70 protein-coding genes, 3 pseudogenes and 1 riboswitch are annotated in these 92578 nt (G+C 70.3%); of the genes and pseudogenes, 32 read left to right on the top strand and 41 right to left on the bottom strand.

Annotated elements, in window-relative coordinates:
- The 5 genes from BT364_RS21665 to BT364_RS21645 form a co-directional block, all read right to left on the bottom strand.
- Positions 1-410 (bottom strand): NAD(P)-binding domain-containing protein (locus BT364_RS21665; protein WP_177328187.1); only part of this gene is annotated, 410 nt, incomplete at its 3' end.
- A gap of 100 nt (positions 411-510) precedes the next feature.
- Positions 511-1038 (bottom strand): acetolactate synthase small subunit, encoded by a 528-nt coding sequence (ilvN, locus tag BT364_RS21660; protein ID WP_072486863.1) that lies wholly within the window; start codon positions 1036-1038, stop codon positions 511-513.
- Positions 1039-1060: 22 nt separating this feature from the next.
- A complete protein-coding gene (locus BT364_RS21655) occupies positions 1061-2917 on the bottom strand; it encodes an acetolactate synthase large subunit (RefSeq protein WP_072486862.1) in 1857 nt (618 codons plus the stop codon).
- Between the two features lie 216 nt (positions 2918-3133).
- Positions 3134-5968, bottom strand: a complete 2835-nt coding sequence (locus BT364_RS21650; protein ID WP_072486861.1) for a putative bifunctional diguanylate cyclase/phosphodiesterase — start codon at positions 5966-5968, stop codon at positions 3134-3136.
- Positions 5969-6245: 277 nt separating this feature from the next.
- Positions 6246-7226, bottom strand: a complete 981-nt coding sequence (locus BT364_RS21645) for a 2-hydroxyacid dehydrogenase (protein WP_072486860.1) — start codon at positions 7224-7226, stop codon at positions 6246-6248.
- A gap of 333 nt (positions 7227-7559) precedes the next feature.
- Between BT364_RS21645 and BT364_RS21640 the strand changes: the two genes are divergently transcribed.
- The 3 genes from BT364_RS21640 (at position 7560) to BT364_RS21630 (ending at position 10136) form a co-directional block, all read left to right on the top strand.
- A complete protein-coding gene (locus BT364_RS21640; RefSeq protein WP_177328189.1) occupies positions 7560-8516 on the top strand; it encodes an aldo/keto reductase in 957 nt (318 codons plus the stop codon).
- 113 nt (positions 8517-8629) lie between these two features.
- Entirely contained in the window at positions 8630-9868 is a 1239-nt protein-coding gene (locus BT364_RS21635) for a PQQ-dependent sugar dehydrogenase (protein WP_371268631.1), read from the top strand.
- A 22-nt stretch (positions 9869-9890) separates the two neighbouring features.
- Complete coding sequence (locus tag BT364_RS21630) at positions 9891-10136, top strand: DUF6191 domain-containing protein (RefSeq protein ID WP_256260120.1); 246 nt, start codon at positions 9891-9893, stop codon at positions 10134-10136.
- A gap of 43 nt (positions 10137-10179) precedes the next feature.
- On the opposite strand, the gene BT364_RS21625 is transcribed toward BT364_RS21630, so the two are convergent.
- The 6 genes from BT364_RS21625 to BT364_RS21600 all read right to left on the bottom strand — a co-directional run bounded on the left by BT364_RS21625 (position 10180) and on the right by BT364_RS21600 (position 17288).
- Positions 10180-13314, bottom strand: a complete 3135-nt coding sequence (locus BT364_RS21625) for a helix-turn-helix transcriptional regulator (protein ID WP_079179571.1) — start codon at positions 13312-13314, stop codon at positions 10180-10182.
- A 130-nt stretch (positions 13315-13444) separates the two neighbouring features.
- Positions 13445-13630 (bottom strand): hypothetical protein, encoded by a 186-nt coding sequence (locus BT364_RS21620; RefSeq protein WP_072486858.1) that lies wholly within the window; start codon positions 13628-13630, stop codon positions 13445-13447.
- Between the two features lie 212 nt (positions 13631-13842).
- Entirely contained in the window at positions 13843-14448 is a 606-nt protein-coding gene (locus BT364_RS21615; protein WP_072486857.1) for a hypothetical protein, read from the bottom strand.
- A 102-nt stretch (positions 14449-14550) separates the two neighbouring features.
- Positions 14551-15642: an alpha/beta hydrolase gene (locus BT364_RS21610; RefSeq protein ID WP_072486856.1), complete on the bottom strand. Its 1092-nt coding sequence runs from the start codon at positions 15640-15642 to the stop codon at positions 14551-14553.
- A gap of 84 nt (positions 15643-15726) precedes the next feature.
- A complete protein-coding gene (locus tag BT364_RS21605) occupies positions 15727-16983 on the bottom strand; it encodes a serine hydrolase domain-containing protein (RefSeq protein WP_079179573.1) in 1257 nt (418 codons plus the stop codon).
- A gap of 65 nt (positions 16984-17048) precedes the next feature.
- Positions 17049-17288, bottom strand: coding sequence for a hypothetical protein (locus BT364_RS21600; protein ID WP_072486854.1), 240 nt, complete (start codon positions 17286-17288; stop codon positions 17049-17051).
- 259 nt (positions 17289-17547) lie between these two features.
- Here BT364_RS21600 and BT364_RS21595 point away from each other — a divergent pair, with 259 nt between their 5' ends.
- Entirely contained in the window at positions 17548-20019 is a 2472-nt protein-coding gene (locus BT364_RS21595) for an XRE family transcriptional regulator (RefSeq protein ID WP_072486853.1), read from the top strand.
- A gap of 15 nt (positions 20020-20034) precedes the next feature.
- Here BT364_RS21595 and BT364_RS21590 read toward each other — a convergent pair whose 3' ends face one another.
- From BT364_RS21590 to BT364_RS21530, 12 genes are all read right to left on the bottom strand, one after another.
- Positions 20035-20589, bottom strand: a complete 555-nt coding sequence (locus tag BT364_RS21590) for a GNAT family N-acetyltransferase (RefSeq protein WP_072486852.1) — start codon at positions 20587-20589, stop codon at positions 20035-20037.
- Positions 20589-22826: an MMPL family transporter gene (locus BT364_RS21585; RefSeq protein ID WP_072486851.1), complete on the bottom strand. Its 2238-nt coding sequence runs from the start codon at positions 22824-22826 to the stop codon at positions 20589-20591. The genes BT364_RS21590 and BT364_RS21585 overlap by 1 nt, the downstream gene beginning before the upstream one ends.
- A 218-nt stretch (positions 22827-23044) precedes the next feature.
- On the bottom strand, positions 23045-25165 hold the full coding sequence (locus BT364_RS21580) for a phosphocholine-specific phospholipase C (RefSeq protein WP_072486850.1): 2121 nt from the start codon (positions 25163-25165) through the stop codon (positions 23045-23047).
- A gap of 177 nt (positions 25166-25342) precedes the next feature.
- A complete protein-coding gene (gene gatB, locus BT364_RS21575; RefSeq protein ID WP_072486849.1) occupies positions 25343-26851 on the bottom strand; it encodes an Asp-tRNA(Asn)/Glu-tRNA(Gln) amidotransferase subunit GatB in 1509 nt (502 codons plus the stop codon).
- A gap of 15 nt (positions 26852-26866) precedes the next feature.
- Positions 26867-27106, bottom strand: a complete 240-nt coding sequence (locus BT364_RS21570; RefSeq protein WP_072486848.1) for a hypothetical protein — start codon at positions 27104-27106, stop codon at positions 26867-26869.
- Positions 27103-28605, bottom strand: a complete 1503-nt coding sequence (gene gatA, locus BT364_RS21565; RefSeq protein ID WP_072486847.1) for an Asp-tRNA(Asn)/Glu-tRNA(Gln) amidotransferase subunit GatA — start codon at positions 28603-28605, stop codon at positions 27103-27105. Before gatA ends, BT364_RS21570 begins: the two co-directional genes overlap by 4 nt.
- Positions 28606-28611: 6 nt before the next feature.
- On the bottom strand, positions 28612-28908 hold the full coding sequence (gene gatC / locus BT364_RS21560; RefSeq protein WP_015036350.1) for an Asp-tRNA(Asn)/Glu-tRNA(Gln) amidotransferase subunit GatC: 297 nt from the start codon (positions 28906-28908) through the stop codon (positions 28612-28614).
- A gap of 359 nt (positions 28909-29267) precedes the next feature.
- Positions 29268-31427: a putative bifunctional diguanylate cyclase/phosphodiesterase gene (locus BT364_RS21550; protein ID WP_072486846.1), complete on the bottom strand. Its 2160-nt coding sequence runs from the start codon at positions 31425-31427 to the stop codon at positions 29268-29270.
- Between the two features lie 344 nt (positions 31428-31771).
- Positions 31772-33961 (bottom strand): NAD-dependent DNA ligase LigA, encoded by a 2190-nt coding sequence (gene ligA / locus BT364_RS21545; protein ID WP_072486845.1) that lies wholly within the window; start codon positions 33959-33961, stop codon positions 31772-31774.
- A 30-nt stretch (positions 33962-33991) separates the two neighbouring features.
- On the bottom strand, positions 33992-35017 hold the full coding sequence (locus BT364_RS21540; protein WP_072486844.1) for a methionine synthase: 1026 nt from the start codon (positions 35015-35017) through the stop codon (positions 33992-33994).
- A 69-nt stretch (positions 35018-35086) separates the two neighbouring features.
- The gene (locus tag BT364_RS21535; protein WP_072486843.1) at positions 35087-35776 is read right to left on the bottom strand and encodes an SDR family oxidoreductase; all 690 of its coding nucleotides are present in this window, start codon (positions 35774-35776) and stop codon (positions 35087-35089) included.
- Between the two features lie 30 nt (positions 35777-35806).
- The gene (locus tag BT364_RS21530) at positions 35807-36346 is read right to left on the bottom strand and encodes an LOG family protein (protein ID WP_072486842.1); all 540 of its coding nucleotides are present in this window, start codon (positions 36344-36346) and stop codon (positions 35807-35809) included.
- A gap of 106 nt (positions 36347-36452) precedes the next feature.
- Between BT364_RS21530 and BT364_RS21525 the strand changes: the two genes are divergently transcribed.
- Both BT364_RS21525 and BT364_RS21520 read left to right on the top strand, forming a co-directional pair.
- Entirely contained in the window at positions 36453-36788 is a 336-nt protein-coding gene (locus BT364_RS21525) for a DUF427 domain-containing protein (RefSeq protein ID WP_072486841.1), read from the top strand.
- A gap of 95 nt (positions 36789-36883) precedes the next feature.
- Positions 36884-37684, top strand: coding sequence for an alpha/beta fold hydrolase (locus tag BT364_RS21520; protein WP_072486840.1), 801 nt, complete (start codon positions 36884-36886; stop codon positions 37682-37684).
- Between the two features lie 77 nt (positions 37685-37761).
- Here BT364_RS21520 and BT364_RS21515 read toward each other — a convergent pair whose 3' ends face one another.
- The gene (locus BT364_RS21515) at positions 37762-38229 is read right to left on the bottom strand and encodes an ATP-binding protein (protein WP_079179570.1); all 468 of its coding nucleotides are present in this window, start codon (positions 38227-38229) and stop codon (positions 37762-37764) included.
- Between the two features lie 283 nt (positions 38230-38512).
- On the opposite strand from BT364_RS21515, the gene BT364_RS21510 reads away from it, so the two are divergent.
- The 6 genes from BT364_RS21510 (at position 38513) to BT364_RS21485 (ending at position 46001) form a co-directional block, all read left to right on the top strand.
- A complete protein-coding gene (locus tag BT364_RS21510) occupies positions 38513-39367 on the top strand; it encodes a Scr1 family TA system antitoxin-like transcriptional regulator (protein WP_072486839.1) in 855 nt (284 codons plus the stop codon).
- A gap of 11 nt (positions 39368-39378) precedes the next feature.
- Positions 39379-39573, top strand: coding sequence for a DUF397 domain-containing protein (locus BT364_RS21505; protein WP_072486838.1), 195 nt, complete (start codon positions 39379-39381; stop codon positions 39571-39573).
- A 103-nt stretch (positions 39574-39676) separates the two neighbouring features.
- Positions 39677-40171: an SseB family protein gene (locus BT364_RS21500; RefSeq protein ID WP_177328186.1), complete on the top strand. Its 495-nt coding sequence runs from the start codon at positions 39677-39679 to the stop codon at positions 40169-40171.
- Positions 40168-40815 carry a hypothetical protein gene (locus tag BT364_RS21495; RefSeq protein WP_072486837.1) on the top strand — a complete coding sequence of 216 codons (648 nt, stop codon included), beginning with the start codon at positions 40168-40170 and terminating at the stop codon, positions 40813-40815. The genes BT364_RS21500 and BT364_RS21495 overlap by 4 nt, the downstream gene beginning before the upstream one ends.
- Positions 40815-45515, top strand: coding sequence for a putative T7SS-secreted protein (locus tag BT364_RS21490; protein ID WP_072486836.1), 4701 nt, complete (start codon positions 40815-40817; stop codon positions 45513-45515). The genes BT364_RS21495 and BT364_RS21490 overlap by 1 nt, the downstream gene beginning before the upstream one ends.
- Positions 45516-45584: 69 nt before the next feature.
- Positions 45585-46001, top strand: a complete 417-nt coding sequence (locus BT364_RS21485) for a contact-dependent growth inhibition system immunity protein (protein ID WP_256260115.1) — start codon at positions 45585-45587, stop codon at positions 45999-46001.
- Positions 46002-46728: 727 nt separating this feature from the next.
- Here BT364_RS21485 and mnmA read toward each other — a convergent pair.
- Positions 46729-47865 carry a tRNA 2-thiouridine(34) synthase MnmA gene (mnmA, locus tag BT364_RS21475; RefSeq protein WP_072486834.1) on the bottom strand — a complete coding sequence of 379 codons (1137 nt, stop codon included), beginning with the start codon at positions 47863-47865 and terminating at the stop codon, positions 46729-46731.
- A gap of 61 nt (positions 47866-47926) precedes the next feature.
- On the opposite strand from mnmA, the gene BT364_RS21470 reads away from it, so the two are divergent.
- Positions 47927-48607 carry an N-acetylmuramoyl-L-alanine amidase gene (locus tag BT364_RS21470; RefSeq protein WP_072486833.1) on the top strand — a complete coding sequence of 227 codons (681 nt, stop codon included), beginning with the start codon at positions 47927-47929 and terminating at the stop codon, positions 48605-48607.
- 65 nt (positions 48608-48672) lie between these two features.
- On the opposite strand, the gene BT364_RS21465 is transcribed toward BT364_RS21470, so the two are convergent.
- Together BT364_RS21465 and BT364_RS41640 are read right to left on the bottom strand one after the other, a co-directional pair.
- On the bottom strand, positions 48673-49842 hold the full coding sequence (locus BT364_RS21465) for a cysteine desulfurase family protein (protein WP_072486832.1): 1170 nt from the start codon (positions 49840-49842) through the stop codon (positions 48673-48675).
- Positions 49843-49985: 143 nt separating this feature from the next.
- Positions 49986-50165: a hypothetical protein gene (locus BT364_RS41640; RefSeq protein WP_177328185.1), complete on the bottom strand. Its 180-nt coding sequence runs from the start codon at positions 50163-50165 to the stop codon at positions 49986-49988.
- A 36-nt stretch (positions 50166-50201) separates the two neighbouring features.
- Between BT364_RS41640 and BT364_RS21460 the strand changes: the two genes are divergently transcribed.
- The gene (locus BT364_RS21460) at positions 50202-54041 is read left to right on the top strand and encodes a S8 family serine peptidase (protein ID WP_072486831.1); all 3840 of its coding nucleotides are present in this window, start codon (positions 50202-50204) and stop codon (positions 54039-54041) included.
- A 51-nt stretch (positions 54042-54092) separates the two neighbouring features.
- Here BT364_RS21460 and BT364_RS21455 read toward each other — a convergent pair whose 3' ends face one another.
- Positions 54093-55103, bottom strand: coding sequence for a helix-turn-helix transcriptional regulator (locus BT364_RS21455; protein WP_079179569.1), 1011 nt, complete (start codon positions 55101-55103; stop codon positions 54093-54095).
- Positions 55104-55415: 312 nt separating this feature from the next.
- Here BT364_RS21455 and BT364_RS43140 point away from each other — a divergent pair.
- Positions 55416-55736 (top strand): annotated as a pseudogene (locus BT364_RS43140) (TetR family transcriptional regulator); the annotation flags it as partial.
- A gap of 4 nt (positions 55737-55740) precedes the next feature.
- Here BT364_RS43140 and BT364_RS21445 read toward each other — a convergent pair.
- The 11 genes and pseudogenes from BT364_RS21445 to BT364_RS21395 all read right to left on the bottom strand — a co-directional run.
- Positions 55741-56384: pseudogene (locus tag BT364_RS21445) on the bottom strand (helix-turn-helix transcriptional regulator); the annotation flags it as partial.
- 60 nt (positions 56385-56444) lie between these two features.
- Complete coding sequence (locus BT364_RS21440; protein ID WP_072486829.1) at positions 56445-57323, bottom strand: thioesterase family protein; 879 nt, start codon at positions 57321-57323, stop codon at positions 56445-56447.
- 109 nt (positions 57324-57432) lie between these two features.
- Entirely contained in the window at positions 57433-58104 is a 672-nt protein-coding gene (locus BT364_RS21435) for a trimeric intracellular cation channel family protein (RefSeq protein ID WP_072486828.1), read from the bottom strand.
- A gap of 18 nt (positions 58105-58122) precedes the next feature.
- Entirely contained in the window at positions 58123-59358 is a 1236-nt protein-coding gene (locus BT364_RS21430) for an ABC transporter ATP-binding protein (protein ID WP_107408277.1), read from the bottom strand.
- Positions 59355-60455 carry an ABC transporter ATP-binding protein gene (locus BT364_RS21425; RefSeq protein WP_072486827.1) on the bottom strand — a complete coding sequence of 367 codons (1101 nt, stop codon included), beginning with the start codon at positions 60453-60455 and terminating at the stop codon, positions 59355-59357. Before BT364_RS21425 ends, BT364_RS21430 begins: the two co-directional genes overlap by 4 nt.
- Positions 60452-61453, bottom strand: coding sequence for an ABC transporter permease (locus BT364_RS21420; protein WP_072486881.1), 1002 nt, complete (start codon positions 61451-61453; stop codon positions 60452-60454). The genes BT364_RS21425 and BT364_RS21420 overlap by 4 nt, the downstream gene beginning before the upstream one ends.
- Positions 61454-61597: 144 nt before the next feature.
- Positions 61598-63370 carry an ABC transporter substrate-binding protein gene (locus BT364_RS21415; protein WP_072486826.1) on the bottom strand — a complete coding sequence of 591 codons (1773 nt, stop codon included), beginning with the start codon at positions 63368-63370 and terminating at the stop codon, positions 61598-61600.
- A gap of 95 nt (positions 63371-63465) precedes the next feature.
- Positions 63466-64470: an ABC transporter permease gene (locus BT364_RS21410; protein WP_072486825.1), complete on the bottom strand. Its 1005-nt coding sequence runs from the start codon at positions 64468-64470 to the stop codon at positions 63466-63468.
- Positions 64471-64908: 438 nt separating this feature from the next.
- On the bottom strand, positions 64909-65688 hold the full coding sequence (locus BT364_RS21405) for an enhanced serine sensitivity protein SseB C-terminal domain-containing protein (RefSeq protein WP_072486879.1): 780 nt from the start codon (positions 65686-65688) through the stop codon (positions 64909-64911).
- Between the two features lie 170 nt (positions 65689-65858).
- Positions 65859-66629 carry an enhanced serine sensitivity protein SseB gene (locus BT364_RS21400; RefSeq protein WP_072486824.1) on the bottom strand — a complete coding sequence of 257 codons (771 nt, stop codon included), beginning with the start codon at positions 66627-66629 and terminating at the stop codon, positions 65859-65861.
- 36 nt (positions 66630-66665) lie between these two features.
- Positions 66666-67361 carry an AAA family ATPase gene (locus BT364_RS21395; RefSeq protein WP_072486823.1) on the bottom strand — a complete coding sequence of 232 codons (696 nt, stop codon included), beginning with the start codon at positions 67359-67361 and terminating at the stop codon, positions 66666-66668.
- 158 nt (positions 67362-67519) lie between these two features.
- Positions 67520-67617, top strand: a riboswitch (glycine riboswitch).
- A gap of 140 nt (positions 67618-67757) precedes the next feature.
- Between BT364_RS21395 and gcvT the strand changes: the two genes are divergently transcribed.
- From gcvT to BT364_RS21370, 5 genes and pseudogenes are all read left to right on the top strand, one after another.
- On the top strand, positions 67758-68873 hold the full coding sequence (gcvT, locus tag BT364_RS21390) for a glycine cleavage system aminomethyltransferase GcvT (RefSeq protein ID WP_072486822.1): 1116 nt from the start codon (positions 67758-67760) through the stop codon (positions 68871-68873).
- A gap of 91 nt (positions 68874-68964) precedes the next feature.
- The gene (gcvH, locus tag BT364_RS21385) at positions 68965-69342 is read left to right on the top strand and encodes a glycine cleavage system protein GcvH (RefSeq protein ID WP_072486821.1); all 378 of its coding nucleotides are present in this window, start codon (positions 68965-68967) and stop codon (positions 69340-69342) included.
- 20 nt (positions 69343-69362) lie between these two features.
- Positions 69363-70622 (top strand): serine hydroxymethyltransferase, encoded by a 1260-nt coding sequence (glyA, locus tag BT364_RS21380; RefSeq protein ID WP_072486820.1) that lies wholly within the window; start codon positions 69363-69365, stop codon positions 70620-70622.
- Between the two features lie 161 nt (positions 70623-70783).
- Positions 70784-72166, top strand: coding sequence for an L-serine ammonia-lyase (locus tag BT364_RS21375; RefSeq protein WP_072486819.1), 1383 nt, complete (start codon positions 70784-70786; stop codon positions 72164-72166).
- Positions 72167-72318: 152 nt separating this feature from the next.
- Positions 72319-72669 (top strand): annotated as a pseudogene (locus tag BT364_RS21370) (SulP family inorganic anion transporter); the annotation flags it as partial.
- 158 nt (positions 72670-72827) lie between these two features.
- Here the strand turns inward: BT364_RS21370 and BT364_RS21365 are convergent.
- Positions 72828-74108 (bottom strand): cytochrome P450, encoded by a 1281-nt coding sequence (locus tag BT364_RS21365; protein WP_256260112.1) that lies wholly within the window; start codon positions 74106-74108, stop codon positions 72828-72830.
- Between the two features lie 377 nt (positions 74109-74485).
- Between BT364_RS21365 and BT364_RS21360 the strand changes: the two genes are divergently transcribed.
- From BT364_RS21360 to BT364_RS21305, 12 genes are all read left to right on the top strand, one after another.
- Positions 74486-74818 carry a hypothetical protein gene (locus BT364_RS21360; protein WP_072486818.1) on the top strand — a complete coding sequence of 111 codons (333 nt, stop codon included), beginning with the start codon at positions 74486-74488 and terminating at the stop codon, positions 74816-74818.
- Between the two features lie 21 nt (positions 74819-74839).
- Complete coding sequence (locus tag BT364_RS21355; protein ID WP_072486817.1) at positions 74840-75151, top strand: pore-forming ESAT-6 family protein; 312 nt, start codon at positions 74840-74842, stop codon at positions 75149-75151.
- 67 nt (positions 75152-75218) lie between these two features.
- Positions 75219-75626, top strand: coding sequence for a DUF6507 family protein (locus BT364_RS21350; protein ID WP_072486816.1), 408 nt, complete (start codon positions 75219-75221; stop codon positions 75624-75626).
- On the top strand, positions 75623-78931 hold the full coding sequence (locus BT364_RS44280) for a hypothetical protein (protein WP_371268630.1): 3309 nt from the start codon (positions 75623-75625) through the stop codon (positions 78929-78931). The genes BT364_RS21350 and BT364_RS44280 overlap by 4 nt, the downstream gene beginning before the upstream one ends.
- Positions 78928-79692 carry a hypothetical protein gene (locus tag BT364_RS40250; protein ID WP_256260111.1) on the top strand — a complete coding sequence of 255 codons (765 nt, stop codon included), beginning with the start codon at positions 78928-78930 and terminating at the stop codon, positions 79690-79692. The genes BT364_RS44280 and BT364_RS40250 overlap by 4 nt, the downstream gene beginning before the upstream one ends.
- A gap of 35 nt (positions 79693-79727) precedes the next feature.
- Positions 79728-80522 carry a DUF6508 domain-containing protein gene (locus BT364_RS21335; RefSeq protein ID WP_072486815.1) on the top strand — a complete coding sequence of 265 codons (795 nt, stop codon included), beginning with the start codon at positions 79728-79730 and terminating at the stop codon, positions 80520-80522.
- A gap of 254 nt (positions 80523-80776) precedes the next feature.
- Positions 80777-81088: a hypothetical protein gene (locus BT364_RS21330; RefSeq protein WP_072486814.1), complete on the top strand. Its 312-nt coding sequence runs from the start codon at positions 80777-80779 to the stop codon at positions 81086-81088.
- Between the two features lie 103 nt (positions 81089-81191).
- Entirely contained in the window at positions 81192-82565 is a 1374-nt protein-coding gene (gene eccD, locus BT364_RS21325; protein ID WP_072486813.1) for a type VII secretion integral membrane protein EccD, read from the top strand.
- A gap of 53 nt (positions 82566-82618) precedes the next feature.
- Positions 82619-84049, top strand: a complete 1431-nt coding sequence (locus BT364_RS43135) for a MinD/ParA family ATP-binding protein (RefSeq protein WP_256260110.1) — start codon at positions 82619-82621, stop codon at positions 84047-84049.
- A gap of 64 nt (positions 84050-84113) precedes the next feature.
- Positions 84114-88085: a type VII secretion protein EccCa gene (gene eccCa / locus BT364_RS21315; RefSeq protein WP_072486812.1), complete on the top strand. Its 3972-nt coding sequence runs from the start codon at positions 84114-84116 to the stop codon at positions 88083-88085.
- An 82-nt stretch (positions 88086-88167) separates the two neighbouring features.
- Positions 88168-89586: a DUF6177 family protein gene (locus BT364_RS21310; RefSeq protein WP_072486811.1), complete on the top strand. Its 1419-nt coding sequence runs from the start codon at positions 88168-88170 to the stop codon at positions 89584-89586.
- Between the two features lie 521 nt (positions 89587-90107).
- Positions 90108-91115 carry a terpene synthase family protein gene (locus BT364_RS21305; RefSeq protein ID WP_442759023.1) on the top strand — a complete coding sequence of 336 codons (1008 nt, stop codon included), beginning with the start codon at positions 90108-90110 and terminating at the stop codon, positions 91113-91115.
- A gap of 78 nt (positions 91116-91193) precedes the next feature.
- On the opposite strand, the gene BT364_RS21300 is transcribed toward BT364_RS21305, so the two are convergent.
- On the bottom strand, positions 91194-92495 hold the full coding sequence (locus BT364_RS21300; RefSeq protein WP_079179565.1) for a PucR family transcriptional regulator: 1302 nt from the start codon (positions 92493-92495) through the stop codon (positions 91194-91196).
- Positions 92496-92578 lie beyond the last annotated feature (83 nt).

Genomic DNA, 92578 nt, shown 5'->3' with positions numbered 1-92578 from the left:
ACCAGGTGGCCCGGGCCCTTCGGCGCGACCATGCAGACGTCGACGCCCGCCGGCGGCTTGATGAAGTCGAAGCGGATGTTCAGGCCGTGGCCGAAGAACAGCGCGTCGCCGTCCTTGAGGCTGTCCTTGATGGACTCCTCGTAGACCTGGGCCTGGATCGGGTCCGGGACCAGGATCATGATGACGTCGGCCTCGGCGGCGGCCTCGGACGGCGTCACCACGCGCAGGCCCTGCTCCTCCGCCTTCGCCCTGGACTTCGAGCCCTCGTGCAGACCGACCCGGACGTCGACACCCGAGTCACGCAGCGACAGCGCGTGGGCGTGACCCTGACTGCCGTAACCGATGACCGCGACCTTGCGGCCCTGGATGATGGACAGGTCGGCATCGTCGTCGTAGAACAGCTCGGCCACTGGGTTTCTCCTTGGTGTGCAGGTGTTGCGTCCCACCGTACGGCGGGGTGCGTCAGATACGTTTTCGGGTCTCGCCATACGAGCGGCGAGGCGGCGGGTCCTACGCCGTACGGTCGAGAGCGCGCAGCGAACGGTCGGTGATCGAGCGCGCGCCGCGCCCTATGGCGATGGTGCCGGACTGGACCAGCTCCTTGATGCCGTACTGCTCCAGCATCTTGAGCATGGCCTCCAGCTTGTCGGCGCCGCCGGTCGCCTCGATCGTGACGGCCTCCGGGGAGACGTCCACGGTCTTGGCGCGGAACAGCTGGACGATCTCGACGATCTGGGAGCGGGTCTCGTTGTCGGCGCGGACCTTCACCAGGACGAGCTCGCGCTGGATCGCAGCGGACGGCTCGAGTTCGACGATCTTCAGGACGTTGACCAGCTTGTTGAGCTGCTTGGTGACCTGCTCCAGGGGCAGGTCCTCGACACTCACGACGATGGTGATGCGAGAGATGTCGGGGTGTTCGGTGGTACCGACCGCGAGCGAGTCGATGTTGAAGCCGCGGCGGGAGAACAGGGCGGTGATCCGGGCGAGGACACCGGGCTTGTTCTCGACCAGGACGGAGAGCGTGTGCTTGGTGGACATGGAGTCGGTCTCTCTCTGTCTCTCAGTCGTCTTCGTTGTCGCCGAAGTCGGGACGGACCCCGCGGGCGGCCATGACCTCGTCGTTGGAGGTGCCGGCGGCGACCATCGGCCACACCATGGCGTCCTCGTGGACGATGAAGTCGATCACGACGGGGCGGTCGTTGATGGAGTTGGCCTCTTCGATGACCTTGTCCAGGTCGGCCGGGTCCTCGCAGCGGATCGCGTGGCAGCCCATGGCCTCGGACAGCTTGACGAAGTCCGGGACGCGGGTGCCCTTCGCCGGGACGCCCTCGGTGTCCGTGCCGGAGTGCAGCACCGTGTTGGAGTACCGCTGGTTGTAGAACAGGGTCTGCCACTGGCGGACCATCCCGAGCGCACCGTTGTTGATGATCGCGACCTTGATCGGGATGTTGTTGAGCGCGCAGGTGGTGAGTTCCTGGTTGGTCATCTGGAAGCAGCCGTCGCCGTCGATCGCCCAGACCGTGCGGTCCGGCATGCCGGCCTTGGCGCCCATCGCGGCCGGGACCGCGTACCCCATCGTTCCGGCGCCGCCGGAGTTCAGCCAGGTGGCGGGCTGCTCGTACTGGATGAAGTGCGAGGCCCACATCTGGTGCTGGCCGACACCCGCCGCGAAGATCGTGCCCTCGGGGGCGAGCTGTCCGATGCGCTGGATGACCTGCTGCGGCGAGAGGCTGCCGTCCTCGGGCAGGTCGTAGCCGAGCGGGTAGGTGTCGCGCCAGCGGTTGAGGTCCTTCCACCAGGCGGCGTAGTCGCCGACGTGGCCCTCGGTGTGCTCGGCCTGGACGGCCTGGACCAGGTCGGCCAGGACCTCGCGGGCGTCCCCGACGATCGGGACGTCGGCGGCGCGGTTCTTGCCGATCTCGGCGGGGTCGATGTCGGCGTGGACGATCTTGGCGTACGGGGCGAAGCTGTCCAGCTTGCCGGTGACGCGGTCGTCGAAGCGGGCTCCGAGGGCGACGATCAGGTCAGCCTTCTGCAGCGCGGTGACGGCGGTGACCGCACCGTGCATGCCCGGCATTCCGACGTGCAGCGGGTGGCTGTCGGGGAATGCGCCGAGCGCCATCAGTGTGGTGGTGACGGGCGCTCCGGTGAGCTCTGCGAGGACCTTCAGTTCGGCGGTGGCCCCCGCCTTGATGACGCCGCCGCCGACGTACAGCACCGGCCGCTTGGCCTGGGTGATCAGCTTGGCGGCTTCGCGGATCTGCTTGGCGTGCGGCTTGGTGACCGGGCGGTAGCCGGGCAGGTCCTGGGTGGGCGGCCAGCTGAACGTGGTCCGCGCCTGGAGGGCGTCCTTGGCGATGTCGACGAGGACCGGGCCCGGACGGCCGGTGGAGGCGATGTGGAAGGCCTCGGCGATCGTGTGCGGGATGTCCTCGGCCTTGGTGACCAGGAAGTTGTGCTTGGTGACCGGCATGGTGATGCCGCAGATGTCGGCTTCCTGGAAGGCGTCCGTGCCGATCGCCTTGGAGGCGACCTGGCCGGTGATCGCGACCAGCGGGACGGAGTCCATGTGGGCGTCGGCGATCGGGGTGACCAGGTTGGTGGCGCCGGGGCCCGAGGTGGCCATGCAGACACCGACCTTGCCGGTGGCCTGCGCGTAGCCGGTGGCCGCGTGTCCGGCGCCCTGCTCGTGGCGGACCAGCACATGACGGACCCGGGTGGAGTCCATCATCGGGTCGTACGCCGGAAGGATGGCGCCGCCGGGAATGCCGAATACCGTGTCGGCCCCCACCTCCTCGAGGGAGCGGATGAGGGACTGCGCGCCCGTGACGTGCTCAACGGTGGCGGCGGACGGTCCGCCGTTACGGGCCCGCGGCTGGGGATGGTGGGCCCCGGTGGCCTGCTCGGTCATCGGCATTCTCTTCTCGAAGCTGAGGGTTTCTGCGGGTGTTTTGCGACAGTTTGCGTGGTGCCGGTGCAACAAAAAACCCCTCGTGCCGTGAGGCAAGCGAGGGGAGCGCGTCGGTGCGGTCTGCAGAGTGCCTGGTGGGACTCTGCTTCAGCCGACGCGCTTTCCAAGTACGAGAATTCGGGTGCGCATGGCATTGACCCTCTCTCCGACGCACTCGACGTGTCAAGTGGGTGGGACGGGCGTCTCAATATGTGAACTGCCGAGGAGGGGGACGGAGCCGCCGGTCAGGACCGGCTGAGCCATGGTGCTGCCGGGCACCGGAAACTCTCCGCGGGCCAGGGCGCGGCGCAGCCGGTACTCGTCGAGCGGCCCGGAGAAAGCCATTCCCTGGCCGTGCGTACAGCCCATGGCGCGCAGCGCGAGGACCTGCTCCGGTACGTCGACCCCGTCGGCCACGGACTGCATGCCGAGGTCGCAGGCGATACGCAGCAGGCCGCTGGTGATCTTGTGCAGTCGGGCGGACTCCACCACGCCCTCGACGAGGCCGCGGTCCAGTTTCAGTACGTCGATGGGGAGCCGGCGCAGGGCGTTGATCGCGGCGTAGCCGCTGCCGAAGCCGTCGAGCGCGATGCGGACACCGATGCGGCGCAGGGCCACGAGACGCTGCTCCAGTTCGTCGAAGGGGATCCGGGGGTCGCTGTCGGCGACCTCGATCATCAGAGCCCCGGAGGGCAGGCCGTGCCGGGTCAGCAGCGCCTCGACGGAGCTGAACGGCATCCCCTTGTCGAGGAGCCGGCGGGCGGAGAGCCGCACGGCGACGGAGACCGGGTGTCCGGCCCTGGTCCGGTCGGCGGCCTGCTCGACCGCCTCTTCGAGGAGCCAGCGGCCGAGCTCGGCGGTGCGGTCACTGTCCTCGGCGACGCGGAGGAACTCGGCCGGGGTGAACAGGATGCCCTGGGCGGAGCGCCAGCGGGCCTGGGCGGCCACGGCGGCGACCGTGCCGCTGGCAAGGTTCACGACGGGCTGGTGGAGCAGGGCGAACTCGCCGTCGCGCAGGGCGGTGCGCAGCCGGGCGGCCAGCTCGGAGCGGCGCACCACGTCGGCCTGCATCTGCGGGGCGTACAGCTCGACGCGGTCCTTGCCGCCCGCCTTGGCGCGGTACATGGCGAGGTCGGCGTTGCGCATGAGGTCGCTGGGGGTGATGCCGGGCTCGGCGAAGGCGACCCCGATGGACGCGGCGACCCGGACCTCTCCGGCGCCGATCCGGTACGGCTGGGAGAGGGTGAGGCGCAGCCGGTCGGCGATCTCGTGGACCTGGCACTCCCGGGCGGACTGGTCGCGGGTGCCGTCGCCGAGGATGATCGTCGCGAATTCGTCGCCGCCGAGGCGGGCCGCGGTGTCGCCCGCGCGGACGGATTCGTGGAGGCGGCGGGCGGCCTGGATGAGGAGCTCGTCGCCGGCCTGGTGGCCGAGGCGGTCGTTGACCGCCTTGAAGCCGTCGAGGTCGATGAAGAGCACGGCGGTGCCGGAGTCGCCGGAGCGGCGGCCGCCGAGGGCCTGGCGGACCCGCTTGGTGAACAGGGCCCGGTTGGGCAGGTCGGTGAGCGGGTCGTGTTCGGCGCTGTGCTGCAACTGGGCCTGCAGCCGGACCCGTTCGGTCACGTCGCGGCTGTTGAGGATCAGCCCGCCCTGGTGCCGGTTGACCGTGGATTCGACGTTGAGCCAGTCGCCCGTACCGGATCTGAAGCGGCACTCGATCCGGGTGGTGGGCTCCTCGCCCGGCGGTGCGGCGAGGAACCGGCGCACCTCGTGGACCACCCGCCCCAGGTCCTCGGGGTGGATGATCGAGGCGAGCTCGGCGCCGACCAGGTCGTCGGCATCGCGCCCGTACACCCCGGCGGCGGCGGGGCTGACGTAGCGCAGCACGCCGGTGGGGGCGGCGATCATGATGACGTCGCTGGAGCCCTGCACCAGGGAGCGGAAGTGGTTCTCCTTCTGCGCCAGTTCCTGGGTGAGGGCGATGTTGTCGACGAGCATGATGCCCTGCCGGACGACCAGGGCGAGCACCACCGTGCAGCCGGTGAGGATCACGACGCGGTCCACCCGGCGGCCCTCGACGGCGCTGTAGAGAATGCCGAGGGTGCAGACGGCGGCGGCGAGATAGGGCGTCAGTGCGGCCAGCGATCCCGCGATGGGGCGGCTGGCGGGAAGCATGCTCCGCGTCGGGAAAGCGTTGTCCGCGGCCCTGTTCGCGCCCCAGGGGGCGTACGCCAGGAGCAGCGAGCCGGCGAACCAGCCCGCGTCCAGCATGTGGCCGGAGTGATAGGTCTGGCGCAGCAGCGGTGAGGTGAACAGCGCGTCGGACAGGACCGTCAGGGCGAGCGCGGCGACGGCGGTGTTCACCGCGGAGCGGTTGACGTTGGACCGCCGGAAGTGCAGGGCCAGCACCATGGAGACCAGCACGATGTCCAGCAGCGGATAGGCCAGCGCGAGCGCCGCGCGGGCCACGCTCACGTCCTCGGCGCCCACCAGATGCGCGGTGTGCGCCAGGGCGAGGCTCCAGGAGAGCGTGAGGAGCGATCCGCCGATCAGCCAGGAGTCCAGCACGAGACAGAGCCAGCCGGCCCGGGTGACGGGTCGCTTGGCGAGGACGAGCAGCCCGACGATGGCGGGCGGCGCGAAGCAGAGGAAGAAGACGTCGGCCAGGGAGGGGGTGGGCACCGGAAGCCCGAGCACGACCTCGTACCAGCCCCAGACGGCGTTGCCCGCGGAGGCCATGAACGAGGAGAGCGAGAAGAGCAGCCAGGCGGGCCGGAACCGGCTGCTGCCGGCCCGCGCGTAGCGGTAGCAGGAGACGGCGGCGACCAGCGCCGCCGCGCTGAGACCGAAATCCCCCATGACGCGCGCCAGTTGCGGTGAACCCCAGCCGAGGGCCGATCCCGCGGCATATCCGGCCCAGACGACGCCGAGCAGGATCTGCCAGACCAGCGCGGACGCGCCGCCCGCGGCCGGCCTCCGGGAGAGGAGTGCGCCGAGGGCGTCGACCGGCGCGCTCACCGGGGCGCCCCCGGTGTGGCCGGGTGCGCTCGCACCCGGCGGCCCGCCATCCCCCGTCGGCTGTCCGGCGGTGTCGGATCATGCACCCTTCGGCCGTACATCGCCCGTCGCCCCCTCGCGTGTCGCGTCCTCCCCGGCGCCGTCCCCTTCCACGGCGCAGCGCCCCTTTCGGGACGATACACCAGACCGGTCACGCAGGGACATAGTTCCTCTACTCTCCGTGACGACCTGGAGGGTTTTCCGGAACAGTGTGCGACCGAGGGCCTCCGCAGCGTGGTCAGCCGATGGTGCGGACCACGTTCCGCACCGGCTCTCCCGCGGCGAACCGGCGCAGCTGCCCGGCCAGCAGGCGCTTGGCGCGTGGCTCGAAAGCCGATGTGCTGCCGCCCACGTGCGGCGTGATCAGGACGTTCGGAGCATGCCAGAGCGGGTGGCCGACGGGCAGCGGTTCCGGGTCGGTGACGTCGAGGGCGGCCCGCAGCCTGCCGGACTGGAGTTCGAGCAGCAGTGCCTCGGTGTCGACGACGCCGCCGCGTGCGACGTTCACGAGCAGCGCCCCTTCCTGCATCGCGGCGAGGAACTCCGCATCGACCAGCCCCTGTGTGGACGGGTTCAGCGGGGTGGACAGCACGACGACATCGGCCTCGGGCAGCAGTACCGGCAGGTCGTCGAGCGTGTGCACGGGGCCGCGTGCGGCTGTCCGCGCGGAGCGCGCGACGCGCCCCACCCGCGCGCACTCGAAGGGCGCGAGCCGGTCCTCGATGGCGGCGCCGATCGATCCGTACCCCACGATCAGCACGGACTTGTCGGCGAGCGCGGGGTAGAAGCCGGACCGCCACTCCTCCTTGTCCTGGCCGTGGACGAACCCGGGGACACCGCGCAGGGAGGAGAGGATCAGCGTGAGGGCGAGCTCCGCGGTGGATGCCTCGTGGACCCCCTTGGCGTTGCACAGCCGTACCCCGGCCGGCAGCAGACCGAGCGCGGGCTCGACGTGGTCGATGCCCGCGGAGAGTGTCTGCACGACCTGGACGCCCGCCATGCCGCCGAGCGGCCGGACCGCGACTTCGGAGCCCTTCATGTACGGCACGACGTAGAAGGCGCAGTCGGCGGGGTCGGCGGGGTAGTCCGGTTCGCCGTCCCAGAACCGGTAGTTGAGCCCCTCGGGGAGCCCTTCGACCTCGTCGGCCGGGAACGGCAGCCATACGTCGGGCGTCTTCGTCACGTCGGGGGTCTTCGCCTCGCCGGGAGTCTTCGTCATGGTCAGGAGGTTAGGGCCTGTCCGGCGGATCGGGGTCGGACAGGGCGCGGCGTCTGGTGCGGTGCATCGCAAGGCGCCGGAGCGTCCTGATAGCGGAGCTATTCGGACGGTTCGGCAACCCGCGAGGTGCCGTGCCAGACGCCGCGACCCCGGCCATGATCCGCCGGACAGGCCCTGATCGGCGGAGGCCGTGCGAGGAGCGGCGGGCGGCAGAGGTTACTTTGGGGTGCGGTGCGGTCCCGTGGACGGCGGGGCATGGGCCCGGTTCGACGGCGGGGCCTGGGGAGGATCGGGGAGTTGGAGCGCAGGAGTCTCGGTGCGGCGGCGCTCGCCGTGGGGGCGGTCGGTCTCGGCTGCATGCCGATGAGCTGGGCGTACAGCGCCTCGCAGCAGCACGGTGACCGTGCGTTGCGTACGGTGCACGCCGCGCTCGACGCGGGCGTGCAACTGCTCGACACGGCCGACATGTACGGCCCGTTCACCAATGAGCTGCTGGTGGGGCGGGCGCTGAAGGGCCGCAGGTCGGACGCGTTCGTCTCCACCAAGTGCGGACTGCTGGTGGGTGATCAGCACATCGTGGCCAATGGCCGGCCCGGCTATGTGCGGCGGGCCTGCGACGCCTCGCTGCGCCGGCTCCAGACCGATGTGATCGATCTGTACCAGCTGCACCGGGCCGATCCCGAGGTGCCCGTCGAGGAGACCTGGGGCGCGATGGCGGAGCTGGTGACCGCCGGAAAGGTGCGGGCGCTCGGACTCTGCGCGGTCGGGGCACGGGCCTCGCGCCGGCCGGGTTCACGGATGTACGACGAAACGATCCGTCAGCTGGAGCGCGTGCAGCAGGTCTTCCCGGTGAGCGCGGTGCAGGCAGAGCTCTCGGTCTGGTCGCCGGACGCTCTGGAGTCGTTGCTTCCGTGGTGCACGGCACGGGGCGTGGGGCTGCTGGCGGCGATGCCGCTGGGCAGCGGCTATCTGACCGGCACGCTGACGCCGGGGCAGGGCTTCGAACCGGAGGATCTGCGCGCCCGGCATCCCCGGTTCACGGCGGAGATGATGGCGGCGAACCAGCCGGTGGTCGTCGGGCTGCGGCGGATCGCCGAGCGGCACGGGGCGAGTGCCGCGCAGGTGGCGCTGGCCTGGGTGCTGCGGCAGGGTCCGCACGTGGTGCCGGTGCCTGGCACCAAGCGGGAGGGGTGGGCGGTGGAGAACGCGGGGGCGGCCGGGCTGAACCTGACCGCGCGGGATCTGGCGGAGATCGCCGCGTTGCCCGGGGCTCAGGGGTCCTGGGACTGATATCGGCCCCCGCCCCTGAACACCGGTCGGCAGAATTGGCGGGCATCGGGAACCCCGGGGCGGGGCCGCGGTGTAAGAACAGTAGTCAGGTGGCCGTCGAAGGGATCGGTGCTGTGCGCGGTGTTCTGTTCGGATCTGTACAAGGCCCCGCCGGGCCGCGGGGCCGCCGCCGTGGCCTGCGCCGCGGGACGGTGGCCGCGCTGGCCGCCGGCTCGCTGGTGCTGACCGCGGGGTGTTCCTCGGACGGCAGCTCCGCCGGTACGGCGGGCGTCGGCGGGACGCCACCGGTCGCCCGCTCCTCGTCCGCCGCCCCGAAGCCGTCCGCCTCGCGGTCCCTGCCGCCCGCGAAGGGCTCGGTGCGGGTGGTGTCGACGCTCACCGAGGGCCTGGACTCGCCCTGGGGGCTGGCGGCGCTGCCCGGCGGTGATCTGCTGGTCTCCTCCCGTGACAAGGGCACGATCACCCGGATCGACGGGAAGACCGGCAAGAAGACCCTGCTGGGCGCGGTGCCCGGGGTGTCGCCCGCCGGTGAGGGCGGACTGCTGGGGATCGCGGTCTCCCCCGCGTACGGCGCGGACCACCTGGTGTACGCGTACTTCACGACCGAGTCCGACAACCGCATCGCCCGCATGCAGTACGACGAGAACGGCACCACGCCCGGCCGGCTGCTGGGCGCGCCGGACACGATCCTGCGCGGCATCCCCAAGGGGGCGATCCACAACGGCGGGCGGATCGCCTTCGGCCCCGACCACATGCTGTACGCGGGCACCGGGGAGACGGGCGACGACGGTCTCGCCCAGGACAAGAAGTCGCTGGCCGGCAAGATCCTGCGGATGACCCCGGACGGGGAACCGCTGCACGGCAATCCGGCGGCCGACTCCGTGGTGTATTCGTACGGCCACCGCAATGTGCAGGGGCTGGCCTGGGACGGGCAGCAGCAGCTGTGGGCGTCCGAATTCGGGCAGGACACCTGGGACGAGCTGAACCGGATCGTGCCGGACGGGAACTACGGCTGGCCGGAGGCCGAGGGCCGGGCGGGGCAGAAGGGATTCATCGATCCCGTGGCCCAGTGGAAGACGTCCGAGGCGTCCCCGAGCGGAATCGCCTTCGTCAAGGGTTCGATCTGGATGGCCGGCCTGCGCGGGGAGCGGCTCTGGCGGATTCCGTTGTCCGGCAGCGGCGGGAGGGAACCTCTCGCGGCCCCGCAGTCGTTCCTGGTAGGGAAGTACGGCCGTCTGCGTACCGTGCTCGCCGCAGGCGGCGACAGGCTCTGGCTCGTCACGAGCAATACGGACACCCGTGGCACCCCCAAGCCGGGAGACGACAGGATCCTGGAACTGGCGGTGCGGTAGCGGCTACAGCAGGTGAAAGGGCGTGCGACCGGTGTTCAACTTCTTCGAGGAACTCTTCGCACCGGGCCGCAAGCACACCGCCGAGGAGCAGAAGCGGCTGGAGCTGACCCGGGTGGATCTCGGCGTCGGTGACCCGGGGCGCGGGCCGATCGACCTGGCCTCCGGAAAGGTGGTCGTCAGGGCGCCCGGCGCGGGCGCCGACGCGGACGCGGACCGGGGGCCCGATCAGGACCCGGACGCCCCCGAAACCCCGGACACCCGGGCCTGAGCGAGCGGGGCGGGCCGGGTACGGCCGTCGGCCCTGGCCCCGGTCAGGAGGCGTCCCGGGTGGGGTACAGGCGGAGCCGGTGGGCAAGGGCGGCCGCCTCGCCTCGGCTGGAGACGCCGAGCTTGGCGAGAATGCTGGAGACGTGCACGCTCGCGGTCTTGGGCGATATGTAGAGCTCCTCGGCGATCCTGCGGTTGGTGTGGCCGGCCGCGACCAGCCGGTGCACGTCCTGTTCGCGTCGCGTCAGCCCGAACGACTCCACCGCGGCCGCGGCCGCCTCGCGCAGACGGTCCTCGGTGCGCTCCCGGCCCGCGGCCCCGTCGCCGGTGCCGTCCTCGGCGGGGACGGTGACGGCGGCCGGGATCTCGGGTGCGGTGCCGCGGTCCGGGGCGGTGAGGGCGATGCGGGCGCGGCCGGCCAGCAGCTCGACGGTCTCGGTCAGCGGGCGCGCGCCGAGCCGCACGGAGGTGCCGTGTGCCTCGCGCAGCAGGGCGGTGACGGTGGACCGGTCGCCGGCGGCGACGAGGAGGGCCTCGGCCCAGCGGTGCTGGATCCGGGCCAGCTCGTACGGGCGGTGCAGGGGCGCGAAGGCGGCCGCCGCGCGGGACCAGTGGCCGGGGGTGTCGAGGCCCTCCGCCCTGGCCAGCTCGGCATCGATCAGGAGACCGTGGGCGGCCCAGACGGGGACGAGCATCGGCAGCCCCTTCAGGTGGGCGCGGATGCGGGCGAGGACCGCCGGCCGGCCCGGGTCGGCGGCGGGCAGGCCCCGGGCGTCGGCCTCGGCGGCGGCCGCGACATGGAGCAGCGGCAGGGCGTACCGCTGGGTGCCGGGCGGGAATCCCTGTTCCGACCGGGCCTCGAACTCGGCCCGCGCCTCGGCCAGTCGGCCCTGCTGCACGGCGAGGGCCATGGCATGGCGTGCGGGCACGATGACGTGCTGGGGCTGCGGGTCCCGGGAGCCGAAACTGCGCCGGGCCAGGGCGAGTTGCGCCTCGGCCTCGGCCAGGTCGCCCCGGGCCAGGGCGAGTTCGGTGCGGCGCGAGGCCACGAGCCCCTGCGCCTTGCCGGACCGGGCAACGCGGGCCGCCGCGTCGGTGGTGGCCCGGCTCTCGTCCCAGTGCCCCAGGGAGAACAGCGAGTCCGCCCGGTTGCAGCGGACCCAGGCCTCCATGTCGGCGACGCCGTGGCTGAGGCTGATCTCGATGCCGTGGTCCGCGGCGGCCACGGCCTCCAGGGAGCGGCCCATGGATTCGAGGGTGGAGGGGAGGTTGATGGCGGCCCGGCTCATGATGCCGACCAGGTGCAGTTCGTCGGCGCGGTCGCGGACGGCGTACATCTCGGCGATGCCCTCGTCGACGCCGCCCGCCTCGGCGGTGAGCCAGCCGCGGGTGAGCCGGGCGTGCAGCCCGATGTACTCGTCGCCGACGAGCCTGGCGTACTCCACCGCCCGGTCGGCGGCGAGCAGGGTCTCGGCACCGGGGCGGTGCAGGGCGCCCCATCCCGCCACGCTCATCAGGACATCGGCGTGGACGGCGGACGGGGGCAGGCCGCGGACGAGCTCCTGGGCGGCGGCCAGTTCCTCGCGGCCGTCGCCGCGGGTGAGGTCCTGCATCAGCCGGGAGCGCTGGACCCAGAACCAGGCGGCGCGCAACGGGTCGTCCTCGCCCTCCAGGACCCGCATGGCCTTCTTGGCGATGGCCAGGGCGCGTTCGCGCTCCCCGCCGAACCGGGCGGCGACGGTGGCCTCGGCCATCAGGTCGAGATAGCGCAGCGGGGTGGTCTCGGGGTCGCAGCCGCAGGCCGGGTAGCTCTCGGCGTAGTCGATGGGCCGCAGGGTGCGGCGTACGTCGTCGGGGGCGTCGTCCCACAGTTCCATCGCCCGTTCCAGCAGGCGGAGTTGTTCGGAGAAAGCGTAGCGGCGGCGGGTCTCGACGGAGGCCTTCAGCACGGCGGGCAGCGCCTTGGCGGCGTCGTGTGCGCCGTACCAGTAGCTGGCGAGGCGGGTGGCGCGCTCTCCGGCGCGGACGAGGGTGGGGTCGGCCTCCAGGGCCTGTGCGTAGCGCCGGTTGAGCCGGGAGCGCTCGCCGGGCAGCAGGTCGTCGCTGACGGCCTCGCGGACCAGGGAGTGCCGGAAGCGGTAGCCGTTGCCCTCCGGGGTGGTGAGCAGCAGGTTGGCGCCGACGACCGCCCGCAGCGCCTCGATGAGTTGGTCCTCGGTCAGCCCGGCGACCGCGGCGAGCAGTCCGTACTCGATGGTGGAGCCGCCCTCGGCAACGATCCGGGCGACCTGCTGGGCGTCGTCGGGGAGCGCCTCGACGCGTACGAGCAGGAGGTCGCGCAGCGAGTCGGAGAGCCGGGAGTGGTCACCGCTCTCCAGGCTGCAGGCGAGTTCCTCGACGAAGAAGGCGTTGCCGTCGGAGCGTTCGAAGATCTCGTCCGCGAGGACGGCCTCGGGGGTGGCGGCGAGGATGCCGGTGAGCTGGCGGCGGACCTCGGCACGGTTGAAGCGGGCGAGTTCGATCCGGCGGACGGTGCGCAGCCGGTCCAGCTCGGCAAGGAGGGGGCGCAGCGGGTGGCGGCGGTGGATGTCGTCGGAGCGGTAGGTGCCGATCACGACGAGGCGACCGTTGCGCACGGTGCGGAAGAGGTAGGCGAGGAGGTGGCGGGTGGAGGCGTCGGCCCAGTGCAGGTCTTCCAGGACGAGGACGACGGCGCGTTCGGCGGAGATGCGTTCCAGGAGTCGGGCGGTGAGTTCGAAGAGGCGGGCGGTGCTGTGCTCGTCCGTCGCGTCCCGGTCGGCCTCGCCGAGTTCGGGAAGCAGCCGGGCCAGCTCGCCCTCCTGCCCGGCGCAGGCCGCGGCGACCTCCTCGGGCAGGGTGCGGCGCAGGGCCCGCAGCGCGGTGGAGAACGGGGCGTAGGGCAGGCCGTCGGCACCGATCTCGACGCAGCCGCCGACGGCGACGGCCGCGCCGCGGCGGACCGCGGCCGCGAGGAACTCCTCGACCAGCCGGGTCTTGCCGACCCCCGCCTCACCGCCGATGAGCAGGGCCTGCGGTTCGCCCGAAACGTCGGCACCCTCCGCGCCGGCGCGGGCGAGCGCGTCGACGAGCGAGGCGAACTCGCTCTCTCGGCCGACGAACACGGGACTGACGGACCTGGTCTCCACGTCGCCGAGCATCGCACACGGGTCCGGTCGCGCGGGCCCCGGACCGGGGCCGTCCGGCCCCGGTCGAGCATCGGTCCGGGGCCGTCGGGCGTCGGTTCAGCAGTCATCGGTCCACCGGAACCGAGGCGCCGTCACCCGGCCTTCACGCGGCGTGGACGAATCGTTTCCGGTCCGTACTCAGCGGCCCCTCTGCCTCCTTGCGTCCGGGATGCCGGGCGGCCCTGCGGGCAACCCGGCGGGCGCGAGCGGCCTCCAGGACGAGTCGTTCCTGCTCGGCCCGGCGGTGCAGTTCGGCCATGCGCAGCGTGTGGAGTTCGAAGGTGTGCATGTGCTTCTCCCGGAGGACGACGGCCCGTTGGGGCCCGATGGGGTCGGCAGCGCTTCTGCCGTGCCTTCACTGTCGTCCCTCAGGAGGTGTCGCGGCATCGGGCAGGATCCGCATCTTCGCGGGCGGGGAGCCTCAGAAACTCGTGGCCCCTGCCGTATACGGGACCGGGTCCCTCGGGCGGATGCCCTATGCCGTGTCCCCGGCCCTTGTGCTCAGCCGGCGGCGCCCGTGGTCGGCAGCGGCACGATGAGGTCGAAGTACATGGCTGCGGAGATCACCAGACCGAGGACACCGAGCGCGATGCCGGCGGTCGCGACGGCGCGCACCCAGCCGGGCTGCGGGTCAGCGGAGGGTGCGCCGAAGGCCGGGCGGACCAGGGCGAAGACTCCGACCAGCAGGGCGAGCAGTGCGAAGAGTCCGTTGACCAGTGCGGTGGAGTGCCAGGCGTCGCCGTAGATCTCGGAGATCTGCTGGGCGGCGCTGCCACCGGCCGAGGTCTTGATCTGGCCGATCAGGGTCTCGCGCTCGGCGGCGACCTTGCCGGTCCAGGACCCGGTGAGCGCGACGACACCGAGCCCGGCCGCGGCCACGGCGGCGGCCGCGGCGCCGAGGCCGGAGGACTGCTTGTCCGAGTCGTCGAGGCCGTCCGGCTCCAGGTCCTCGGCCTCCGCGAGTGCTTCCTCGGCTCCGTCGGCTTCGCCCGCGGCCTTGTCCGTCTTGACCATGTCGTACGCGGCGTCCTCGGTCGCGGTCTCCTCGGCATCGGGTGCCGAGGGGGCAGTGGGGTCGGTGGGGTTCGCGGAAGTCGTGGGGTTCATGTTCCGCACGCTAGGCGGCCCGGATGAGAGCCCCCTTAACGACCGCCCGGCCGACGGGCGGACGCCCGCCGGCCGGGGGCCGGGCCTGGTTCCGTCGGGGGGTCAGCCCGCCGTGCCGAACGAGTCCTGGAGCCGGGGGATGTAGTCGGCCAGCGCGGGGGCCCAGCAGCCGTAGTTGTGGCCGCCGTCGCAGGTGGGCGCCAGCGCCGACCCGTCGCCGTAGTCGACGAGGCGGCTGGGCAGACCGAGCGTGTCCATGCGGGTCTTGACGTTCCTGGCGGCGATCGCGGTGAAGTGGTCTATCACGTCGTTGTCGCCGGTGTAGAGCGTGACGTCGGTCTCGGCGAGCTTGGCCAGGTTGACCGGGGCGGCCGGGTCGACCGCCTTCCAGACCCGGTCCGCGTTCAGCACCGGGTACGGGGAACCGAAGATCGCGTCGCTGTCGACCATGGGCCCGTAACCGGTGCACTGGCCGGTCCCGGACGGGGTGGAGGTGCTCACGGCGCACCAGGCGCCGGTCAGGTTGAGTTCCGTGGCCAGGACCGCCGCGCGGACCTCCGCCATGCCGAAGTCGATGCCGCCGGACAGGGAGGCGACGTGGCCGAAGAGGTCGGGGCGGGCCTCGCCGTAGTGCAGGGCGCCGAACCCGCCCATCGACAGGCCGACGACGGCCCGGTGGTCCCTGTCGGCGACGGTGCGCAGGTTGGCGTCGATGAAGGGGACGACCTGCTCCAGGTGGAAGGTCTCCCAGTTCGCCGCGCCCTCGGCGGTGTTCTGCATGACCCAGTCGGCGAACCAGCCCTTCAGGCCGGCGTCCGGCACGACGGTGATCATCGAGTCCGAGCGCAACGCCGGGGCGGCCGCGGCGTCATCCACGGTTCCGCCCCCGCCGTGCAGGAAGTACGTCACCGGCCAGCGCTTCCCGGGGTCGGTGCGGTAGCCGCTGGGCAGGAAGATGCGGATCTTGTGCTTCCCGGCCACCTGAGGGGTGGTCACGGTGATGGTGAAGTCGGTGGCCGAGTGCACCTCGGTGCCCCCGGCGACCTGGGTCAGACCGAATCCGTCGGTCAGCACCGGAGGGGCGGCGCCGTCGGCGTGGGCGAGCGGGGCGGTGAGGGTCGCGGCCATGGTCAGCGCGGCGGCGGCCACGGCCGTTCGCGCCCGGGTCCGCCAGGTGGTCCGTGGTGTTCTCATCGGGTGTCCTCTCCGAGAGCGCGGCTCTCGCTGTGGGGGAAGGCCCCGGCCCGGCGGCCGGGAGAGCCCTTCCGGTCGTGGTTCTCAGAGCGCGCAGAACGCGTCGGTCATGGCCTTGCCCGTATGGGCCTGTCCCGGCGTACCGCCGAGAAGATGGAACTCGTTGTTCGCGTGCGCCACCTGCTCGGTGCCGTCCTCGCTGCTCAGCCACTCGCTGAAGTAACCGAGCACCGCGCCGTTGTGTCCCCAGGCCGACTTCCCGCAGGACAGCTTTATGCGCTCGATGCCCAGCCCGTAGCCGATGTCGGCGGTCACGGGAACGGTGGTCTTGAGCTCGGCCATCTGCGCGGGCTCAAGGAGCTTTCCGGTCATCAGCGCCCGGGAGAACGTGGCCAGGTCGTCCATGGTCGACACCATGGCCCCGGCGCTCCCGAAGACCTGCACGTTGGAGGCCGTCGCGTCGTTGATGAAGATCGTCCGGATCGCGTAGCCGTGGAGGTAGTTGCCGTAGAGCGCGGGGTCGGATGTGGGGAAGCTGGTGTCGCGCAGGCCGAGCGGTTCGATGATGCGCCGCTGGATCTGCGTGGCCGCGTCCTCGCCGGTGACGGCCTTGATCACCATGCCCGCGAGCACGTAGTTGGTGTTGGAGTAGTCGAACTTCTCGCCCGGCTCGGTCGTCGGCGCGCGCATGGCGAGGGCGACGTTGACCAGGTTCTGCGGCGGGAAGACCTCCCTCGGGTTGGTGTTGAGGAAGTACGGCCCGTTGATCTGTATGGTTTTGAAGTAGTCGGGCAGGCCCGAGGTGTGGTTGAGCAGCTGACGGATAGTGATCTTCGAGCCGTCGTAGCCGTTGGCGGCGACCGCCCCCGGCAGCCACTTGGCGACGGTGTCGTCCAGCGAGAGTTTCTTCTCGCCCTCCAGCTGGAGCAGCACGGTGGAGGTGAACGCCTTGGTGTTGCTGCCGATCCGGAACCTCGCCTTCGGGTCGGCGGGCACCTTGGTCGCGCGGTCACCGACACCCGCGTGCACGTACTGGGTGGTGTCGCCCTTCCGCACCATGCCGATCACGCCCGGGTATCCGTCGGCGATCCCCTGCTGGGCACCGGCCTGCAGGATGTCGGCCGGGGTCTGGGCGGCGGTCGAGGACTCGGCAGCCGATGAGGCGGTGGCCGGGGCGGCGGCGGTCGCCGTGCCGGCACCGGTCATCAGCAGGCAGGCCGCGGTGGCCACCGGCAGCAGCCAGCGCCGGTGCCCGCGCACCCGCGAGGTGCGCCGGGCCGTGCCACCGGTGGACCGGTTCGCCGTGCCGGCCTCGATACCTGATCCGGAATCGTCGCGCATGCTCATTTTCTTTCCTGTCCCTTTCGGTCGGTCATTCCGGCTGTCTGGTGGGGTTCGGCTGCGCCTCAGCGTTGACACGCGGCCGCGATGATCAGCAGAAGCACGAGAACTGCCGCTGCTTGGAGGCAGGCGAGGCCGCCGAGACGGCTGCCTTGCGGATTTCGCCGATTGGTCTCCACATGGCCACCGGCGAGAATTCCCGGGTGCTGCTTGTTGTAGTGATCCAGTTGGCGTTGTGCGCCCTCGGACTCGGCGAGCCACGGCGTCTTGAATCCGCATTCGCCGCACCAGAATCGGTAGACCATGTCAACTCCTCATGAGTCGTAGCAGGAGAAATTCATGAGAGGCGATCAGATCCGATGCCGGTGCCGTTCCGGCCGCATGGACGCCATCTGCTTCCCGGATGCCCGGCGGGGTGCGCCGCCCCGTGTCGGCGCACCGGCCGGGCACCACTGATCGTGCTGTTCACGCCATTCCGCGAACAGGACAGGCGACCGGCCATATATGACCGGTCGCCACCGGTAGGGTCGTCGCGACCGCGCTCGGTGGTGGAAGGATGTCGAAGTGGCGGATCAGCTCGGCACGTTGCTGCGTCGGCTGCGTAACCGGTCGGGGCTCACGCAGGAGCAGCTGGAGGCACGGTCCGGAGTGAGCGTGCGTACGATCCGCAGACTGGAGAACGGCAGATCCAGCGATCACCGGCTGGGTACGGTGAACCTGCTGGCGGACGCGCTGGAGGCCGGGCCCGAGGACCGTCAGCGGCTCGCCGCCACGCTCGCGAGGTCGAAGGCCGAACCGGCCGGCGAACCCGGCCCCGTACCGGTACCCGAATCCGCCCCCGTACCGGAATCCTTACCTGCACAGAACTCCGGGCAGAATCACGGGCGGATTCCCGGAAGGAACCCCGTACAGAACCCCGGGCCAAATGTCCTCCCCACCTCCACCACTTCACCCGCTCACGGCGAACTCGTCACCGCTTCCACCGAATTGGCCCGGGAAATCCGGCGCCGCTGGCAGCGCGAGGAGGAACACCGCCGGGTGCACGACCCGTTTCCGCTTCCGGTGCGCTGGCAGGACGCCCCCGAATCGCTGACCGACCATTCGGAGAACATCCAGCGTCTGCCGCCGGGAGCGACGCCGGACCGAATGGACCTGAGCGGCGATCTGGGCAGCGTGGCCGAGGTCTACCGGCGGATCGGGTCGGGGCGGCTCGTGGTCCTCGGCCGGGCCGGATCCGGCAAGTCGATCCTGACGATCAGGTTCGTCCTGGACCAGCTGGAGGCCCGCGAGCCGCACGACCGGGTGCCGGTGGTCTTCAGCATCGGCTCCTGGGATCCCACGGCCGTCGCGCTGCGGGACTGGCTGATCGACCGGCTGGTGCGCGACCACCCGCATCTCACCCGCCGGGCCCCCGACGGCTCGACGCTGGCGGCCGCCCTGGTCGACGCGGATCTCGTACTGCCGGTCCTGGACGGGTTCGACGAGATCGCGGAAGGTCTGCGGAGTACGGCCCTGGAGGTGCTCAACGCCACCTCGCTCCCGCTCGTCCTGACCAGCCGGCGCGGCGAGTTCGCCGAGGCCGTCCAGGAGGCCGGTGCCCCGCTGGTCTGGGCCGCCGGTCTCGAACTGACCGATCTCACCCTCGAAGACCTCTCCGACTACCTGCCCCGGACGGCCCGGCCGGTCCCCCGCGACGACGGCGGGACCACGCCGGTCTGGACCCCCGTACTGGACCGGCTGCGCGCCCGGGAGAGCGGGGCCGCCGGCCCCCTGGCCAGGGTCCTGAGCACCCCGCTCATGATCATCCTGGCGCGGACGATGTACAGCGAGGCGCCCGACAGGAACCCGGCGGAGCTGCTGGAGGCCGAGCGCTTCCCCGACGAGAACTCCCTCGAAGAACATCTGCTGGCGGGCTTCGTGCCGACGGTCTACCGGCGTCGCGTCGCCGAGCGGAGCGCCACCCGTCGCCGGGAGCGGCAGCGCGATCCGGAGCGCGCCGAGCGCTGGCTCGGCTTTCTCGCCCACCATCTGGCCCGGCTCGACGGCGACCAGCAGGACCTCGCGTGGTGGCGGATCGGTGATTCGCTGCGGCTGTCCACGCGGCTGCTGTCGGTGGCGGTGTCCTCGGCGCTCTGCGTCACGCTCGCGGTGTGGTTCGTCAACCTGATCAACGTGCCGTTCCCGGTCGGCGAGGTGCTCATGTCGGGCTGTTCGATGGGGGCGGTCGCCGGTCTCGCCTACGGGTGTGTCCACGCGATCCTGGTCCGGTTCGGCACCACGGCCTTCGAACCCGCCCATGTACGGCTGCGGCTGCCCGGCGGGGGCACCGGCGTCGGCCGCAGACCGGTGCGCACGTTCGTCGCCCGGTTCGGCGCCGTCCTGCCGGGCGGTTTCGTGATGGGCGTCGGATGCGCCTGTGCCCTCGCCCTCCAGCGCTGGCTGTACTACGGGATCCCGCTCGCGAACGAGCTGGTGATCAAGGGCACCCTCATCAACATGCTGGTCCTCGGCCTGATCTTCGGCGCGGGCGCCGGGCTCGTCTTCGGGATCATGGCCATGCTCGAAGCGCCGCTGGACGTCGCCTCCGCGGCCACCCCGGCCGGCCTGCTGGCCTCGAACCGCGCGACGGTGCTCCGGCAGGTTCTCGTACTGGTACCGATGCTCACCCTGGCCATCGCGGTCGGCGGGCACCTGATCACCGGCCTGCTCGACGGAATCCTCGGACCGCTGATCTGGAACGCGGCGGACGGGCTCGTCATCGGTGTCATCGGCGGGCTCGGCGGCACGTGCTCGTACGCGCTCTCGTTCACCGCCTGGGGTCGGTGGCTGGTCCTGTCGCGCGTATGGCTGCCCCTGACCGGCAGACTGCCCTGGGACACGGTGGCCTTCCTGGACGACGCCTACCGCCGGGGCGTGCTGCGCCAGACCGGCGCGGTGTACCAGTTCCGCCACATCCGGCTCCAGCACCACCTCGCCCGCACGTACCGCGAGCACCAGAGCAAGTACGCACCGGCCAGATTCGGTCCCGGCGCATAGGGCCTCTCGTTCGGATCAGTCCTTCCGTGCCCGCCACTCCCGGGCCAGCACCGACCAGATCTCCGAGTCGTGCCGCTCACCCCGGTACAGGTAGTTCTCGCGCAGCACCCCGTCGCGCGTCATGCCGAGCCGCTCGGCGACGGCGATGCTGGCGGTGTTCGCGGCGGACGCGTCCCACTCCACGCGGTGCATGCCGCGCTCGTACACCGCCCAGTCGATCAGCTTCCGGGACGCCCGGGTGATCAGGCCGCGCCCCTGGCCCGCCGGCTCCAGCCAGCAGCCGATCTCGCAGTTCCCCGACTCCGCGTCGAAGATCCGGAACAGGACGCCGCCGACGAGCGTGCCCTCCAGCCAGATGCCGTAGATCCGCCCCGTGTCCGTCGCCTGCTTCTCCGCGTACCGCCGCAGCAGCTCCCGCGCCGAGTCCAGGTCGGTGGCGAAGGAGGCGAAGGGGATCCACGGATCGACGAGCTCGCGGGCCCGGTCCATGTGGTCCAGGAACTCCTGGGCCTGCCAGATCTCCAGCGGACGCAGTTCCGCTCCGTCGTCACCCAGGGATATCGCGAACATCATGCTCCTTCTCGTACCGCTTCCACCGCTTGCGCGGGCTGCGCCACCTCCGCGGGTCGCGCTGCCTGCGGGATCTTCGCATGCGGGAGGCCGTGCTCGGGAGGCTCGATGCTGATCCGCGGCAGCAGCCGGTCCAGCCGGCGCGGCAGCCACCAGTTCGCCCCGCCCAGCAGATGCATCAGCGCGGGGACCAGCAGCGTACGGAGGACGAAGGCGTCCAGCAGGACGGCGGCGGCGAGCGCGATGCCGAACATGGCGATGACCCGGTCCCCGCTGAGGACGAAGGCGAGGAAGACCGAAATCATGATCACGGCCGCCGAGTTGATCACCCGGCCGGTCTCGGCGAGGCCCACCCGCACGGCCCGCCGGTTGTCACCGGTCGCCAGCCACTCCTCGTACATCCGCCCCACCAGGAACACCTGGTAGTCCATGGACAGTCCGAAGAGCACGGACACCATGATCACCGGCAGGAACGGTTCGATGGGCCCCGAGCTGCCGAGGCCCAGCAGTTCGCTCCCCCAGCCCCACTGGAAGATCGCGACGACGACCCCGAACGAGGAGGCGACGGCGGCCACATTCATCACCGCGGCCTTCAGCGGAATGGCGATCGACCGGAAGGCCAGCAGCAGAAGCAGACAGCCGAGCCCTATGACCACACCGACGAAGAGCGGGAGTTTGCCGATGATGATCCGGGCGAAGTCGTCGTAACTGGCGGTCACTCCCCCGACATGGGCCTGGAGCGAGTTGTTCTCCTCGGCCTTCGGCAGGACGTCCGTACGCAGCCGGTCGACGAGCTCGCTGGTCTCCTGGGACTGCGGCGACGAGTTCGGTACGACGGTGACGAAGGCCGTACTGCCGCTGCTGTTGTACGTGACCGGGCCGACCGAGGCCACGCCCTCGGTGGACCGCAGGGTGGCGGGCAGGGCGTCCATCGCGAGCCGGTCGTCGGCGCCGTCCAGCTGTGCGGCGATGGTCAGCGGCCCGTTGACGCCGGGGCCGAATCCGTCGGCCAGCAGGTCGTACGCCTGCCGGGTGGTCGACGAGGAGGGGTTGTTGCCCTGGTCGGAGCTGCCCAGATGCAGGGAGAAGGTGGGCAGCGCGAGGACCAGCATCACCACGGCGGCGCACGCCCCGAGCAGCTTGGGGTGGCGTTCGACGAAGGCGGACCAGCGGGCCGCGAAGCCCGTGGGCACCTCGGGCTGCGGGCCGTGCTCGGCGAGCCGTCTGCGCTCGCGCCGGCTCAGCGCCCGCGGGCCGATGAAGGAGAGCAGGGCGGGCAGCAGGGTCACGGAGGCGGCCACGGTCAGGACGACGGTGAGCGAGGCGGCGATCGCCACACCATTGAGGAAACCGAGCCGCAGGATCAGCATGCCGAGCAGTGCGATGCAGACGGTCGCCCCGGCGAAGACGACGGCGCGGCCGGTCGTCGCGACGGCGGTCTGGGCGGCCTCGGTGACCGACAGGCCCCTGCGCAGTCCTCTGCGGTGTCCGGTGACGATGAACAGCGCGTAGTCGATGCCGACGCCGAGCCCGATCAGCATGCCCAGCATGGGCGCGAAGTCGGCGACGGTCATCAGATGGCCGAGCAGTACGGTGCCCGCGTAGGCGGTGCCGACGGAGACCAGCGCGGTGGCGATGGGCAGCATGCTGGCGGCGAGGGAGCCGAAGGCGAGGAAGAGGACGACCGCCGCGACGACGACCCCGACGGCCTCGCTGAGGTGGGCGGAGGGTGCTTCGGTGAGGGCGACGGCGGGGCCGCCCAGCTCCACCTGGAGGTGGTCCCCGGCGGCCGCCTTCGCGGTGTCCACGACCGCCCTGACCTGCTGCACCGGGATGTCCTCGACCAGCTGGTCGAAGGTGACCGCGGCGTAGGCGGTGTGTCCGTCGGCGCTGATCTGTGCGGTGCCGGACGCGCCGTACGGTCCGGTGACCGCGCCGACCCCGGGCAGTTCCTCGACCGCGTGCAGGGTCCGGGTCATCGTCTGCCGGACGTCGTCGGCCCGCACGGTGGAGTCGGAGGTGTGCCAGACGATGGTGTCGGTGTCACCGCCGAGATCCGTGAAGCCGCCCTTGAGGAGCTCGGTGGCCCGGCCGGACTCCGTACCGGGCACCTCGTAGTCGTTGGAGTACGCGGAACCCGCGAAGCCCGCCGCGGTGGCCGTGCCGCCGAGGGCGAGCAGCCAGACGAGGACGGCGAGGAGACGGTGCCTGATGCACCAGCGGGCGATGGCGGCCAACGGACGTGCTCCCTGCTGGTTCGTGGTCCTTTGCCGGTACAAAGCATGAATTACCCGCAAAGAAAGCATGACCTGAGAACCGTCACTCTGGCAGCCGAAAGTGATCCTTTGTCTCTTTCGTGGCCTTACTCACAGCCCTGGCCGGGAGCCCTTGCTCACAGCGGTTTCCGGCGGGGCGCCGCGTCGTACGACGCGGCGCCCCGCCTCCCGGATCCGGATCAGCCCGAGACGCTCGCCCGGCCGTTCTCGATGTGCCCCATCAGCCGGCGCCGGAAGGTGTCGTCCCCGTCGACGGAGACGGCCAGGTCGTACCAGCCGTGCGCGTCGGCCGCCGAGTGCACCACCGTGCGGCTGCGCCCCGGCTTGACCTTGACGGTCCGGGTCCAGTCCCGCAGGTCCGCCTCGTCGACGTAGCCCAGCGGCTCCACGGTGAAGGTGAGCGTCGTGCGCCCCGTGTTGCGCAGCGTGAGATGCAGATCGCGCTCATGGGCGTCGATCCGTGAGGCGACCTCGGCCGGGGCGCCGTCCTTCGCGGCCCCGGCGAACTCACGGCGGAAGCCGTTCGGCCCCGTCACCGTGAACCGGTACGCCGCGCCGGTGACGGGCACCGTCCACTGCGCCGTGCCCTTCACATCCCGGTGCTGCGGTACGGGGAACTCACCGGCGTACGGATACAGCGCGAAGTGCGCCGACGAGCGCCCGGTGTTGCTGAGGGCCACCTGCACCGCGCCGTCCACCGGCTTCGCCTGCGCGTCCGGCTGGTACGGCAGCGCGCGGGCCGGGCGCGCGCCCGGCTCCTGCACGGGCATGTGCTGCACGAGCGGCGGCTTCGGCGCCCAGCGGCCGCTGAACGGCGGAATGGCACCCGGCTGCTCCACCTCGGGGCGGCGGCGTGCGCGCGAGAAGTCGAAGGCCGAGGTCAGGTCGCCGGTGACGGTGCGCCGCCAGTCGCCGATGTTCGGTTCCTTCACTCCGGTCCAGCGCTCCAGGAAGCGGATGACGGAGGTGTGGTCGAAGACCTCGGAGCAGACGTAACCGCCGACGGTCCACGGCGATATCACGAGCATCGGCACCCGTATGCCGAGACCGGTGGGCTTGCCCTCCCACTGCTCCTCGGTCACCTCGGGCGAGGCGACCGGCGGCGGCACGTGGTCGAAGAAGCCGTCGTTCTCGTCGTAGTTGATGAAGACGGCGGTGTGCCGCCACACATCGGGGTGCTTGCCCAGCGCGTCCAGGACCTTGTAGACGATCGTCGCGCTGTGGATCGGCGAGGAGACGCTCGGGTGCTCCGAGTCGACGGCCGAGGGCACCAGGTAGGAGACCTCGGGCAGGGTGCCCGCCGCCACGTCCTTGGCGAACTCGTCGGCCAGCGTTCCGGTCTCCACCCGGCGCAACGCCCGCTCGAAGAGGCTGCGTTCGGCCTTGTCGAGGGTGGCGACGCCCTCCTCCAGCAGACCGAACAGCCGCTCCCGCTCCGCGGCGTCCGCGTCGCGCACCGCGGCGTAGAACGACTCCATGAAGGTATGGCCGCCGGTCTTCGCGAGCGCCTTGCGGGCGACCGCCTTGAAGGTGGCGAAGAACTCGATCTGGTTGTCGGTGAAGTTCTCCCACTCGGTGTACGTGCGCCAGCTGTGCCCGGCCTTCTCCAGCCGCTCCGCGTACGTGCCCCAGTCGTAGCCGGGGTGGGTGCCCTCGTTGTACGCGTCGTTGCCGACGGCCCGCTTGCCGTTCGGCTCGTTGCCCGTCTTCCCGCTCCACAGGTGGTTGCGGTTGGGGCTGGTCGAGGTGTGGATGGAGGAGTGGTACGCGTCGCAGACCGTGAAGGTGTCGGCCAGTTCGTAGTGGAGCGGGATGTCGCGGCGGTCGTAGTACGCCATGGTGGCGGCCGTCTTGGCGGTCACCCAGCCGTTCATCCACCCGCCGGCCCACGCCTTGCCGCCACCGCTCCAGGAGTGGTCGAGCGCGCCGATGTACTGGAGGTCCTTCTTCTGCGTCTCGGCGGCGTCGCGCACCGGGAACGGCAGCACGGAGGTGCCCAGCGGTGCGGGCTGCTCGAAGACCGGCTTGCCCGAGGGCAGCTCGACGGCATTGCGGTCACCGAAGCCGCGTACGCCCCGGAGCGTCCCGAAGTAGTGGTCGAAGGAACGGTTCTCCTGCATGAGGATCACCACGTGCTTGATGGCTCCGAGCCCGTCACGGCCTCCGGACCCCGCCGAGTGCGCCGGCTGCGCGGCGATCGCGGCCTGCAGCGACGGCGGCAGCAGCGACCCCGCCGCCGCGGCGCCGAGCGCACCGCCGCCGAGCGCGAAGAGCCGTCGCCGTGAAATGTCCGTGGTCAAGTTGAGCCTCCCGAGTCCGGTCGTACAGCCGGGAAGCTAATCAAGCCGGGTGACCTGCGGAAGGATTTCGTACGGCTCCGTGGTGAACGTCCAACAGGTCTTGCGGGAAAGTCCAAGGGGCGGCGCGCCCGTGGTCGTGGGTGCGCCGCCCCTCGGGGACGTGCCTGCGGAGAGGGTTCAGCCCTCGACGCCGAGCTTCTCCAGGATCAGCTCACGGACCCGGGCCGCGTCCGCCTGGCCCCGGGTGGCCTTCATGACCGCACCGACGAGTGCGCCCGCCGCCGCGACCTTGCCGCCGCGGATCTTGTCCGCGATGGCCGCGTTGGCGGCGATGGCCTCGTCGACGGCCGTGGACAGCGCGCCCTCGTCGGAGACGACCTTCAGGCCGCGCTTCTCGACGACGGTGTCCGGGTCGCCCTCGCCCGCGAGGACGCCCTCGATGACCTGGCGGGCCAGCTTGTCGTTGAGGTCGCCCGAGGTGACGAGCTCGGCCACCCTGGCGACCTGCACCGGGGTGATCGGCAGCGCGTCGAGGCCGCGGCCGGTCTCGTTGGCGTTACGGGCCAGCTCGCCCATCCACCACTTGCGGGCCTGGTCCGAGGGGGCGCCCGCGTCGGTCGTGGCGACGATCAGGTCGACCGCGCCGGCGTTGAGGATGGACTGCATGTCGTGCTCGGAGACACCCCACTCCTCCTTCAGCCGCTTGCGGCGCAGCCGCGGCAGCTCGGGGAGGCCCCTGCGCAGTTCCTCGACCCACTCGCGGGCCGGGGCGACCGGTACCAGGTCGGGCTCGGGGAAGTAGCGGTAGTCCTCGGCGTTGTCCTTGATGCGGCCGGCCGTGGTGGAGCCGTCCTCCTCGTGGAAGTGCCGGGTCTCCTGCACGATCGTGCCGCCGGAGGACAGCACGGCCGCGTGGCGCTGGATCTCGAACCGGGCGGCACGCTCGACGGAACGCAGCGAGTTCACGTTCTTCGTCTCGGAGCGCGTACCGAAGGTCTCGGTGCCGTTGGGGCGCAGCGACAGGTTGACGTCGCAGCGCATCTGGCCCATCTCCATACGGGCCTCCGAGACGCCGAGCGCCTTGATGAGCTCGCGGAGCTCGGCGACGTACGCCTTGGCGACCTCGGGGGCCCGTGCGCCCGCGCCCTCGATCGGCTTGGTGACGATCTCGATGAGCGGGATGCCCGCGCGGTTGTAGTCGAGCAGGGAGTGGGACGCGCCTTGGATGCGGCCGGTGGCACCGCCGACGTGGGTCGACTTGCCGGTGTCCTCCTCCATGTGGGCGCGCTCGATCTGCACCCGGAAGATCTCCCCGTCCTCCAGCTGGACGTCCAGATAGCCGTTGTAGGCGATCGGCTCGTCGTACTGGGAGGTCTGGAAGTTCTTCGGCATGTCCGGATAGAAGTAGTTCTTCCGGGCGAAGCGGCACCACTCGGCGATCTCGCAGTTCAGCGCGAGGCCGATCTTGATGGCGGACTCGACGCCGATCTCGTTGACGACCGGCAGGGCGCCGGGCAGGCCGAGACAGACCGGGCAGGTCTGGGAGTTGGCGTCCTGCTTGAGCTCGGTGGAGCAGCCACAGAACATCTTGGTCTTGGTGCCGAGCTCGACATGGACCTCCAGGCCCATGACAGGGTCGTAGGACGCGAGCGCGTCCTCGTACGACACCAGGTCGGTGACAGTCACGGTGAAACTTCCCTCTCAGCCCAGCAGTACGTCGTCATCGCCGAGGCGCTTGAGCTCGCGCAGCAGCAGGGCGACACCGGTGGCGATGGCGGCGGCGGAGACAACGGCGTCGATCAGTCGGAGCGTGTCGTGCTCGTGGCGTGCCTTCTTGGCCTGCTTGAGCACGCCGACCGCACCGAAGGCGGTGGTGCCGATGGACAGGTACGTACCGGTCTTGGACTTCTTGAAGCCCTTGGCCTTGGTCAGTGCGCTCACAACGACGGAGCCTCCTCCAACAGCGGGTGACCCCACTTTTCCACGAAAGCGGCCTCGACGGCGGCTCCGACCTTGTAGAGACGGTCGTCCTTCATGGCGGGGGCGATGATCTGCAGCCCGACCGGCAGGCCGTCCTCGGGAGCCAGGCCGCAGGGCAGCGACATGGCGGAGTTGCCCGCGAGGTTGGTCGGGATGGTGCACAGGTCCGCGAGGTACATCGCCATCGGGTCGTCGGCGCGCTCGCCGATCGGGAAGGCGGTGGTGGGCGTCGTCGGGGAGACGATGACGTCGACCTTCTCGAAGGCCTTCTCGAAGTCCTGCGTGATGAGGGTGCGGACCTTCTGCGCCGAGCCGTAGTACGCGTCGTAGTAGCCGGAGCTGAGTGCGTACGTGCCGAGGATGACGCGGCGCTTGACCTCGTCGCCGAAGCCGGCCTCGCGGGTGAGCGCGGTGACGTCCTCGGCGGAACGCGTGCCGTCATCGCCGACGCGCAGCCCGTAACGCATGGCGTCGAAGCGGGCCAGGTTGGAGGAGCACTCGGACGGCGCGATCAGGTAGTACGCCGACAGGGCCAGGTCGAAGGACGGGCAGTCCAGCTCGACGACCGTGGCGCCGAGCGACTTCAGCAGCTCGACCGACTCGTTGAAGCGCTGGACGACGCCTGCCTGGTAGCCCTCACCGGCGAACTGCTTGACGACGCCGACGCGCATGCCCTCGACGCTGCCGCCCAGGGCGGCCTCGACGACCGGCGGGACCGGGGCGTCGATGGACGTCGAGTCCATCGGGTCGTGCCCGGCGATGACCTCGTGCAGCAGGGCCGCGTCCAGGACGGTGCGGGCGCAGGGGCCGCCCTGGTCCAGGGAGCTGGAGAAGGCCACCATGCCGTAGCGGGAGACGCCGCCGTAGGTGGGCTTGACGCCGACGGTGCCGGTGACGGCGGCGGGCTGGCGGATGGAGCCGCCGGTGTCCGTGCCGATGGCGAGCGGGGCCTCGTACGAGGCGAGCGCGGCGGAGGAGCCGCCGCCGGAGCCGCCCGGGATGCGGGTGAGGTCCCAGGGGTTGCCGGTCGGGCCGTAGGCGCTGTTCTCGGTGGAGGACCCCATGGCGAACTCGTCCATGTTGGTCTTGCCGAGGATGACGACGTCGGCGGCCTTCAGCTTCCTGGTGAGGGTCGCGTCGTACGGCGGGATCCAGCCTTCGAGGATCTTGGAACCGACGGTGGTCGGCATGTCCTGCGTGGTGAAGATGTCCTTCAGCGCGAGCGGGACACCGGCCAGCGGGCCGAGCTTCTCGCCGGCCGCCTTCTTGGCGTCGACGGCGCGGGCCTGCGCGAGCGCGCCCTCGCGGTCGACGTGCAGGAAGGCGTGGACCTTCTCGTCGACCGCGTCGATCCGGGCCAGGTGGGCCTCGGTGACCTGGACGGCCGTGAGCTCGCCGGAGGCGATCTTCGCGGCGATCTCGGCGGCGGTGAGCTTGATGATGGTGCTGTTGTCCGTCATGACTGTTTAGTCCTCCCCCAGGATCTGCGGCACCTTGAAACGCTGCTGCTCCTGGGCCGGGGCGCCGGAGAGCGCCTGCTCGGGGGTGAGCGACGGACGGACCTCGTCCGCGCGCATGACGTTGGTCAGCGGCAGCGGGTGGGAGGTCGGCGGTACGTCTTGGTCGGCGACCTCGGAGACGCGGGCGACCGCGCCGATGATGTCGTCGAGCTGACCGGCGAAGTGATCGAGCTCTTCGCCCTTCAGCTCCAGACGCGCCAGCCGGGCGAGGTGGGCGACCTCCTCGCGCGTGATGCCAGGCATGCAGCGATCCTCAGGGGTTGGTGTGTGGTTTTGGCCGGGGGCCGGCGGCACATTTCCATCGTCCGTCCGGAGGACGGGCCGCGCGGCGTCTGGTGCGTGCGATCGCAAGGCGCCGGAGCGCCCTCGTGGCGGAGCCACGTGGGCGATTCGGCAACGCGGCGAGCGTGCGTGCCAGGCGTCGCGCGGCAGGTGGAAATGTGCCGCCGACTCCCAATCCTATGGGGTCGCCCGCCACCACTCCCGCCACCCGGGCGAACACCCTGGTCGAACGAGGATTTCCGGCTCCCGCGCCGCCTCCGGCCCGGCTTCGCGCCCGAGGACGGGGGCCACCGGACGCGCCGCCGGTGGCCCCCGCGGGCTCAGGTCGTCGCGGGCCGTGAATTGACCGGACGGCCGGGCTGCCGCTGCTCCAGCTCCGGCGGCGCACCGGCCGCTGCCGCCGCGGCGGCCGCCGCTGCCGCCAGCTCGGCCGGCCGCCGCCAGCCGTGCTCGCCCCGCGCCCGCAGCCAGGCCGTGGTCTCCTGCGGCGGCATGGCCGCGGCGACCAGCCACCCCTGCACCGCGTCGCAGCGCAGATCCCGCAGCCGCTCCCAGGTCTCGTCGTCCTCGACGCCTTCCGCGACGACCAGCAGGCCGAGCGAGTGGGCCAGGTCGATCGTGCAGCGGACGATCTCGGCGTCCTCGTTGTCCACGGCCAGCCGGGCGACGAACGAGCGGTCGATCTTCAGCTCGCTGACCGGCAGCCGTCGCAGATGGACGAGTGAGGAGTACCCCGTGCCGAAGTCGTCGAGGGACATCTTCACGCCGTGCCCGGTCAGTCCGGCGAGGGTGTCGGCGGCGCGCTGCGGATCCTCCAGCAGCACGTGTTCCGTTATTTCCAGCTGCAGTGCCCCGGCCGGGACGCCGTGCCGGGCGAGCCGGGCCGCGACGCCGCCCGCGAACCCGGGGGTGTGGACGTCGCGCGGGGAGACATTGACGGCGACCGGGACGAAGAGTCCCTGCGCCCGCCACCGGGCGACCTGGGCCAGCGCCGTCTCCAGGACGTACTCCGTGAGGTGCGGCATGAGGCCGGACGACTCGGCGATGGCGATGAACTCGTCCGGGGGGACCCTGCCGCGCTCCGGATGCACCCAGCGCACCAGGGCTTCGAGGCCGGCCACCTGGCCGTCGAAGCGGACCTTCGGCTGGTAGTGGAGCTCGACCTCTCCGGCGTCCAGCGCACGGCGCAGATCGCCCAGGAGCCCTAGCCGGTCCGGAGTGTTGCTGTCCCGCTTCGACTCGTAGACCTCGACGCCCGTGCGGTCCCGCTTGGCCTGGTACATCGCGACGTCGGCGCGCCTGAGCAGCCCTTCGGCGTCCAGCGCGTGGTCCGGGTAGACGGCGACTCCGGCGCTGGCCTCCAGCACCAGGGTGAGACCGTCGAGATCCAGCGGGGAGGACAGCTCGGCGACGAGATGGCGGGCGACCCGCTGGGCGCTGGTGGTGGAGTCGGCGGTCGGCAGGAGCACCGCGAACTCGTCGCCGCCGAGCCGCGCGGCCTCCGCGCCCCGGGGCAGCGCGAGCCGGAGACGCTCCGCTATCTGCAACAGCAGCCGGTCCCCCGCCAGATGGCCGAGGGTGTCATTGACCGCACGGAAACGGTCGAGGTCGATCAGGACCAGAGCGGACCTGGCACCGACGGATTCGGCGTCCTCCAGGGCCGTCCAGGTGCGCTCCAGCAGCCACTGCCGGTTGGGCAGCCCGGTCAGCGGGTCGCGCAGCTGCTCCTCGGCGCGGGCCCGGGCGATCCAGAGCGCGGAGTCCAGGGCGATCAGCGGGACCGCGAAGAGCGGCAGGAGCAGGGGGGTGACCATCGCGACGACGCAGATCAGCGGTGCGATGCCGAGCAGGGCGACCGCGACCAGGCCCTGGCGCAGCAGGGCGGTGCGGGCGACGGTCGGCAGTCCGCCGCCCTGGGGGGTCCCGGCGTACCACAGCAGGACCCGGGTGACCAGGAGATAGGTGGAGGCGGCCAGGAGGACCTCCGGGACGGCGCCGATGCCCCAGTCGAGTGGCTGCCACGGTGATTCGACGGTCTGCACCTCGCCGAACGCGGCGAGCACCAGGGCCGCCGCGCCTATCCCCAGGATGTCCACCGCGCCGTGCAGCAGCCCCTGCCACCAGCGGTGTCTGCGGGCGACACCGACGAGGACGACGACGACCAGGCTGACCAGTCCGGCGGGCACCCAGCCGTAGAGCAGCAGCACGGCCAGGGTGAGGGAGGCCCCGGAACCGGTGCCGCCCCACCAGCGGTCGCGTCCGAGCGCGACGAGATGGCCGACGATGATCCCGGTCAGGACCGCGAGGGACCAACCGGCTCTGCCGTCGGGGAAGAGCGCGTGTCCTTCGCTCACGGTCCGGTAGAAACCGGTCGCGATCTGAACAACGGCGATCGCGATGACAACGGCACCCACTTTTGGCGTGAGGCCGACGAAACCTTGCAGCCGCGACACCGGTGCGGCGCTCTCGGTCGGTTTCATTCCGTCCCTCTCACAGCCGGCGGTGCCGATGTCACCTGATGGTTCCGTTCCATGCCGACACGACCCGGTTTCCCACCCCGCGGCCGGGCACGGCAGGTGCGCCTCTCAACAGTAGGCCGCGGAAGGCATCTACGGGCAGCGCTCTGACGCTCTTGCCCGAATGCGGACCGACCATCCGTCAGCATCTGCTATGCGCCGATCGGGTGAACCGGACACCACACGAAAACCTTGCCCCCGTCTGTCCCGCCGCACCCCTTATCCGCCTCCTTGTTCGCCGTGTGCCCACCGGACCGCCCCATGCCAAGTCCCCGCCCCGTGCAATCGGTCCATGACAGAAATCTGTCCTATTCCGCCGGTTCTCCCACCGGAACGGCCGCCTCGCGCGCCGCATCCGGACCCTGTTCGAGCAGTACGGCGAAGCCGTCCTCGTCCAGCACCGGCACCTTCAGCTGCATGGCCTTTTCGTACTTCGAACCGGGGTTGTCACCGACGACCACGAAGGAGGTCTTCTTCGAAACGGAACCTGTCACCTTCGCCCCGCGGCTCTGGAGCGCCTCTTTCGCGCCATCCCTGGTGTGCCCGGCCAGCGTGCCGGTGACGACGACGGTGAGACCTTCGAGCGGGCGCGGCCCCGTGTCCTCCCCCGCCTCCTCATCGGCCATCCGGACCCCGGCCTCCCGCCACTTGCGCAGGATCTCCCGGTGCCAGTCCTCGGCGAGCCACTGCTTCACCGATGCGGCGATGACGGCCCCGACCCTGTCGGCCTCGACCAGCTCCTGCTCGGTCGCCTCGTCGATCCGGTCGATGGAGCGGAACTGACGGGCCAGCTCCGCGGCCGCGATCGGTCCCACGTGCCGGATGGACAGCCCGGTGAGGATCCGGGCGAGCGGCGCCTCCTTGGCCGCGGCGATGGCGTCGAGCATGGCGAGGGCGTTCTTCTTCGGCTCGCCCTGCTGGTTGGCGAAGACCCAGGCGGTCTTCTCCTGACCGGTCTTCGGGTCGCGCTTGGGCAGCCCGCTGTCCTGGTCCCGGACATAGGCCCGGATCGGCAGCAGCTCCTCGACGGTCAGCCCGAAGAGATCGCCCTCGTCGCGCAGCGGCGGCTCGGCGGGCTCCAGCGGCTCGGTCAGGGCCGCGGCGGCGACATAGCCGAAGTGGTCGATGTCCAGGCACTTGCGGCCCGCGAGATAGGCGAGGCGCTCCCGCAACTGGGCTGGGCAGGAGCGGGCGTTGGGACAGCGGACGTCGATGTCCGCCTCCTTCATGGGCTTCAGCTCCGTACCGCACTCGGGGCAGTGCGTCGGCATGACGAACGCACGCTCGGTGCCGTCACGGAGGTCGACGACCGGGCCGAGGATCTCCGGGATCACGTCGCCCGCCTTGCGGAGCACCACCGTGTCCCCGATGAGGACGCCCTTCGCCTTCACCACGTTCTGGTTGTGCAGGGTGGCGAACTCCACCTCGGAGCCCGCCACTTCGACCGGTTCGACCTGGGCGTACGGGGTGACCCGGCCGGTCCGGCCGATGCCGACCCGGATGTTGACCAGCTTGGTGTTGACCTCCTCCGGGGCGTACTTCCAGGCGATCGCCCAGCGCGGGGCGCGCGAGGTGGAGCCGAGCCGGCCCTGGAGCGGGATCTCGTCGAGCTTGACGACGACCCCGTCGATCTCGTGCTCCACGGAGTGCCGGTTCTCACCGAAGTACCGGATGAACTCCCGTACCCCGTCGAGGGAATCCACCACCTTGTTGTACTTGGCGGTGGGCAGGCCCCATTCGCGCAGCAGCTCGTAGGCGTGCGAGAGGCAGTCGATGTCGAAGCCCTCACGGGCGCCGATGCCGTGCACCACCATGTGCAGCGGGCGGGTGGCGGTGACCTTCGGGTCTTTCTGGCGCAGCGAACCCGCCGCCGCGTTGCGCGGATTGGCGAACGGTTTGTCGTCGGCCTCGACGAGCCGGGCGTTGAGCTCCTCGAAGGCCTCCATCGGGAAGAAGACCTCGCCTCGGATCTCGACCAGCGCCGGGATGCGGTCGCCCTTCAGCCGGTGCGGGATCTCGGCGATCGTACGGACGTTGGGGGTGATGTCCTCGCCGGTGCGGCCGTCGCCGCGGGTGGCGGCCCGGGTCAGCCGCCCGTGCTCGTAGGTGAGGTTGACCGCGAGGCCGTCGACCTTCGGCTCGCACAGGAAGTGGTGGTCGGCGGTGCCGACCTCCTTGGCGATCCGCTCGCCCCAGGCGGCCAGCTCCAGGTCGTCGAAGGCGTTGTCCAGCGAGAGCATCCGCTCGCGGTGCTCGACGGAGGTGAATTCCGTCCGGTACGGGCCCGCGACCTTCTGCGTCGGCGAATCCGGCGTGCGCAGCTGCGGATACGCCTCCTCCAGCGTCTCCAGCTCGCGCATCAGCCGGTCGAACTCGGCGTCGCTGACGACCGGCTGGTCGTTCACGTAGTACCGGAAGCGGTGCTCCTCGACCTGCTCGGCGAGGAGCGCGTGCTGCTCCTGGACCTGTGCGGGCATCGCCGTGTGTTCGCCGGCCATCGTCTCGTCCTCCCGTTACCCGTTGCCCCGTTACTCAGGGTTGTCTGCGAGCGATCTCGCGGCCCGGGCGCAGTGGGCGAGCGCGGCGCGCGCGTACGCGGGCGAGGCACCCGCGAGCCCGCACGACGGGGTGATCACCACGGACTCCGCCAGAGTCCCCGGATTCAGCCCCAGCCTGCGCCACAGCGTCCTGACACCCATGACGCTACCGCCCGGGTCCGACAATCCGCCCGAGGCCGGGTCGGTGCCCGGCACCACCCCGAGGAAGAGCTGGGTGCCGCCCTCGACGGCTTCCCCGATCGCGTCCTCCTCACGCTCGGTGAGCAACGAGAAGTCGAACGAGATGCCGTCGGCCCCGGCCCGGCGCAGCAGCGCGAACGGCACCTCGGGCGCGCAGGTGTGCACGAGCGTCGCTGCGTCCCCGCCCGCCGCCAGGACGTCGCGCAGGGTGCCCTCCACGACCTGGCGGTCCACGGCCCGGTAGGTGCGGTAGCCGCTGGCCGTCCTGATCCGCCCGCGCAGTACGCCGGTCAGCGACGGCTCGTCGAGCTGGAGAATCACTTGGGCGCCGGGCACCCTGCGGCGTACCTCCGCGAGGTGGGCGCGCAGTCCCTCCGCCAGCGAGCCCGCCAGATCACGGCAGGCCCCCGGGTCGCCGAGCGCGGCCTCGCCGCCCCGGCGTTCCAGTGCGGCGGCCAGCGTCCAGGGCCCGACGGCCTGGACCTTGAGCGGCCCCTCGTACCCCTGGGTGAACTCCTCCAGGGCGTCGAGGTCCTCGCCGAGCCAGGACCTGGCCCGCCGGGTGTCGCGTCCGGGCCGGTCGCTGATCCGCCAGCCGCTGGGCTCGACATGCGCGTACAGGTCGACGAGCAGCCCGATGGTCCGCCCGATCATGTCCGCGCCGGGCCCGCGGGCGGGCAGTTCCGCCAGGTACGGCAGGCCCTCGCCGTCCCCGAAGGAACCGGTGACGGTCTTCGCCGCCTCCCGCGCGTCTCTCCCGGGCATGGACCCGATCCCGCTGGCCGGGCAACCGCTGAACTTGCTCTTCTCGCTCACACGGGAAGCCTAGGGCGTTGCTTCGGGAGTGGCGCCGCCCGGCCGGTGGTGGTGACCGCTCTGCGGCGCTCAGCGGCCGGGGCGCACCGTCAGATCGTTGACCTCGGCGTCGCGCGGCAGGTCGATCGCCATCAGGATCGTGGTGGCCACCGACTCCGGGTCGATCAGGCGGGAGGGGTCGTACTCCTTGCCCTCCTGGCGGTGGACCTTGGCCTGCATGGGGCTGGCGGTGCGCCCCGGGTAGACGGAGGTGACCCGGACGCCGTTGGCGTGCTCCTCGTGGCGCAGCGAGTCGGCGAGGGCCTTCAGGCCGTGCTTGCTCGCGGCGTACGCGCTCCACTCGGCGTGCGCGGCGAGGCCGGCGCCCGAGTTCACGAAGAGCACATGGCCCTGGGCGACGCGCAGCTGCGGCAGGAGGAGCCGGGTGATCTCCGCGGGAGCGACCAGGTTGGCGTTGAGCTGGAAGTGCCAGGCCTTGGGCGTGAGGTCACCGACCTTGCCGAGCTCCACGACGCCCGCGATGTGCAGCAGCGAGTCGACCCGCTCCGGCATCGCCTGCTGGGCGAACGCCCACGAGAGCCGGTCCGGATTGGAGAGATCGCCGACGAGCGTGCGGGCACCGGGGTGCAGCTCGGCCAGCTCCTTGGCACGGCCCGCGTCGCGTGCGAGCAGCACGATCTCGTCACCGCGCTCCAGGAGACGACGGGTGACGGCGGCTCCGATGCCGGAGCCGGCACCGGTGATGACATGAGTGGACATGCCCACCATGATCGCACCCCCGCCGCCCCGTCACCGCAGGCCGGACCACTCCTCCAGGTGGGCCAGGGCGCCCACACCGTCCTTGGCGAAGAACACCAGCTCGGCCAGTGGGACGGGCAGGAAGCCCTCGTCCTCCATGCGCTGGAACTGCTGGCGCAGCCCGTCGTAGAAGCCCCCCGTGTTGAGCAGGACGACCGGCTTGTCGTGCTTGCCGTGCTTCTTCAGCTCCAGGATCTCGGTCGCCTCGTCGAGCGTCCCGGTACCACCCACCATGATCACGACCGCGTCGGCCTTCTCCAGGAGCAGCGCCTTGCGCTCGGCGAGATCGCGCGCGATCACCATCTCGTCCGCGTGGGGACGCGCCTTCGCGGCCAGGAACTCGACCGACACCCCCACCAGCCGCCCGCCCGACTCCTGGACCCCGTCGGCGACGACCTTCATCAGCCCGCTCTCCGAGCCTCCCCAGACCAGGGTGTGTCCGCCCTTGCCGATCAGCTCGGCGAATTCACGGGCGGGCCGGGTGTAGCGCTCGTCGAGGTCGGCGGCGGAGAGAAAAACACAGATCTTCATGGAGCAACCGTAAAGGTCACCACCGACACACCCCGGCACCCGGTCAAAAGTCCGGCCGGGGGAAGGACCGGGGAAGAAACCGGTCCGCGAAACGGCTGAACCTTGCATGACTACGTCACCAGGACACCGCATCACGGTCGAGCCCGGCACCGAGCATGTACGGGTGGTCCGCGACGGACAGGTGCTCGCCGAGAGCCGGCGCCCGCTCGTCCTGCGCGAGACGGGCTGTCCGGTCCGCTACTACCTGCCGCCCGAGGACGTCCGTACGGACCTCCTGACGGCTTCGGACACCCGTACTCACTGCCCGTTCAAGGGAGATGCCTCCTACTGGTCGCTGCCGGACGTCGCGGACCTCGTCTGGGCCTACCCGGATCCGAAGCCCGAAGTCGCCGCGATCAAGGACCACTTCTGCTTCTACGCCACCGAGAAAGTCACCGACTGATCGTCACGAACTCCTCTGACCTGGGAGTTCGAAGAACTTCAAAAAAACTCCGGCCGGAGCGATGAGTTTTCCCGGGCCCGGCGGTCCACCCTCGCATGGACAAGATTCTCTCCCGTGACGGCACCGTGATCGCGTACCGGCACCGGGGTGACGGACCGCCGGTGATCCTGGTGGGCGGCGCGCTGGGCACGGCGGCGACCGAGGCGCCGCTGGCGCGCCTGCTCGCGCCGCACTTCCACGTCGTCACGTACGACAGGCGTGGCCGAGGCTCCAGCGGCGACAGCGGCCCGTACGCGGTGGAACGCGAGATCGAGGACCTGGCCGCGCTCGTCACCGCGGTGGGCGGCCGGGCCTCGGTGTTCGGCACGGGAGCCGGCGGCGCGCTGGCCCTGGAGGCGCAGGCCGCCGGCCTCCCCGTGGACCTGCTGGCGGTGTACGAACCGCCCTACACGCCGAGCGCCTCGGGCCTGCAGTACAAGGCATGCTGCACCTCCCGCCTGCACCGGCTGCTGACCACCGGGGACCGCGCGGGAGCCGTCGAGCTGTTCCTCTCCGTGACGGGCGTACCGGCCGACATGATCGCCCGGATGCGCCGCGCCCCGCGGTGGAGCGACCTGGTGGCGATGGCCCACACCCTCGCGTACGACGACGCACTGCTCGGCAACGGCGCGATTCCGGCCGCCCGGTTCGCCTCCGTCACGGCCCGCACCCTGGTGATCTGCGGCGGCTCCAGCCCCACCGGCGCACGTCTGTCGACCCTCGCCCTGGCGGACGCGCTCCCCCGCGCCCGCCACCGCACCCTGACCGGCCAGACCCGCGATCTTGCCCCGCAGGCGGTGGCCCCGGTCCTCACGGAGTTCTTCGCCAGGTCCGTACCCCTGCGTCAGGCTTCCTGAGTCCACGGCCCGCCCCGCGCGACCACGCCCGTACAGGGGTCGGACGTGGCCGCGCGGGGCGTCGCCGTATCCGCGGCTCAGGCACCGAGCGCGAGCTCGAACCAGACGGTCTTGCCGCCCGGCCCGAGCGCCCCTTCCCCTATGGCGCACCCGCCCCATCGGTCCGCGACGAGTTCGAGGATGGCCATGCCCCGCCCGGCTTCGGCGTGGGGGGCGACGGGCGGGGCGTACGGCTTGGGCAGGTCCGGGCTCATGTCCCAGACGCTGATCCGGAGCACCGGGTGCCGCCACTGGAGCCGCACGGCGGCCGGCCCCTTGGTGTGCCGTACGGAGTTGGTGGTCAGCTCGGACGTCAACAGTTCGGCCCGGTAGCTGAGTTCGGTCAGTTCGTGGGCACCGAGGATGGCGCGGAGGGTGGTACGGGCGATCCGGGGGCTGCGCGGGTCGCAGGGGAAGGCGAGTTCGTACTGCCAGGGTTCGGCGAAGGGAATGGGGACGGGGTGTTGGTGGGCGTACGGGACGTAGGGGGTGGGTTCGGTCCTCACGGGCACCTCCTGGGGTGCGTGCGAGTGGTCTCAAGTGGACGTGCGCCACGGGTGGTTGCGGTCCGGGTGGCGGTGGCAATGCCGGTCCGGAGCCCCGCCTTCCCGGGTGGGCGGGGTGGATCGGTGCGCTTCCGCAGCCTCCGGTCACATCGGCGGCGCAGGTCATAAACTAAGACACCTCGACTCACATGTGAGTACTTTTCCACGAATGAGTGAGTCAACTTCGGCTCGCTGGACCGTTCCACGCCCCCCTGCAAGACTGTGCGCGCACGAGAGAGGACCCATGGCTCCACGAATTGCACCCACAGGCCGCCAACGCCGCCTGGCCGTTGAGGTCCGACGCATGCGCGAGCAGGCTGGCATCTCAATCCTGGAGGCGGCCTCGATGCTCGGCGCAGATCGCTCGATGATCTCCAACATCGAGGCTGCACGCACCGGGCTCAGCGAGGAACGCGTTCGCCAGATCGCCTGCCACTACAGGTGTCCGGACTCGGCGTTGGTCGACGCACTCGCCTCGATGGCAGGGGGCCGCCGGACGCGACACTGGTGGGATGAGTACCGGGGCAAGCTCCCCGACAGTCACCTCGACGTCTCCGAGATCGAGCACTTCGCCACACGCATCCGGACGGCACAGACGGTCCACTTGCCAGGCCTCTTCCAGATCGAGGAGCACGCGCGGGCAATTTTCGACTTCGCGGTGCCCAGGTTGCCCCGGCTGGAAGTGGAACTCCGGGTGGCCCACCGCATGGGCCGCCAGGCCGTCGTCACCGGAGAAAACCCGACCCCCTACCTCGGCATCATCCACGAGGCCGCGCTGCGGCTGGAGTTCGGCGGCCGGGACGTGTCCCGCCGCCAGCTCGACCATCTGGCGGACGCGTCCGAGCTGGATCACGTGACTCTGCTGGTCATCCCGTTCAGCGCGGGCCCCTTTCACGGCGCCGGACAGTCAGTCCTCTACGCCGAGGGTCCCGTCCCACAACTCGACACGGTCCAACTCGACACCTCGTTCGGCGGCCAATTCATTGATGCCCCGACACCACTGGGGAACTATCGTTCCCTTTTGGACCTGATGGAAGGCTCCGCACTCCCTCCCGGAGAGTCGCGAAGTCTCATCCGGTCGATCGCCCGCGAGCTGTGAGAGGTCACAACATGCCCGAAAGCTACTGGCAGCGCTCTTCGTTCTGCGCAGGCGGCGGCAACAACTGCGTCGAGGTTGCCGCAGCAGAGGGCACAGACATCGCGATCCGCGAGAGCGAAAGCCCGGAGCACATCGTCACGACGAACCGAGCCGTACTCCGTGCGCTTGTGTCGGCAGTGAAGGCCGGCAACGCCGGCCTCGGCTGAACGAGAGACGGCCGCGCCTGTTGCTCGACCGCATCCGTCGCTTTTCGGTCAGCAGACAGCATCGCATTGCAGTCGGAAATTCGAACATGTGATGATCTCGCCTATGACCACGGGTGGGGACAAGACATCGAACCGACAACGGCCGCTACGACTCGCCGACTTGGCCGGTCCGGTGACTCCACCGATGCCGGAAGCGCCGGAGGTTTCCGTGCCGACGCCGGGCGTCGAGGGCGATCCGCTGGTTGCTGCGCGTCGGGAGTTCGCAGTGCTGCTGGGCGAGTTCCGTCGTACGGCGGTGCTGGTCCCGTTCGACGCGTCGGGGAGTCTGTGGTCTGCCGATCGGAACGGCGTGCGCTGGATCTGTGCGTTCTCGGACGAGGAGGCGCTGGCCAGGTTTGCCTACGCACAGGGTGATGCCGGCAGGGAGTGGACGTACCGGGCGATTCTCGGTGCGCGGTTGCTGGATGTGATGGTTCCGCTGTTGCCGGGTCCGGCGGGGGTTGCGCTGGATGCGGGCAGCGAGGACGGGGTGCTGTTCCCGCCGGTGGCGGGGGTCGTGCCTGAGGCGGTCGCGGTGGATCTCGGGGAGTCCGCGTGAGCGGGGGGCAGCAGCCGGATCTGGAGGTTCCGCAGGACGCACTGGCGTTGATCGCGCAGGGGATCGACAAGGCGCACGGTGAGTTGAAGGACCTCGGGCTGATCGGCGAGGCGACGACGGGGCGTGGTTTCTCGGATCTGGCGCTGTCGGGGCTGGAGTTGGGGCATGAGGGTCTTGCTGCGGGGTTCGAGGCGTTCTGCGAGCGGTGGGAGTGGGGCGTGCGGGGGCTGATGGCGTGGGGTAACAGTTTCGCGGCCGGGGTGGGGCTGTCGGTGGGGGCGTTTCATGAGCAGGAGCAGTACGTCAAGGACACGTTCAAGATCGCGATGAACGCCGTGAACGGCAATCCGCATCTGAGCGAGGACGAGGTCAAGGAGAAGAGCTGGGACGAGATCAGGTCCCAGTCGCCGTACGACGGTGCCGACGGGAGCCAGGAGTCGTTCGAGCGGGCGCGGGAGGAGGTGGGGCAGGCCTGGCGGGACACGGGGTACGACGTGCAGGACGGGATGCTCGACTCGATGCGTAATTCGGGGGTGATCTCGCCCGAGGTGCGTGAGGCGGCCGACGAGCAGGCCCGCAGGACGTTCGACCCGTCGGAAGAGGCCGTCAGGCAGGCACAGCAGCCGAATTGGGGTGATCGCTGATGCCGGACTGGGGTGCATGGGCGGAGAAGGGCCTCGGCAAGCTGGAGGACGGCTGGGAGGAGGGGAAGAAGAAGCTCGGCGAGGGGGTCGACTGGGCGACGGACAAGGCCGGCGACGGACTTGAGCACATCAACCAGGACGCGATGGCTGACATCGTCGAGGACTGGGGCGACCGTGCGGCTTCCTCTCTCGGCGCGAAGGTCGGTGAGCAGCAGCTCGGACAGAGCGAGCAGGCGAACGAGCTGGTTCACGGCAACGTGGCGAAGATCAGCGCGAGCGTGCAGAACCTCCGGGACTTCAAGAGTGCGTTCGACCTGGTCGGCCGGGGCATGAAGGCCCTGGACTCCAGCCGGTGGAAGGGCGTGGCGGCGGACACGTTCCGGGAGAAGTTCACGACCGTCCCCACCAACTGGATGCGGGCCTCGGACGCCTTCGACGAGGCGGCCAGGGCTCTGGAGACGTACGCCACGACCGTGACGTGGGCGCAGGGAAAGGCGCAGGAGGCGATCGAGGTCTACCGGTCGGGCGATCAGGCCTCCCGGTCGGCGGTCACCGCGTACAACAAGAAGGTCGACGCCTACAAGGAGGCGTACGGCAGCAAGGACCCGCTGCCCCGGCCGGGTGCATTCGTCGACCCGGGCACGGCCCAGCGGGACCGTGCGCAGGAGATCCTGGCCGATGCCCGAGGTCAGCGCGACGAGGCGGCCGGCACGGCGCAGAGGCTGGTCGCGGCGGCGCTGGAGCATGCGCCGCCGCTGCCGTCCGCGACCGAGCGGGCGACGTTCAACCTTGCGGATTTCGCGGTCGGGCAAGGTGTGGAGTCGACGCACTTCACCGGCGGCGTCGTGAAGGGCGCCGTCGGCATCACGAACTTCATCCGCTCGATCGACCCGCGCGACCCGTACAACCTCACGCACCCGGCCGAGTACTACAAGAGCGTCAACATGACGCTGGCCGGGCTGGCTTCCACCGCGGCCCACCCGGACAGGGCGCTGAAGGGCGCGTGGGAGTCGGCGAAGGCGGACCCCAGCGAGTTCATCGGCCGACTGGTGCCGGAACTCATCGGCACGAAGGGAGCCGGCGGAGGCAAGTCCCTGCTTCGGGCCGGTGTGAAGGACGGTGCAGAAGCCGCAGCAGGGCGTGGGTTGAAACACCACTCCCCCGCGAGGGCGGACGGTCCTGGGGCAGCACGGCACGGTGTCGAAGAGAAGCCGGACGAAGTATCAAGAGGTCCCGAGGACAAGAAGTGCGTGAAGGACCCGATCGATGTCGCCACCGGCCACATGGTGCTGCCCCAGACTGACATCTCACTGCCCGGTTCTCTGCCCCTGCTCTTCCACCGGTCCTTCGAGTCGTCCTACTGCGGGGGCCGCTGGTTCGGCCCGGCCTGGGCGAGCACGGTCGATCAGCGCCTGGAGATCGATTCCCAGGGCGTGATCTTCGTCGGCGACGACGGGAGTCTGCTCGCCTATCCGCACCCTGCCCCGGGCGTCCCGGTGATGCCCACCCACGGCCGCCGCTGGCCGCTGGACCGTGACCCCGATGGGAACTACGCGGTCACCGACCCGGCCAGCGGGCGGGTCCGGCGCTTCGCCCCCCACATCGGCAATCTGGCGCTGCTCACCCAACTGGACGACCGAAACGGCAACTGGATCACCTTCGAGTACGACGCCACCGGCGCCCCGTCCGACATCGTCCACAGCGGCGGCTACCACCTGAAGCTGACCACCCACGAAGGCCGGATTACCGCCCTGTACCTGGCCGGAGCAGCAGCGGACGGAACGGACCAGCAGATCCGCCGCTACGGCTACACCGGCGGCCATCTCACCGAGGTCACCAACTCCTCGGGGCGCCCGCTGAGCTTCGGTCACGATGTCCACGGCCGGATCGACTCCTGGACCGACACCAATGGCAGTCGCTTCGACTACGTCTACGACGAGCACGGCCGCTGTACCGCCCAGTCCGGGGCCAGCGGGCACCTGAGTGCGACCCTTGCCTACGACGACACCGACCCTGACAGCGGTCTGCGCGTCACTGCTGTGACCGACTCGCTCGGCCACACCACCCGCTACCTGATCAACGAACGGGCACAAGTCGTCGCGGAGATCGACCCGCTGGGAGCCGTCACTCGCAGCGAGTACGACCGCCACAACCGCCTGCTGTCCCGCACCGACCCGCTCGGCCGCACACTCTTGCTGCGCTACAACGACGCGGGCAACCTGACGTCGGTGGTCCGCCCCGACGGGCGCGAGACCACCGCGGAGTACAACGGCCTCGGCCTGCCCGTACGGATGACCAACCCAGACCGGACATCAATAGGCCAGGAATATGACGCACGCGGCAACTGTGTAACCAGGACCGACCCTTCCGGCGCCACCACTCGCTATATCTACGACGAAGCGGGCCACCTCACCACTGTCACGGATGCGCTTGGCAGTACAACCCTTATCCGAAGCAACAAGGCGGGACTGCCTGTCGAGGTCACCGACCCCTTGGGATCAATTACTCACATAGAGCGTGATGCGTTCGGCCGACCGGTGACCATCACCGACCCCTTGGGCAGCACCACATGCCACGAATGGACCGCGGAGGGCAAACCCGCCTGCCGTATCGAGGCCGATGGCACCCGCCAGTCGTGGACGTACGACGGGGAGGGTAACTGCCTCACCCACACCGACGCCATGGGCGCACTGACCCAGTTCGAGTACACGCACTTCGACCTCATGACAGCCCGGACCGGTCCCGACGGGGTGCGCTACGAATTCCAGCACGACCACGAGCTACGCCTGCGGCGGGTACTGAACCCACAAGGACTGACCTGGGACTACGAATACGACGAAGCTGGCCGTCTCGTAGCTGAGACCGACTTCGACGGTCGCACCCTCTCCTACGCCCGCGACACAGCAGGGCGGCTCACATCACGAACTGATGCTCTCGGACGAATAATCCGCTTCGAACGCGATGCCCTGGACCGGATCGTTGCCAAGGATGTCAACGGATCGGTCACCACGTTCGAGTACGACCTCTCCGACCAGCTCGGACAAGCTGTCGGCCCGGAGGCAAGGGTCACCTTCCTCCGAGACCGCTACGGCCTACTCAAATCCGAAACCGTCAACGGCCAAACCATGACGTTTCAGTACGACAGGCTCGGGCGCCGAACAGGCCGGACGACACCGAGCGGCGCGATCAGCAAATGGACCTACGACCTGGCAGGCCGCCGCAGCTCGCTCACCTCCTCCGGTCGAGTACTGACCTTCGAACACGACGCAGCAGGCCGGGAGATCGCCCGCCACATGGGCGATGCCGTCACCTTCGCATCAGGCTTCGACGCTCTGGGCCGTCTCACCAGCCAACATGTCACCGGCACTGACCGCAGCATCCAGCGACGCCAATATGCCTACCGCGCCGACGGCATCCTGACCTGTATCCACGACCTGCTCTCCGGCTCTAAATCATTCGACCTCGACATGGCCGGCCGGGTCACCGGCGTCCACGCCGCAGACTGGACAGAGCACTACAGCTACGATGAAACGGGTAACCAGACCGAAGCCTCGTGGCCCAGTTCCCATCCTGGCCAGGAAGCGAGGGGCACTCGCTCCTACAACGGGACCGCTATCACCCGAGCCGGAACGGTGCGCTACGAACACGACGCGCTCGGCCGAATCACAATGCGGCAGAAGATTCGTCTTTCGCGAAAGCCAGAGACTTGGCGGTACGAATGGGATGCCGAGGACCGCCTGGCCAAGGTAGCTACACCGGACGGCGAAACGTGGAGCTACGCCTACGACCCGCTCGGCCGTCGTATCGCAAAGAAGCGCTTGGCCGACGACGGCCTTACCGTGGCGGAGCAAGTCACCTTCACCTGGGACGGCACCATTCTCTGCGAGCAGATACACGACGACTGCGACTCTTCGCATTCCGTCGCACTCACCTGGGATCATGACGGTTTGTGTCCACTCACCCAGACAGAACGCATCTTCGCAGCGAACACGCCACAAGAGAAGATCGCCGAGCGTTTCTTCTCTATCGCCACGGACTTGGGCGGCGCGCCGAAGGAGCTCATCGACGAGTCAGGCGAGCTCGCCTGGTACACGCGCAGCACACTGTGGGGTGCGACAACTTGGGCTGTGAAGAGCGGAGCCTACACACCACTTCGCTTCCCCGGTCAGTACTACGACCCGGAGACGGGGCTTCACTACAACTTTTTCCGATACTACGAGCCAGAAACCGCCCGCTATCTGACACCTGACCCACTGGGTCTCACTCCGGCGCCAAATCCCAACACATACGTAAATAACCCTAATAACTGGGTCGACCCACTGGGGCTCGGCCCGTGTCGCGAATTGGGACTGAGTACCGGCGCACAAAGAGCACTAGAGAAACTTGAGAACATCAAACGAGACCCCCTGGGAGAGATAAACTCGCAGCCCAACCACAACCACTACGACGCAGCACGGAGAGAAGCCAACGGCGAAGTGGTGGCCAGAAAGCCCGACGGAACGCCCTTCGATCACATCGCCGACCTGAAGCAGGCCAGGAATGGCCTCGATAAGGTACGGAAAGTGATCGAGCTAGAACTAAAGCAACTTCCGGAATCACTTACCGAGCGCGGCCTCGAAGTACTTATGAACAAGCAGGTCGAAGTAAATAGACTGCTAAATAATTTGAACGGATTCCTGCATTCCATCGGACATCGATGAAACTCAATGAGCCTTCAGAGAGCCACTAAAACATCAACCAATGAACCACTCACCACCACAAGGAACGCCATGAGCAGCCCTATTGATCGAGAAATGTCCCTAGCGGAACTCGAAGGTCAAAAATGGCCGGACCCGCCACCGGACTCGACATACCTAGTAAAGAGCATTCACGCCCTGCGCTCCCGCCCCATCGGGAGTCTCACAGTTGAGGAAATGCGACGATTGATCGGCCAGGACGTGGGATTGCCCTGGCTGTTGCCGATGGCAGTGGAAATCCTGCGTAATACCGCACACGCGGAAGAAATTGGAGGGTTCTACGACGACGACCTACTGTCTGCCGTCCTCACTCGGAGCCGGGAAACTTGGCTCACTATGCCGGATCTAGCCCAGGAGGTCAAGGATGTTTTGGCAATCCTAAAAGATGTTTCCTTGTACATTGAGCCAGAGATCGAGCAATTCATGTCCGTATTCCCGGAATCCTCATGAATGGATTACCGTGAAGGTGTTGGTATTTGTGCAGGCGGTGATCGCGCGGCAGTACAGCGTGGCTGCTCAGGCCCTTGTGTGACCTGCGCTTGATCGCCTCGCGGGCCATCTGTGGTCGCAAGACCTCAACGGACGGACACACGAATCATCGCCGCAGAACTCCGCGAGATGCCCCACGACAGCTTGCGCCGGATGCTGAACCTCTAGGCCTCTCCTCAGTGAGGAAGTCCAGCAGGTATCCCAGTGTTCAACAGTGCGGTGTCGCAGCCTGACAGGGCCCGGCCCCTGGTCAATGTCCATGCTGGTGACGTCGAGCAAGTACATGAAGTGTTGACGTTAGTCGGCTTCGGGCTCAGCTCGATGAGGTTCTCGGTCCGTTTAGTGCGGTGCACGGTGTCCCTGTCGGGCGTCACCAGCCACAGGTTGTCCTGGAACCAGCGGTGCAGCGCGGACAGGCGGGAGCGTTAAGCGTGGCTCCCGTGGATACGAGCAGCGCGTCGGGCCGTGTGATCGCTACCAGTCGTCGCGTCGGCCTGTGAAGCCATCGCTCTCGAACACGAACTCGCTGCCCTCCGACGCCGGGCGCCGCCGCCTCCCCGTCGAAACACGTCTCATACTCGCCGTGCGGGTGGGCGTGCAGCCACTCGGCTTCCTCAGACCAGCTGACGCCCACCTTGGCAGTGTCTGCCCCGGCGGGTCAGCCTGGGCCGGGACGGGCCAGGGTCGGTCAGCCGGGTGTTGCCGCCGCCCTCTCCCGCCGTACCGTCGTGGCGATCGTCGCCGAGCCGACCACGCGGGTGCCGTCGTACAGGACGACCGCCTGGCCGGGGGCCACGCCCCTTACCGGCTCGGTGAAGGTGACGTTCAGGGTGCCGTCGACGAGTTCGGCCGTGACCTCGGTCTCGCCGCCGTGGGCGCGGAGCTGGGCGGTGTAGGTGCCGGGGGCGGTCGGGGCCGTGCCGCACCAGCGGGGCTTGATGGCGGTGAGGGCGGTGACGTCGAGGGCTTCGACCGGGCCGACCGTCACCGTGTTGTTCACCGGGGAGATGTCCAGGACGTAGCGCGGCTTGCCGTCGGGGGCGGGGTGGCCGATGCGCAGGCCCTTGCGCTGGCCGATGGTGAAGCCGAAGGCACCCTCGTGGGTGCCGACCTTCGTGCCCGACTCGTCGAGGATGTCGCCCTCCGCCTTGCCGCCGAGCCGGCTCGCCAGGAAGCCCTGGGTGTCGCCGTCGGCGATGAAGCAGATGTCGTGGCTGTCGGGCTTCTTGGCGACCGCGAGGCCCCGGCGCTCGGCCTCGGCGCGGATCTCGTCCTTGGTGGTGAGGGTGTCGCCGAGCGGGAACATCGCGTGGGCGAGCTGCTTCTCGTCCAGGACGCCGAGGACGTACGACTGGTCCTTGGCCATGTCGGAGGCGCGGTGCAGCTCGCGGCTGCCGTCCTCGTCGAGGACGACGGTGGCGTAGTGGCCGGTACAGACCGCGTCGAAGCCCAGCGCGAGGGCCTTGTCCAGGAGCGCGGCGAACTTGATCTTCTCGTTGCAGCGCAGGCAGGGGTTGGGCGTGCGGCCCGCCTCGTACTCGGCGATGAAATCGTCCACGACGTCCTCGCGGAAGCGTTCCGCCAGGTCCCAGACGTAGAACGGGATGCCGATGACGTCCGCGGCCCGGCGGGCGTCGCGGGAGTCCTCGATCGTGCAACAGCCGCGCGCTCCGGTACGGAAGGACTGCGGGTTGGCGGAGAGGGCGAGGTGCACACCGGTCACGTCGTGGCCCGCCTCGGCGGCGCGGGCCGCGGCGACGGCGGAGTCGACACCGCCCGACATGGCGGCGAGCACACGGAGGGGGCGCTGGGAAGTCTCAGTCATAGCTCCACCAGGGTACGGGGCGCCGGGAACCGAACGCTCTCGGATATGCGTTGTGGATCACATGGGGACCAAGGGGACATCGGGCGCCAAGAGCTCCGGGGGCGCGAAGTCCGGGCACGGCATCAGCCGGCGCGGGCTGCTGATCGGCGCCGCGGTCACGGCCGCGGGCACGGCCCTGCTGGCACGCGAGCAGCTGGAGCATGCCTGGTGGCGGCTGCCAGGGGTGGAGAAGCCCCGCAAGCCCGGCGAGGTGGATTTCGCGCGGGCCCAGTGGATAGCGGCGTCCTCGGCGAACTGGCGGCGGGCCGACCGCCCCGACGACTACACGATCGACCGGGTCGTCATCCACGTCACCCAGGGCAGCTATCAGAGTGCGGTGAAGGTCTTCCAGGACCCGGGACACGGAGCGGCGGCGCACTACGTGGTGCGCAAGGACGGCCATGTGACGCAGATGATCCGTGAGCTGGATGTGGCGTTCCACGCGGGGAACAGGTCGTACAACGAGCGCAGCGTCGGCATAGAGCACGAGGGCTTCGTGGACCGGCCGCAGGACTTCACGGCGGCGATGTACGGGGCCTCTGCGCGGCTCACAGCGGCGATCTGCGGGCGGTACGGGATACCGGCGGACCGGGAGCACATCGTCGGGCACGTGGAGGTGCCGGGCACGGACCACACCGATCCGGGCAAGCACTGGGACTGGGACCGGTATCTGAAGCTGGTGCGGGCGGCGGACAAGCGGTGACCGCCCGGCACACGGGGTGACCGCGGGGCCCGGCCGGCCGCCGGACGGGCCCGGATCGGCCGGAGTCAGCTGAGTCCCGCAGTGCGCGCCCGCTCCACCGCCGGTCCGATCGCGCGGGCGACCTCGTCGATGTCCTGCCGGGTGGACGTGTGGCCGAGCGAGAAGCGCAGGGTGCCGCGGGCCAGGTCCGGGTCGGTGCCGGTGGCCAGCAGTACGTGGCTGGGCTGGGCGATCCCGGCGGTGCAGGCGGAGCCGGTGGAGCATTCGATGCCCTGGGCGTCCAGCAGCAGGAGCAGGGAGTCGCCCTCGCAGCCGGGGAAGGTGAAGTGGGCGTTGGCGGGGAGCCGGCCGCCGGGGGCCGGGTCGCCGCCGAGGACGGCATCGGGCACGGCCGCCCGCACGGCCGCGACCAGTTCGTCGCGGAGTCCGCCGATCTCGCGGGCGAACTCCTCGCGTCCGTCGGCGGCCAGCCGCCCCGCGAGGGCGAAGGAGGCGATGGCGGGCACATCGAGGGTGCCCGAGCGGACGTGCCGCTCCTGGCCGCCGCCGTGGAGCACGGGTACGGGGGTGTATTCGCGGCCGAGCAGCAGCGCGCCGATGCCGAACGGACCGCCGATCTTGTGTGCGCTGACCGTCATCGCGGCCAGCCCGGACCGGGCGAAGTCGACCTCCAGCTGCCCGAAGGCCTGCACCGCGTCCGCATGCATCGGCACATCGAACTCACGGGCCACGTCGGCCAGTTCGCGTACCGGCATGATGGTGCCGATCTCGTTGTTGGCCCACATCACGGTGACCATCGCGACATCGCCGGGGTCGCGGAGGATCGCCTCGCGCAGGGCGTCCGGGTGGACGCGTCCGTGCCGGTCGACGGGGAGGTATTCGACGTTCGCGCCCTCGTGTTCGGCGAGCCAGTCGACGGCGTCCAGCACCGCGTGGTGCTCGACGGGGCTGGCCAGCACCCGGGTGCGGCGGGGGGCGGCGTCGCGGCGGGCCCAGTACAGGCCCTTCACGGCGAGGTTGTCGGCCTCGGTGCCGCCGGAGGTGAAGACCACCTCGCTGGGGCGTGCGCCGAGCGCATCGGCGAGGGTCTCTCTCGACTCCTCGACGGTACGGCGGGCCCGGCGCCCGGCGGCGTGCAGTGAGGACGCGTTGCCGGTGACGGCGAGCTGGGCGGTCATCGCCTCGATCGCTTCCGGAAGCATCGGCGTGGTCGCGGCGTGGTCGAGGTAAGCCATGGTGGGCTCGATTCTACGAGCCCGGGGCGGGGCGTACGGCGGGCGCATGGTGCCCCGGCACCCGCGCACGGCCGGGTGCGGTCTTCCTCGCCCCGTCCCCGGGCCCGTCCGGGCGGGAAAGGGCGTCGGGCTCCGCGCCCGGTTCAGCCGGCGAAGTTCCGGGCGACGAGGCCGTTGCCGGTGACGAGGAGGGGCCGCTCGGCCCCGGTGATTCCGCTGGTACGCGCGGTGGAGCACACCGTGTCGTTTTGGCGACATGTCGCAAGCACGGCAGGGAAAAGGCTGGTGCGGCCGATCAGTGGGGCCCCAGTCTTGAGCCGCACCGCGTGTCCATCTCCTTGCCTCCTGGAAAGGTTCCGATGCACAGACGGTATCGCTCTGCCGCCGTACTGGCGGCAGGAGTCCTCATCGCCACCTTGGCCCCCACCTCCTCCGGCGCGAGCGCCGCCCCGGCGCCCGCCTCCATCGGCGCGAACTCCGCCGGCCGTCCCCAGGTCAGCTCCGTCACGCTCGTGACCGGTGACCGGGTGCGGCTGGAGACCTTCCCCGGCGGCCGGAAGGCCGTCTCCGTCGAGCCGGCCTCGGGCGCTTCGCAGGCCGACTTCACCCAGCTGGAGATCGACAAGCAGCTGTACGTGCTGCCCCGCGCCGCGCTCCCGTACATCGCCTCCGGCAAACTGGACCGGCAGCTGTTCAACATCACCTCCCTGGTCAAGCAGGGGTACGACGACGCCCACACCTCCGCCATCCCGCTGATCGCCCGCTACACCGGCGGCACGAACCCCACGTCCAAGGGAGCGCCCACCGGTTCGCGCAAGGGCCTGGTCATCAAGAGCCTGCGCGGCTCGGCACTGAAGGCGGACAAGAAGCAGGCCGGGCGCTTCTGGAAGGCCATCGACGACGACGCGCTCGCCAAGAGCAGCGCCGAGGGCGGCGCGAAGAACGCTTCCAAGAACTCTTCTTCCAAGAACTCTGCTTTCAAGAACGCGGCCTTCGAGGGCGGCGTCGAGAAGCTGTGGCTGGACGCGAAGGTCCACGCCTCCCTCGATCGCAGCACCGCGCAGATCGGTGCGCCCGAGGCGTGGAAGGCCGGCTACGACGGAAACGGCGCGACCGTCGCCGTCCTGGACACCGGCGTCGACGCCACCCACCCCGACCTGGCCGGGAAACTCGGCGAAGCACGCAACTTCACCGACGAGCCCACCGCGAACGACGGCCACGGCCACGGCACCCATGTCGCCTCCACCATCGCCGGCAGCGGCACCGCCTCGGGCGGCTCGCGCAAGGGCGTGGCACCGGGGGCACGGCTGCTGATAGGCAAGGTGCTCGACGACGGCGGCTCCGGCTCGTACTCCGCCATCATGGGCGGCATGGACTGGGCCGCCCACTCGGGCGCCGACATCGTCAGCATGAGCCTGGGCGGCCAGCCCACCGACGGCACGGACGTACTCAGCCTCGTCCTCAACGGCCTCAGCGAGGAGACCGGCACCCTCTTCGTCGTCGCGGCGGGCAACACGGGCTCCGACTACTCAGTAGGCTCCCCGGGCGCCGCGGCGAGCGCACTGACCGTGGGCGCCGTCGACCGCGACGACAAGCTGGCCCCCTTCTCCAGCCGCGGCCCGCGCGTCGGGGACAACGGCGTCAAGCCCGACCTCACCGCCCCCGGCGTCGGCATCGTCGCCGCCCGCGCGGCCGGCACGTCCATGGGCAACCCGGTGGACGTGGCCTACACCGCCGCGTCGGGTACGTCCATGGCGACCCCGCACGTGGCGGGCGCGGCAGCGATCCTGGCCGGGCGCCACCCCGACTGGAGCGCCCAGCAGCTCAAGGACGCGTTGATGAGCACGACGCGTACCGCCTCCGACCAGACGGTCTACGAGCAGGGCACCGGCCGGGTGGACGTGGCCCGCTCGGTGCGCCAGCAGGTGCGCGCCACCGGCACCACCACCTTCGGCGCCCTGGCACCGGACGCGGGCCCGCGGCAGGTGAGCGTCACCTACACCAACGACGGCGACGCGCCCGTCTCGCTCACGCTGGACACCACCTTCGACAAGCTCTACGGCTCCCCGGCCCCGGCAGGCACCATAGGCGCCCCCGCGCAGGTCACCGTGGACGCCCACGGCACCACCGACGTGACCGTGACCCTCGACGCGCCCGCGCTGCCGGAGGGCGTCTACAGCGGCCGCCTCACCGCCACCTCGGCCGACGGACAGGCCGTCACGCACACCGTCCTCTCCGCGGTGAAGGACCCGGTCACGCACAAGGTCACCGTGCGCGGCATCGACCGCGCCGGGCAGCCGGCGACCGTCTTCCCGCTGATCCTGCTGGGTCCCACGGGCCGCTTCGATGTCGTCCAGGAGGTGCCGGCGGGGCAGAGCCTGACGGTGGACGTGCCCGAGGGCATGTACTACCTGCACGGCGTCATCACGCAGTCGACGGAGGACAACGTCACCAACAGCCTGGTGGTCAACCCCCACCTGCGGGTGGGCGGCGCCACGGAGCTGGTGCTCGACGCACGCAAGGCGGTCCCCGTGGAGATCCGGACCCCCAAGCCGGCCGAGCAGCGGGGCCCGATGGTCTTCTCCACCCACTGGAAAACCGGCGACCGGGAGTTCGCCAGCTTCTTCGGCAGCGGACACAGCGGCGGACAGCTCCTCTACGTCACGCCCACCGAGGAGTTCACCGAGGGAACCTTCGAGTTCACCTCCCGCTGGCAGCTGACCGCACCGATGCTCCGCGCACGCGCAATCTCCGCCACCGCCGCGGCCGGTGTCCCCGTCCGTCTGCTCCACAACTCCCCCGCCGTGGACGGCGTGCGGCGCCTGCGGGTGGTGGACGCCGGTCACGGACGCCCCGAGGACTACGCGGCGCTGCGCGCACGGGGCACGGACGTCCGCGGAACGGCGGTGCTCGTGGAACTGGAGGGGGTGGAGTACGACGAGGCGGTGACCTCGGCCGCCCGAGCCGGAGCCGCGGCCGCCGTCACCACCGCCGGCGGCAACAGGTACGCGGCCGCGACCTGGCAGCCGGTGAGCCAGCGACTGCCCGCGATCGGGCTGTACGCCTCCCACGCCACCGCGCAGCGGCTGCGCGCGCCGGGCGCCGTGCTGGAGTTGAAGGGGACCCCGGAAAGCCCCTACCTCTACGACGTCGTGCAGGTCGCCCAACAGCGCGTCCCCGAGCACGTGGTCCACAAAGTCGGGCCGAAGAACACGGCCACCGTGGTCTCGCGCTACCCGGACACGGGCGGGGCGCGCTACGTCGCGGAGGACCGGCCGTCCTGGCGTCCGTGGGAGGGGGAGGACGTGTACCTCTCCATTCGGTCCCGGTACGTCCGCACCGGGCAGGCGCGGACGGAGTACCTGAGCGGTCCCGCCGACACCCGGTGGCTGCACTGGGTCAACCCCCGCAACACCTGGGCGATCCAGGCAGTGGGGACCGGCATGTTCGGCCCCCTGCGCACCTACCGGCCCGGTGAGCACGCCACGGAGAGCTGGTACGCCCCCGTGGTGCGCCCGGCGATCCCCCGAGGTGTCGAAGGGCTCGCCCACCGCAAGGGCGACCAGCTGACCATAGGGATCCCCGAGTTCACCGACACCGCCTCCGGCCACTACGGCTACGCCCTGCCCCGCAAGGGCGCCGACACCCCCTACCCCGACGAGACCCGCGCCGTACTGCGTCGCGACGGCGAGATCCTCGCCGAAGGCCCCCGGGCGTGGGGCACCTTCCCCGCGGGCGGGGACAACGGCCGTTACCAGTTGGACCTGGACGTGAAGCGCACCAGCCCCGAGGGCACCCTCTCGCGGGCCACCAGCACCCGCTGGTCGTTCACGGCCCCTCGCCCGGCCGAGGGCAAGGAGTCCCTGATTCCCCTCCTCCAGCTCGACTACGACGTGGCCACCGACCTCCAGGGCTCCGCCCCTGACTCCGGGTCCTTCGCCTTCGGAGTGAGCGCCCGTCACCAGGACGGTCTGACGGGCCGTTCCGTGAAGGGCATGGAGGTGTCCGTCTCGTACGACGACGGCGGGCACTGGCGGGCGGCGAGGGCTTCCGCCCGGGGCGACGGCGCCTACCGCGTCCGGGTCACCCACCCCTCGACTGCCCGCACCAGCGGGTACGTCACGCTGCGGGTCCGCGCCTGGGACGACGCGGGCAACGAGGTGACGCAGGAGATCGAGCGGGCGTACGCGCTGAGGTAGTACGCGAGATCCGGAAGCCGCGACCGGCCCCGGTCGCGGCTTCCGTGCGTCCTAAGACAGCCAGTCGCGCCGCGCCGCCTGCCACACCAGCTGCGTACGCGTCGTCGCGCCCGCCCGCTGCATCAGCGCGGTGATCCGGCGCTGCACCGTGCGGTGGCTGACACGCAGCTGGGTGGCGATCGCCTTGTCCGTCACGCCCGCGACGACCAGGGAGAGCAGATAGCGCTCGTCGTCGGCGAGACTGCCGCCCGGTCCCATGCCGTCGGCGAAGTCGGCCAGCTCGCCCGCCTCCGTGACGTGCAGTGGGGTCCCCGCCGCCCACTGGATGTCGAACAGGGCGACGAGGGCGTCCAGGAGAGTGCTGCTGCGGATGATCGCGGCGGTCGGCTCGCCGCGGGCGCCGGTCGTGCTGCCCGGCATCAGCGGGCAGACGGCGACAGAGCTGTCGACGATGACCATGCGCACGGGGAGTGCGCTGGTGGCACGGGCCACTTCACCGGCGCGGATGCCCTGGGCGACGTTGTCGACCATGCCGGGCTGCTCCAGGCAGGCCCGTTCGTAGATCGCCTCGTAGCGGATGCCCTGGGCGAGCAGCTCGAACTCCTCGTCGTTGTCCTGGGCGCGCAGCGCCACGGGATCGGCCTTGCAGAACCACCGCAGGTCACTGCGGGCCCCGTAGGCGAGTTGGCGCAGCTGCTGACGGATGGCGCCGGCCCCAGTGATCACCTCGACCAGTTGCCCGGCGTCATGGCGCCGGCCGCCCGCCCGGTACTCCTCGGCCAGCTGCTCCACTCCACGCCGCGCCCACTCCAGCGCTTCTTGGCCGCGCGCCAGCAGAGGCTGCAGCGCCACGTCCGGCGGGACGGGTACGTACCGCATGCCGCCGTCGCCCGGCAGCCGCCCGACCAGGCCTTTGTCATGCAGGGAGGACAGAAGCGACGCCGCCTCGCGTTCCCGGATGTGGAGCCGTTGGACGATCTCGTCCACGCCCGCACCTCGTACCTCCACCAGGTGGCGGTAGATCCGCTCCTCCGCTGCCCCGATCCCCGCTATCTCCAGCACGCACCCTCTCCCTCGCCGCAGCCCACCCCAGACGGACGCCCGCTGTGCCATCCATGATCGAACAGGATGCGGGCGGTCCTGTCGAGCGATCAGAGGACACCACGGTTTCCGCGAGCCCGAGGCGGGGCGTACGGCGGGCACATGGTGTCCCGGGACCCGAGCACCGCGGCGGCGAGGTCCGCTCCGCCCGGTTCAGCCGCCGAAGTTCCAGGCGACGACGCCGTTTCCGGCGACGAGGAAGGCGAGGACCACGAGGTCGGCGATGCCGAGCGCGAACCCGAGCAGGGCGCGGCCGCGGCGGGAGGTGGACCGGACGAGGGCGCGCTCGGCGTGGCGCTCGTCGAGGAGGCGCTGGGCAGCCTGCACGGAGTGATCGGCGCGACGCTCGCCGAGACCGGTGACAGCTAGGAACGCCTGGACCGCAGCGTCGAACTGACCTTGCGTCACGTCTGCGAGCAGCCCGCCCACTTCCGCTTCATCGCCCATGAACAGCACGGCGGCGTCGGCCCGGTCCGCGAGGCCATAGCGGCCCAACTGCGGCGGTTCGCCGAGGAGGTGGCTGCGGCGCTCGCCGAGGAGCCGGAGTCCCGGGGCTGGAGCGAGGAGGACCTGCTGATGCTGGGCGGACTCTATCGGCGGCCGGCTCCACCCCGGGCCGGCGCACGACCGCTTCGTCCATGAGGGTGGCGCGCCGCACCCGGTCGGCCCTGAAGAGCCGGGGCACTCCGTCCCGGTCCGCCACCAGGTACCAGACGCCCGCCTTCACGACGAGGCCGTACTCGACGGTGCAGGTGCGCGGGGTACTCGTACCGCTGTGGCGGTAGCTCAGCCGCAATCGCCGGTCGGCGAAGACGGCCTCGTGGAGTTCGGACACGTCGACGGCCGGCTGCGGGCCGCTCATCCAGCGCACCGGGTCGACCAGGATCCGTCTGCTGGTCAGTTCGGCGGCGGGCCGGTGCGGTTCGGGCAGGGCGGCCATCACCTTGCGCAGCGCCGACCCGAGCGCCGCGTCGAGGCCGAGCGCGGCATGGGCGCCCTCGGCGGCGAGGACGAAGAGGGCGCGCGCCTCGCCGGCGGTGAGCCCGGTGACATCGGCAGCAGCGCGATGCCGCCGTGCCGCCCCCGCTCGGCGTAGACCGGGACGCCGGAGGCGGAGAGCGCCTCGATGTCCCGGTGGATGGTGCGCACGGAGACTTCGAGGCGCTCGGCGAGCTCGGTGGCGGGCACCGGGCCGCGGGTCTGGAGCAGCAGGAGGATCGAGAGCAGCCGGTCGGATTTCACCTCACCGGCTTCCCCCGCCGCGGCCTCCGCTCCTGCCCCTCCCCCTGCCTCCGCCGGCCGTCAGGAGCGCGGTGCGCGCGCCAGCTGGCGGGACTGGGCCACCAGCCGGTCCGCGCTGTCCCAGACGTCCGCGTCCTCCTCCAGGAATCCGCCCGCGAGGTTGCGGGTGGTGATGGAGACACGCAGCGGTCCGGGGGCCGGGCGGCAGCGGATGTGAGTGGTGAGCTCGATGGTCGGCGTCCAGCCCTTGAGACCCAGCTCGAACGAGGTGGGCGGCAGCGCGTCGACGGTGAGCAGCAGCGAGAGCGGGTCGGCGTCGCGGCCGTCCGCGAGGCCGAACCAGCCGCGCATCTCGCCCTTGCCGGACGGCTGCCCGATGGCCCAGCCGATCGTCGCCGGGTCGAGCTTGATGTCGAGCCGCCCGGTGATCGCGGAGCTGCCGGGGATCGGGGCCGGGCCGTCGCTCGGGCCGAGGCAGTGCTCCAGCGGCGGGAAGGCCGGCGGCTTCGCCGAGGTGCGGACCTCGTCGGAGAGGCCGTCCAGGTCGCCGTAGGTGGCGATGACCCGGATGCGTTCGACCTCGGTGCCGTCCTCCGCGTACTGGAAGAGGGAAGCCTGGCCGGTGGAGAGCGTGCGGCCGGTGCGGACGGTCTGGGTCCGGATCACTGCGGGGCCGGGGACGGACGCGGTGAGGTAGTGCGCGGAGACGGAGAAGGGGTCCGGGTGCGGCAGGGCCTCGCCGAGCGCGCGGCCGAGCATGGCCAGCAGGTAGCCGCCGTTGACCGCGTTGATGATCGTCCAGCCGGCGGAGAGCTCGGCGTCGTAGACGCCCTCTTCGCGAAGGGTGACGGCGGTGTCGCGGTCGAACTCGCTGTTCCCGATGGTCGCCGGTCCGGCCTGCGCCGCCCGCTCTGCTGCCTGCTCTGTTGCCTGTGCCATGCGATGCACCGTACACCGATCGTATTACTGAGCGGTAGCTTTTTGGCGGGGATCACAGCGCCGGATCGCTGGGGCCGCAGCTCCTGCCTCACGGGGCCGCAGCCCCGCCTCAGGTGGTCGCCGAGCTCTCCTCGGCCGTCGCGGACTTCCGGTTGTAGGCGCGCGGGGCCCGCCAGTGGTAGCGCATCGACAGCAGCCGCAGCGCGAAGGCGGCGATCACTGCGGTGCCGCTGGTGAACGCGTTGAGCGCCCCGAAGCGGATGCACAGGACGGTCGTCGTGGCGCCGACGATGGCGGGGACCGCGTACAGGTCGCGGTCCCAGCGCAGCAGCGAGGGCACCTCGTTGGCCAGTACGTCGCGCAGCACACCGCCGCCGACCGCGGTGGCGAGCCCCAGGGCCGCCGACGCGGTGAGGCCCAGGCCGTAGTCGTACGCCTTGACCGTGCCCGTGACGCAGAACAGCCCGAGGCCCGCCGCGTCGAAGACATTGACGCCCACCTGGATCCGCTCGACGTGCGGATGCAGGAAGAACACCAGGACGGCGGCGAGGAGCGGGGTGGTGAAGTAGCCGAGATCCGTGAACGCCGCGGGCGGGACCGCCCCGATCACGATGTCACGGAACAGCCCTCCGCCCAGCGCGGTCACCTCGGCGAGCACCGCGATGCCGAAGACATCGAAGTTCTTGCGTACGGCGAGCAGAGCGCCGGAGATCGCGAAGACGAAGATTCCGACGATGTCGAGCGCATGCTGGACGGAGGGCGTGAACAGTTCGTTGAGCACCGGGCAATTGTGCCGGTACTACTCCTTCGGATTGTCCTCCGGCGTATCGGTCGAGGCGGTGCCGTCCGCCGCGGGCTCGGCGGCCTCGGGCTCGTCCGCCGAGGGCTTGCGCACCTCGACGATCTCGATCGCCTCGCGCGCCGCCGCCGTCACCGTCTCGCCCGGCACCTGGTCCGGTGCGTTCTCCGGGTGGTGGCAGGCCACCTGGTGCCCGGTCTTCAGCGCGGCCAGCGGCGGCTCCTGCGTCTTGCAGACCTCCGTCGCCTTCCAGCACCGGGTGTGGAAGCGGCAGCCGCTTGGCGGTGAGATCGGCGAAGGCACGTCGCCCTTGAGCAGGATCCGCTCGCTCTTGGCCGAACGGCGCTTCGGGTCCGGGATCGGGACCGCCGAGAGCAGCGCCTTGGTGTACGGGTGCATCGGCGCCTTGTAGAGCGACTCGCGGTCGGCCAGCTCCACGATCTTGCCGAGGTACATCACCGCGATCCGGTCCGAGACGTGCCGGACGACCGAGAGGTCATGGGCGATGATCACGTACGTCAGGCCGAGCTCGCTCTGGAGGTCGTCGAGCAGGTTCACCACCTGCGCCTGGATCGAGACGTCCAGCGCCGACACCGGCTCGTCCGCCACGACCAGCTTCGGGTTGAGCGCCAGGGCGCGGGCGATCCCGATGCGCTGGCGTTGACCGCCGGAGAACTCGTGCGGATAGCGGTTGTAGTGCTCGGGGTTCAGGCCCACGACCTCCAGCAGCCGCTGCACCTCCTTCTTCACGCCGCCGTCGGGCGTGACGCCCTGGAGCTTGAAGGGGGCGCCCACGATCGTGCCGATCGTGTGCCGCGGGTTCAGCGAGGAGTACGGGTCCTGGAAGATCATCTGCATGTCCCGGCGCATCGGGCGCATGCCGCCCACGCCGAGGTGCGTGATGTCCTTGCCCTCGAACTCGATCTTCCCCGCGGTGGGTTCGAGCAGCCGGGTGATCAGCCGGCCCATCGTCGACTTCCCGCAGCCGGACTCGCCGACGACGCCCAGGGTCTCCCCCGAGCGCACCTCGAAGTCGATCCCGTCGACGGCCTTCACGGCACCGGCGTTGCGCTGCAGCAGCCCCTTCTTGATGGGGAAGTGCTTCTGCAGCCCGGTCACCTTGAGCAGCACCTCGCGGGAGGCGGTGTCACCGGCCGGCGCGCCGTGCCCGGCAGACCTCTGCGCCGGAACGTCCACGCCCTTGTCCTCGCTCGTCACGGCCTTGTCCTCGCTCACAGCTTGGGCGCAATCTCTTCGGTCCAGATACGCTCCCGCTGCTCCGGCGACATGTGGCAGGCCGCCCAGTGCCGGCTGCCGACCTCCTGGAGCTCGGGCCGTACGGTGCGGGTGACGTCGTCCTTGGGCACGTCCGCGTACGGGCAGCGCGGGTTGAAGGCGCAGCCCGAGGGGATGTTGATGAGCGACGGCGGGGAACCCTTGACCGGGATGAGCCGGTCGGTCTGGTCACGGTCGAGGCGCGGCATCGAACCCAGCAGGCCCCAGGTGTAGGGGTGCCGGGGCTCGTAGAACACCTTCTCGGCCGGTCCGCGCTCCACGCAGCGACCGCCGTACATCACCAGGATGTCGTCGGCGAGCTCGGCCACGACGCCCAGGTCGTGGGTGATGATGATGACCGCGGAGCCGAATTCCTTCTGCAGGTCCCGGATCAGGTCGAGGATCTGCGCCTGGACCGTGACGTCCAGCGCGGTCGTCGGCTCGTCGGCGATCAGCAGCTCGGGGTTGTTGACCAGCGACATGGCGATCATCGCGCGCTGGCGCATGCCGCCGGAGAACTCGTGCGGGTAGCTGTCGACGCGTTTGTCGGGCTGCGGGATGCCGACCCGGTCGAGCATCTCGACGGCCCGCTTGCGGGCGGTCTTCTTGTCGACGCTGTGATGGACCCGGTACGCCTCCACGATCTGCTTGCCGATCGTGTAGTACGGGTGCAGCGCGGACAGCGGGTCCTGGAAGATCATGGCCATGTCGCGGCCGCGCAGCTTGCGCACCTCGTCGGGATCGGCGGAGAGCAGCTCCTTGCCGTCCAGCCAGATCTCGCCGGAGACCTGGGCCTTGCGCTTGCCGTACTGGCCGGCGGTGTGCAGGCCCATGATGCCCAGCGAGGTGACCGACTTGCCGGAGCCGGACTCGCCGACGATGCCGAGGGTCTTGCCCTTCTCCAGCTGGAAGTTGAGCCCGTCGACGGACTTGACCAGGCCGTCGTCGGTCGGGAAGTGCACCCTGAGGTCGCGCACTTCGAGGAAGGCGGTGGGAGCGGGCGAGCCGGCCGGGGAGGGTTCTCCCAGCGCGGCACCGCTCTTGTGCAGTTCGGTCATCCCAGCCTCACTCGCGGGTCGATGACGGCGTACATGATGTCGACGACGAGGTTGGCGACGGCGATCGCGAGAGCCGCGAACAGGGTGACGCCGAGAATCACCGGCAGGTCCTTGTTGCTGATCGCCTGGACCGCGGCGAGCCCGAGACCGGGCAGGTTGAACGTGGACTCGGTGAGGACGGCACCACCGAGGAGCACGCCGATGTCGAGGCCGAAGACGGTGAGGATCGGCGTCATCGCGGAACGCAGGGCGTGCCGGGTGATGACGGTGCCCTCGCCCAGCCCCTTGGAACGGGCGGTACGGATGTAGTCCTCGCCGAGCACTTCGAGCATGGTGGCCCTGGTGAGGCGGGCGTACATCGCCGCGTTCAGGAAGGCGAGCACGATCCACGGCAGGATCAGGGTCTGGAACCAGGTGCCGATGCCGTCGTCCGTGGAGAGGTTGTCGGCGATGTGCACCCAGCCGAAGTTGTGCACGAACAGGCCCATGGCGACCATGCCGGTGAAGAAGATCGGCAGCGAGACACCGGCGAGCGCGGTGGTCATCGCGGCACGGTCCCAGATGCTGCCGCGCCGGAGCGCGGAGACCACACCGGTGGCGACGCCGCCGAGGAGCCACAGGACGCAGGCGCCCGCGGCGAGCGCGCCGGTGACGGGCAGCGCGTCCTTGAGGGTGGTCCAGACCGGGACCTCCGTGCGGAAGGAATAGCCGAAGCAGGGAGCGGCGCAGTGGGTGACGTCGTCACCGTTCGCGTAGTCGCGCCCCATCGGGATGCCCTTGACGAAGTCCCAGAACTGGACGAGGAGGGGGTCGTCGAGACCCAGTTTGATCCGGATGCCCTGGAGCTGCTCGACACCCGTGGCCTTGCCGGCGAAGAGGACTGCGACGTCCTGACCCGCCCACTTGGGCAGCATGAAGAAGATGGTGAACGTCGCGAGCAGTACGACGAGCACCATGATGACTACGGCGAACAGGCGCCGGATGAGATAAGCAAGCACTGTGTGCGGCCCGGCGGTGGCCGGGAACCCCTTGTGGGGGCTCCCGGCCATCGCCCCGGCCCTCACCTGCCCTTCGGACTGGCGGGTTTCGGCGGCGGTGGAACAGTCAACCGGGTTGACTGCAAATGCTGTTGACTACATCGACTACTTGACGACGCCGAGCGAGACGTAGTCGTAACGGCCGTTGTAGGCGTCGGACATGTAGGCGTTCGTCAGACGGCTGCCGCGCCAGGTGATGTTCTTCTCGTAGATGAAGGGCATCCAGTCGGCCTGGTCGAGGATCCGCTTGTCGACCTGCTTGTAGATCTCGCCGGCCTTGACCGGGTCGGTCTCCGCGATCGCGTCGTCGAAGAGCTTGTCGATCTGCGGGTCCTTGATCTGGGACTCGTTGTAGTTACCGGTGTCCGCGAGGAACCGGCTGTCCCACAGCGGCTGGCCGAAGCCCTGGCCGGACGGGAAGTCGGGGCCCCAGCCGCTCATCGTCATGCCGTAGCCGCGCTTCTTCACGACGGACGGCGAGCCGGTGATGCTGGACGCCTCGGCGCCGTCGAGCGGGTCGACCTCGATCTTGATGCCGACCTTGCCGAGCTGCTCCTGGAGCGCCTCGGCGGCGTCGACCTCGCCCGGGTTGTTGTTACGGGCGGTGAGCTTGGTGGAGAAGCCGGTCGGGTGACCGCACTGCTTCAGCTCGTCCTTGGCCTTGGCGAGGTCCGGCTTGCCCTTGCGGGCGAGGACGCCGTACGGGTCGTAGTCGCTGTGACCCTTGATGGAGACCGGCAGGGTGCTGTTGGCGATCGCGCCACCGGCGATCTCGCCACCGCGGGTCTGCTGGAGACCGGCGAAGTCCGTGGCGTAGAAGACGGCCTTGCGGCAGTGGACGTCGTCCAGCGGCTTGGCGGTGTGGACGAGCGCGACGTAGCGGACGAAGGACGTCTGCATGTTGTCGACGCTGTCCTTGTGGTCCTGGACGGCGGTGACGCGGCCGGACTGGGTCATGCCGGTGCCGTTGAGGTCGACGTCGTAGTCGCCCTCCATCAGCTTCTTGTCGTTCTCCTCCAGGTTGGCGGAGATCGTCACCGTGACCTTGTCCGGGAGCGCGGCGCGCAGCGGGTCGGTGGCCTTCTGCCACTTGTCGTTGCGGACGAGCACGATGCTCTTGCCCGGCTTGTACGTCTCGAACTTGTACGGGCCGGAGGAGAACGGGCGCTGGGTGTACTTCGCGCCGGTGTCCTTGTCCGCCTTCACGGGCGAGCCGGACGGCATGGCGAGGAACTGCTCGAAGTCACCGTTGGGCTTGGGCAGCTTGAAGACGATGGTGTTGTCGTCGGGCGTCTCGATCGCCTTGAGGCCGAGCTTGTCCGCGGACTTGTCCTTGTAGGGGCCCTTGTACTCGCCCTTGGGATCCAGCGTCTGCTTCAGGTACTGCGGGCCACCGGTGATGGTGTCCGTCGCCCAGATGCGCTCGATGCCGTACTTGACGTCCTTGGAGGTCAGCTTCGAGCCGTCCTCCCAGGTCAGACCATCACGCAGCTTGTACGTGTAGGTCTTGCCGCCGTCCGTGATCTCACCCGGGCCGGTGGCCAGGTCGCCGACCAGCTTGGTGGAGGCCACACCCGGCTTGGTGTCGTACGTGACCAGCTGGCGGGTGTAGAAGCGCATGAAGTCCCAGGCCATGCCGTAGTAGGAACGCTGGGGGTCGGCGGAGTCGAGGTCCTGCTTGCCGACCATCTTCAGCGTTCCACCCTTTTTGGTGGACGGGTTGGCGACCTTGTTGAACGCAGCGTTGAAGCCCGCGCCCTTCGACTTGCCGCCGCCTTCGCCTTCGCCGCCGCCGCCGCACGCCGTGGTGGTCATCAGCGCCGCGACCACGAGGGCCGCACCAGCGGTGAGCCGTCGTTTCGAGGTAACTGTGGACATTTTCTCGTAACCTCCGAGATCGCGGTCCCAGGCCGTTGCTTGCCGGAGAACCATGGGAAAAGCCACCTGACGATGCGGCAGGGGCAAGTCGTGGGCTATCGGGTCCCCTTGGGGTCCAGGGCATCGCGCAGCCCGTCCCCGAAGAGGTTGAAGGCCAGCACGGTGATGAAGATCGTCACGCCGGGGAAGACCATGAACATCGGGTCGTGCTCGTACGTTTCCAGCGCGTCCCGCAGCATCCCGCCCCAGGAGGCGGTGGGCGGCCGGACACCGGCACCGAGGAAGCTCAGGGCCGCTTCGGTGAGGATGTTGGTGGGGATCATGAGCGTCGCGTAGACGGTGATCGGCGCCACCAGGTTGGGCAGCAGCTCGCGGAAGAGGATGTACGTCCGTCCGCCGCCCAGGCTGCGCGCGGCCTCCACGTACTCGCGCTCGCGCAGCGAGAGCGTCTGCCCGCGGACGATGCGTCCCACGTACGGCCAGCCGAAGAAGCCGATGACGGCGACGAGTACGGCGATGCGCACGCCGCTGCCGGTCAGTCCGAGCAGATCGTCGGGGAGGACCGAGACCAGGGAGATGATGAAGAGGAGCTGCGGGAAGGAGAGCAGCACGTCCATGATCCGGCTGATCAGCGCGTCCACCCAGCCGCCGAAGTAGCCGGCGACGATCCCGAAGAGGGTGCCGAGGGCGACGGCGACCAGGGCCGCCAGGAACGCCACGAGCAGCGAGATCCGGGCGCCGTAGACGATCCGGCTGAAGATGTCGCGCCCCTTGTTGGGCTCGACGCCGAAGAGGTAGTCGCCGCTCACACCGCCGAGGTCGCCCGTGGGGAGATTGGTCAGCGGGTCGAGCATGTCCTGGTGGAACTCGTTGGGCGGGTGTCCCAGCAGTCCGACGATGAGGGGCGCGAAGACCGCCACCACGACCAGGACGAGGACAACGATGCCACCCGTCAGAGCGACTCTGTCCTGCTTCAGGCGGTTCCAGGCGATCTGCTTGAGAGACCGTCCCTCGACCTTCTTCACCCCGGAGTCGACTGCGGGACCGTCGGCCGCGACCGGATCCGCTTCCGTGGTCGGCTCGTGCAGTGGTGCCGTCATCGTGGCAAGGACCCCTCTCAACCGGCGGTGGCCGGGCCGAACTGGCCGCTGTGGCGGCGCGATCAGTCAGTCGTACGCAGAGGCGGCAAGACGCCCTTGCTGCGGGAGTCTTCATTGCCGTCACTACAGGTAGCCAGACCGACAGACGAATGGATGCCTAACCGTGATGCGGCCCTGGGTGTTCCGTTATCCGGACGGATGTGAACGCCCCCCGAACACAGGTCAGTTGAGGCGGAAGGGGGGCAGGCGCGCAGATTCGCGACGCTTTCGCCACCAGATGTACCCAGCCAGGAGATCTCGGACATGGACGGCCGGTCGAGACGACCGGCGGATGAACATGCGTGCACATTCGGGGAGTTGGTGTCTTACAGTCGCGTTACGGGAATCCGGCACGTAAACGCGCATTCCGGACCAGGGGGGCCGGGCGGCCCGGAAGGGTCAGTACGCGCCCTGCGGCGGGTAGCCGTAGCCCGCGGCGGGGGCCGCCGGGGCGTGCGCCTCGCGGTCGTAGAACGGGCGGGCGTTGGCGCGCAGCCACATCGCGACCGGGTCGTACTCGTCGGACATCGCGACGGTGGATACGGGCAGCCCGTCCGGGACGGCGGAGATCGACTGCTGCATCATCGCGCGCGCCGCGTCCACCGAGGGCGGGCTCGTGTCGTAGAGGTCGAGACCGATGGCGAGGTAGGGGACCCCGAGCGCGGGCTGCACCCAGGCGCGGCGCAGCGAGCGGATCGCGGGGGTGTGGTGGGCGTTCTGCGCGAGCAGGGCGTAGAACTGCGAGATCTCGATGGCCGGCTCGGTGAGCCGGAGCGGGCCTGCGGGCATCCGGTCGAGGCCGGTGGCGATCCGGCGCAGATCCAGCCAGGGGATGCCGACGCCGCCGCCCGGGGCGTGCGGGTTGAGCCAGATCCCCCAGCGGTCGGGGAAGAGGGCGCGGGCGATGTCCAGGCCGCCGACCAGCTCATGGGCGCGGTTCCAGCCGCTGGCCGAGAGCTCCTGGGCGGAGGTCACACAGGGGGCGTAGCCGAGGCCGTCGACCTCCATGTTCCCGTACTGGGCGTCGGGCGAGCCCGCCTGGCCGTGCCAGAGGAGCATCCAGATCCGGCCGTTCGCGAGGGCCTTCAGCAGCGCCTCGTACGCGTCGTAGCGCCCGGGCGTCACCTGGCGCAGCATGTGCTCGACCTGCCCGGCCGCCGCGGTGCCTGACGCACTCACCTGGTCCCGCCCCTCTTCGATCCACTGTGTCGGCCGGCCGCTCCCGGGCACACGGGTGCGGCATGATGCCGAGGCACCAGCCATGAAACCAGCTTATGCGCCGGTCCTGACACCGACTTGACGCCATGGGTCGAAGCGGTGTTCCACACCGGTGCCCGCCGCGCCCGGGGCTACTGGCCCGCCCGCTGGTAGAACGGCTGGATCTTCTCCCGCATCCAGTCGCCGACCGGGTCCTGTGCCACATCGAGCAGGACGAGATTGACCGGCCAGGGCACCTCGACCCGTCCCAGAGCGCGCCCGAGGGCGTCCATCGGGGCATTGCGCCCCGCGCCCTCCCAGGTGGAGAACTCGACGCCGACGAAGAGAACGGGGTCGCCGCCCTCGATGCTGGCCAGCGCCCGCCGGGCGGAGAGCACGACACCGCTCTCCTCGAATTCACCGGCCGCCGCGGCGAGGAAGTCGACGGGCTCCTCCTTCCAGTCCGGTTCGTACAGCCGGACCCGGCCGCCGCCGGCCGGGCCGTCCAGCGGGGTGCGTCCGGCCCGGCAGAGTTCGGCCACGGCGGGGGGCGGCAGCGGCATCCCGACCGCGCCTCCGGGGTTCACGGCGATGCCGAGCTGCGGGGGCAGGCCGCGGGCGAAGTCGCGGGCGGGCGCGACGGTGAAGGACATCTGGGTGCCGACGCAGGCGAGGAACTGCTGCTCGGAGCTGAACACGGGGACGTACGCGGCGCCCTCGATCTCCAGCGTCGGCAGGTCCAGGTCCGCCGAGTCGGGTCCGCCGCCGTTGGGCAGGGGCACCCAGACCTGGCTGCGTCCGAGCACCTCGACGAGCCGTCCGCCCGCCTCCGGGACGCCCACCGAGGCCATCAGCACCTCTTCGAGCTCGTTGGCCGGCCATCCGCCCTGCGGATGGGACTGGACCTGTGCCGGGATGTCCACTGCTTCCCCTTCTCGCCCACGCTTTCCGGCAGAAGATTAACGCCCGGCCCCGGGCCGCCGGTCCGCGAAGGTGATCCGGCCGATCCTTCCCGCCGACTCCCGGTCCAGCAGCACCGCCGAGGCGCACCCGGGCGGCAGCAGGCCCGCCTCGGTCGCCTTCAGCAGCTTGCCCACCGCCCTGCGGTGCCGGGCGAAGGCGTATCCCGATACGCCGCGTCCGCGCTCGCGCTGGCCCTCCCTGGCGGTCTGCGGCGTGACGTCGAGCAGGACGAGATGCAGGACCCGGCCCCGGCGCCGGGCGTCACGGGCCAGCCAGCCGCGTACCCACGACTGTGTCCCGCAGTCGTGGACGACGGCGGACTCCCCGGAGCGCAGCACCCGCCACAGCCCCCAGTAGTGGGCGGCGCGCACGAGCGGGCGGTAGAGGGCGTACGGGAGTAAGCGGGGCATGATCCGCGCCCAGCGGTCACGGGTGTCCTGGGAGTCGACGGCGTGCGCCGTCGTCACCGCCCGCCGGATGAGCGTCGACTTTCCGCTGCCGGGCAGCCCGGAGACCACCACCACGTCGCCCGGGGCGAAACGCAGGCCGCTCGGGCTGCGCCCGGACCGCTCCCGCAGATCCCGCACCACGGGCGCGTGCGCGCCGGACGCCGCCCGCTCCGGGGCCCCCGGTTGTGCGGGCATCGCGCCGTGCGCGACCCCCGCGGTCGTCGCGTACCTCTGCAACGTCATCGCCCTCCCCCTGTCGGATCACCCCACGTATGCCCCTGAAGTGTAAAGAAAAGGTAATGCGGCACAACTGTCCGCGCCGCTGATTTCCGAGGGGGACCGGGGCCCCACTCCGGCGCGATGCGTGCGATGATGACCCGGCCAACTGCATACAGGCCGTTCGAATCCGCGCGGGAGAGTTCCGGTCACCGCATGTGCCGGGCGCCGAAGGAGCAAGTTCCTCCCTTGAATCTCTCAGGCCCCGTACCGCGTGGATGAGGCAGATCTGAAAAGCGGGCCGCTTCGCGGCTCCACCCAAGGTGCAAGCCGAACCCTTCCGGGGCTCTCGGCGAACCTCTCAGGTTCCGATGACAGATGGGGAGGGATCGTCCTCGTCGTCATGCCCCGGGAGTCATATCCATGAGCACCGCCCCCCGCCTCACCGCCCTCGATGCCCTGCACCGTTCGCTGGGCGCGACCATGACCGACTTCGCGGGCTGGGACATGCCCCTGCGGTACGCCAGCGAGCGCGACGAGCACAACGCGGTGCGCACCCGGGCCGGTCTCTTCGACCTGTCGCACATGGGCGAGATCACCGTCACCGGCCCCGCGGCCGCGGCCTTCCTGAACTTCGCGCTGGTCGGCAACATCGGCACGGTCGCCGTGGGCCGCGCCCGCTACACGATGATCTGCGCCGAGAACGGCGGCATCCTGGACGACCTGATCGTCTACCGGCTGGGCGAGACCGAGTACATGGTGGTCGCCAACGCGGGCAACGCCCAGATCGTGCTGGACGCGCTGACGGCGCGGGCCGAGGGCTTCGACGCCGAGGTGCGCGACGACCGTGACGCGTACGCGCTGCTCGCCGTCCAGGGCCCCGAGTCCCCCGCGATCCTGGCCGCCGTCACCGATGCCGACCTGGACGGCCTGAAGTACTACGCCGGTCTGCCCGGCACCGTCGCCGGTGTCCCCGCGCTGATCGCCCGTACCGGCTACACCGGCGAGGACGGCTTCGAGCTGTTCGTCGCTCCCGAGCACGCCGAGCAGCTCTGGAAGGCACTGACCGAGGCGGGCGCCTCCCGCGGCCTGATCCCGTGCGGGCTCTCCTGCCGCGACACGCTGCGCCTGGAGGCGGGCATGCCGCTGTACGGGCACGAGCTGACCACGGCGCTGACCCCGTTCGACGCCGGTCTCGGCCGGGTCGTGAAGTTCGAGAAGGAGGGCGACTTCGTCGGCCGCAAGGCCCTCGAAGCCGCCGCCGAGCGCGCCGAGACCGCGCCGCCGCGCAAGCTGGTCGGGCTGGTCGCCGAGGGCCGCCGGGTGCCGCGCGCCGGATTCTCCGTCGTCGCCGGCGGCCAGGTCATCGGCGAGGTCACCTCCGGCGCCCCGTCGCCCACCCTGGGCAAGCCGATCGCCATGGCGTACGTGGACGCCGCGCACGCCACGCCCGGTGCCGAGGGCGTCGGAGTGGACATCCGGGGCAGCCACGAGCCGTACGAGGTCGTGGCACTGCCGTTCTACAAGCGCCAGAAGTGACGTCGGCGCTCCCGAAGAAGTGACGCATTCGCGTCTCACACCGTAAGACCACCGTTCATCAGCACTCCCCGCATACAGGAGAATTCAGGTCATGAGCAACCCCCAGCAGCTGCGGTACAGCAAGGAGCACGAGTGGCTGTCGGCCGTCGAGGACGGTGTGGCCACGATCGGCATCACCGAGTACGCGGCCAACGCGCTCGGCGATGTCGTCTACGCCCAGCTCCCCGAGGTCGGTGACACGGTCACCGCGGGCGAGACCTGTGGCGAGCTGGAGTCGACCAAGTCGGTGAGCGACCTGTACTCCCCGGTGACCGGCGAGGTCACCGAGGCGAACCAGGACGTCGTGGACGACCCGTCGCTGGTGAACTCCGCTCCCTTCGAAGGCGGCTGGCTGTTCAAGGTACGCGTCGCGCAGGAGCCGGAGGACCTGCTCTCCGCCGACGAGTACACCGCGTTCTCCGGCAACTAAAGACCCCAAGGGACCACCTGATGTCGCTTCTCAACTCCTCCCTCCACGAGCTGGACCCGGACGTCGCCGCCGCTGTCGACGCCGAGCTCCACCGTCAGCAGTCCACCCTCGAAATGATCGCCTCGGAGAACTTCGCTCCGGTCGCGGTCATGGAGGCCCAGGGCTCCGTCCTCACCAACAAGTACGCCGAGGGCTACCCCGGCCGCCGCTACTACGGCGGCTGCGAGCACGTCGACGTCGTCGAGCAGATCGCCATCGACCGCATCAAGGCGCTGTTCGGCGCCGAGGCCGCGAACGTCCAGCCCCACTCCGGTGCGCAGGCCAACGCCGCCGCGATGTTCGCGCTGCTCAAGCCGGGCGACACGATCATGGGCCTGAACCTGGCCCACGGCGGTCACCTGACCCACGGCATGAAGATCAACTTCTCCGGCAAGCTCTACAACGTGGTCCCGTACCACGTCGACGAGACCGGCGTCGTGGACATGGCCGAGGTCGAGCGTCTGGCCAAGGAGTCCAAGCCGAAGCTGATCGTCGCCGGCTGGTCCGCGTACCCGCGTCAGCTGGACTTCGCCGCCTTCCGCCGCATCGCGGACGAGGTCGGCGCGTACCTGATGGTCGACATGGCGCACTTCGCGGGCCTGGTGGCCGCGGGTCTGCACCCCAACCCGGTGCCGCACGCCCATGTCGTCACGACCACCACGCACAAGACCCTCGGCGGTCCGCGCGGTGGCGTCATCCTGTCGACGCAGGAGCTCGCCAAGAAGATCAACTCCGCGGTCTTCCCGGGCCAGCAGGGCGGCCCGCTGGAGCACGTGATCGCGGCCAAGGCGGTCTCGTTCAAGGTCGCGGCGACCGAGGAGTTCAAGGAGCGCCAGCAGCGCACCCTGGACGGCGCCCGCATCCTCGCCGAGCGCCTGGTCCAGCCGGACGTCACCGAGGTCGGTGTCTCCGTGCTGTCCGGCGGCACGGACGTCCACCTGGTCCTCGTCGACCTGCGCAACTCCGAGCTGGACGGCCAGCAGGCCGAGGACCGGCTGCATGAGCTGGGCATCACGGTCAACCGGAACGCCATCCCGAACGACCCGCGGCCGCCGATGGTCACCTCGGGTCTGCGGATCGGTACGCCGGCCCTGGCGACCCGCGGTTTCCAGGCCGAGGACTTCACCGAGGTCGCGGAGATCATCGCCGCCGCGCTCAAGCCGTCCTACGACGCGGACGCCCTGAAGGCCCGCGTCGTCGCGCTGGCCGAGAAGTTCCCGCTGTACCCCGGCCTGAAGTAGTCCGGACAGGTTCTGGCAACACGTTGGGGCGGGGCACCACGCACACTGAACAGTGAGCGCGGTGCCCCGTCCCATGCCCCCCGCGCTTCGGGCCGCCCGGCCCGGCCGGTACCGCACCACCCGGCAGACGACGATGTCTACCAACCCCTGAGGAGTCACCCGTGGCCATCTCGGTCTTCGACCTGTTCTCGATCGGCATCGGCCCGTCCAGCTCCCATACGGTCGGCCCGATGCGCGCCGCCCGTATGTTCGCGCGCCGGCTGAAGAACGAGGGCCTGATCGCCCACACCGCCTCGATACGCGCCGAGCTGTACGGCTCGCTCGGTGCGACCGGTCATGGCCACGGCACCCCCAAGGCCGTCCTGCTCGGCCTGGAGGGCGAGTCGCCGCGCACCGTCGACGTGGAGTCGGCCGACGAGCGGGTGGAACAGATCCGCGCCACGGGCCGGATCAACCTCCTCGGCATGCACGAGATCGACTTCGACGCCGACGAGCAGCTGATCCTGCACCGTCGCAAGGCCCTCCCGTACCACGCCAACGGCATGACGGTCTTCGCCTTCGACCGTGAGGGCGCCCCTCTCCTGGAGAAGACCTACTACTCGGTCGGCGGCGGCTTCGTCGTCGACGAGGACGCGGTGGGCGAGGACCGGATCGTGCTCGACGACACCGTGCTGAAGCACCCCTTCCGCACCGGCGACGAGCTGCTGCGGCTCTCCCGGGACACCGGCCTGTCCATCTCCTCGCTGATGCTGGAGAACGAGCGGGCCTGGCGCACCGAGGACGAGATCCGCTCGGGGCTGCTGGACATCTGGCGGGTCATGCAGGCCTGCGTCTCGCGCGGCATGTCCCGCGAGGGCATCCTGCCAGGCGGCCTCAAGGTCCGCCGCCGCGCCGCGACCACCGCCCGCCAGCTGCGCGCCGAGGGCGACCCGCAGGCCCACGCGATGGAGTGGATCACCCTCTACGCGATGGCGGTCAACGAGGAGAACGCGGCGGGCGGGCGGGTCGTCACCGCGCCCACCAACGGCGCCGCGGGCATCATCCCGGCGGTGCTGCACTACTACATGAACTTCGCGGCCGGCGGGGCCACCGAGGCGGAGAAGGAGGACGGCGTCGTCCGCTTCCTCCTCGCGGCCGGGGCCATCGGCATGCTCTTCAAGGAGAACGCCTCCATCTCCGGCGCCGAGGTCGGCTGCCAGGGCGAGGTCGGCTCCGCCTGCTCCATGGCCGCGGGCGCCCTCGCCGAGGTCCTCGGCGGCACCCCCGAGCAGGTCGAGAACGCCGCCGAGATCGGCATGGAACACAACCTGGGCCTGACCTGCGACCCCGTAGGCGGTCTCGTCCAGATCCCGTGCATCGAGCGCAACGGCATGGCCGCGGTCAAGGCCGTCACGGCGGCGAAGATGGCGCTGCGCGGCGACGGCAGCCACAAGGTCTCCCTCGACAAGGTCATCAAGACCATGAAGGAGACGGGCGCGGACATGTCCGTGAAGTACAAGGAGACGGCGCGGGGCGGGCTCGCGGTGAACATCATCGAGTGCTGAGGGAGCAGAGGCCGAGGGAGCGCCTCCGGCCTCCCTCGGCCCATCACACGTTCCCTCCCGCACGACAGGTTTCCCGTTCCTGTCCCCCTCCGTACGCTCCCCGGCCGCGCGGCTGCGCGGCTTCCGCCCCTCCTGACCGTCCCTGAAGGTGTCTCGCCACGGCGCTGGTGGGCCTGGTGGAGTCCCTGATGACCGCCAGGCTGGTCGGCGACATCACCGACACCCGCTCCGGCAAGACCCGCGAGTCCGTCGGCCAGGGCATCGCCAATATCGTCACGGGCTTCTTCGGCGGCATGGGCGGCTGCGCCGTGATCGGCCGGACGACGATCAACGTACGGGTGTCGGGCGCCCGCACCCGCCTGTCGACCTTCCTCGCGGGCGCCTTCCTGATGGTCCTGTGCATCGTCTTCGGACCCGTCGTCTCCCGCATTCCCGTGGCCGCCCTCGCCGCCGTCATGGTGATGGTGTCCGTCGCGTGCGGTCGTCACCGCCAAGTACGCCCAGCGCGGCAAGACCGTAGAGATCATCGGCCTGAACGAGCCGAGCGCCGAGATCCGCAAGACCCTCAGCGGCGAACTCACCGGCAGCACTGACCGGGCTCCGCCGTCACGGCGCCGGCCGGACAGGCCCTGGCCCCGCGGCACAACCCGGTACGAGCGTCTCAGCGCAGGTGCACCGGCAACGACTCGATGCCGTAGACGATGGACAGCTTGCGGAAGGCCAGGTCCTGGGGCGGGACGGCGAGCCGCATCCCGGGGAACCGCCGGGCCAGGGCCGGGTAGGCGGTGCGCAGCTCCATGCGGGCCAGTTCGGCACCGACGCAGCGGTGGATGCCGTGGCCGAAGGCGAGATGACCGGCCGAGGGGATGCGGTCCAGGTCGAAGCGCCCGTCGTCCGTGACGTACCCGGCATCGCGGTTGGCGCCGCTCAGCGAGCAGAGCACCATGTCGCCCTGGGGAATGACCACTCCGCCTATCTCGATGTCGTGGCGGGCGAACCGGGGGAAGGCGATCTGCACCGCGGAGAGGTAGCGCAGCACCTCCTCGACGAAGGGGGCGGTCATGGCGTCGTCGTCACGTATTCGATCGAGGACGTCCGCGTTCTGCAGCAGTACGAGGGAGCCGAGCGCGATGGTGCTGGCGGTCGTCTCGAACCCGCCGGTGAGCACACCGTCGGCGAGGCCCGCGAGTTCCTCGTCGTCGACGCTGTCGCCGTGCTCCCGCACGATCATGCCGAGCAGGCCGTCGCCCGGCTTCGCCCGCTGTGCCTTGACGACGTCCCTGAAGTACGCCAGCGACTCCGACATCGCGCCGAAGGGCGCGGTCGTCCCGGCGAAGAGGTCGAAGCGGTCCATGGCGAGCTGCTGGAAGTCGTCGCGGTCCTCGTACGGCACACCGAGCAGCTCACAGATCGTGAGGGAGGGGATCGGCAGCGCGAACTCCTGCACCAGGTCGACCGGGCCCCGGGCGGCTGCCATCGCGTCCAGGCGTTCCTCGACGATGGCATCGATCCTGGGGGTCAGGCGCCGCAGCCGGCGCATCGTGAACTCCGGGGTCAGGATGCGGCGCAGTCGCGTGTGGACGGGAGGATCGTTGAAACCGAGCCCGCCTGGACTCTGCTCGGCGGCCACTCCGGCGTTCGTCGCGAGGTGGGCGAAGTCGGTGCTGAATCCGTCGGCCGAACCGAGAACGGCTTTCGACTCCTCGTAGCCGCTGACCACCCAGGCGTCCATGCCGAACGGCAACGAGACCTTGTGCACCGGCCGCTTCGCCCGGGTCCTGGCCAGTTTGTCCACCGGGTCGAGGCCGTCCCTGCGCATCATCATCAGCAGGTCGTCGGGGAGCAGCCTGACCGTGGAGGACCCGATCCCGTACTTCTGGATCCTGGACAGGTAAGTTCGCCCGATCCGGGCGGTGATACGAGAGCGGAACGTCGTAGTCAATCTGCACTCCAGGAGTCGTCGCGCGGTCCGCACACACGGTGCGGACGTGAAACAGCTGTGCAGCAGGCGCGGAAGTGGATAGTGGCCGGCGGCGACACGGCTTGTGCCAAACGGCATTCTGTCTCAGAGCGTGAGCAACCGGCGCCCCGGCGGGACCAGATCCGTCCGGCGGCGACCGAGCGGCGGCAGCGGCTGTGATCGTGCGCACGCCGTGCCGGGGCAAGCGCTCCGTGTTCGGCTCTCCTTGCCCGCACCGGATCACCGATGGTTCTGTCACAGCCTCTCAACAGCACCATAGGCCCCAATTGCCTCCGGACCCGGGGAGTTGATAGGCATGGTCAGAACATTTGTTTGCTCGAGCTCGGCAAGGGGATTGAATGAAGTTCGACATGGGGGCGCAGGTTCTGACGAATCTGTCGTCGAAGTCGCGTGGGTCGAGTGATGATCTGGGCACGTTGATCCGTCAGTTGGTTCAGGCGGCGGCGCCGTTGGAGGGGAAGTTCCACGGTGCGGGGCGTGCGGCGTTCGACTCGTTCAAGAGCAGGTCGGACGAGATCACGGCGGCGTTGAACGGTTCGCTGTCGGCTCTCCTCGGTGGTCAGTCGGGGATGGAGCAGGCGTTCGGTTCGGGTGACCAGGAGCAGGGTGACAACGCGCGGCAGCAGATGTCCGCGGCGAATTTCGACGCGGCACGCTTCGGCGGCCGGTAACAAACGGGGGGTTGGTTTCTGATGGCTGGTAACGGTGACCGTCGCGCGTACGACACGGGTGCGTCCGCGGACGCGCAGGGCAACATCCAGGTGGTGATCGCGCGGCTGGAGGAAGTGATCGCCGCGCGCGACGGCCAGGTGAAGGCGGCGATGGCGGACTTCGCGGCCGACGGGGTGGCGGACGAGTACCACGGCAAGGAACTGCGGTGGAACCGTTCCTCGCAGGAGGTCAAGAACATCATCCAGCTGCTGAAGACGACGCTGGAGAAGAACGACGGCACGGCGCAGCACACGATCACGCGCGCGAAGGCAGCGGTCGACAACATCGGCTGACTCGCCCGGGAAACCTGCCTGGGGTGGGTTCGGGGTCGGGGCGGTAACGGGGAGCATGAGGTAGCGCATGACCGGGTGGGATCTGAAGCCGCAAGGTATTCAGGGTGTGCTGAAGACGACGGGTGAGGTCGCGTCGAAGATTCAGACACACGCGACGTCGTACGGGGATCATCTGTCGTCGGCGGCGTCGAGTGCGGGCACGATCAGTGCCGAGGGCGGCGGCGACGGCGGTGGCGGCAAGGGCGGGGAGCAGGCCGTGGGTGGTCTGGTCGCGCTGGCGCTGTCGAAGTTCGCCGAGCACACCACCCCGGACCTGAAGTTCATCGCGGCACGCGCGGGCAAGTCCCTGACCGGTGCGGTGGACGCCACGACCGCGTACCTGAACGGTGACCTCGACATGGCCGCCGAGGCACAGCGCAAGGCGCTCGGTGCGGTGGATCTGGATCCGAAGAAGCCGGGGGTGCAGTCGCGGTGATCAAGCCTGAGGCGATTCCGCAGTACACGGGTGATCTGGGTCAGCTGGAGAAGGACCATGCGAGTCTGAAGACCGATGCGGGTCATATCCGGGACACCGGTTCGTCCGTCCATACCCATTTCCAGGCGCTGTCGGCGTACTACAAGGCTCCGGAAGCGGAGCAGTTGTTCGCGTCGACGAAGCCGGTACAGGACCGGGCGGACGGTTTCGCGGACGATCTGGAGAAGGTCGCCTCCTCGTTGTCGGACTACGCGACGGAGATCCGTCCGCTGGTCACGAAGCTCGCGCAGCTCAAGACGGACGCGACGACGTTCGTGAACGACAACAAGGACGACGACGAGTGGGAGTACGACGGGGACAAGGTCGAGGAGCACAACAAGCTCCGCGATGACATCACCGCGACCGTCGCCGCGTTCTGGGCCGCCGAACGCACCTGTCACAACAAGATCACCGCATTGTTCGGCGGAACACAGATGGTCGCCGGGGACGGGTCCGAACGCAAGGACCAGTACGGGTTCAACGCGGACGACCTGAAGAACGCGAAGCTTCCCTGGGGCGACCCGGTCGAGGAGAAGCACCACTGGTACGAAGTCGGCCACTGGGTCAAGTCGTTCGTCTGGGACGGACTGATCGTCGACGGGATCTGGGGCACCATCAAGGGCCTGGGAACCCTGGTCGGGTTCGGTGGCTGGGACGCCATGGGACAGGCCTGGAAGGGCCTGGCCCAGCTCGCGACCGGCCTCGTCATCAGCGCCGTCCCCGGCGCCAGCACCCTGTTCTGGACCCTGCCCGACGACAAACTGCCCTCTTGGCTCCGCGACTCACGCACCGCGATGAAGGAGACCGGCAAGGCCCTGGTCGCGTGGGACGAGTGGGGCAAGAACCCCGGCCGGGCAGCCGGCGCCGTCACGTTCAACGTCCTGACCACCGTGTTCACCGGAGGCGCCGGCGGCGCCGCCGCAGGGGCCGGGAAGGCCGGCGCGGTCGCGAAGGTCCTGTCCGTCGCGGGCAAGGCCGGCAAGGTCATCGACCCCATGACCTACATCGCCAAGGGCGCCGGCGCGGGCCTGTCCAAGATCGGCGACATCACCAAGGGCCTCAAGGGCATCACCAACATCGAGATCCCCAGGCTCCCCGACGACGCGATCAGCCTGCCCGAAGGCACGATCCACCTCCCCGACGGCACCGTCCATCTCCCCGAAGGCGCCGCCATCCCCGAAGGCGGCGTCAAACTCCCCGACGGCAACGTCAAACTTCCCGACGGCGTCCCCGTCCTACCCGAAGGCACCACCAAACTCCCCACCCACGCCGACGTGCCCGTCCAGTACTTCGACAACGAAGGCAACCTCCTCGACGAACACGGCGACATCGTCCAGAAGGCCGACGACGCCGCCGTCGAGCCCTCGCCCGACGTCACGCACACGGACACCCCGCACACCAACAGCCCGGTCAGGGAACCCGCCCTGGTCGGCGTCGGCGCCCACACCGCCGACGTATCGGCCCACGTCGGCGACAACGCCGTCCACCTCGGCGGCGACCTCGGCGACACCGGCCGTTTCGGCAACGACCTGCCGGCCAGCCACACCGGCGACCACCTGCCCGGAGGCCACACGGACGACCTCGGGCGCGGCCCCTCCGCCGGCCACGAACCGTCCACCGGCGGACACCACGGCGACGGCAACGGCGGTCACGGCGGCGGTCACGACGGTCCCGGAAGCCACGGCCACGACGGGCCGTCCACGGGCGGCGACCACGTTCCGGACGGTCCCGGATCCGACCTTCCGGGCCCCCCTCATGGCGGCGACGGCGGCGTTCCCGGCGGGGTCGTCCCCGACGGCCCCCGGGGCAACCTGTCCGACGGTTCCTGGGCGGGCGAGAACGGTCTGCGCCTGGACCGCGAGGCGAACGCGGCGGCCGACGACTTCATGCGCCGGTCCACCGAGGCGGAACCGCGTATCACCGAGTCGATGCAGGGCATCGCGGGCAAGGTCGACAACGGTAAGCTGATCGGCCTCGAGTACCGCCTCAAGGGCGAGGACTCGCTCAAGCGCAAGCTCGCCACGGACATGCTCGAAGACGTCGGCATGGACCCCGCTCGGGCCCTCGGCGACATCAAGGACTCCATCCGCTACACGATGGAGGTACCGAGCAACAGCTACACCCACGGTGTACAGCAGGCGATCGACGACCTGCAGGCCAAGGGCTTCGAGAACGTCACGTTCAAGAACACCTGGGACTCCACCGGCTACAAGGGCATCAACTCGACCTGGCGCGACCCGATCAGCGGTCAGACCTTCGAGTTGCAGTTCCACACCGCGGACAGCTTCGCGGCCAAGATGGACGGCCACGTCCTGTACGAGAAGGAGCGCCTGCCCGGCGTCTCCCCGGACGAACTGGCCGCGATCAAGGCCGAGCAGTCGGAGCTCTTCGGCAAGGTGCCGGTGCCGCACGACGCGGGTGCCATCACGATCGGCGGGCGCAGCGTCGACGACGTCGTGTCCGCACTCGGCAGGGACGTGGACTCGACAGCCCACGGTGTCGGGTCGGTGGGAGACGACGTCGGACGCCTGGGCGATGACGCAGCACACGTGGGTGACGACGCCACACACGTCGGAGACGACGCCGCGGACGCCGGGGACGATGCGGCGGACGGAGCGCGGGCCGACGACGACGGCGGTCCGTACACCCACGGCCCCAACGGCGGCTGGAGCGGCGCCGGCTGGGTGCATCAGCCCTCGGATTACGCGGCCGGGATCTACGAGCAGCTGCGGGCCACACCGAACCATGTCGACCTGCCGGAAATGGCGCGGAACACCGGTGTCGACGAGTCCGTGCTCCGCGAAGTGAAGAGCCACATGATCCGCTCGCAGCACGATGTTGTCGTGCAGCCCGGCGACGTGAGGCGTGGGCTCTTCACACCGCGGGACGACATCGCGGCGATGTGGGACGGAGCGCGGAAGGGCACCCTCTCCGAGGCGAAGATCGCCGAGTTCAAGAACCTCATGACGCACGAGTACGTCGAGAGCCAGCTGATGAAGTCCGGCCTGCCGTACCTCCACGACCAGACGGGGCTGTGGCGCCTGGACGAGGACGGGACCTACAGCCGGCGGTCACCCAAGAGTCTCAGTGCGGCCGGTGCCCATGACTTGTCGCCCAACCCTGTGCGCGGCGGCTTCGGAGGGGCCTGGCAGCGGCTGGGGCTCAAGCATCCCAAGGTGACGCTGGCGGACGATTTGTCGAATATCGACGACCTGGTGAAGGGTATCTTCCAGGAACTTCGAGCAAAGGGGCTGGACCTCAAGTGACTCATCCCGCACGCCCGGTGCTTGAGCGACTGCGTGCCGTCGACTGGTCCGATGTGGACGAGGCCTACCGCCACGAGAACTCCCGCGCACGCCTGATGCGGGAGTACCTGCGCCGGGCAGCTCTCTGGGCGCACCACTACGGTGCCGAGCAGTCCTGGCCGTTCTTCGACCTGGCGGAGCATGTCGACCCCACCGTCCAGACACCCGACGACATCGCCGCCGAGCTCGACGAGGTCCTGAGAGGTGTCGGCCCCTTCTCGGTCGAAACGACGTGCCGGGGGGCTGTCCGCTGGGCGGCGCTCGGTGCCGAGAGCAAGGTCGACCTGCCGGATCTCCCGGATCCCTACGAGCCGCTGCTGGCCCTGTACGAACGGGGCGGCGGGTTCTTCGTCGAGGAGTTCATCGACCTCAATGGTGCGATGATCCAGCTTGCGGAGCTGTCGAGCTACCTCTCCGCGCCCCCTTTCCTCACGCTCGCACCGGCCACGCTCGACGCTCTTGATGCCGAGGGCGAGATCACGTATTACGCGAAGATCAGCGAAGGCTACCCGCGAAGCAGCCCGCGCGGTATCGTCCGGCGCCGGGTCGACGACGGCCGGACGTACGACGAGGCGTTCACGCGCAACCTCCGCTGGGAACCGACGGAATACCTCAGGTTGTACGAACTCGGCCACAACGAGGTCGACCACGTCCAGATCACCGAGATCGAGGCCGCCGCCTTCATCGAATCGACGACGAAGAGGCTCACCGGATCCCGATGAACCGAGAACCAGGCGGTCCGGGGCAGGAGTGAGTCATGGTGAACCGGGCTGACGCACCGCGTTACCGCAACACGACCGACAGGCCGGTCCACCACCTCACCGTCGCCAACTCCCGCGGCGAGGCGATGGGCTACCTGTGGGCCAATGACGAGGAAGACGCGGCCGGATGGTGTCTGCGGCCGGCCGGTGACGCGGCCAGCTTCGCCGAAGGGCTTGAGTGGTCCGCGAAGCTCAACGCCGCCAAGGCGCGCGGGCTCGTCCCCACGGCCGCGCTCGCCGAGCTGGCCCGTGGCACGGACCCGAGGCGGGTCAGCCATGTCGTCCCGGGCTCCCTGAGCGCGGCTCCGTCCCTGGCCGCGCTCAGGGAGCTGGCCCGCGTCGTCACCGAGGCCGACGACCGGCGTCTGCTGGCCCAGCTCGACCGCGAGAACGCCGACGCGTGGCGCGAGTTGAGGGAGGCGCTCGCCGCGCTCACGGACGAGGACCGCGCCGTGCGGTGGTCCGAGGGCGGGCAGCAGCCCGACGGCACCTGGCGGATGAGCCACCCGCTCCACAGCGAGCGGCTCCAACGCCTGGTGCGCGCGCTGCCCGCCGTCGGCGCGGTGACGCCCGCGTACCTGTGGCAGGACAATCCGCCGCCTGCCGTGCCCGCCGACGGACGGCTGGGTCCGGCCGACGCGGTGCGGGCGGCCACGGCCGTGGTGCGCGGGGAGCGGTTCTCCGACGGGACGATCGCACAGGCGGCGCGGAGCGGCCTCCTCGACGCCGTGGCCGAGTCGTTGTGCGCTTGGTACGAGGCCGTGGCCGACGGCTCGCAGGATGATCCCTGACGAATACGCAATGCGCGTTCGCCGTGCTCGCTCCTGCCGCAACCTGGGCTGTACTGCCTGCTCACCCATGCCTTATGTTGCAGGAGTGAATTGGGGGATTCCCGTACGGTGCCCGCCGGCTGATGCGGAATACGCCGCTCCCCGGAGTGCGCGGGAGTGACCCGGCCCCGGCCGCCGTTCCTCGCGCCGACGGGCGATGATGCAGCGACCATGACCGACGCAACGTACGACTGAGGCAACGGACGACAAGACGAATGGCACGGGATTACGACAGCCAGCTTCTGGAGTCGGTGGCGGTACGCCGGCGCAGGATGCGTGACGCACTGCTGTTCGGCGCGCAGCGGGCGCGGCGTACGGCGGACGAGCGGCTCGGAAAGGTGTTCGCGGGGATCGCCATCGCCGCCGTGCTGTGCGCGGGATGCGTGGGGTGGTCCTTTGTCCAGAACATGCTGGAGAAGCAGAAGGCCGAACAGCAGAAGCAGCAGCGTCAGGAACAGCAGTACCAGCAGCCGGTGAAAACGGCTCAACCGGAGAAATCCGGGGATTCGGCGAAGAATCCCCAATAACTCGGTGACTCCGGCGAATTCAGAAAGAGTTCCCCGCAAAGGGGATCGAGAAGGCGCTAGTAGCATGGGCACGCCAAGCTGCCCGACTCCTCAAAACGTCGCGATGATAGGTTCCCGTAAAGTGGTGAGCACAGCAACGACCTCCCGAGCGCAGCTCAGCCGGGTGACTCTGGTCGGTGAGCGACGCCGGGCCGACATCGTCCTGCCGTCCGACACACCGATCGGGCAGCTGCTGCCGGACATTCTGCAGTTGCTGGACGACCGGGCGGCAGCACGCCCGATGACACGGCAGTTGATCACGTCGGACGGCTCCGCACTCCCCCACGACAGCACACTGTCCTCGGCGGGGATCGCGGACGGTGCGGTGCTCCGGCTCGTCCGGGCCCATTCCGCGCCCCCCGCCCCGGTCGTGCACGACGTCACCGATCTGGTGGCCGACGATCTCGATCTGCAGGCCTGGCGCTGGCGCCCCGCCGCGCGCCGGACGAGTGCGGGTGTGGCGTCCGTGGCCTTCGCGCTGGTCGCCGCGCTGCTCGCCCGACGCGAGTTCGCCCTGGATGCGCTGACCACCGCCCTCGCGGCCGCCACGCTGGTGCTGCTGGCGGCCGGTGCGCTCATCGCGAAGATCGGGCAGGGCAACCGGGGTCTGGCGACCGCGCTCCTGCTCGCCTCCGGCAGCCTCGGCATCCTCACCGCCTGGACCGCCGCGGACTCCTACGACTGGTCGGGGACCGCGCGGCTCGCCGCCGTCGCCGCCGCGCTGGTCCTGACGCTGGTGCTCCTCGGCTACTTCTCGCCGCTCGGCCGCGGCGGGCTCATCGGCGCCGTCGCCACCACCGCGATCACCGTGGTGTGGGAGGCCGTCGCCGCCGTCCAGGACGACCTGGCCCGGCTCGGCGCGGTCATGGCCGTCTTCTCCGTCGTACTGCTCGGACTGCTCCCCCGGCTCGCGCTGGCGGCCTCCGGGCTCACCGCGCTGGACGACCGCCGCTCCGGCGGCGCCTCCGTCAGCCGGCACCAGGTGGGCAACGCGCTGGCGGCCACCCACCGCGGCCTCGCCCTGGCGACGGTGGTCACCGCGGTCTCCGCGGCGGCCGGCGGCTGGCTGCTCACGCTGGCCGACAAGCCGTCCGTGTGGACCGTGGCACTGCCCTCGCTGGTGGCCCTCGTGCTGCTCTCCCGGGCGCGGGCCTTCCCGCTGGTCGCCGAGGTCGTGGCGCTCTTCGCCGCCGCCGCGGTCCTGGTCGTGCGCCTGGTCATGCTGTGGATGCAGCACGCCGGGGGCGCCGGACCGCTCGCCCTGCTGGTCGTGGCCGCGGTGCTGCCGCTGCTCGTCCTGGCGGTGCAGCCGCCCGAGCATGTGCAGGTCCGACTGCGGCGCATGGCCGATCTGGTCGAATCCATCGGTGTGGTGGGGCTCTTCCCGCTCGCCGTCGGTGTGTTCGGCGTGTACGGACAGCTGCTCAACAAGTTCTGAGTCGACGCGCAGGTGCTCCGGGCGGGGCAGCAGGGCGAAAAAGAAGGGCAGACATGCCGAACGAAGACAACTGGCAGGGCGATGTGCTGCGCGCCATGAGGAGCGGCGCCGCCCAGGAGGGCGCGCAGGGCCCCGGCGGTCAGGGGCACGGTGCGCCCGCGCAGGGTCAGGGCGGTCAGGACGGTCAGCCGTACGGTGCCGCCGCGCCGGGTCCCGGCCTGCCCGCACAGAACGCCCACGGCTACGGGGCGCCCCAGCAGCACCCCAACTACCAGCAGCCCCAACAGCCCCAGCAGTACGCCGGCTATCAGGAACAGCAGCCGGCCCAGCCACACCCCGGTTACCAAGAGCAGCAGCCACAGCGGCAGTACGCCGGGCACCCGGAACAGCAGGCGGCGCAGCAGCAGTACGCCGGTTACGAGGAACAGCACCAGCCGCCCCAGCAGCACCCCGGCCACCAGGGACACCAGGGTGTGGTCGCGCCCCCCGTCGCGCAGCCGCAGCCGCAGCCGGAGCAGCCCCAGGCGCAGCCCGCGTACACCCCGGGCACCCGGCCCCACCACACCCCCGACTCCCGGCCCGTGGTGGACCGGGCGCTGGCCGCCGTCGGGCGCAAGGCGCGGCGCGGCGAGCCGTTCGCCACGCGGGCCGCGCGCGCCCTGCGGGTGAGCGTGTCGTCCTCGGCCGCGCGCGAGGTCGCCCGTACCACCGCCACCGCCGAGATCCTCCAGCAGCCGGTGACGACCGGCCGGCAGATCGCCGTCACCTCCATCCGGGGCGGCGCGGGCAAGTCGACCGTCGCCGCGCTGCTCGGCACCACGTACGCGCACTACCGCCAGGACCCGGTCCTCTTCGTCGAGGCCGATCCGGCGCTCGGCTCGCTGCCGCTGCGGCTCGGCGCCGAGTCGCTGCGCTGGACCACCGGTGACCTGGCGGGCATCATCGAGCCGCAGATGTCGCTGCTGGACATCACCGGCTATCTCGTCCAGCTCCCCGGCAACGCCTGGCTGCTGCCCGGCAGTCAGGGCCAGATCGGCGCGATGCTGGACAGCAGGGCGTACGAGCGGGTCATGGTCTCGCTGCGCCGCTACTTCGGCGTCACCGTCGTCGACTGCGAGACGCTGCCCGCCGAGGTCGCCCGGGTCGCGCTGTCCGCCGCCCAGGCCCGGGTGCTGGCCGCCCCCGCCACGCTGGAGGGCATCACCAGCACGTACGCGGTCCTGACGTGGATGCAGTCGCTGCCCCGGCAGGTGATCGCCGGCACGGTCGTCGTGCTCAGCGAACTGGTGCCGCACCCCGGGCTCGATCTCGAAGAGGCGGCACAGAAGCTGAAGGCCACCGGCGCGAGTGTCCAGGTGCTGCCGTACGACCGGCATCTGGCGGCCGGCGGCGAGATCCGTACCGAACTCCTGGCGCACGCGACCCGGGAGGCCGCCACCCGGCTCGCCGCGGACGTGTTCCGGCTCTCCCAGCAGCACCACTGATCACGATCGGCAGCACCCACCGGTCCCGATGCCGACCTGACCCGACCCCGAGTGACGGACGACGATGAGTACCCGACTGATCCACCGCCCGGCCAGGACCACCCGGCCGCCGGCCGCCTCCGAGGCGCGCACCATCGAGGCCCCGCCGAACCTGCCCGAGGGCAAGTCGGGCAACATCGCGATGTCGTTGTTGCCCGTCGCCGGTGTGATGTCCTCCGTCGTGATGATGACGGTCGTACGCAACAGTCAGTTCGCGGGGCTCGGTGCGATCATCCTCGTCGTCACCGTCATCGGCTCCGTGGCGCTCGTCTTCTCGCAGCGCGGCAAGGCCCAGCGCACCCGCCGCACCCAGCGCGAGGCCTACCTCGCCTATCTGGAGGACCTGCGCGAGGAGCTGTCGGTCGAGGAGCGCCGGCGGGCCGAGCGGGCCGATGTCCTCAATCCGCCGCCGCACGCCCTGTACGACATAGTGCGCGACCCTGCCCGGGTCTGGGAGCGGCGCCGGCTCGACGGCGACTTCCTGCGGGTCCGCGTCGGCACGGGTGAGATGCCGGTACGCGATCTGAAGGTCGCCCAGCAGGGATCGTCCGTCCTCTCGCCGCCCGACACCTTCATGCTCAACGAGGCGTCCGCGCTGATGGACCGCTTCCGTACCGGTACCGAACTCCCGCTCACCGTCCCGCTCGACCGGGTCGGCAACATCAGCGTCATCGGCCCCCGCGAGGACTGTCTGCGCGTCGCGCGCGCCCTGCTCGTCCAGACCGCCGCCACGCACGCCCCCGACGATGTCGCGATGGCGCTCGCCGTGCCCGGTGACCGGCTGGCCGACTGGGAGTGGGCCAAGTGGATGCCGCACCTGCTCGACACCGAGCAGTTCGACGGCCCGGTCGCCGCCCGCCGGATCGCCCCGTCCGCGCCCCAGCTGGCCCGCCAGATCGGTCCGGAGCTGCGCCGCCGCGCCTCGTACGCGGCCGAGGTTCGGCGCGGTCTGTCCGGGAAGGACGCGCTGTCCATGACGTCCCGGCTGCTCGTCGTCACCGACGGGCACGGCGAGGACGCCGTCGAACTGCCGCGCCCGGACGACGCGGTCGGGCTGCGCGAGATGGGCGTCAGCGTGCTCCACCTGCTCGAACACCGGGTCCAGGAGCCGGGACACGTCAGCGTACGGATCACCGTCGACGGCGACGGGGTGGTCATCGAGGACCTGCGCGAGCAGGAACCGATCAGCGCCCACGGCACCGTGGACGAGGTCAGCATCCCGTTCGCCGAGGGCCTGGCCCGGATGCTGGCGCCGATGCGGCTGTCCGCCGAATCTCTGGTGGACGCCCCGCTGTCCGGGCCCGTCGACTTCGCCGACCTGCTCGGCATCGACGACGTGGCACAGCTCGACCTCTCGCACATGTGGGCACCGCGCGGTGAACGTGCCTTCCTGCGCGTGCCGATCGGCATCAGCGACTCCCACCAGCCGGTGCTCCTGGACCTCAAGGAGTCCTCCGAGCTGGGCATGGGGCCGCACGGACTCTGTGTCGGGGCGACCGGTTCCGGCAAGTCGGAGCTGCTGCGCACCCTGGTCCTGGCCCTGGTGGCCACGCACCCGCCGGAGGACCTCGCGCTGGTCCTGGTCGACTACAAGGGCGGTGCGACCTTCGCCCCGTTCGCGGAGCTGCCGCACGTGGCCGGTGTCATCACCAACCTGGAGAACCAGGCGGGCCTCGTCGAGCGGGTGCACGCCTCGCTCGCGGGTGAGGTCAAGCGGCGCCAGCAGGTGCTCAAGGACGCGGGCAATGTCGCCGACATCGGTGACTACGCGGCGCTGCGCGCGGACCGGCGGCCCGATCTGGATCCGCTGCCGCACCTGTTCGTCGTGATCGACGAGTTCGGTGAACTCCTCACCGCGAAGCCGGACTTCATCGACCTGTTCCTGTCCATCGGCCGTATCGGCCGCTCCATCGGTGTGCATCTGCTGCTGTCCAGCCAGCGGATCGAGGGCGGCAAGCTCAAGGGCCTGGACACCTATCTCTCGTACCGGCTCGGTCTGCGTACGTTCTCCGCCGACGAGTCGCGCACGGTCCTGGACACCACGGACGCCTTCCATCTGCCGCCGCTGCCCGGTTTCGGCTATCTCAAGGTCGACACCAGTCACTACGAGCGCTTCAAGGCGAGCTATGTCTCGGGCGCGTACCGGGGCCCGGTGCAGCGTACGCAGGAGGAGGACGCCGGTCCGCTCGCCCTGGAGTACGAGGCGTTCAACACCCTGGCCGAGCCGGAGACCTCGGGCGAGGAGCCGAAGGTGCGGCGCCGGGAGACCGGGCCGACCGAGATGGGTGTCATCGTCGACCAGCTGCGGGAGGCGGCCGGTCCGGTGCGCCGGATCTGGCTGCCGCCGCTGCCCGGTGCCGTCGCCCTGGACAAGGTCGCGGGGCCGCTGGACGTGGGCCCGCGCGGGATGCAGCTGGCCGCGCGGCGCGGTCCGCTCCAGGTGCCGCTGGGGCTGCTCGACGACCCGACCAAGCAGTGGCAGGGCCTGTGGTATCTGGACCTCACGGTGGCGGGCGGTCACGTCGCGGTCATCGGCGGTCCGCAGGCCGGCAAGACGACGCTGCTGCGCACGCTCGCGCTGGCGATCTCGCTGACCCACACCCCGCAGGAGGTCGGCGTCTACGGCCTCGACCTGGTCGGCGGCGGTCTCCAGGCCGTGTCGGGGCTGCCGCACGTCGGCGGTGTGGCCGGCCGCGCGGACCGGGAGCGCGCGGGACGCACCGTGGAGGAGGTGCGGGGCATGCTCGCGGTCCGCGAGGAGCTCTTCCGCGAGCACAACATCGACTCCGTGGAGCAGCTGCGTTCGCTGCACGCGGCAGGCCGGCTGCCGCAGCTGGCCTCGGCGGAGATCGTGATGATCATCGACGGTTTCGGTGCGCTGCGCGACGACTTCGACGAGCTGGACGACGCCGTCGTCGACATCCTCAAGCGCGGTGGCGGCTACGGCATCCACGTCGTCGCGGGCATGCTCCGCTGGAACGACGTGCGCATCGCCACCCAGTCGAACTTCGGCACCCGGGTCGAGCTGCGGCTCAACGATCCCAGCGAGTCCAGCATCGACCGGAAGCTGGCGCAGACCCTGTCGCCCGACGAGCCGGGCCGCATCCTCACCGACGGCAAGCTCTTCGCGCAGGTCGCGCTGGCGCGCACGGACGGGCTCGCGGACGTCTCGGACCTGGGCGCGGTCCTGGAGCACACCGCCCGTACGATCCGCGCCACCTGGAGCGGCGAGGTCGCCCAGCCGGTGCGGATCCTGCCGCACGTCCTGGAGCCGCATCTGCTGCCGGGCCCGGTCGCCGAGCCCAAGCGGGTGCCGATCGGCCTGGACCAGACGGCGCTGGCGCCCGCCGTGCTCGACCTGTTCCACCACGACCAGCATCTGCTGATCCTGGGCGACAGCGAGTGCGGCAAGACGAACCTGCTGAAGACGATCGCCGGCGGGCTGATCGAGCGATACGGCGAGGACGAGCTGGTCTTCGCCGTCATGGACCCGCGGCGCGGTCTGCGCGGCGCGATCCCGGAGGAGTTCCGCGGCGGCTACGCGTACAACCCCAAGATGTGCGCGGGTCTGGCCGCCGGTATCGCCACCGAGCTGGAGAAGCGGCTGCCGGACGACCGGGCGGACACCGAGGACCTGGAGCCCGGCAGCTGGGGCAGCGGTCCGCGGATCGTGATCCTCGTCGACGACTACGACGTGCTGACCACGGCCGGGCAGTCGCCGCTCGACCCGTTCCTGCCGTACATCCCCTCCGCCGTGGACATCGGGCTCCACTTCGTGCTGACCCGCCGGGTCGCGGGCGCCTCGCGCGGCATGTACGACCCGCTGATGCTGGGTCTGCGCGAGTCGGGGGCCTCGGCGCTCCTGATGGCGGGCGACCGCAGCGAGGGCCAGCTGTTCCCCGGTGTGTACGCGACCCAGCAGCCGCCGGGGCGCGGTGTGTTCATCCGCAGGGGCCAGCCCAACCGTCTGATCCAGACCGTGTACACCGCGGAGTGACGCGCCCGGGAGCGGTCCCGCGTCCGCGAACCGCTGCCCACCGCACATCCGCACCCCGGACGAAGAAGGAACGGCCGACCACATGACCAAGGACGTCATCGCCCTCACCACGCGCATGCCCGACCCGCTGACCGTGCTCGCGGGCCTGCTCGCGGGCGGCCCGGACAAGCTGGTGGGGACGGCGGGCGAGGATGCCGTCGTGCAGCTCTGCGACGAACAGGGCCGGCCGCTCGTCTCCATCGAGGCGCCGTTGCTGGTGCAGGTGGCGGGCGAGGCCGAGCGGCTGCTCGGGGCCACCGCGCCGCCGGTCCCGTTCTGGTGGACGGAGGCCCGCGCCACCACCGGTGTCGAGGAGGCCGAGCTGCTCGCGGGCACCTTCGCGGCCCGGATCGCCACCCTGGCCGGGGGCTCCGCCTGGCCGCCGGAGGCCGCGCGTTCCCTCGCGGTGGTGAAGACCGACGGGGTGAGCGTCGCGCCCACGCCCGCCGCCGCGCAGCCCGCCGTGGACGCGCTCACCGACAAGGTGGCCGTCATCATCCAGGACCGTCCGGTGATCGCCATGACGGCCTGGCTCTCGGACGCGTTCCGGGCCGCGGCCAATGCCGAGCTGGGGCTCCAGATCGTCACCTCGCCGGGTGCCACGCTCTCCCCCGCCGTACGCAACAGCCTGAGCGGCTGGCCCTCGCGGTGGGTGGTGCAGGACGAGAAGGACGGCTACTACGACGGTCTGTCCGGTGCCGTACTGCGCTGGCAGAACGGCATGTTCGCGACGGTCGAGTCGGCCGACGCCACTCCCGAGGACCCGCGCACACCGGTGGCCGCCGCCTACCAGGAGGTCACGGACACCGGTGAGCGTCAGCTGGCGATCTCGTTCCGCGCGGTCCACCCGGCGGACGACCGGCTGGTGCTGGGCGGGGCCCTGGAAGCGGTGTGGCAGGAGCTGACGGGGCAGGCCCCGGCGGGGTGGGGCACCGCCGAGCCCGCCAACCTGCCGTGGTCGCTGCGCAGGCTGACCGATGTCGCCTTCGACCGGGCGCCCGAGCCGACCTGGCTCGTGGTGGTCGGCAGCCCGGACCGGCCGGGCCTGGCCACGGTCCGCATCAGCCGTACGAAGGCGGGTGTGGAGGAGGACGTCACGCTGGCGTTCGGTTACGGCCCCGGCGAGGAGCCCCCGCTGGACGTCCTGCCCCGGGTGGCCGAGGTGCTCGCGACCCGTCATCACCTCCAGTCGATGCTGGTCCAACTCCGCAAGGCGCGGCGCGACCTGGCCGTGCCGCCGCGCTTCGAGGGGCCGGGGGTCCCGCTGGCCTTCGTGCTCGGTGCGGAGGAGGTGCGCGAGATGCCCGGCGACCGCGCCCGGCGCACCCCGCTCTCCGAGCCGCCCGTCCAGCTCGGCCCGAGGTCCCGTCCGGCGCTGTACTACCCGTTGCCGGGCGATCCGTCGGACCTGTCGGGCTGGCAGGACTTCGAGCGGCTGATGCGGCACCTGAAGGGCGCCTGAGGAAGACACGGCGTACGGCCCCGTCCCGGGGAAACCGGGACGGGGCCGTCGGCTTGTCCGCGGCGGTGGAACGGGGCGGCGGCAAGGGGTGGCGAGGCGGCGGCGTGAAATCGACGGCGCGGACTGCCCGAGCGGGCCCCCTCGCCGCCCGCAGGCGATCACGCAAGAGGTCACCAACTGCTCAGAGATGTTCACTCGTTCCTGACGATCAAGCACTTTCGGTCACAAACGGCTTCCCTCTCACCCCCACACGGGGTTGACTGGGGGTCACGCATGGTGATGCCGCCGTCCTGTACCAAGGGCGATTGCCACCGCGGGCCCGAAGGCCCGGTCCCGATGCCCCGAACCCCGGCGGAGGAGAGTGAGCAGGAATGACTGCCCCGTCTCGCACGGTGAGCCTCCGGCCAGGGTCGGCGGGTACGGGCGGCCCGTCCCCCCGATGCGTACCCGGCGCCGACACGCGAGTCCGACCGGATACCCGTTCGTATCGTTCATCCGAATCGTTTCGACGAGGGGCACCAATGAGCCAGATTGCGCTGCCAGCGTTTCACATGCCGTTCCAGAGCACCGGATGCAATCCCGGCATCGAGGAGACCAGAGAAGCAGCATGGGAATGGGCCGAATCCAATGGCCTCGCGCTCTCCCCGGTGGCCCGGAAGAAGATGATCCGGACCAGGCCCGAACTCTGGATATCCCTGATATTCCCGACCGCCTCGCAGCAGCATCTCGATCTCTTCTGCCAGTGGCTCTTCTGGGCCTTCCTCGTCGACGACGAGTTCGACGACGGGCCTGCCGGACGTGATCCGCGCATGTGCGAGGCGGCGATCGACCGGCTGGTCACCGTGCTCGACGGCGGCCCGCCGCGCGGCGCCATGGAGCAGGCGCTCGTCGGGCTGCGGACCCGGACGTACCGGGACCGTTCGGCGCGCTGGATCCGGCAGTTCCGGCGGGACACGGTCGCCTGGCTGTGGACCTACTACGCGGAGGCCGTCGAGCGGGCCGCCGGGCAGGCGCCGACCCGGACCGAATTCGTGAAGCACCGCCGGGACTCGGTGGCCATGCAGCCCTTTCTCGATCTCCACGAGATCACAGCCGGGATCGACCTGCCGGAATCGGCCCGGAGCCTTCCCGCGTACATCGCGCTGCGCAATGCCGTGACCGATCACTCGGGGCTCTGCAACGACATCTGTTCCTTCGAGAAGGAGGCGCTGCTCGGATACGAGCACAATGCGGTACGTCTCATCCAGCGCGATCGCGGATGCACGCTCCAGGAGGCCGTCGACGAGGCCGGGGGGCAGCTCGCGGAGATCGCGCAGCGGGTGCAGCGCGCCGAGAAGGAGCTGATCGAGGAGATCGAGGCGGCCGGCATCCAGGGCCCCACCCGGGCCGCTCTGGAGCGGTGCGTACGGGACTACCGCGGGCTGGTCCGGGGCGACTTCGACTACCACGCCCGCGCGGAACGCTACACCCGTCCCGATCTCGTCGAGGTCGACGAACGGGAGTCCCTCTCCGAGCACTTCGCGGCCTGACACACCATCGGTACGGCGCGGGAGCCGACGACCGGAGGCCCGGCAGCGGCCTCCGGTCCCGCGCGGCGGCCCGCACGGTCAGGTCCGGCCCACGTCGCCGTCCACCGGCGCCCGTTCGCCCTCGGCGCCGATCAGCGGCAGCGCCCGCAGGGCCAGCGCCCACCCCAGTCGCACCTCGCCCGACTCGGCGGACCGGCCGGTGAGTTCGGCGATCCGGCCGATCCGGTTGAGGACCGTGTTGCGGTGGCAGTAGAGCAGCTCGGCCGCCCGCACCGCCGAGCAGCCGTGGTCGAGCCAGACCCGGAGGGTGGTGAGCAGAACCTCGCGTTCGGCCGCCGTGTCCAGGACGCCGCCCAGCTGTGTGATGACGATGCGTTCGGCGATCTCCGGCCGGCCGACCAGGAGCACCTCCGCGAGCCGGTCGTCGAAGGCCGCCGCCTCGCCGCTCCCCGCGGGCAGCGTGCGCAGCGCCTGCTCGGCCAGGCGCAGGGCCCTGCCCGCCTGGGCGAGCCGGTCGAACTCCGGTGACACACCCGCGGTGGCGCCGGTGCGGCGGCGCAGCAGGTCGAGCAGGACGCCGGATTCCCCCGCGGCCAGCCGCACGATTCCCGCGTACCGGCCCGACCGGGGCCGCCAGAAGGACCAGATGCCGTGGTCGTCGAGGACGGGGGCCGGGTTGGGCGGTGCGGCCGGGTCCTGGGCGGCGACGACGATGACGTACCGGTCGTGGACCGGCACGCCCAGCGCCGCGGAGGCCGCCGCCGCGACCGCCGGGTCGTCGCCGCGCCCGTCGAGCAGGGCCTCGAAGAGGGCGACGCGGCGGGTGTCCTGCCTGCCCTGCATCTCCAGCTGGGTCAGCCGGTACGACTCCGCCATCACCAGCGAGTAGCGGTCGATGGTCTCCCACACGGCACCCGCCATGTCGAGCTCGGTGTCCCGGTCGCCCGCGACCGGCCCCACGGCCTCCGGTGTCCCGCGCGTCGCCCGCAGATGCTCGGCCATCACCTGCCACATCACCCGGCCCCCGCGCCGGTAGGCCTGGAGCACGGTGTCCAGCGGTACGTCCTGCTCCGCGCGCCGTCGCCCCGTCTCGCGCGCCGCGTGCTCGCCGTCGCCCTCGCTGGACGGCAGCCCGCCGAAGTCCTCCAGGGCACGCAGCAGGTTGTCGCGGCAGATCTCCCACAGGTCGTCCCGGCTGACGGGCGAGCCGGAGGCGTACGTACCGCTGTGCGCGTGGATGTCGTCGACGACCCGCCGGGTCAGCTCGTCGATCCCCGGCAGAAGGGCGACGGCCAGGGCACGGCGCAGCTCGCCGTCGCGGGGTCCGTCGGAACGAGGGGCTTCGGAGCGAGGGGCTCGGGCAGCCGGGTTCTGCGCCATGACCGAAGGCTAACGCCCACGCGCGTTATGCGGATGCCTTGCCATGGTCCGCTCCGCGTGGCTGCTGCCCAGGTGGCCATTAC

It is taken from the genome of Streptomyces atratus, assembly GCF_900119365.1.
GTDB lineage: Bacteria > Actinomycetota > Actinomycetes > Streptomycetales > Streptomycetaceae > Streptomyces > Streptomyces atratus_B.
This window is presented reverse-complemented; position numbering and strand designations above follow the sequence as displayed.

What these genes read in the sequence shown, in the direction of transcription:
- glyA (WP_072486820.1), top strand. Translation starts at nt 69,363, where the DNA reads ATGTCGCTTCTCAACTCCTCCCTCCACGAGCTGGACCCGGACGTCGCC.
- BT364_RS21300 (WP_079179565.1), bottom strand. Translation starts at nt 92,495, where the DNA reads ATGGCGCAGAACCCGGCTGCCCGAGCCCCTCGCTCCGAAGCCCCTCGT.
- BT364_RS21615 (WP_072486857.1), bottom strand. Translation starts at nt 14,448, where the DNA reads ATGAACCCCACGACTTCCGCGAACCCCACCGACCCCACTGCCCCCTCG.
- BT364_RS21600 (WP_072486854.1), bottom strand. Translation starts at nt 17,288, where the DNA reads ATGGTCTACCGATTCTGGTGCGGCGAATGCGGATTCAAGACGCCGTGG.
- BT364_RS21500 (WP_177328186.1), top strand. Translation starts at nt 39,677, where the DNA reads ATGACCACGGGTGGGGACAAGACATCGAACCGACAACGGCCGCTACGA.
- BT364_RS21310 (WP_072486811.1), top strand. Translation starts at nt 88,168, where the DNA reads ATGACCAAGGACGTCATCGCCCTCACCACGCGCATGCCCGACCCGCTG.
- BT364_RS21490 (WP_072486836.1), top strand. Translation starts at nt 40,815, where the DNA reads ATGCCGGACTGGGGTGCATGGGCGGAGAAGGGCCTCGGCAAGCTGGAG.
- BT364_RS21440 (WP_072486829.1), bottom strand. Translation starts at nt 57,323, where the DNA reads ATGGCACAGGCAACAGAGCAGGCAGCAGAGCGGGCGGCGCAGGCCGGA.
- ilvN (WP_072486863.1), bottom strand. Translation starts at nt 1,038, where the DNA reads ATGTCCACCAAGCACACGCTCTCCGTCCTGGTCGAGAACAAGCCCGGT.
- BT364_RS21305 (WP_442759023.1), top strand. Translation starts at nt 90,108, where the DNA reads ATGAGCCAGATTGCGCTGCCAGCGTTTCACATGCCGTTCCAGAGCACC.
- BT364_RS21425 (WP_072486827.1), bottom strand. Translation starts at nt 60,455, where the DNA reads ATGACCGAACTGCACAAGAGCGGTGCCGCGCTGGGAGAACCCTCCCCG.
- BT364_RS21355 (WP_072486817.1), top strand. Translation starts at nt 74,840, where the DNA reads ATGGCTGGTAACGGTGACCGTCGCGCGTACGACACGGGTGCGTCCGCG.
- BT364_RS21460 (WP_072486831.1), top strand. Translation starts at nt 50,202, where the DNA reads ATGCACAGACGGTATCGCTCTGCCGCCGTACTGGCGGCAGGAGTCCTC.
- eccCa (WP_072486812.1), top strand. Translation starts at nt 84,114, where the DNA reads ATGAGTACCCGACTGATCCACCGCCCGGCCAGGACCACCCGGCCGCCG.
- BT364_RS21505 (WP_072486838.1), top strand. Translation starts at nt 39,379, where the DNA reads ATGCCCGAAAGCTACTGGCAGCGCTCTTCGTTCTGCGCAGGCGGCGGC.
- BT364_RS21335 (WP_072486815.1), top strand. Translation starts at nt 79,728, where the DNA reads ATGGTGAACCGGGCTGACGCACCGCGTTACCGCAACACGACCGACAGG.
- BT364_RS21520 (WP_072486840.1), top strand. Translation starts at nt 36,884, where the DNA reads ATGGACAAGATTCTCTCCCGTGACGGCACCGTGATCGCGTACCGGCAC.
- BT364_RS21470 (WP_072486833.1), top strand. Translation starts at nt 47,927, where the DNA reads ATGGGGACCAAGGGGACATCGGGCGCCAAGAGCTCCGGGGGCGCGAAG.
- BT364_RS21410 (WP_072486825.1), bottom strand. Translation starts at nt 64,470, where the DNA reads ATGACGGCACCACTGCACGAGCCGACCACGGAAGCGGATCCGGTCGCG.
- gatA (WP_072486847.1), bottom strand. Translation starts at nt 28,605, where the DNA reads ATGACGGACAACAGCACCATCATCAAGCTCACCGCCGCCGAGATCGCC.
- BT364_RS21655 (WP_072486862.1), bottom strand. Translation starts at nt 2,917, where the DNA reads ATGCCGATGACCGAGCAGGCCACCGGGGCCCACCATCCCCAGCCGCGG.
- BT364_RS21330 (WP_072486814.1), top strand. Translation starts at nt 80,777, where the DNA reads ATGGCACGGGATTACGACAGCCAGCTTCTGGAGTCGGTGGCGGTACGC.
- BT364_RS21395 (WP_072486823.1), bottom strand. Translation starts at nt 67,361, where the DNA reads ATGACGTTGCAGAGGTACGCGACGACCGCGGGGGTCGCGCACGGCGCG.
- BT364_RS21350 (WP_072486816.1), top strand. Translation starts at nt 75,219, where the DNA reads ATGACCGGGTGGGATCTGAAGCCGCAAGGTATTCAGGGTGTGCTGAAG.
- BT364_RS21510 (WP_072486839.1), top strand. Translation starts at nt 38,513, where the DNA reads ATGGCTCCACGAATTGCACCCACAGGCCGCCAACGCCGCCTGGCCGTT.
- BT364_RS21465 (WP_072486832.1), bottom strand. Translation starts at nt 49,842, where the DNA reads ATGGCTTACCTCGACCACGCCGCGACCACGCCGATGCTTCCGGAAGCG.
- eccD (WP_072486813.1), top strand. Translation starts at nt 81,192, where the DNA reads ATGATAGGTTCCCGTAAAGTGGTGAGCACAGCAACGACCTCCCGAGCG.
- BT364_RS21550 (WP_072486846.1), bottom strand. Translation starts at nt 31,427, where the DNA reads ATGAAACCGACCGAGAGCGCCGCACCGGTGTCGCGGCTGCAAGGTTTC.
- BT364_RS21360 (WP_072486818.1), top strand. Translation starts at nt 74,486, where the DNA reads ATGAAGTTCGACATGGGGGCGCAGGTTCTGACGAATCTGTCGTCGAAG.
- BT364_RS21485 (WP_256260115.1), top strand. Translation starts at nt 45,585, where the DNA reads ATGAGCAGCCCTATTGATCGAGAAATGTCCCTAGCGGAACTCGAAGGT.
- BT364_RS21535 (WP_072486843.1), bottom strand. Translation starts at nt 35,776, where the DNA reads ATGTCCACTCATGTCATCACCGGTGCCGGCTCCGGCATCGGAGCCGCC.
- mnmA (WP_072486834.1), bottom strand. Translation starts at nt 47,865, where the DNA reads ATGACTGAGACTTCCCAGCGCCCCCTCCGTGTGCTCGCCGCCATGTCG.
- gatC (WP_015036350.1), bottom strand. Translation starts at nt 28,908, where the DNA reads ATGCCTGGCATCACGCGCGAGGAGGTCGCCCACCTCGCCCGGCTGGCG.
- gcvT (WP_072486822.1), top strand. Translation starts at nt 67,758, where the DNA reads ATGAGCACCGCCCCCCGCCTCACCGCCCTCGATGCCCTGCACCGTTCG.
- ligA (WP_072486845.1), bottom strand. Translation starts at nt 33,961, where the DNA reads ATGGCCGGCGAACACACGGCGATGCCCGCACAGGTCCAGGAGCAGCAC.
- BT364_RS21415 (WP_072486826.1), bottom strand. Translation starts at nt 63,370, where the DNA reads ATGTCCACAGTTACCTCGAAACGACGGCTCACCGCTGGTGCGGCCCTC.
- gcvH (WP_072486821.1), top strand. Translation starts at nt 68,965, where the DNA reads ATGAGCAACCCCCAGCAGCTGCGGTACAGCAAGGAGCACGAGTGGCTG.
- BT364_RS21645 (WP_072486860.1), bottom strand. Translation starts at nt 7,226, where the DNA reads ATGACGAAGACTCCCGGCGAGGCGAAGACCCCCGACGTGACGAAGACG.
- BT364_RS21620 (WP_072486858.1), bottom strand. Translation starts at nt 13,630, where the DNA reads ATGCACACCTTCGAACTCCACACGCTGCGCATGGCCGAACTGCACCGC.
- BT364_RS21605 (WP_079179573.1), bottom strand. Translation starts at nt 16,983, where the DNA reads ATGCGCGACGATTCCGGATCAGGTATCGAGGCCGGCACGGCGAACCGG.
- BT364_RS43135 (WP_256260110.1), top strand. Translation starts at nt 82,619, where the DNA reads ATGCCGAACGAAGACAACTGGCAGGGCGATGTGCTGCGCGCCATGAGG.
- BT364_RS21610 (WP_072486856.1), bottom strand. Translation starts at nt 15,642, where the DNA reads ATGAGAACACCACGGACCACCTGGCGGACCCGGGCGCGAACGGCCGTG.
- BT364_RS21530 (WP_072486842.1), bottom strand. Translation starts at nt 36,346, where the DNA reads ATGAAGATCTGTGTTTTTCTCTCCGCCGCCGACCTCGACGAGCGCTAC.
- BT364_RS21590 (WP_072486852.1), bottom strand. Translation starts at nt 20,589, where the DNA reads ATGTTCGCGATATCCCTGGGTGACGACGGAGCGGAACTGCGTCCGCTG.
- BT364_RS21525 (WP_072486841.1), top strand. Translation starts at nt 36,453, where the DNA reads ATGACTACGTCACCAGGACACCGCATCACGGTCGAGCCCGGCACCGAG.
- BT364_RS21625 (WP_079179571.1), bottom strand. Translation starts at nt 13,314, where the DNA reads ATGCTCGGCGACGTGGAGACCAGGTCCGTCAGTCCCGTGTTCGTCGGC.